Annotated in this window: 89 protein-coding genes and 4 riboswitches (1 of these 93 cut by a window edge); of the genes, 37 read left to right on the top strand and 52 right to left on the bottom strand. The window is 73.3% G+C overall.

Annotated elements, in window-relative coordinates; translation table 11 throughout:
• Positions 1 to 218: 218 nt before the first annotated feature.
• A complete protein-coding gene (locus M3185_RS01235; RefSeq protein ID WP_251331849.1) occupies positions 219 to 1,265 on the bottom strand; it encodes an AraC family transcriptional regulator in 1,047 nt (348 codons plus the stop codon).
• A gap of 268 nt (positions 1,266 to 1,533) precedes the next feature.
• On the opposite strand from M3185_RS01235, the gene M3185_RS01230 reads away from it, so the two are divergent.
• Positions 1,534 to 1,911, top strand: coding sequence for a TIR domain-containing protein (locus M3185_RS01230; RefSeq protein ID WP_251331848.1), 378 nt, complete (start codon positions 1,534 to 1,536; stop codon positions 1,909 to 1,911).
• Positions 1,912 to 2,315: 404 nt separating this feature from the next.
• On the top strand, positions 2,316 to 2,861 hold the full coding sequence (locus M3185_RS01225) for a hypothetical protein (protein WP_251331847.1): 546 nt from the start codon (positions 2,316 to 2,318) through the stop codon (positions 2,859 to 2,861).
• 81 nt (positions 2,862 to 2,942) lie between these two features.
• Here the strand turns inward: M3185_RS01225 and metE are convergent, their stop codons facing one another.
• Both metE and M3185_RS01215 read right to left on the bottom strand, forming a co-directional pair.
• The gene (gene metE, locus M3185_RS01220; protein WP_251331846.1) at positions 2,943 to 5,357 is read right to left on the bottom strand and encodes a 5-methyltetrahydropteroyltriglutamate--homocysteine S-methyltransferase; all 2,415 of its coding nucleotides are present in this window, start codon (positions 5,355 to 5,357) and stop codon (positions 2,943 to 2,945) included.
• A gap of 34 nt (positions 5,358 to 5,391) precedes the next feature.
• Positions 5,392 to 6,312 carry a methylenetetrahydrofolate reductase gene (locus tag M3185_RS01215; protein WP_251331845.1) on the bottom strand — a complete coding sequence of 307 codons (921 nt, stop codon included), beginning with the start codon at positions 6,310 to 6,312 and terminating at the stop codon, positions 5,392 to 5,394.
• Between the two features lie 69 nt (positions 6,313 to 6,381).
• Positions 6,382 to 6,494, bottom strand: a riboswitch (SAM riboswitch).
• Positions 6,495 to 6,681: 187 nt separating this feature from the next.
• Between M3185_RS01215 and M3185_RS01210 the strand changes: the two genes are divergently transcribed.
• From M3185_RS01210 to M3185_RS01195, 4 genes are read left to right on the top strand one after another with little or no spacing between them, the layout of a single operon-like run.
• Positions 6,682 to 7,044 (top strand): ArsR/SmtB family transcription factor, encoded by a 363-nt coding sequence (locus M3185_RS01210; RefSeq protein WP_285859267.1) that lies wholly within the window; start codon positions 6,682 to 6,684, stop codon positions 7,042 to 7,044.
• 3 nt (positions 7,045 to 7,047) lie between these two features.
• On the top strand, positions 7,048 to 7,533 hold the full coding sequence (locus M3185_RS01205) for an SRPBCC family protein (protein ID WP_251331844.1): 486 nt from the start codon (positions 7,048 to 7,050) through the stop codon (positions 7,531 to 7,533).
• Positions 7,534 to 7,550: 17 nt separating this feature from the next.
• A complete protein-coding gene (locus M3185_RS01200) occupies positions 7,551 to 8,057 on the top strand; it encodes an SRPBCC family protein (protein WP_251331843.1) in 507 nt (168 codons plus the stop codon).
• 2 nt (positions 8,058 to 8,059) lie between these two features.
• Positions 8,060 to 8,467: a VOC family protein gene (locus tag M3185_RS01195; RefSeq protein WP_251331842.1), complete on the top strand. Its 408-nt coding sequence runs from the start codon at positions 8,060 to 8,062 to the stop codon at positions 8,465 to 8,467.
• A gap of 74 nt (positions 8,468 to 8,541) precedes the next feature.
• Here the strand turns inward: M3185_RS01195 and ehuA are convergent, their stop codons facing one another.
• The 5 genes from ehuA to M3185_RS01170 form a co-directional block, all read right to left on the bottom strand.
• A complete protein-coding gene (gene ehuA, locus M3185_RS01190; RefSeq protein ID WP_285859266.1) occupies positions 8,542 to 9,387 on the bottom strand; it encodes an ectoine/hydroxyectoine ABC transporter ATP-binding protein EhuA in 846 nt (281 codons plus the stop codon).
• Positions 9,374 to 10,015 carry an ectoine/hydroxyectoine ABC transporter permease subunit EhuD gene (ehuD, locus tag M3185_RS01185; RefSeq protein WP_251331841.1) on the bottom strand — a complete coding sequence of 214 codons (642 nt, stop codon included), beginning with the start codon at positions 10,013 to 10,015 and terminating at the stop codon, positions 9,374 to 9,376. Before ehuD ends, ehuA begins: the two co-directional genes overlap by 14 nt.
• Entirely contained in the window at positions 10,012 to 10,743 is a 732-nt protein-coding gene (gene ehuC / locus M3185_RS01180) for an ectoine/hydroxyectoine ABC transporter permease subunit EhuC (protein ID WP_251331840.1), read from the bottom strand. Before ehuC ends, ehuD begins: the two co-directional genes overlap by 4 nt.
• A 4-nt stretch (positions 10,744 to 10,747) precedes the next feature.
• Positions 10,748 to 11,656: an ectoine/hydroxyectoine ABC transporter substrate-binding protein EhuB gene (ehuB, locus tag M3185_RS01175; RefSeq protein ID WP_251331839.1), complete on the bottom strand. Its 909-nt coding sequence runs from the start codon at positions 11,654 to 11,656 to the stop codon at positions 10,748 to 10,750.
• A gap of 125 nt (positions 11,657 to 11,781) precedes the next feature.
• A complete protein-coding gene (locus M3185_RS01170; protein ID WP_285859264.1) occupies positions 11,782 to 13,197 on the bottom strand; it encodes an amino acid permease in 1,416 nt (471 codons plus the stop codon).
• 260 nt (positions 13,198 to 13,457) lie between these two features.
• On the opposite strand from M3185_RS01170, the gene M3185_RS01165 reads away from it, so the two are divergent.
• Positions 13,458 to 14,744 carry an adenylosuccinate synthase gene (locus tag M3185_RS01165; protein ID WP_251331837.1) on the top strand — a complete coding sequence of 429 codons (1,287 nt, stop codon included), beginning with the start codon at positions 13,458 to 13,460 and terminating at the stop codon, positions 14,742 to 14,744.
• Between the two features lie 79 nt (positions 14,745 to 14,823).
• On the opposite strand, the gene M3185_RS01160 is transcribed toward M3185_RS01165, so the two are convergent.
• From M3185_RS01160 to M3185_RS01150, 3 genes are read right to left on the bottom strand one after another with little or no spacing between them, the layout of a single operon-like run.
• Entirely contained in the window at positions 14,824 to 16,386 is a 1,563-nt protein-coding gene (locus M3185_RS01160) for an amino acid permease (RefSeq protein WP_445298417.1), read from the bottom strand.
• Between the two features lie 45 nt (positions 16,387 to 16,431).
• A complete protein-coding gene (locus tag M3185_RS01155) occupies positions 16,432 to 16,779 on the bottom strand; it encodes a DUF202 domain-containing protein (RefSeq protein ID WP_308222160.1) in 348 nt (115 codons plus the stop codon).
• A gap of 1 nt (position 16,780) precedes the next feature.
• A complete protein-coding gene (locus tag M3185_RS01150) occupies positions 16,781 to 17,167 on the bottom strand; it encodes a YidH family protein (RefSeq protein ID WP_251331836.1) in 387 nt (128 codons plus the stop codon).
• Between the two features lie 478 nt (positions 17,168 to 17,645).
• Between M3185_RS01150 and M3185_RS01145 the strand changes: the two genes are divergently transcribed.
• A complete protein-coding gene (locus M3185_RS01145; protein ID WP_251331835.1) occupies positions 17,646 to 18,464 on the top strand; it encodes a carbon-nitrogen hydrolase family protein in 819 nt (272 codons plus the stop codon).
• Between the two features lie 47 nt (positions 18,465 to 18,511).
• Here M3185_RS01145 and M3185_RS01140 read toward each other — a convergent pair whose 3' ends face one another.
• The 7 genes from M3185_RS01140 to paaA all read right to left on the bottom strand — a co-directional run bounded on the left by M3185_RS01140 (position 18,512) and on the right by paaA (position 25,283).
• Entirely contained in the window at positions 18,512 to 20,494 is a 1,983-nt protein-coding gene (locus M3185_RS01140; protein WP_251331834.1) for a M13 family metallopeptidase, read from the bottom strand.
• Between the two features lie 68 nt (positions 20,495 to 20,562).
• A complete protein-coding gene (locus tag M3185_RS01135; RefSeq protein WP_251331833.1) occupies positions 20,563 to 21,339 on the bottom strand; it encodes an enoyl-CoA hydratase/isomerase family protein in 777 nt (258 codons plus the stop codon).
• Between the two features lie 93 nt (positions 21,340 to 21,432).
• Positions 21,433 to 22,596 carry a 1,2-phenylacetyl-CoA epoxidase subunit PaaE gene (gene paaE / locus M3185_RS01130; RefSeq protein ID WP_251331832.1) on the bottom strand — a complete coding sequence of 388 codons (1,164 nt, stop codon included), beginning with the start codon at positions 22,594 to 22,596 and terminating at the stop codon, positions 21,433 to 21,435.
• Entirely contained in the window at positions 22,596 to 23,135 is a 540-nt protein-coding gene (gene paaD, locus M3185_RS01125) for a 1,2-phenylacetyl-CoA epoxidase subunit PaaD (RefSeq protein ID WP_251331831.1), read from the bottom strand. The genes paaE and paaD overlap by 1 nt, the downstream gene beginning before the upstream one ends.
• Positions 23,132 to 23,959 carry a 1,2-phenylacetyl-CoA epoxidase subunit PaaC gene (gene paaC, locus M3185_RS01120; RefSeq protein WP_251331830.1) on the bottom strand — a complete coding sequence of 276 codons (828 nt, stop codon included), beginning with the start codon at positions 23,957 to 23,959 and terminating at the stop codon, positions 23,132 to 23,134. Before paaC ends, paaD begins: the two co-directional genes overlap by 4 nt.
• Positions 23,956 to 24,270, bottom strand: coding sequence for a 1,2-phenylacetyl-CoA epoxidase subunit PaaB (gene paaB, locus M3185_RS01115; RefSeq protein WP_251331829.1), 315 nt, complete (start codon positions 24,268 to 24,270; stop codon positions 23,956 to 23,958). The genes paaC and paaB overlap by 4 nt, the downstream gene beginning before the upstream one ends.
• A gap of 5 nt (positions 24,271 to 24,275) precedes the next feature.
• Entirely contained in the window at positions 24,276 to 25,283 is a 1,008-nt protein-coding gene (paaA, locus tag M3185_RS01110; protein WP_251331828.1) for a 1,2-phenylacetyl-CoA epoxidase subunit PaaA, read from the bottom strand.
• 200 nt (positions 25,284 to 25,483) lie between these two features.
• Between paaA and M3185_RS01105 the strand changes: the two genes are divergently transcribed.
• The 3 genes from M3185_RS01105 to M3185_RS01095 all read left to right on the top strand — a co-directional run bounded on the left by M3185_RS01105 (position 25,484) and on the right by M3185_RS01095 (position 28,026).
• Positions 25,484 to 25,954, top strand: coding sequence for a hotdog fold thioesterase (locus M3185_RS01105; RefSeq protein ID WP_251331827.1), 471 nt, complete (start codon positions 25,484 to 25,486; stop codon positions 25,952 to 25,954).
• 1 nt (position 25,955) lies between these two features.
• Positions 25,956 to 27,299 (top strand): phenylacetate--CoA ligase family protein, encoded by a 1,344-nt coding sequence (locus tag M3185_RS01100; protein ID WP_251331826.1) that lies wholly within the window; start codon positions 25,956 to 25,958, stop codon positions 27,297 to 27,299.
• Positions 27,300 to 27,402: 103 nt separating this feature from the next.
• Positions 27,403 to 28,026, top strand: a complete 624-nt coding sequence (locus M3185_RS01095; protein ID WP_251331825.1) for a TetR/AcrR family transcriptional regulator — start codon at positions 27,403 to 27,405, stop codon at positions 28,024 to 28,026.
• Between the two features lie 129 nt (positions 28,027 to 28,155).
• Here M3185_RS01095 and paaZ read toward each other — a convergent pair whose 3' ends face one another.
• Positions 28,156 to 30,246: a phenylacetic acid degradation bifunctional protein PaaZ gene (gene paaZ, locus M3185_RS01090; RefSeq protein WP_251331824.1), complete on the bottom strand. Its 2,091-nt coding sequence runs from the start codon at positions 30,244 to 30,246 to the stop codon at positions 28,156 to 28,158.
• Positions 30,247 to 30,435: 189 nt separating this feature from the next.
• Here paaZ and M3185_RS01085 point away from each other — a divergent pair, with 189 nt between their 5' ends.
• Positions 30,436 to 30,852 carry a PaaI family thioesterase gene (locus tag M3185_RS01085; protein WP_251331823.1) on the top strand — a complete coding sequence of 139 codons (417 nt, stop codon included), beginning with the start codon at positions 30,436 to 30,438 and terminating at the stop codon, positions 30,850 to 30,852.
• On the opposite strand, the gene M3185_RS01080 is transcribed toward M3185_RS01085, so the two are convergent.
• The 4 genes from M3185_RS01080 to M3185_RS01065 are packed head-to-tail and all read right to left on the bottom strand — an operon-like array spanning position 30,830 to position 34,518.
• Positions 30,830 to 31,573, bottom strand: a complete 744-nt coding sequence (locus M3185_RS01080) for a tyrosine-protein phosphatase (RefSeq protein ID WP_251331822.1) — start codon at positions 31,571 to 31,573, stop codon at positions 30,830 to 30,832. The genes M3185_RS01085 and M3185_RS01080 overlap by 23 nt on opposite strands.
• A gap of 42 nt (positions 31,574 to 31,615) precedes the next feature.
• Positions 31,616 to 32,485 carry a 3-hydroxyacyl-CoA dehydrogenase family protein gene (locus M3185_RS01075; RefSeq protein WP_251331821.1) on the bottom strand — a complete coding sequence of 290 codons (870 nt, stop codon included), beginning with the start codon at positions 32,483 to 32,485 and terminating at the stop codon, positions 31,616 to 31,618.
• Between the two features lie 6 nt (positions 32,486 to 32,491).
• On the bottom strand, positions 32,492 to 33,310 hold the full coding sequence (locus M3185_RS01070) for an enoyl-CoA hydratase/isomerase family protein (RefSeq protein ID WP_251331820.1): 819 nt from the start codon (positions 33,308 to 33,310) through the stop codon (positions 32,492 to 32,494).
• Positions 33,310 to 34,518: a thiolase family protein gene (locus M3185_RS01065; RefSeq protein ID WP_251331819.1), complete on the bottom strand. Its 1,209-nt coding sequence runs from the start codon at positions 34,516 to 34,518 to the stop codon at positions 33,310 to 33,312. Before M3185_RS01065 ends, M3185_RS01070 begins: the two co-directional genes overlap by 1 nt.
• A 209-nt stretch (positions 34,519 to 34,727) precedes the next feature.
• Here M3185_RS01065 and M3185_RS01060 point away from each other — a divergent pair, with 209 nt between their 5' ends.
• Together M3185_RS01060 and M3185_RS01055 are read left to right on the top strand one after the other, a co-directional pair.
• Positions 34,728 to 35,135 carry a DUF1622 domain-containing protein gene (locus M3185_RS01060; RefSeq protein WP_251331818.1) on the top strand — a complete coding sequence of 136 codons (408 nt, stop codon included), beginning with the start codon at positions 34,728 to 34,730 and terminating at the stop codon, positions 35,133 to 35,135.
• A 43-nt stretch (positions 35,136 to 35,178) separates the two neighbouring features.
• Positions 35,179 to 35,598: a DUF3052 domain-containing protein gene (locus M3185_RS01055; protein WP_251331817.1), complete on the top strand. Its 420-nt coding sequence runs from the start codon at positions 35,179 to 35,181 to the stop codon at positions 35,596 to 35,598.
• 51 nt (positions 35,599 to 35,649) lie between these two features.
• Here the strand turns inward: M3185_RS01055 and M3185_RS01050 are convergent, their stop codons facing one another.
• Positions 35,650 to 37,362: a thiamine pyrophosphate-binding protein gene (locus tag M3185_RS01050; RefSeq protein ID WP_285859263.1), complete on the bottom strand. Its 1,713-nt coding sequence runs from the start codon at positions 37,360 to 37,362 to the stop codon at positions 35,650 to 35,652.
• Between the two features lie 261 nt (positions 37,363 to 37,623).
• Between M3185_RS01050 and M3185_RS01045 the strand changes: the two genes are divergently transcribed.
• Positions 37,624 to 38,097, top strand: a complete 474-nt coding sequence (locus tag M3185_RS01045; RefSeq protein WP_374238449.1) for an Lrp/AsnC family transcriptional regulator — start codon at positions 37,624 to 37,626, stop codon at positions 38,095 to 38,097.
• 18 nt (positions 38,098 to 38,115) lie between these two features.
• Here M3185_RS01045 and M3185_RS01040 read toward each other — a convergent pair whose 3' ends face one another.
• From M3185_RS01040 to M3185_RS01025, 4 genes are all read right to left on the bottom strand, one after another.
• Complete coding sequence (locus tag M3185_RS01040; RefSeq protein WP_251331815.1) at positions 38,116 to 39,522, bottom strand: FAD-binding oxidoreductase; 1,407 nt, start codon at positions 39,520 to 39,522, stop codon at positions 38,116 to 38,118.
• Between the two features lie 100 nt (positions 39,523 to 39,622).
• Positions 39,623 to 41,062, bottom strand: coding sequence for an MFS transporter (locus M3185_RS01035; RefSeq protein WP_251331814.1), 1,440 nt, complete (start codon positions 41,060 to 41,062; stop codon positions 39,623 to 39,625).
• Between the two features lie 243 nt (positions 41,063 to 41,305).
• On the bottom strand, positions 41,306 to 42,517 hold the full coding sequence (locus tag M3185_RS01030; protein WP_251331859.1) for a cobalamin-independent methionine synthase II family protein: 1,212 nt from the start codon (positions 42,515 to 42,517) through the stop codon (positions 41,306 to 41,308).
• Between the two features lie 48 nt (positions 42,518 to 42,565).
• Positions 42,566 to 43,783: a cobalamin-independent methionine synthase II family protein gene (locus tag M3185_RS01025; protein ID WP_251331813.1), complete on the bottom strand. Its 1,218-nt coding sequence runs from the start codon at positions 43,781 to 43,783 to the stop codon at positions 42,566 to 42,568.
• A gap of 12 nt (positions 43,784 to 43,795) precedes the next feature.
• A riboswitch (SAM riboswitch) is annotated at positions 43,796 to 43,900 on the bottom strand.
• Between the two features lie 193 nt (positions 43,901 to 44,093).
• On the opposite strand from M3185_RS01025, the gene M3185_RS01020 reads away from it, so the two are divergent.
• A complete protein-coding gene (locus M3185_RS01020; protein ID WP_251331812.1) occupies positions 44,094 to 44,849 on the top strand; it encodes a 3-hydroxybutyrate dehydrogenase in 756 nt (251 codons plus the stop codon).
• Positions 44,850 to 44,871: 22 nt separating this feature from the next.
• Here the strand turns inward: M3185_RS01020 and M3185_RS01015 are convergent, their stop codons facing one another.
• Complete coding sequence (locus tag M3185_RS01015) at positions 44,872 to 45,660, bottom strand: IclR family transcriptional regulator (protein ID WP_251331811.1); 789 nt, start codon at positions 45,658 to 45,660, stop codon at positions 44,872 to 44,874.
• Positions 45,661 to 45,804: 144 nt separating this feature from the next.
• On the opposite strand from M3185_RS01015, the gene M3185_RS01010 reads away from it, so the two are divergent.
• Genes M3185_RS01010 through M3185_RS01000 form a run of 3 tightly spaced genes read left to right on the top strand, consistent with a single transcriptional unit; the run spans position 45,805 to position 48,454 of the window.
• Positions 45,805 to 46,548 carry a CoA transferase subunit A gene (locus M3185_RS01010; protein WP_251331810.1) on the top strand — a complete coding sequence of 248 codons (744 nt, stop codon included), beginning with the start codon at positions 45,805 to 45,807 and terminating at the stop codon, positions 46,546 to 46,548.
• Positions 46,545 to 47,267, top strand: a complete 723-nt coding sequence (locus M3185_RS01005; protein ID WP_251331809.1) for a CoA transferase subunit B — start codon at positions 46,545 to 46,547, stop codon at positions 47,265 to 47,267. Before M3185_RS01010 ends, M3185_RS01005 begins: the two co-directional genes overlap by 4 nt.
• Positions 47,264 to 48,454 carry an acetyl-CoA C-acetyltransferase gene (locus M3185_RS01000; protein ID WP_251331808.1) on the top strand — a complete coding sequence of 397 codons (1,191 nt, stop codon included), beginning with the start codon at positions 47,264 to 47,266 and terminating at the stop codon, positions 48,452 to 48,454. The genes M3185_RS01005 and M3185_RS01000 overlap by 4 nt, the downstream gene beginning before the upstream one ends.
• Before the next feature lie 178 nt (positions 48,455 to 48,632).
• On the opposite strand, the gene M3185_RS00995 is transcribed toward M3185_RS01000, so the two are convergent.
• The 3 genes from M3185_RS00995 to M3185_RS00985 form a co-directional block, all read right to left on the bottom strand.
• A complete protein-coding gene (locus tag M3185_RS00995; RefSeq protein WP_251331807.1) occupies positions 48,633 to 49,247 on the bottom strand; it encodes a hypothetical protein in 615 nt (204 codons plus the stop codon).
• A 24-nt stretch (positions 49,248 to 49,271) separates the two neighbouring features.
• Positions 49,272 to 50,420, bottom strand: a complete 1,149-nt coding sequence (locus M3185_RS00990; RefSeq protein ID WP_251331806.1) for a zinc-dependent alcohol dehydrogenase — start codon at positions 50,418 to 50,420, stop codon at positions 49,272 to 49,274.
• A gap of 92 nt (positions 50,421 to 50,512) precedes the next feature.
• Positions 50,513 to 52,036: a gluconokinase gene (locus M3185_RS00985; RefSeq protein WP_251331805.1), complete on the bottom strand. Its 1,524-nt coding sequence runs from the start codon at positions 52,034 to 52,036 to the stop codon at positions 50,513 to 50,515.
• 160 nt (positions 52,037 to 52,196) lie between these two features.
• On the opposite strand from M3185_RS00985, the gene M3185_RS00980 reads away from it, so the two are divergent.
• From M3185_RS00980 to M3185_RS00965, 4 genes are all read left to right on the top strand, one after another.
• The gene (locus M3185_RS00980; RefSeq protein ID WP_251331804.1) at positions 52,197 to 52,868 is read left to right on the top strand and encodes a TetR/AcrR family transcriptional regulator; all 672 of its coding nucleotides are present in this window, start codon (positions 52,197 to 52,199) and stop codon (positions 52,866 to 52,868) included.
• Between the two features lie 74 nt (positions 52,869 to 52,942).
• Positions 52,943 to 55,468 carry an MMPL family transporter gene (locus M3185_RS00975; RefSeq protein ID WP_251331803.1) on the top strand — a complete coding sequence of 842 codons (2,526 nt, stop codon included), beginning with the start codon at positions 52,943 to 52,945 and terminating at the stop codon, positions 55,466 to 55,468.
• A 263-nt stretch (positions 55,469 to 55,731) separates the two neighbouring features.
• Entirely contained in the window at positions 55,732 to 57,564 is a 1,833-nt protein-coding gene (ilvD, locus tag M3185_RS00970) for a dihydroxy-acid dehydratase (RefSeq protein WP_251331802.1), read from the top strand.
• A 211-nt stretch (positions 57,565 to 57,775) separates the two neighbouring features.
• Positions 57,776 to 59,254, top strand: a complete 1,479-nt coding sequence (locus M3185_RS00965; RefSeq protein WP_251331801.1) for an alanine/glycine:cation symporter family protein — start codon at positions 57,776 to 57,778, stop codon at positions 59,252 to 59,254.
• A gap of 70 nt (positions 59,255 to 59,324) precedes the next feature.
• Here the strand turns inward: M3185_RS00965 and M3185_RS00960 are convergent, their stop codons facing one another.
• From M3185_RS00960 to M3185_RS00945, 4 genes are all read right to left on the bottom strand, one after another.
• Positions 59,325 to 59,819, bottom strand: a complete 495-nt coding sequence (locus M3185_RS00960; RefSeq protein ID WP_251331800.1) for a CoA-binding protein — start codon at positions 59,817 to 59,819, stop codon at positions 59,325 to 59,327.
• Positions 59,816 to 61,168: an O-acetylhomoserine aminocarboxypropyltransferase/cysteine synthase family protein gene (locus tag M3185_RS00955; protein WP_251331799.1), complete on the bottom strand. Its 1,353-nt coding sequence runs from the start codon at positions 61,166 to 61,168 to the stop codon at positions 59,816 to 59,818. The genes M3185_RS00960 and M3185_RS00955 overlap by 4 nt, the downstream gene beginning before the upstream one ends.
• Before the next feature lie 250 nt (positions 61,169 to 61,418).
• Positions 61,419 to 62,117, bottom strand: a complete 699-nt coding sequence (locus M3185_RS00950; protein ID WP_251331858.1) for a 2Fe-2S iron-sulfur cluster-binding protein — start codon at positions 62,115 to 62,117, stop codon at positions 61,419 to 61,421.
• A 40-nt stretch (positions 62,118 to 62,157) separates the two neighbouring features.
• Positions 62,158 to 62,943, bottom strand: a complete 786-nt coding sequence (locus M3185_RS00945) for a succinate dehydrogenase (RefSeq protein ID WP_251331798.1) — start codon at positions 62,941 to 62,943, stop codon at positions 62,158 to 62,160.
• 229 nt (positions 62,944 to 63,172) lie between these two features.
• Here M3185_RS00945 and M3185_RS00940 point away from each other — a divergent pair, with 229 nt between their 5' ends.
• The gene (locus M3185_RS00940; RefSeq protein WP_374238448.1) at positions 63,173 to 64,639 is read left to right on the top strand and encodes a DASS family sodium-coupled anion symporter; all 1,467 of its coding nucleotides are present in this window, start codon (positions 63,173 to 63,175) and stop codon (positions 64,637 to 64,639) included.
• A gap of 73 nt (positions 64,640 to 64,712) precedes the next feature.
• Here the strand turns inward: M3185_RS00940 and M3185_RS00935 are convergent, their stop codons facing one another.
• From M3185_RS00935 to M3185_RS00920, 4 genes are all read right to left on the bottom strand, one after another.
• Positions 64,713 to 66,839 carry an AMP-binding protein gene (locus M3185_RS00935; RefSeq protein WP_251331796.1) on the bottom strand — a complete coding sequence of 709 codons (2,127 nt, stop codon included), beginning with the start codon at positions 66,837 to 66,839 and terminating at the stop codon, positions 64,713 to 64,715.
• 78 nt (positions 66,840 to 66,917) lie between these two features.
• Complete coding sequence (locus M3185_RS00930; RefSeq protein ID WP_251331795.1) at positions 66,918 to 67,742, bottom strand: ABC transporter permease; 825 nt, start codon at positions 67,740 to 67,742, stop codon at positions 66,918 to 66,920.
• A complete protein-coding gene (locus tag M3185_RS00925; RefSeq protein ID WP_251331794.1) occupies positions 67,739 to 68,779 on the bottom strand; it encodes an aliphatic sulfonate ABC transporter substrate-binding protein in 1,041 nt (346 codons plus the stop codon). Before M3185_RS00925 ends, M3185_RS00930 begins: the two co-directional genes overlap by 4 nt.
• Positions 68,780 to 68,880: 101 nt before the next feature.
• Positions 68,881 to 69,717, bottom strand: coding sequence for an ABC transporter ATP-binding protein (locus M3185_RS00920; RefSeq protein ID WP_251331793.1), 837 nt, complete (start codon positions 69,715 to 69,717; stop codon positions 68,881 to 68,883).
• Between the two features lie 5 nt (positions 69,718 to 69,722).
• Positions 69,723 to 69,826: riboswitch (SAM riboswitch) on the bottom strand.
• 105 nt (positions 69,827 to 69,931) lie between these two features.
• On the opposite strand from M3185_RS00920, the gene M3185_RS00915 reads away from it, so the two are divergent.
• The 4 genes from M3185_RS00915 to M3185_RS00900 all read left to right on the top strand — a co-directional run bounded on the left by M3185_RS00915 (position 69,932) and on the right by M3185_RS00900 (position 73,509).
• Positions 69,932 to 70,612 (top strand): maleylpyruvate isomerase N-terminal domain-containing protein, encoded by a 681-nt coding sequence (locus tag M3185_RS00915; protein ID WP_251331792.1) that lies wholly within the window; start codon positions 69,932 to 69,934, stop codon positions 70,610 to 70,612.
• Positions 70,613 to 70,691: 79 nt separating this feature from the next.
• Positions 70,692 to 71,168 carry a CoA-binding protein gene (locus M3185_RS00910; protein ID WP_251331791.1) on the top strand — a complete coding sequence of 159 codons (477 nt, stop codon included), beginning with the start codon at positions 70,692 to 70,694 and terminating at the stop codon, positions 71,166 to 71,168.
• A 93-nt stretch (positions 71,169 to 71,261) separates the two neighbouring features.
• Positions 71,262 to 71,376, top strand: a riboswitch (SAM riboswitch).
• Positions 71,377 to 71,460: 84 nt separating this feature from the next.
• Positions 71,461 to 72,876: an LLM class flavin-dependent oxidoreductase gene (locus M3185_RS00905; protein ID WP_374238447.1), complete on the top strand. Its 1,416-nt coding sequence runs from the start codon at positions 71,461 to 71,463 to the stop codon at positions 72,874 to 72,876.
• A gap of 165 nt (positions 72,877 to 73,041) precedes the next feature.
• Positions 73,042 to 73,509, top strand: coding sequence for a DUF4383 domain-containing protein (locus tag M3185_RS00900; protein WP_251331789.1), 468 nt, complete (start codon positions 73,042 to 73,044; stop codon positions 73,507 to 73,509).
• Positions 73,510 to 73,584: 75 nt separating this feature from the next.
• On the opposite strand, the gene M3185_RS00895 is transcribed toward M3185_RS00900, so the two are convergent.
• A complete protein-coding gene (locus M3185_RS00895; RefSeq protein ID WP_251331788.1) occupies positions 73,585 to 74,721 on the bottom strand; it encodes a baeRF2 domain-containing protein in 1,137 nt (378 codons plus the stop codon).
• A 166-nt stretch (positions 74,722 to 74,887) separates the two neighbouring features.
• On the opposite strand from M3185_RS00895, the gene M3185_RS00890 reads away from it, so the two are divergent.
• The 5 genes from M3185_RS00890 (at position 74,888) to M3185_RS00870 (ending at position 78,078) form a co-directional block, all read left to right on the top strand.
• Entirely contained in the window at positions 74,888 to 75,115 is a 228-nt protein-coding gene (locus tag M3185_RS00890; RefSeq protein ID WP_251331787.1) for a hypothetical protein, read from the top strand.
• Positions 75,116 to 75,311: 196 nt separating this feature from the next.
• Positions 75,312 to 76,133 (top strand): DUF4397 domain-containing protein, encoded by an 822-nt coding sequence (locus M3185_RS00885; RefSeq protein ID WP_251331786.1) that lies wholly within the window; start codon positions 75,312 to 75,314, stop codon positions 76,131 to 76,133.
• 113 nt (positions 76,134 to 76,246) lie between these two features.
• A complete protein-coding gene (locus M3185_RS00880; protein ID WP_251331785.1) occupies positions 76,247 to 76,660 on the top strand; it encodes a class F sortase in 414 nt (137 codons plus the stop codon).
• A gap of 103 nt (positions 76,661 to 76,763) precedes the next feature.
• The gene (locus tag M3185_RS00875) at positions 76,764 to 77,324 is read left to right on the top strand and encodes an RNA polymerase sigma factor (protein WP_251331784.1); all 561 of its coding nucleotides are present in this window, start codon (positions 76,764 to 76,766) and stop codon (positions 77,322 to 77,324) included.
• Entirely contained in the window at positions 77,308 to 78,078 is a 771-nt protein-coding gene (locus M3185_RS00870; RefSeq protein ID WP_251331783.1) for an anti-sigma factor, read from the top strand. Before M3185_RS00875 ends, M3185_RS00870 begins: the two co-directional genes overlap by 17 nt.
• Before the next feature lie 26 nt (positions 78,079 to 78,104).
• Here the strand turns inward: M3185_RS00870 and cls are convergent, their stop codons facing one another.
• The 6 genes from cls to M3185_RS00840 form a co-directional block, all read right to left on the bottom strand.
• Positions 78,105 to 79,592, bottom strand: coding sequence for a cardiolipin synthase (cls, locus tag M3185_RS00865; RefSeq protein WP_251331857.1), 1,488 nt, complete (start codon positions 79,590 to 79,592; stop codon positions 78,105 to 78,107).
• 41 nt (positions 79,593 to 79,633) lie between these two features.
• Positions 79,634 to 80,152, bottom strand: a complete 519-nt coding sequence (locus tag M3185_RS00860; protein ID WP_251331782.1) for a GNAT family N-acetyltransferase — start codon at positions 80,150 to 80,152, stop codon at positions 79,634 to 79,636.
• 88 nt (positions 80,153 to 80,240) lie between these two features.
• Entirely contained in the window at positions 80,241 to 82,538 is a 2,298-nt protein-coding gene (purL, locus tag M3185_RS00855) for a phosphoribosylformylglycinamidine synthase subunit PurL (protein ID WP_251331781.1), read from the bottom strand.
• 16 nt (positions 82,539 to 82,554) lie between these two features.
• Positions 82,555 to 83,349 carry a phosphoribosylformylglycinamidine synthase subunit PurQ gene (gene purQ, locus M3185_RS00850; protein ID WP_251331780.1) on the bottom strand — a complete coding sequence of 265 codons (795 nt, stop codon included), beginning with the start codon at positions 83,347 to 83,349 and terminating at the stop codon, positions 82,555 to 82,557.
• 2 nt (positions 83,350 to 83,351) lie between these two features.
• Entirely contained in the window at positions 83,352 to 83,627 is a 276-nt protein-coding gene (gene purS / locus M3185_RS00845; RefSeq protein ID WP_251331779.1) for a phosphoribosylformylglycinamidine synthase subunit PurS, read from the bottom strand.
• A gap of 165 nt (positions 83,628 to 83,792) precedes the next feature.
• On the bottom strand, positions 83,793 to 85,568 hold the full coding sequence (locus tag M3185_RS00840) for a thiamine pyrophosphate-requiring protein (RefSeq protein ID WP_251331778.1): 1,776 nt from the start codon (positions 85,566 to 85,568) through the stop codon (positions 83,793 to 83,795).
• Between the two features lie 142 nt (positions 85,569 to 85,710).
• On the opposite strand from M3185_RS00840, the gene M3185_RS00835 reads away from it, so the two are divergent.
• The 3 genes from M3185_RS00835 (at position 85,711) to M3185_RS00825 (ending at position 89,083) form a co-directional block, all read left to right on the top strand.
• Complete coding sequence (locus M3185_RS00835) at positions 85,711 to 86,199, top strand: hypothetical protein (protein ID WP_251331777.1); 489 nt, start codon at positions 85,711 to 85,713, stop codon at positions 86,197 to 86,199.
• Between the two features lie 162 nt (positions 86,200 to 86,361).
• A complete protein-coding gene (locus M3185_RS00830; protein WP_251331776.1) occupies positions 86,362 to 87,201 on the top strand; it encodes an SDR family oxidoreductase in 840 nt (279 codons plus the stop codon).
• A 46-nt stretch (positions 87,202 to 87,247) separates the two neighbouring features.
• Positions 87,248 to 89,083 (top strand): glycoside hydrolase family 15 protein, encoded by a 1,836-nt coding sequence (locus M3185_RS00825; protein ID WP_308222159.1) that lies wholly within the window; start codon positions 87,248 to 87,250, stop codon positions 89,081 to 89,083.
• A 21-nt stretch (positions 89,084 to 89,104) separates the two neighbouring features.
• Here the strand turns inward: M3185_RS00825 and M3185_RS00820 are convergent, their stop codons facing one another.
• A complete protein-coding gene (locus M3185_RS00820) occupies positions 89,105 to 89,527 on the bottom strand; it encodes a CBS domain-containing protein (RefSeq protein ID WP_251331775.1) in 423 nt (140 codons plus the stop codon).
• A 150-nt stretch (positions 89,528 to 89,677) separates the two neighbouring features.
• Between M3185_RS00820 and M3185_RS00815 the strand changes: the two genes are divergently transcribed.
• Positions 89,678 to 90,091: a helix-turn-helix domain-containing protein gene (locus tag M3185_RS00815; protein ID WP_251331774.1), complete on the top strand. Its 414-nt coding sequence runs from the start codon at positions 89,678 to 89,680 to the stop codon at positions 90,089 to 90,091.
• 19 nt (positions 90,092 to 90,110) lie between these two features.
• Here M3185_RS00815 and M3185_RS00810 read toward each other — a convergent pair whose 3' ends face one another.
• From M3185_RS00810 to recR, 4 genes are all read right to left on the bottom strand, one after another.
• On the bottom strand, positions 90,111 to 90,515 hold the full coding sequence (locus tag M3185_RS00810; protein ID WP_251331773.1) for a Rieske 2Fe-2S domain-containing protein: 405 nt from the start codon (positions 90,513 to 90,515) through the stop codon (positions 90,111 to 90,113).
• Entirely contained in the window at positions 90,512 to 91,486 is a 975-nt protein-coding gene (locus M3185_RS00805; RefSeq protein WP_251331772.1) for a 3-methyladenine DNA glycosylase, read from the bottom strand. The genes M3185_RS00810 and M3185_RS00805 overlap by 4 nt, the downstream gene beginning before the upstream one ends.
• Before the next feature lie 5 nt (positions 91,487 to 91,491).
• The gene (locus M3185_RS00800) at positions 91,492 to 92,778 is read right to left on the bottom strand and encodes an aspartate kinase (RefSeq protein ID WP_251331771.1); all 1,287 of its coding nucleotides are present in this window, start codon (positions 92,776 to 92,778) and stop codon (positions 91,492 to 91,494) included.
• Between the two features lie 98 nt (positions 92,779 to 92,876).
• Positions 92,877 to 93,270 carry the 3' portion of a recombination mediator RecR gene (recR, locus tag M3185_RS00795; protein WP_251331770.1) on the bottom strand. It continues 203 nt past the right edge of the window, so the window shows 394 of its 597 coding nt (coding positions 204-597); its start codon lies beyond the right edge, outside the window — the gene reads right to left on this strand; its stop codon occupies positions 92,877 to 92,879.

Genomic DNA, 93,270 nt, shown 5'->3' with positions numbered 1-93,270 from the left:
CCCCCCCCCGCCCCGCCCCCCGCCGCCCCCCCACGCCCCCCGACCCCTCCATCGTCAGCCGGTGGCGGGGGAGCCCGCCACCGCAGGGCCGTGATCGTGCGCTGCGCGGACCATCCCTGCTCTCCCCGGACCACCGGCCACGGACGCGGCCCCGCCCGGAAGCTCCGGGGCCGTGGAGCGGCGCCACGCGGAAGGGCCCGGGGATCGGGCGGCGACGCTCAGGTGCGCAAGGTCGTCGCCGGGCTGCACCCGTGGCGGTCCCGGTAGGCGGCGGCGAACCGTCCCCGGTGCCTGAAGCCCCAGCGCAGGGCCACGGCCTCCACCGTCAGCCCCGTCGCGGGGTCGGCGGCCAGCAGGTCCCGGTGGGCGGCGTCGAGCCGGGCCGTGCGCAGGTACTCCAGCGGAGTGGTGTCCTTCTCGCGGCGGAAGGCCGCCTGCAGACCGCGCGGGCTCATCCGGGCCGCGGCGGCGATCTCGGGCAGGCCGATGTCGGCGGCCAGGTGCTCCTCCATGAACGCCACGGCACGGCGCACCCCGGCCGGGACCGGGCGGTCCTGGCCGGGGGCGGGGGGCTGGTCGAGGAAGGTGTTCGGAAAGGTGTGCAACACCGCGGTGGCCAGGCACCGGAAGGCCTCGGCGCGGATCAGCGGGGACGCCATGGCTTCGGCGTTGCCCAGCTGGTCGCGGCCGAAAGCGGTCACGGCCGCCGCCAGGTGGCGGGCCATGGCCGGGCTCACCGGGCTTGTGCCGGTGAAGCGCAGCCCGAGGTGCTCCACGCCGAGCAGGCCGGCGGCATGGGCCCGGAGCGCGGCCACGTCCAGGGAGACGGTCAGCAGGTCCAGATCCCCCCACGCGGCGGTGTAGGACAGGGACGGGAAGAGGAACGGGCCGGCCCCCGGGGCGGTGGTGGTGGCCTCGGCGACAGCCAGCCGTCCGCCCAGCACCCGGCCGACGCGCACGGTCTCGGGGGCCTCGACCAGTGCGGCCGCCGGTGCCCCGGCGAACCGGGCCCGCTCCAGGCCCACGTTCGGGATGCTCCTGGCCTCCTGCGCGATGGAGAACGGCGCGTCCGGGGCCACCCGGATCTTCTTCACCGCGTAGACGCGCCCGAGCACCTCCAGCCCCTCGACCGGGTCGCAGGTGCTGAAGCGCAGGGTCTCCACCCCCGGCGCCTCGTCGACCGGGCACCCGGGGGCTCCCCGGCCGGGCACGGGCCGGCCGCCGGGCGAGGCGGAGGCGTGGGCGGGAGGATCAGGGCGAGGCATCGGAGGGGTCCTTCGTCGGCACGGCGGACACGACGGTCGTCTGGTCGAGCTTCTCGTCCAAAGTAGGTCCGGGGAGCACCCCGCGGCAATGCGCGGTGACGACGCCCCGGCCAGTGCTGCACCGGCCCCGGACCGGTCAGGGGCTCTCCCCCCGGGGCCGCGTCCGTGGTGTTAAGTCATGTTGCCCGTGCCCGCGGGCCCGGACGATACCGTGGCCCTCATCAACACTGATCAACACTGACGCTCGATCTCTTGGGAGTTGACGGCAATGGCGCCGAAGACCGTGTTCCTGGCATGCGCAGAGCAGGACGAGTTGTTCCGGGACCTGTTCACCACTCAGTGGGCCCGGGCCGGGGCCCAGGCCCGGTTCCTGGACCCGCCCGGGGACAGGACGTGCCCGGTGGAGTGGAAGCAGGACGTGCGGGAGCGGATCCGCGGCTGCGACGGGGTGATCGCGCTGATCGGCGGAGACACCCGGGCCTCGGAGGCGGCCCTGTGGCAGATCCGGTGCGCGGTGGCCGAGGGCAAACCGCTGATGGGCCTGTGGCTGGAGCCCGCTCTCCGGGTGAAGCCGGACGCGATGGGCGCCGCCCGGTGCGAGGCCTGGACGTGGGAGAACGTCGGGGACTTCCTCGACCGGCTCTGACTCGGCGCCCGGGTCCGGGGGTCTTCCCGGGGCCCTTCCACGGCGAGGCCCTGAGCGAGCTCCTGCTGCCGGGCACCACGACCCTGCACGTGCTGGGCTGCTGCGTGTGCGGCACCGCCGTCGTGGCCCTGCCGGAGGCGGTGGTCATCGAAGAACCCCTGGTGGTACGGGTCCCCCGGGCGCTGCCCGTGGCGGTGCTGATCGCCGTGGGGGTCGTGGCCGCCATCCACCAGCGCGACGGCCGGGTCCTGCAGCCTGCACCCGCTGGTGGTCCTACCCGCCCTGGTCGGCGGAGGAATCCGCCCGGGCATCGCCGGGGCCGTGCCGGCCGGGGGAGGAGGAATAGGATCGGGGGTACCACCGTTGGTGGTGGGACTCCGGAGTCCAGCGTCCAGGAGGAACGCATGTCCCCGTCACGACCGGCGCGCGACTCGCACGACCCCCAGGAGCCCGAGAAGGGCGGTCTGGACGACGAGCTCGTCGCGCTGATCAGCGACTACCAGGAGCTGCACAAGGACGACGCCCGCCTGCGCCGGATCGAGCGCACGACCTACACCGGTCACCCGGTCATCGGCGACGAGCCCGGGAGCCGCATCCGCGAGGTCCGCGACGAGCAGATCGCGCCCGAGCTGAGGACCCAGGACGTCCGGCGGGTCGCCGCCGGGATGCTGCGCACCGAGGAGGACATGAGGGCCTACGCGGCCCGTTTCGCCCAGCGGAGCACCAAGCAGGACCCGGCCGGGAAGGACCTGGACCGACAGGCCCACGCGCTGGACGCGACCGGCACCCACTGGCTGCTGATGATCGGCCAGAACCGGGACCACGGGCTGGTCGCCTGCCGCTTCGTCCGGGAGAAGGGCATCCCGCACGCCCGGGTGGTGTCCTTCACCGCCGAGCGCGTGAAGCTGCCGATCCTCGTCGTGGAGCTCGGTCCGGACCAGGACTGCTGAGGCCCCGGCGCGGGGAGCCCGGGCACCACGGAGGACCGTGGTGCCCGGGGCTCCCCGCGTCCCGTCCGGTGCGGCCCGGGCTCAGCCCTCCAGGCCGTGCTGGACCAGCAGCGGCACGCCCGCCGGCTCCGTGATCCGCTCGCGCACGGCCCGGGCGGCGGCCACGAGGTGCTCGAGCGAGGCGCGGGTCTCCGCGTAGCCGCGGGTCTTCAGCCCGCAGTCCGGGTTGACCCACAGCGTGCTCGCCGGGACGTGCGCCAGGGCCCGCTCGAGCAGCCCCTCGATCTCCTGCTGCGACGGCACGCGCGGGGAGTGGATGTCCCAGGTGCCCGGGCCGATGCCGCGGGAGAACCCGGCGGCCTCCAGGTCGGTGAGCACCTCCATCCGGGACCGGGCCGCCTCGATGCTCGTGACGTCGGCGTCCAGGCCGTCGATCGCGGAGACCACCTCGCCGAACTCCGAGTAGCACAGGTGCGTGTGGATCTGCGTCTCGTCCCGCACCCCGGAGGTCGCCAGGCGGAACGCGCGCACCGACCAGTCGAGGTAGGCGGGCTGGTCCGCCCGGCGCAGCGGCAGCAGCTCGCGCAGTGCCGGCTCGTCCACCTGGACGATCCCGATCCCGGCGGCCTCCAGGTCGGCGACCTCGTCGCGCAGCGCGAGCGCGACCTGCTCCGCGGTCTCGGCCAGCGGCTGGTCGTCGCGCACGAAGGACCACGCCAGGATCGTCACCGGGCCCGTGAGCATGCCCTTGACGGGCCGGTCGGTGAGCGACTGGGCGTGGCCGATCCACGGCACCGTGAACGCCTCGCCGCGCACCCCGCCGCCCTCGCGGCTGACGTCGCCCCACAGGATCGAGGGGCGCGTGCAGCGGGAGCCGTAGGACTGCACCCAGCCGTGCACCGTGGTCGCGAAGCCGTCGAGGTGCTCGGCGAAGTACTGGACCATGTCGTTGCGCTCGGCCTCACCGTGCACGAGCACGTCCAGGCCGAGCTCCTCCTGCAGCCGCACCACGCGCTCGATCTCCTCGCGCAGGAACCGGTCGTAGTCCTGGGCGCCGATCCGCCCCGACCGGGCCTTCGCGCGCGCCGCCCGCACCTGCGGGGTCTGCGGGAAGGAGCCGATGGTCGTGGTCGGCAGCGGGGGCAGGGGCCCCGAGGCCGTGAAGGACCGGCCCTCCTGCGCCCGGCGGCGCACCTCCGCCGGCGCCCGCCCGATCTCGGCGCCGGTCACCGCGCCCGCCCGCTCGCGCACCGCCGCGTCCCGGACCCCGGGCGCGCCCGCCCGGGTGCGCCCGGCCTCGGTCGCCGCGGCGAGCTCCCCGGCGACGGCCTCCGCGCCGTCGGCCAGGCCGCGGGAGAGGGTCACGATCTCGGCGACCTTCTGGTCGGCGAAGGAGAGCCAGCTGCGCAGCAGCGGGTCGAGCTGCGTCTCCTCCGCGACGTCGTGGGGGACGTGGAACAGCGAGGTGGAGCTGGCCACGGAGACCGCCACCCCGGCCCCGGAGAGGCCGGCGAGCTGGGCGAGCCGGCCCGCGAGGTCGGCCCGCCACACGTTGTGCCCGTCGACCGCCCCGGCCACGAGCACGGGGGCGTCCTCCTCCTGGAACAGCTCGAGCTCCTCGGCGGACGGGGCGGTGCCTGCCACCAGGTCCAGGTGCAGGGCCTCGATCCCGGAGGCGGCCAGCGGGTGCAGCAGGGGACCGGGGGAGCCGTAGGGCGTCGTGACGAACACCTGCGGGCGCTCCGCCGCGGCCGTGAGCGCGGTGTAGGCATCCCACACGGCCTCCGCGAGGCGCTCGGCGGGGACGTGCTGGTCGGCCACGAGCGCCGGTTCCTCCAGCTGCACCCACTGCGCCCCGGCCGCGGCGAGCTCGCGCAGCAGCTGGGCGTACACCGGCACCAGCTCGGGCAGGCGCTCGAGCGGGTCGAAGCCGGCCGGGGCGTCGTCGTCGGCCTTGGCGAGGAGCAGGAAGGAGACCGGGCCCACGAGGACGGGGCGGACGGCGAAGCCGTGCTCGGCGGCGCGGCGGACGTCGGCGACGAGCCCAGCCGGATCGGCGCGGAACGGGGTGCCCGGGCCGATCTCGGGGACGAGGTAGTGGTAGTTGGTGTCGAACCACTTGGTCAGCTCCAGGGGCGGGCGCCCGGCGTCGCCGCGGGCCAGCACGAAGCCCGCGTCGAGGCCCAGCCGGCCCTCGGCGTCGGCGAGGTCCGCGAAGCGGGCCGGGACCGCCCCGAGGGCGGTGGCCGTGTCGAGCACCTGGTCGTAGAGGGAGAAGGCGGCGGGCAGCGACGCGTCCTGCGCGCCGAGGCCCAGCTCCACGAGCTTCCGGTACGTGGCCAGCTGCAGCTCGGCGGCGACGGCCTCGAGCTCCGCGCGGGACGAGCGCCCGGCCCAGTAGGCCTCGAGGGCCTTCTTGAGCTCGCGGCGCCGGCCGATGCGGGGGTAGCCGGTGATGGTGGCGGCGGGGAACGGGGTGGTCGGGGTGCTGGTCATGGGGATGCTCCTGTGCAGTGGTGGAAGGGTGCGGTCAGGCGGTCAGCAGGGCGGGCGCCGGCTCGGGGCGCGGGCGCGGCAGGTCCACGCGCTCGAGCAGGTCGAGGGCGGCCCGGTGCTCGTTGAAGGTGTAGAGGTGCAGGCCGGGCGCGCCGGCGTCGAGGGCGGCGCGGCTGAGCGCGGTCGCGAAGCCGACGCCCGCCCGGTGCCGCTCGGCGGGCCCGGAGGCGTTCTCGAGCGCCGCCGCCAGGTCGGGGTCGGGCTCCAGGCCGGCGAGCCGGCACAGGGTGCGCAGCCGCCGGGGGTCGGTCACGGGCATGATCCCCGGCACGATCGGGATCGTCACCCCGGCCGCGCGGGCCGCGGCCACCAGGCGCTCGTAGCGCTCGGGGCGGAAGTAGACCTGGGTGATCGCGAAGTCCGCGCCGGAGCGCTGCTTGGCGAGCAGCACCTCGACGTCGTGCCGGGCCGACGGCGACTCCGGGTGCCGGGTCGGATAGGCGGCCACGCCCACGGCCAGCCGGCCCGCGGCCAGCGTCGCGGTGTGCCGCCGCTCGACCTCCCGGACCAGCTCCACGAGCTCCGTGGCGAAGGACAGCTCGCCGCGGTCGGTGGCCGGGTCCTGCGGCAGGTCCCCGCGCAGGGCGAGCACACCGCGGACGCCGCGCCGGATCAGCGTGGTCACGGTCTCCTCCAGCTCCGTCCGGGCGGCCCCCACGCACGTCAGGTGCGCCAGGGGCCGCAGGCCGGTGCGGGCGAGGAGGTGGTCGAGCAGGGCGAGCGAGCGGGACCGCCGGTCCTCGTCCCCGCTGTACGTCACGGAGACGTGGTCGGGGCGGGTGGGCTCGAGCTCGTCCAGCGTGCGCAGCAGGATGTCGGCGCTCGCCGCGCAGCGCGGCGGGTAGAGCTCGTAGGACAGCGACGGCGGGGCCGTCCGGTCGGGTGGTGGGGTCACGGGTCCTCCTGGGGTCACCCCGAGGGAGGGCGGCAGAGAGCACGGGCTGGGCCCGGGCAGTCTGCTGCTGCTCCATCGGTCCTGGCGGGAGCACCGTTCCGCCGGCCCCCGGACGTTCTCGGGGTGGCGGATGGTTGCTGCGGCGTCGACGAGCCAGGTCTCTCGGCCGCTCTGGATAGATGCACTGCCCATTGCACCGGTCGCGCGCCCGAAAGCCAACCCGGAACCCCGACAAGACGTCCCGCCGCCGACTGTGACGGGCGCCGCGTCACACTCCGCAACACGGTCACGGAGCAGCCGCACCCCCTTCCTCCGGGGCCCGCGCGGGCGTAGCGTTGTTGTCAACCAACTCGTTGATCAAAGGATTGGTTGACAAATACCGTGGACGACGACGAGCTGCTCGACAAGGCCTTCCTGGCCCTCGCCGACCCGGTCCGTCGCCGCATCGTCGCCCGGCTCAGCCGGGGGCCGGCCACGGTCACGGAACTGGCGGAACCCTTCGCGATCAGCAAGCAGGCGATCTCGAAGCACATCCAGGTCCTCGAGCAGGCACAGCTCGTCACGCGCACCCGTGACGCCCAGCGCCGGCCCGTCCACCTGGACCCCGCACGGCTCGAGGCGCTCACCGCCTGGATCGACCGGTACCGGCTGGTCCGCGAGGAGCAGTTCCGCCGCCTCGACGCCGTGCTCGAGACCCGAGCCGCGGACCGCGGCGAGCACACCCAGGACTGAACCATGGGACATCCTCTGCACCTGGCCGTCCCCGACGGCGTTCCCTACATCGACTTCGAGCGCGAGTTCGACTTCCCGGTCGCGGAGGTCTTCCGCGCCCACGCCGACCCGGCGCTGCTGGACCAGTGGCTCGGCCCGCGCGGCACCCACGTGGAGGTCGACCACTGGGACTTCCGCACCGGCGGCGGCTACCACTACCACCACACGGGGCCCGACGGCGTCTCCTACTCCTTCCGCGGTGTCCTGCACACCGTCCGCGAGAACGAGCTCGTGGTCCAGACCTTCGAGTTCGGGGGCTACCCCGACAGCGTCGAACTCGAGTTCCTGGCCTTCGAGGACCTCGGCGACGGCCGCTGCCGGCTGCACGGCCACACGATCCACCCCTCCCTGGAGGCCCGCGACGGCATGGCCGCCTCGGGCATGGAGTCCGGGATGTCCGACGGCTACGAGCGGCTCGAGGAGCTGCTCGCCGCCGCGCGGACCCGGTGAGCACCGAGGAGACCGCCATGGCCAACGCACTGCGCCTCACGGCGCCCGAGGGCACGCCCCTCGTCCACTACGTGCGGGAGTTCGACCTGCCCGCCGCCGAGGTCTTCCACGCCCACGCGGACCCGGAGCTGTACCGGCAGTGGATCGGCCCCCGTGGCCTGAGCACCCGCATCGACGTCCACGACTGCCGCACCGGCGGCACCTACCGCTTCGTCCAGCGCGGGACGGACGGGGAGCAGGACGCGCCGGAGTACGCGTTCCGCGGGGTGTTCCACACCGTGCGGGAGAACGAGCTGATCGTCCAGACCTTCGAGTACGAGGCCTGGCCCGACGTCATCACCCTCGAGTACGCGCGCTTCGAGGAGCTGCCCGGCGGCCGGTGCCGGCTCACCGGGCGGTCGGTGTACCCGACGCTCGAGGCGCGCGAGCGCTACCTGTCCGAGGACATGGAGGCCGGGATGTCCGAGGGCTACGAGCGGCTCGAGGAGCTGCTCGCCGAGGTGCTGGGCGGACAGGGAGGCTGACCGTGGACTGGACACTGGAGGTGGTGCTGCTGCCCGTGCGGGACATCGACCGCGCCGTGGAGTTCTACCGGGACCGGGTGGGCTTCCACCTGGACCACCACACCACGACCGAGCGGATGGACGTCGCCCAGCTGACCCCGCCCGGGTCGGGCTGCTCGATCGTGGTGGGCAACCTCCCCGCCCACCGGGAGATGGCCCCGGGGTCGATGCGCGGCCTCCAGCTCGTGGTCTCGGACGCCCGGGCCGCCCGGGAGCAGCTGCTGCGCCGGGGCGTCGAGGCGGGCGCGCTCGAGGTCGTCGACGAGCGCGACGGCGGCACGTTCTTCGGCTTCAGCGACCCCGACGGCAACACGTGGACGGTGCAGGAGCTGCGGGCGCGCGCCGACGAGCCGCTGATCCCGCGCTGCTGAGCGCGGGTCGCGGCGACCCTGCCGCAGCCCGGGGATCTCGGTCGGTTGCCTCGCGGCTGCCCCGGACCGGGCCGTCACAGGACCGCGCGCAGGAAGGATCGCGTGCGCTCGTTGCCGGGCGCTGTGAAGATCTGCTCCGGGGACCCGTCCTCGATGATCCGTCCGCCGTCGAACATGAGCACGCGGTCGGAGACGTCACGGGCGAACTGCATCTCGTGCGTGACGATGAGCATGGTGATGTCCGTGGTCCCGGCGACCCGGCGCAGGACATTGAGCACGTCGTCCACGAGCTCCGGGTCCAGGGCCGAGGTGACCTCGTCGAGGAGCAGGATCGCCGGGTCCATCGCGAGCGCGCGAGCGATGGCCACGCGCTGCTGCTGGCCCCCCGACAGCCGTGACGGGTGCTCGCCGGCCTTCTGCTCGAGCCCCACCTGCCGCAGCAGGTCCATGGCCCGCTCCCGGGCCTCTGCCCTGCTCATCCCCAGCACGTGCATCGGCGCCTCGGTGATGTTCCCGAGCACGCTCATGTTGGGGAAGAGGTTGAACTGCTGGAAGACCATGCCGATCCGACGGGTGATCTGCTTCCGCCGCCGGGGCGGCACGGGCACGCGCCGCCCGTCGCGCAGCTCGTGGGTCAGAGGCTGCCCGTCCACGAGGACGAAGCCGTCGGTCAGCTCCTCCAGGGTCATGAGCAGGCGCAGGATCGTCGTCTTGCCGGAGCCGGAGGGGCCGATGAGGGTCACGCGCTCGCCCCCGCGGACCGTGAGGTCCAGCCCGTCGAGCACGGTGTGCTCGCCGAAGCGCTTGACGGCGTTCCGGAACTCGACGGCCGGGGCGTCCGGGGAGCCTGTGGGGCGGTCCGCCGGCGTTCCGTCGGCGGACGGGTCGAGGACCTCGTCCCCGCGGTCAGTAGTGGGCAAGGTGCTTCTCCAATCGTCGGACCAGGAGGGAGGTCGGGTAGCTGGCCAGGAGGAAGATCAGGCCGGCGAGGGTGAAGGCCTCCGTGTAGGCGAAGTTGCGGGCCCCGAACTGCTGGGCCGCCGTGACGAGCTCCACCACGGAGATGGCGAACAGCAACGGGGTGTCCTTGAACATGGCGACGGCATAGTTGCCCAGCGAGGGGATCGTCGCCCGCAGCGCCTGCGGCAGCACCACGTCCCGCCACGTGCGCGAGGCCGGCAGGGACAGAGCGGCCGCGGCCTCCCACTGCCCCTTGGGCACGGCCTCGATGCCCGCCCGGTAGCTCTCCGCCATGTACGTCGAGTAGTGGATCCCGATGACGGCGATCCCGATGACCAGCCCGGACACGCCGGTGAGCAGGTAATAGGCGAACAGCAGCTGGACCACGAGCGGGGTCATCCGGACGAACTCCGTGAGCCAGTGGAGGACCGCGCGCGCCGGGCCCGGGAGCACGCGTCTGAGCACCGCGATGGCGAGCCCCAGCACCGTGGCGATGAGCGTGCCGAGCACCGTGGCCAGCAGCGTGATCCTGAACCCCTCCAGCAGCAGGGGCAGGGCCTCGGCCGCGCGCTCCCAGCTCCAGATCACAGCTGTTCACCGCCCGTTTCGACGGGCTTCGGCCGGGTCGGCAACCAGATCTCCCGCATCGACCGACCCCGGCCCAGGGTGTGCTTGGCCCGGATCTCGAGCACGTTCATCCCGAGGTTGAGCAGGTAGGCCAGGACGAAGTAGAGGAGCAGGCCCACCGTGAAGGCGAACAGCGTGCTGCCCGTGGACTGCCGCAGCTGCTCGATGTGGAAGGTGAGGTCGCTCAGGGTGATGAAGGTGACCACCGCGGTGCCCTTGAGCAGCTGGATCAGCAGGTTCGCCAGCGAGGGGAGCATCAGCGCCCAGGCCTGCGGGAAGATGATCCGGCGCATCCGGTGCGCCGCCGACATCCCGAGAGCGTGCGCCGCCTCCCACTGGCCCCGGTCCACCGCGGCGACGGAGCCCCGGACCACCTCGGCGCCGTACGCCCCGTAGTTCAGGGACAGGGCCAGGATGCCGCAGGTCATGGGCTCGAGCTCCACCCCCAGCAGCGGCAGCACGAAGAACAGCCAGAACAGCTGGACGAGCAGCGACGTGCCCCGGAAGAACTCCACGACCACCCGGACGAGCGCCCGCACGAGGGTGCTGCCCGAGCGGGCGAGCAGTCCGAGGACCACCGCGAGGACGAACGCGCCCAGCGCTCCGCCCAGGGTCAGCTGGAGGGTGACGAGCACGCCCTCGGCGAGCCGGGGCAGGGACTCCCGCAGGACCCCGAGATTGCCGTCCACGGTCTCACCCCGCCGAGGCGGTGGGGCCGGCCTCCTGCTCGAGCTCGCCGGCGCACAGCTGCTCGGTGGTCACGGAGCCGTCCGGGCGCTCCTGGGCGGTGATGCCGTAGGGGCTCATGAGCTCGAGGTAGCGCTGCTCGTCGCCGACGATCCGGGCGAGCTGCTCGTTGTAGGCGTCCCGCAGCTCCTGGTCCTCGGTGCGGAACACCGTGGCGCCCGCGCCCACCTGCGGGACGCCGTCGATCTCCTGGACGTAGGACTCGGTGACCTCGATGGGGGCGTCCGGGTTCTGCTGCTCCATCCAGTTGAGCGCGATCCCGCCCAGGGCGAAGACGTCCGCCCGGCCGTTGACCACGGCGTCCATGCCGTCCTGCGGGCCGCCGACCTCGGTGTTCTCGATGCCCAGGGCGTCGGCGTAGTCCCCCTCGATGGCGCCCGTCATCGTGACCAGCCGCACCTGGGGGTCGGCGGCGACGTCGTCGAGGGTCTGCAGTCCGCGCGGGTTGCCCTCGGGGACCAGGAGGGCGGTCGTGTACATGAACTCCGGATCGCCGAAGGCGGCCTGCTCGCAGCGCTCCGGCAGGATCGACATGCCCGCGCTGACCGCGTCGAAGCGGTCGGCCGAGAGTCCCGGGATGAGCGAGCCGAACTCGGTGTTGACGCCCTCGAGCTCCTGGATCCCCAGCTCCTGGAAGATCGCCCGGTGCAGATCCACCGCCGCGCCGGTCAGCTCGCCGTCCTCCTCGAAGCTGTAGGGCGCCTCACCGGCGAAGCCCACGGTGATGGAGCCTTCCTCCCGCGCCTGGGAGAGCGTGCTGCCCTGCTCCTCCTGCGCACCGCCGCAGGCGCTCAGCAGGAGGAGCCCCGCCACCGCCCCCGCCGCCGTGCCGTGCCTGCCGGACCACCGTGCCATCGGACTTCTCCCCTCGGAAGGGTCGGGCGCCCGGGCACGTGCCCGTGGGATCTCGGTTCCGCCGGCGCTCCGGCTCCGTGGTCCCATTCAACCGCGCGGAGTGACGCGTGTCACGCACCGGGCGGTCAGTGCGCGGAGCCGGCCTCCCGGGCCTGCCGCCGGCCCAGCAGTCCGGCGGCCAGGGCGATGAGCAGCACGAGGCCTCCGGTGAGCAGCAGCTGCACGCGCACCGCGTCGTCGAGCATGCCCAGCAGGAGGATCGCGGCGAGGATGGCCAGGGCCAGGTAGGACAGCCAGGGGAACGCCCACATCCGCAGGGGCAGCTCGGTGCCCGCGCGGTCCGCCCGGCGGCGCAGCACGATCTGGGAGACCAGGGCCAGCCCCCACACCACGAGGCACGTGGCGCCCACGGTGTTGAGCATCCACAGCAGCACGGTCTCGGGCCACAGGTAGTTCAGGACCACGGCGAGGAAGCCGAAGACCACGGAGACGACCACCGCGGTGCGGGGCACCCCGCGGTCGGTGACGGTGGCGAAGGTGCGCGGCGCGGAGCCGCGGCGGGCCAGGGAGTAGAGCATGCGCGAGGAGCCGTAGATGTTGGCGTTGAGCGCGGACAGCAGCGACAGGATGATGATCACGGCCATCACCACGTCCGCCCCCGGCACGCCCGCCGCGTCGAGCACGGCGACGAAGGGGCTGACGGAGAGCTGCTCGTCGTTCCACGGCAGGACGAGCACCATGACCGTCACGGCGCCCACGTAGAAGACGAGGATGCGCACCAGGATCGTGCGGATCGCCCGGGCCACGTTGTGCTGCGGGTCCTCGGTCTCGGCGGCGGCGATGGTCACGAGCTCGGTGCCGCCGAACGCGAAGATCACCACGAGCAGGGCCGCGGCCACCCCGGTCAGCCCGTTGGGCAGGAAGCCCCCGTGCGCGGTCAGGTTGCTCCACCCCGGGGAGGGCGGCTCCAGCAGGCCCAGGAGCAGGGCGGCGCCCACCCCGAGGAAGGCCACGACGGCGAGCACCTTCATGAGGGCGAACCAGAACTCCGTCTCGCCGAGCGTGCTGACCTTCACGAGGTTGATCGCCGTGAAGACGACCATGAACACCAGCGCCACCACCCACTGCTCGGCCACCGGCCACAGCTCCGTCAGCAGCTGCGCCGCGGCCGTGGCCTCCGCGGCGACCACCACGACGATCTGCGCCCACCACAGCCAGCCCAGGGTGCGGCCCACGGTGGGGCCCATCGCCTTCTCGGCGTAGGTGGAGAAGGCCCCCGGGGACGGGTCCGCGGCGGCCATCTCCCCGAGCGCCCGCATCACGAGCACCAGCAGCACGCAGGCCACGAGGAAGGACAGCAGCACGGCCGGCCCGGCGGTGCTGATCGCCGCCCCGCTGCCGATGAACAGGCCGGTGCCGATGGCGCTGCCGAGCGCCATCATCACGAGGTGACGGGCCTTGAGGTGGTGGCCGGACCCCGGTGGGGACGACCGGACGGCCGGCTCGGCGGACGGCCGGGCCGAGGAGGAAGGGGTGCTCATGAGCACCGAGGTTATCGGACGCCGCCCGCCCCCGCGCACGCCGGCCGGGCCCGCACGGGAGGTCCTCCGCGTGCGGCGGGTCACGGACCGGTAGACTTGCACGGTACGAGCCCCTGGGCCTCCTCCTGCCGGTACGGCGCCGCGCGAGCGTGCGCACAGGAGCGGGCCGCCGCAGGGGCGTTGTCGTGTCCGGTCGGGGCGCTCCCGGCCCTGGACACCGCGGGAGAGGTCCCGCGCCAGCCAGGCAGGAGAGTCGTTCAATGCCAGCAATCGTGATCGTCGGCGCCCAGTGGGGTGACGAGGGCAAGGGCAAGGCCACCGATCTGCTCGGCGGCCGGGTCGACTACGTCGTCAAGCCCAACGGCGGCAACAACGCCGGGCACACCGTGGTCGTGGGCGGTGACAAGTTCGAGCTCAAGCTCCTGCCCGCCGGCATCCTCAGCCCCAACGCGGTCCCCGTGATCGGCAACGGCGTCGTCGTCAACCCCCAGGCCCTGTTCGAGGAGATCGACGGCCTGGAGGCGCGCGGGGCCGACACCTCCCGGCTGCGCATCTCCGCCAACGCCCACCTGGTCGCCCCCTACCACCAGACCATGGACCAGGTCACGGAGCGCTTCCTCGGCAAGCGGGCGATCGGCACCACCGGACGCGGCATCGGCCCCACCTACATGGACAAGGTCGGCCGGCTGGGGATCCGCGTGCAGGACGTGCTGGACGAGTCGATCCTGCGGCAGAAGATCGAGGGCGCGCTGCGGCAGAAGAACGAGCTGCTCGTGAAGCTCTACAACCGCCGGGCCATCCAGGTCGAGGAGGTCGTGGACTACTTCCTGCAGTACGCCGACCGGCTCGCCCCGATGATCGTGGACTCCACCTACCTGCTCAACCGGGCCCTGGACGAGGACAAGGTGGTCCTCATGGAGGGCGGCCAGGCGACGTTCCTCGACGTCGACCACGGAACCTACCCGTTCGTGACCTCCTCCAACCCCACGGCCGGCGGCGCGTCCGTGGGCTCCGGCATCGGCCCGACCCGCATCACCCGGGCCATCGGCATCATCAAGGCCTACACGACGCGCGTGGGCGCCGGGCCGTTCCCCACGGAGCTCTTCGACGAGATGGGCGAGCAGCTGCGGATGACCGGCGGCGAGTTCGGGGTCAACACCGGCCGTCCCCGCCGCACCGGCTGGTACGACGCCGTGATGGCCCGCCACGCCTCCCGGATCAACGGCTTCACCGACTACTTCCTCACCAAGCTGGACGTGCTCACCGGCATCGAGAAGATCCCGGTGTGCGTGGCCTACGACGTCGACGGCGTGCGCCACGACGAGATGCCCATGACCCAGACCGAGTTCCACCACGCCAAGCCGATCCTCGAGTACTTCGACGGCTGGACCGAGAACATCACGGGCTGCCGCACCCTGGAGGACCTTCCCGCCAACGCCCGCGCGTACGTCGAGGCGCTCGAGGCGATGAGCGGCACCCGGATGTCCGCGATCGGCGTGGGTCCGGACCGCGACGACACCATCGTGGTGCGCGACCTCATCGACTGACCGCGCCCCCTCGCGGCGAAGGCCCCGGACCGGCACGGTCCGGGGCCTTCGCCGTGGGTGGTCCCCGGTGGGGGCGGGGTCAGGGGCGGGTGAGGTCGGCGTCCTGGTAGCGGACGGTGCGGCTGCCGGTGAGGAGGCGGTGGCCGGCCCACAGGGCCAGGAACAGGGGCAGGCCGAGGTAGGCCGACAGGGCCGCGAGCAGGTCGATGTCGCCGGTGAGGGCCTGGTAGTTCTGCCCGAGGATGACCACCGCGCACAGGGCCAGGGCCAGCAGCGGTCCCAGGGGGAAGATCCGGGCGCGGAAGGGCAGGTCGGCGAGGTCGTGGCCCTGGATGGTGTAGGCCCGGCGGAAGCGGTAGTGGCTCCAGGCGATGCCCGTCCACACGATGAACCCGGCCAGCCCGGAGGCGCTGACCAGCCAGACGTAGGCGGCGCCGTCGCCGATGAAGGTGGTGAGGAAGCAGGCGGCCCCGACCGCGGTGGTGGCCACCAGCGCGGTCATCGGCACGCCGCGGCGGTCCAGGCGGGCGAGGGCGCGCGGGGCCTTGCCGCTGTCGGCCAGGGCCCAGAGCATGCGGGTGGCGGCGTAGAGCCCGGAGTTGCCGGCGGAGAGGATCGCGGTGAGGATCACCGCGTTCATCACCGAGGCCGCGGCCAGGACCCCGGCGTTGTCGAAGACCAGGGTGAAGGGGGAGATGGAGACGTCCTCCACGCCGCTGCCCAGCAGGTGCGGGCTGGTGTGGGGGATGAGGAAGCCGATGACGGCGATGGCCCCGATGTAGAACAGCAGGATGCGCACGAACACGGTGCGGATGGCCTTGGGCACGGTCTTCTCGGGGTCCTGGGCCTCGCCGGCGGCCACGCCGACGAGCTCGGTGCCCTGGAAGGAGAAGCCCGCGACCATGAAGATCGACAGCACCCCGGCCCCGCCGCCGACGAAGGGGGCCTGCCCGGTGGTCCAGTTCGCGGTTCCCGGGGAGGTCCCGCCGAGGATGCCGGTGATCATCAGCACCCCGAGGGCGAGGAAGACCACCACGGTGGTGACCTTGATGAGGGAGAACCAGAACTCGCTCTCCCCGTAGGCGCGGGTGCTCAAGGCGTTGAGGCCGAACAGGATCGCCAGGAACAGTGCTGACCAGGTCCAGGAGGGCACCTCGGGCAGCCAGTAGCGCATGATCAGGGCGGCGGCGACGAGTTCGGCGGCGACGGTGATCGCCCAGTTGTACCAGTAGTTCCAGCCGATGGCGAAGCCGAAGGAGGGGCTGACGAAGCGGGTGGAGTACTCCTCGAAGGCCCCGGAGACGGGCAGGTAGGTCGCCATCTCGCCCAGGCTCTGCATGAGCAGGAAGACCATCACGCCGATGGCCGTGTAGGCCAGCAGCGCCCCGCCGGGCCCGGCGGTGGCGATGGTGTTGCCCGAGGCCACGAACAAGCCGGTGCCGATCGCCCCGCCCATCGCGATCATCGTCAGATGACGGGACTTGAGGGTGCGGCGCAGGTGCTGGTGGGGCTGCTGCCCCGGGACCTGCGGGACGGGCTGCGGTGGTGCGGCGGTGGCCACGTGGGACTCCTCCTCCGGTGGGTGGACGGGCGCGGCGGGAGGAGGCGGGGGGAGTGCCGTCCCCCCGAACGATCGATCCATTATGGAGCAGGGCCCGCGCCCGGGGAAATCCGCGCCGGGGCGGTCTCAGGCGAGCACGAGCACCACCCAGAGCCCGAGCGCGCCCAGGACCAGCACGGCCGCCGCGGTGGCCAGCACCGCGCCGACCTCCGGGGTGGGCTCGTCCCGGGCGATGCCGTGGGCGCTGCGCGCGTAGCGCCGGCGCTGCGTCAGGCAGACGGCCGCGGCCGTGAGCACGGCCAGCAGGAGCAGGACCAGCACGAACGGCCCGTGCCGCGGGACCCAGCGCAGGAACAGCGCCGCCACCACCACGAAGGTCAGCATCGTCCGGCCCCACGCCATGGTGGTGCGCTCGGGCTGCAGCCCGGGGTCCCGGTGCGGCGGCCCGGTCCGTCCCGGGCGGGGGTGCGGCACCTCAGTCCTGCAGGACGACGACGACGAGCACCCCGGCGGCGACCGCCCCGCCCACCGCCAGCAGCGGCGCGATGAGGGGCAGCGGCAGCGGGGCCCGGTGGCGCATGCTGCGCTCCACCCCGATCCAGCGCAGCGCGGCCCCGGCGCTGACCAGCATGCTCAGCGCCAGCAGCACCACGGCCAGGAACGTGCGCACCGGCTCGTCGAAGACGTCCGCCGTGAACGCCTCCACGGCGATGCCGCCCGCCAGGAACGCCAGGGCGGTGCGGATCCAGGCGAGGAAGGTGCGCTCGTTGGCCAGGGTGAACCGCGGGTCCGGCTCCTGCCCGCCACCGAGCACCCGCTGCGCGAGCCGCCCCCGTCGCGGGGTCCCCGACTTCTCCTCCATGCCCTGCCCATCGGTCGCGCGGCGATGCCGGCGCGCCGCCGGCCGTGTCCGCGTCCATCCTGGCACGCCCGCGCGGGTCCGTTCCGCCGTTCCGCTCCGTTCCGCCGTTCCGCTCCGCTCCGCTGCACCGCGCACGGCGCGTCCGCGGTGCACCGCCCAGCCCTGACCCGGCCTGGGGCCACCTCCACCCCCCCCCCCCGAGGAGACCCCGATGAGAGAGGACCGCCGAACGCCCCGGCCCGAGACCCGGGCGCTCGCGGACGGGTCCGTCGACACCGCCTTCCGGGACGTGCTCCCGGAGCAGAGCACCTGCACGGAGCACCTGCACGGAGCACCTGCACGGAGCAGCTGCACGGGACGGCTGCACGGGACGGCTGCACGGGGCGGCTCCACGGAGCGCCCGCACCCCGGATACAGTGGGGGTCCCGGCCCGGCGCATGGGCCGGGACCCCCAGCCGCGTCCCGCCGAGGAGGCCCCGTGAAGATCGCCGTCGGACAGTTCGCGCCCACCGCGCACACCGCCGAGAACCTCCAGACGATGCGACGGCTGGCCGGGGAGGCCGCGGCCTCCGGCGCGGAGCTGGTCGTCTTCCCCGAGGAGGCCATGCTCTCCGAGCACCTGGTCGAGGAGGGCTTCGAGCAGCTGGTCATGGACGGCTGGTCCGGCTTCGTCCAGCAGCTGTCCTTCCTGGCCGCCGAGACGGGCGTGGCCGTGATCGCCGGCGGCTACGAGAGCTCCGCCGACGGGCGCCCCTACAACACCCTGGTGACCGTGGACGCGCGGGGGGCGATCCTCGGCACCTACCGCAAGCTCCACCTCTACGACGCCTTCAGCAACCGGGAGTCCGACCGGATCCGGCCCGGGGACAGGGGCATCACGGTCGTGCGGATCGGGGAGCTGTCCGTCGGCATGATCACCTGCTACGACCTGCGCTTCCCGGAGATCTGCCGGGCCGTCGTGGACGCCGGCGCCGAGCTGCTCGCGGTGCCCGCCGCCTGGTTCGCGGGGGAGCACAAGCTGGACCACTGGCAGGCGCTGCTCAAGGCCCGCGCCATCGAGAACACCGTCTGGGTCGCCGCGGCGGACACCTGTGCGGCGCACACGATCGGGCGCTCGGCGGTCCTGGACCCCCTGGGCGTGGTGGTGGCCGAGGCCGGTGAGGACGAGACGGTGCTCACCGCCGAGGCCACGCGGGAGCGGATCGACGAGGTCCGCGAGGTCGTGCCCGTGCTCGCCAACCGCCGCTTCGCGCCCAATCCCACGATCCGCGACGCGGCCGGCACGTCCGGCGACTGAGGCGGGGCCCGGCCCGGGGACACCCGGGCCGGGCCCCGCACGGTCTCTCACCAGATGCTGACGCGCTCGACCTCCGGCAGCCACAGCGCGTCCGAGTCCACGACCCCGAAGGCCTCGTAGAAGGCGGGGATGTTGCGCACCACCTGGTTGGCCCGGAACTCGTTGGGGGAGTGCGGGTCGGTGGCGATGCGGTGGCGCAGCGCCTCGTCGCGGGACTTCTGCTGCCACACGTACGCCCAGGACAGGAACAGCCGCTGCTCGGGGGTGTAGCCGTCGACCAGCTCGCTGGCGCCGAAGGCGGAGGCCGCCTCCCGGGACATCCGCCAGGCCTTGTGGGCGATGGACAGCCCGCCCAGGTCGCCGATGTTCTCGCCCAGGGTCAGCTCGCCGTTGACGGTCGTGCCCTCGTCCTCGAGCTGCTCCGGGACCAGCCGGTCGTACTGGCGCACGAGCTCCGCGGTGCGCTCCTCGAACGCGAGCCGGTCGGCGTCGGTCCACCAGTTGCGCAGCCGGCCGTCGCCGTCGCACGTGGAGCCCTTGTCGTCGAAGCCGTGGCCGATCTCGTGACCGATCACGGAGCCGATGGCGCCGTAGTTCACGGCGTCGTCGGCCTCCTCGTTGAAGAACGGGGGCTGGAGGATCGCGGCGGGGAAGACGATCTCGTTGCGCAGCGGGTGGTAGTACGCGTTGACGGTCTGCGGGGTCATCAGCCACTCGTGCTTCTCCACCGGCCGGCCGGCCTTGCGGACCAGCTCCGCCAGCCGGAACGCCGTGGTGCGCACCCGGTTGCCCACGAGGTCGTCGGGGCGGATCTCCAGGGACGAGTAGTCCTTCCACTGCTCGGGGTAGCCGATCTTCGGGGTGAACTTGGAGAGCTTCTTCAGCGCCTCCTGGCGGGTCTCCTCCGTCATCCAGTCCAACTCGGTGATCGACACGCGGTAGGCCTCGAGCAGGTTCGCCACGAGCTCGTCCATCCGCTCCTTCGCCGACGCCGGGAAGTGGGCCGCGACGTAGAGCTCGCCCACGGCCTCGCCCAGGACGCCGTTGACGAGCTCGACGCCGCGCTTCCAGCGGTCCTTCAGCCGGGGGGTCCCGGAGAGCACGGTGCCGTAGAACGCGAAGTCCGCCTCGACGAACTCCGCCGAGAGGTAGGAGGCGCGGGCGGAGACGAGGTGCCAGCGCGCCCAGGACCGCCACGCCGGCAGCAGCTCCTCGGTCAGGAGCTCCTCGACGCCCGTGAAGAAGCTCGGCTGGGCGTCGACGACGGTCGCGAGCGCCGAGACGGGCAGCTCCGCGCCCTCGGCCAGGAGCTCCCAGTCCAGGGTCCGCGTGGCGGCGGCGAGCTCCTCGAAGGACATCGGGTTGTACATCTTCGTGAGGTCGCGGACCGTGACCTTGTCCCAGTGGTGGGCGGCGATCCGCGTCTCCAGGTCCACGACGGCGCGCGCCTGCTCGTCGGCGTCGTCGGCGCCGGCCAGGGAGAGCATCGTCCGCACGTGGGCGAGGTACTTCTCCCGGATGCCCGCGTGCTGGTCGGCCCGGTAGTACTCCTCGTCCGGCAGCCCGAGGCCGGACTGGCCCACGAAGGCCAGGTACCGCTCGGGGTCGCCCGGGTCCGAGTCGACGTCGACGTCGACGAGCCCGCCGACGCCCCGGCGGATCATCCGCCCCAGGTGGCGGACCAGCCCGGGGACGTCCGCCACGGCGTCGACCTCGGCGAGGTCCGGCGCGAGGGGGGCGGCGCCGAGCGCCTCGATCCGCTCCTCGTCCATGAAGGACGCGTAGAGGTCGGCGATCTTCGACTCGACGTCGCCCGGGTCCCCGGCGCGCGCGGTGGTGATGAGCTCGCGCACCGCGGCCTCCGCCTGGTCCCGCAGCTCGATGAACGCGCCCACCGAGGGCTTGTCGTCGGGGATCTCGGTCCGGCGCAGCCAGGACCCGTTGACGTGGCGGTAGAGGTCGTCCTGGGGGCGCACGGAGCGGTCGAAACCGGCGAGGTCGAACACCGAGGCAGTCACCGAAGTTGTCATGCGGACCACATTAACCGGGGGAGGCCCGCGCCCGCGGGAGTGTTCCCCGACCGCTTAACCGCGCTCGGTCAGTCCCGCCGGCCGGTGAACCGCGGCCGGCGCTTCTGCTGGAACGCCGCGAAGCCCTCCGCGTAGTCGGCGCTGCGGCACAGCTCGCCCTGCACCCGGTTCTCGTGCTCCACCGACTCCCACAGGCCGATCCGCTCGTCGCGGATCTGCGCGACGAGCTCGCGCGAGGCCAGGAACGCCCCGGTGGCGCCCTCCGCCACGGCGGCGGCCCGGGCCCGGGTGAACTCCAGCAGCTCCTCCGCGGGCACGGCGCGGCTGAACAGCCCGGAGCGCACGGCCTCCTCGCCGCTCATCAGCTCGGCGGTGTAGATCAGGTCGAGGGTGCGGTGGGCGCCGAGCCGCTCCGTGAACAGGGCGTGCCCGCCCGAGTCCAGCGTCGCGCCGAGGTTGGCGAACGGGGAGCCGATCCTCGCGGTCGCCGCCACGTAGACGACGTCCGTGGCGATCGCCAGGCCCAGGCCCACTCCCAGGCAGGCGCCCTGGACGGCCGCGAACGTCGGGGCGGGGAAGCGGCTCATCGTGCGCAGCAGCGGGGTGACCTTCCCGGCGAGGTACCCGTAGGCGTCGTCGGTGGCGGGATCCACCCCCGAGATGTCGCGCCCCGCGCAGAACCCGCGGCCCTCCCCGCGCAGCACGAGGGCCCGCACGCCGGCGCGCTCCGCCTCGGCGTAGGCCTCGCCGAGCTCCCCGAGGGCGGTCTCGTCGAGGGCGTTCATCCTCTGCGGTGCGTCGAGCACCACCTCGGCCACGGCGCCGTCGATGGTCAGGTCGATCACGGGTGCTCCTCCTGGGGCGGGTCTGGGCGGGGGGTCTCGCGGGCCGGGACGGCGGGAGCCCGACACCTGCGCGGTGCCGGGCTCCCGGGCGGCTCAGGCGTCGAAGTCGACGACGAGCTCCTTGGAGGTCGGCCGGGTCTGGCACGTGAGCACGTAGCCGTTGGCGACCTCGTCCTTCTCCAGGGCGTAGTTCTCCTCCATCTCGAACTCACCGGAGACGACCTTGGCGCGGCAGGTGCCGCACACGCCGCCGGCGCACGCGAACGGGACGTCGGGGCGGACCCGCAGCGCGGCGTTGAGGACGGTCTCGCGGGCGCTCACCGGCGACTCGATCGAGCTGGAGAGCCCGTCGAGGGTGAAGGTGATCTCGTGGTTCTCGCCGGAGGGGTCGACCGGCACCGCGCGGCCCTGCTGGCCCTGCGGGGTCTCGGGCCGGCCGGTGGTGAACAGCTCGAAGCGGATCCGCTCCTCGGGCACCCCGCGCTCGGCGAGGGCGTCCCGGCACATCTGGACCAGCTCGAACGGCCCGCACAGGAACCACTCGTCGGTCCGCTCCACCTGGACGACCTCGTCCAGGATGTCGTCGAGCTTGTCGGCGTCGATGCGCCCGGACATCAGCGGGCTGATCCGCTGCTCGCGGGACAGCACGTGGTGGACGGCCAGGCGGGCCGGGTACTTGTCCTTGAGGTCCCCGAGCTCCTCGGCGAACATCACGTCCGTCGCGGAGCGGTTGGCGTAGACCAGGTCGAACGTGGAAGACTCCGACGCCCGCAGCACGGCCTTGGCGATCGCCATGATCGGGGTGATGCCGGAGCCCGCGGCGAAGGCCACGAGGTGCACCGAGGCGTTGCGGGCGACCTCCTCCGCGGCGAGCCGCTCGGGGTCGTTCATGGACGTGAGCCCGAGCCTGGAGGTGAACGCCCCCTGGGGGTTCATGACGTCGAGCCGGTCGCCGGCCGCGAGGGACTCGTTGGCCCACGTGGAGAACAGGCCGCCGATGTCCTTCTTGATCGCCACCCGCAGCTCGCCCGGCCGCGGCTCCGCGCAGATCGAGTAGGAGCGGCGGACCTCGTGCCCGTCGATGACGGCGCGCAGCGCCACGTACTGCCCGGGCAGGTAGTCGTAGTCCTCGACGAGCTCCGAGGGCACGGCGAAGGCGACCTCGACCGAGTCCGCCGTGAGCCGGCGGACCTGTGTGACCTCCAACGAGGTGAACGTGGCCCGGCGCCGGGCCGGGGCGGTGGTGGTGTCGGTCATCAGTGCACCTTGAAGTAGTCGAAGGGTTCGAGGCACTCGTTGCACACGTGGAGCGCCTTGCAGGCCGTGGACCCGAAGCGGGTCAGCTCCCGGGTGTCGAGGGAGTGGCAGCGCGGGCACTTGACCGTGAGGCCGAGCCGGACGGGTTCGGCGGCCGTCCTGCCGGTGGGCGGGGCGATGCCGTACTCGTCGAGCTTGCGGCGGCCCTCGTCGCTCATCCAGTCGGTCGTCCAGGCGGGCTGCAGCACCAGGTCCACCCGCACGTCGTCCCAGCCGTGCGCGTTGAGCGCCCGCGTGACGTCGGCGGTGATGGTCCCCATCGCCGGGCACCCCGAGTAGGTCGGCGTGATGACCACGACGGCGCGCTCACCCTCGGCGCGGGCGTCCCGCAGGATGCCGAGGTCGGCGATGGACAGCACGGGCACCTCGGGGTCGTTCACGGTGGCGGCGACGTCCCAGATGCGGGCGGCGGCGGGGTCGTCCGGCCGCAGCTCCCGGCCCGTGATCCGCTCGCCGCCGGTCGTCGTCGGCCCCGTCACCAGGTGGCCCCCGGGTGCTGGCGCGCCAGCACCTGCATCTCGGCGAGGATGTGGCCGCGCTGCTCGCTGAACCGCCCGGAGCGGTCCCCGCCCCAGGCGCCGGCGACGGCGGGGACGTCGAGGCCGGCCTCCCGGAGGATCGCCGCGATCCGCTCGTCGAAGCCGGCGCGCAGGGTCGAGGGGCGCACGGCCACGTCGCCGAGGGACTCGACGAGCTCGTCGTCGTGGAACAGCTCGTCCACGTAGGGCCACATGGTGGCCAGCCCCTCCTGGATCCGGCGCCGGGACTCCTCCGTGCCCAGGCCCAGGCGCAGCGTCCACTGGCTCGCGTGGTCCTGGTGGTACTGGACCTCCTTGAGGGCCTTGTCGGCGACGGCCGCGAGCGTCGCGTCGGTGGAGCGCACCAGGCGGCGGTAGAGCTCGTGCTGGTAGTAGGAGAAGATCAGTTGCCGGGCGATGGTCTGCCCGAAGTCGCCGTTCTCCTGCTCCACGAGGCGGCAGGAGCGGAACTCCTCCTCGTCGCGGAAGTAGGCGAGGTCGTCCTCGCTCCTCCCCCACGCGGTGCCCGCGTAGGTGAGGAGGAAGCGGGCGTGGCCGAGCAGGTCCAGGGCGATGTTGCCCAGCGCGACGTCCTCCTCGAGCTCCGGGGCCCGGGCGATCCACCAGCCCAGCCGCTGGGCGAGCACCAGGGCGTCGTCGCCCAGGTAGAGGGCGTAGCGGGCGACGTCCTCGGGGGCCTTCGCGCCGCTCGCCCCGATGTCCTCCGCGGTGATGGCGCTGCCCGCGCTGATCCGGGTCGCGGAGTCGTGGGATGCGAAGCTCACAGGTGCTTCACCCCTTCGCTCCTGGTGTAGTAGGTGGCGTGCCGGTAGCTCTTGCCCTGCGCGGACTCGAAGTACCCGCCCTTGGAGTCGGGGTCCGAGGCCGTGATCGCGTCGGAGGGGACGACCCACACGGAGGTGCCCTCGTTGCGGCGGGTGTAGAGGTCGCGGGCGTTGCGCACGGCCATGGTCGCGTCCGGGGCGTGCAGGGACCCGGCGTGGACGTGGGAGAGCCCGCGCGAGGACCGCACGAACACCTCCCACAGGGGCCACTCGTCCGTCGGGCCGATCGGGGTCACGGTGTTCTCGCTCATGGGCCTCAGGCTCCGATCAGGGCGGCGGAGGCGCGCTCCGCGGCGGTCTTGCGGGCGTAGGCGGCGGCGGCCTCGCGCACCCAGGCGCCGTCCTCGTGGGCCTGGCGGCGGCGCTGCATGCGCTGCACGCTGCACGGGCCCTTGCCGGAGATCACGGCCTTGAACTCGTCCCAGTCCAGCGGTCCGTAGTCGTAGTGGCCGCGCTCCTCGTTCCACTTCAGGTCCGGGTCCGGCAGGGTCAGGCCCAGCGCCTCGGCCTGGGGGACGATCATGTCCACGAAGCGCTGGCGCAGCTCGTCGTTGGAGAAGCGCTTGATGTTCCACGCCATCGACTGCTTCGAGTTGGGGGAGTCGTCGTCGGGCGGGCCGAACATCTGCAGGGCCGGGCCGTAGAAGCGGTCCACGGCGTCCTGGGCCATCTGCTTCTGCGCAGGGGTGCCGTGGGAGAGCTCGTAGAGGATCTCCCAGCCCTGCCGCTGGTGGAAGGACTCCTCCTTGCAGATGCGCACCATGGCACGGCCGTAGGGACCGTAGGAGGCGCGGCACAGGGGCACCTGGTTGGCGATCGCGGCGCCGTCCACGAGCCAGCCGATGGCGCCCATGTCGGCCCAGGTGCGGGCGGGGTAGTTGAAGATCGAGGAGTACTTCGCCCGGCCGTCCAGCAGCTGCTGGGTGAGCTCCGAGCGGGGGGTGCCCAGGGTCTCGGCGGCGGAGTACAGGTAGAGCCCGTGGCCGGCCTCGTCCTGCACCTTGGCCATGAGGATGGCCTTGCGCTTGAGGGAGGGGGCGCGGCTGATCCAGTTGCCCTCGGGCTGCATGCCGATGATCTCCGAGTGCGCGTGCTGCGAGATCTGCCGCACGAGCGTCCGGCGGTAGGCCTCGGGCATCCAGTCGCGCGGCTCGATCCGGGAGTCCTCCGCGATGATGCGGTCGAAGTGCTCCTGCCCCGCGCGCTCCTGCTCGGCCGCGTCCGCGGCGGGCACCGCGTGGAGCCCGGTGTTCTGCGACGTCATGGTGTCCCTCTTCCGAACGTGATGGCGCCGCGGAGGGGTGGCCGCCCCGCGACTAACTGACCGTTCGTTCAGAATATAAGCACCGCCGGGCCCCGTCAACACGGCCGGCGGGCCGGATCGTCACCTCCGGGCGGGTTGACACGGGCGGCGTTGTGGGATTGTCTACTGAACATTCGGTCGTGAAGTGTGAGGAGGGCGACATGCCGCAGGACCACCCCATCCTCGCCGGGGACCACGCGTCCCGGTGGATGGGCATCGAGGTGGAGCGGGCGGAGTTCGGCCACGCACGGATCCGCATGACCCTGCGGGAGGAGATGCTCAACGGGTTCGGCATCGCCCACGGCGGGATGATCTTCGCGTTCGCCGACACGTGCTTCGCCCTCGCGTGCAACGACCCGGCCGGGGACGGCGCGACCATCACGGTGGCCTCCGGCGGCGACATCAACTTCCTCTCCTCGGCCCGTTCCGGGCAGGTCCTCACGGCGGTCGGGACGGTGCGGGCCCAGGCCGGCCGCAGCGGCGTCTACGACGTGCAGGTGCTGGCCGACGGGGTGCCCGTCGCCGAGTTCCGCGGCCGCAGCCGCACCGTGCCGAACCCCGCCCGCAAGCCCGTGCTCCAGTCCGCCCAGCAGCCCGTCCAGCAGCCCGTCCAGCAGTCCGAGGAAGCCTGACATGACCGTGACCTCCGTGCCGAACCCCTACGCGCCCTCGCCTCCCGCCGCCGACCGGTCGCAGCCCGACCCCGAGGAGACGATGAGCCGGGACCGGATCGAGTTCCTGCAGTTCGAGCGGCTGCGGTGGACGCTGCACCACGCCTACGAGAACGTCCCCGCCTACCGGGAGCTCTTCGACGGCCACGGGGTGCACCCCGGCGACCTCAAGGAGCTCGAGGACCTGCGGCTGTTCCCGTACACGGACAAGGAGTTCCTGCGGAAGGCCTACCCCTTCAGGTCCCTGGCCGTGCCCATGGGCGAGGTCCGCCGGATCCACGCCTCCTCGGGCACCACCGGCCAGCCCACCGTGGTCGCCTACACCGAGAACGACCTGCAGACCTGGGCGACGCTGGTGGCCCGCTGCCTCCGGCTCTCCGGGGTGCGTCCCGGGGACAGGGTGCACAACGCCTACGGCTACGGGCTGTTCACCGGCGGGCTCGGCGCCCACTACGGCGCCGAGCGCCTGGGCTGCGCCGTCATCCCGATGTCCGGCGGGCAGACGGAGAAGCAGGTCCAGATGATCCGGGACTTCCAGCCCCAGGCCATCCTGTCCACGCCCACCTACCTGCTGACCATCGCCGACGGCTTCCGCCGGCTGGGCCTGGACCCGCGCGAGAGCTCCCTGCGCACCGCGGTGCTCGGCGCGGAGCCGTGGACCGAGCAGATGCGCCGCGAGATCGAGAGCGTCTTCGGGGTCGACGCGTGCGACATCTACGGCCTCTCGGAGGTCATGGGCCCCGGCGTGGCCGGCGAGTCCGCCGCGTCCAAGGACGGCTCCCACATCTGGGAGGACCACTTCCGCCCCGAGATCGTCGACCCCTTCACGGACGAGGTCCTCGAGACGGGCCGGCCCGGCGAGCTCGTGTTCACGGCGCTGACCAAGGAGGCGCTGCCGATCATCCGCTACCGCACCCACGACCTCACCCGCCTGCTCCCGGGCACGGACCGCCCCGGGCACCGGCGGATGGGCCGGATCACGGGCCGCTCGGACGACATGATCATCCTGCGCGGGGTGAACCTCTTCCCGTCCCAGATCGAGGAGCTCGCCCTGGAGATCCCCGAGCTGAGCCCCCACTTCACCCTCGAGATCACCCGCCCGCACCGGATGGACGAGATGACCGTCAACATCGAGCGGCGCGACGAGGTCACCGTCGAGGCGGCCGAGGCCGGGGGCCGCAGGCTGCTGCACGCCATCAAGACGAAGATCGGCTCCTCCGCCGCCGTCCGGATCGCCGAGCCCGGCACGCTGGCCCGCTCCTCGGGCAAGCTCCGCCGCGTCTACGACCTCCGGGACAAGTCGTGATCCCCGGGGCCTGAGCCGGTCCGCCGCAGCCCCCGGGACCGTCCGGGGACGTGCTGCGTTGTAAGATCGCTGTTCCCGTGTCCGCCCCGAGATCGAGGTCCCCATGTCCCACGCTCCGGCGCCCGCCGCCGCGGCCACCGAGACGCCGCGCCGCGGCCGGCCCGGCTACGACCGCGAGACGCTGCTCAGCGTGTGCGTGGAGGTGTTCAACGTCCACGGCTACGACGCGACGTCGATGGGCACCCTCTCCAAGCACCTGGGGATCTCCAAGTCGGCCATCTACCACCACGTGGAGTCGAAGGAGCAGATCCTCGAGCAGGCGCTCGCCCGTGCCCTGGACGCCCTCGAGGAGGTCATCGCGTCGGGGGAGAAGATGTCCGCGCCGGCGGTCGAGCGCCTCGAGCACGTGATCCGGGGGACCGTGCGCGTGCTGGTCGAGCAGATGCCCTACGTGACCCTGCTGCTGCGGCTGCGGGGCAACTCGGAGGTCGAGACGCGGGCGCTCGAGCGGCGCCGCACCATCACCCGGCAGGTCGCGGCGCTGATCGAGCAGGCCCAGCAGGAGGGCGCCCTGCGCGCCGACCTCACCGGCCGCTCCGCCTCGCGCCTGCTGCTGGGCATGATCAACTCGATCGTGGACTGGTACAAGCCCGAAGGGGGCAGGTCCACGGACGCGCTGGCCGACGCCGTGGTCACCCTCGCGTTCTCGGGCCTGCGCGCCCCCTGACCCGCTGCCGCCGAGCCCCCGCGGGCTGTGGCGGACTGTCCGCCGAGCCCCCAGGATGCCCGCAATCCCCCACGCCGTGGCGTGGGGGATTGCATTGCTCCTGGGGGCTCGGCGCGAGGGCCGGAGGGGTCAGGCGGCGGGCCAGGTCTTCGCGACCAGGGTCAGCACGTCGTAGGTCGCCACGATCTCGTCGTGCTGGTTGTGCAGGATCGCGTCCCAGCGGACCTCGCCGTACTCGTCGGTGACGCGCGGGGTGATCTGCTTGGCGGTCAGGGTCACCCGCACGGCGTCGTCGTAGGTCACCGGGGTGAGGAACCGCAGGTTCTCCAGCCCGTAGTTGGCGAGCACGGGCCCCGGTGCCGGCTCCACGAACAGTCCGGCGGCCCAGGACACGAGCAGGTAGCCGTGGGCGACCCGGCGCGGGAAGAACGGGTTGGCGGTGGCGGCCTCCTCGTCCGTGTGGGCGTAGAACCTGTCGCCGGTCCGCTCGGCGAAGTCGGTGATGTCCTCCAGGGTCACGGTGCGCAGCTCGGAGGCGAACTGGTCGCCGATCCGCAGGCTCTCCAGCGACTTGCGGAACGGGTGCTCGCCCGTGCCCCTCTCCACGTCCTCCCGGGTCACGGTGTTCGCCGCCGCACCCCGGTGCCACACTCCCGTGACGGCCGTGAGGATGTCGGGCGAGCCCTGGATCGCCGTGCGCTGCATGTAGTGCTTGACGCCCCGCACCCCGCCCAGCTCCTCCCCGCCGCCGGCGCGCCCGGGGCCGCCGTGCACCAGGTGCGGCACGGGCGAGCCGTGGCCGGTGGTCGTCTTCGCGTCCTGGCGGTTGAGGAAGTGCACGCGGCCGTGGTGGGAGCCGATGCCGGCGGCGAAGCGGGCGGCGGTCGGTCCGTCGTTCGTGCACACGGTGGCCACCAGCGACCCGCCGCCCAGTGCCGCCAGCCGCACGGCGTCGTCGACGTCGGTGTAGCCGATCACCGAGGTCACGGGCCCGAAGGCCTCGACGAAGTGCACCTCGGGGGTCTCGGGGTCGTCGAAGGACAGGACGGTCACGGGGAAGAAGGCCCCGGTCTCGGCGTCGACCCCGTCCACGGGGGCGTCGGGGCCGCCGAGGCGGACCGTGCCGCCCGCGGCGACGAGGCGCTCGACGGCCCTGCGGACCTCGCGCTGCTGCTCCTTGGAGGCGAGCGCGCCCATGGTGACGCCCTCGGTGCGGGGGTCGCCGACCACCACCCGCTGCTGCACGCGCTCGGCGACCGCGGCCACCACGTCCTCCACGCGCTCCTGCGGCACGATCACGCGGCGGATCGCGGTGCACTTCTGCCCGGCCTTGGCCGTGATCTCGACGAACACGGACTTCACGAACGCCTCGAACTCCGGGGTCTCCGGGGTCGCGTCGGGAGCCAGGATCGCGGCGTTGAGGGAGTCCGTCTCGGCGGTGAAGCGGACCCCGCCGTTGACGACGTTGTCGTGCTCGCGCAGCGACCGGGCGGTGCCGGCGGAGCCGGTGAACGCCACGTGGTCGCGGTAGTCGAGGTGGTCCACGAGGTCCCGCGCCGAGCCGGAGACCAGCTGCAGGGAGCCCTCGGGCAGGATGCCGGACGCGACCATCAGCCGCACGCAGGCCTCGGTCACGTAGCCGGTGGGCGTCGCGGGCTTCACGATGGTCGGCATGCCGGCGAGGAAGGCCGGGCTGAACTTCTCGAGGAAGCCCCACACCGGGAAGTTGAACGCGTTGATCTGCACGGCGACGCCGGGCATCCGGGAGTAGATGTGCTCGCCCAGGAACGAGCCGTCCCGCGAGAGCGGCTCCACGGCCCCGTCCACGATGACGTTGGCGTTGGGCAGCTCGCGCCGGCCCTTCGAGGAGAACGTGAAGAGGGTGCCGATGCCGCCGTCGACGTCCACGAAGTGGTCCCGGAGGGTGGCCCCGGTCGAGTAGGAGATGTCGTAGAGCTCCTGCTTGCGCTCCGTGAGGTACTGGGCGAGCTCCTTGAGCTTGAGCGCGCGCTCGTGGAGGGTGAGCTCCCCGAGGGAGCGCTGGCCCACGGTCCGCCCGTACTCGACGGCGGAGGCGATGTCGATGCCGTCGGTCGACACGCGCGCCACGACCTCGCCGGTCGAGGCGTCGGTGACGTCCACGACCTTCTGCGGGTGCTCCGGCGTCCACCACTGCCCGCGGAGGTAGCTGGGGAGGATGGTCTGGGTCTGTGCTGCCACGGTGCGTGGTCCTTTCCCTCGGGTGCGCACGGGCGGGGCGAGACCCCTCCCGGCATCCTGACCGATCGTTCGGTATTATGACCACGATAACGTACGTCACACCCAGGGGCCACCGTCCGGGGGAGCTTTCCGGGCCGGTCCCGGACCGCCGGGTGGACCCGGCCCCGGCCGAGCCCACCGAGGAGAGCCATGACCCGGAACGGACCCCACGAGCCCTGGCGCATCGTGCTGGGGGAGCTGGACGAGAAGATGGGCGTGACCGTCCTGGAGGAGTCGGCGCAGCGCGTGGTCGCCACGATGCCCGTGGAGGGCAACCGGCAGTCGCTGGGCCTGCTGCACGGCGGCGCGATGGTCGCCCTCGGCGAGGCGGTGGGCTCCTGGGCGGCCGTCATCCACGCGTCCACGATGGGCAAGGTCGCCGTGGGCGTGGACGTCAACGCGACCCACCACCGCTCCTCGCGCTCGGGCACCGTGACCGCGACGGCCACCGCCCTTCAGCTGGGCCGCTCGCTCACCTGCCACGAGGTGGTCATCGAGCACGAGGACGGCTCCCGGCTGTGCACCGTGCGGATCACGAACTTCCTCAAGGACCGGCCGGCCGGCTGAGCCCCCCGAGCCGGTCCGTCCCCCCGAGCCGGCGGCGCAGCGCCGCGAGCTCCTCGCCGGTGAGGCCGGCGTCCCGCAGGTACGCCTCGGCGTCGAGCCCGGCGCTGAGCTCCTCGAGGGCCGCCCTGCGCCCGGCCAGCAGCGCGGCCAGCTCCTCCTCCGGGTGGTGGCGCTCGACCGGGTGCGGCACGGGCGAGACGCGGTGCCACTCGTTGATCCCGCGGGCGGCGGCCTCGTCCTCCGCGACGATCCGGGCCGTGCCCGCGCCGGCGAGCCGCAGCAGGAGCAGCGCGAGCACCCCGGTCCGGTCCCGTCCCGCCGAGCAGTGGACCACCACCGCCCCGTCGGCGGTGGCGACCGCGCGCACGGCCTGCGCGATCGGCCCGGGGAACAGCCGCAGGTAGTCGGGGTAGCCCCGCGGGTGGTTGAGGTACGGCGTGCCCACGAGGGCGAACTCCGGGTGGGCCGGGTCCTCCGTGGGGCGGTGCAGCACGGTGATGCCCGCCCGCGCCGCGGGCTCGTCCACGGGATCGGTGGGCCGGCGGTGGCGCTCGCCGGCGTTGCGCAGGTCCACCACCGTGCGCACGCCGTCCGCCGCGGCGGCGCGCCAGCCCGCGGGCGTCAGCCGCTCGGCGCGCCCCATCCGGTAGACGTCCCCGGCCAGGCGCCGGGCGTTGATCGCCCCGTCCCAGCCCACCGCGGCCCCAGGCGTCGAGTCCATGCCCCCACCGTACGGCCTCCCGGGGACGACGCCGGGACGCCGCTACCGGTCGTAGTCGAAGAAGCCCTTGCCGGTCTTGCGGCCCAGCTCGCCCCGGGCGACCATGTCCCGCATGAGCTGCGGGGGCGCGAAGCGCTCCCCGAGCGTGGACTCCAGGTACTCGGCGATGCCCAGGCGCACGTCCAGGCCCACGATGTCCGTCAGCGCGAGCGGGCCCACCGCGAACCGGTAGCCGAGCACCATGGCGTTGTCGATGTCCTCGGGGGAGGCCACGCCCTCCTCGACCATGCGGATCGCCTCCAGGGCGATCGCCACGCCCAGCCGCGACGAGGCGAAGCCGGGGGCGTCGTGGACCACCACCGGGGTCTTGCCCAGCCCCTTCACCCACTGCACGGACAGCGCCCGCAGCTCCTCGCCGGTGTGCTCCGAGAGCACGACCTCCACGAGCGTCGAGGCCGGCACCGGGTTGAAGAAGTGCAGACCGCAGAACCGCTCCGGGCGGGCCAGCTGCTCGGCCAGACCGTCCACCGACAGCGACGACGTGTTGGTGGCCAGCCACGCGGTCTCCGCGAGGTGGCGCTCGACCTCCTGCAGGGCGGAGACCTTCAGGTCCCACACCTCCGGCACGGCCTCGACGACGAGCTCGGCCGGTGCGAGGTCGGCGTGGTCCAGGCCGACCGTGAGGCGCTCGGTCAGTTCCTCGAAGGCGGCCTCCACGGTGCCGCGCTCCAGGGACTTCGCCAGGTCCCGCTCGATCCGCTCCCGCGCGGCCTCCGCGGCCTGCCCGTCGCGCTCCACGACCGTGACCTGGGCCCCGGCGATCAGGAAGGCGTGGGCGATGCCCGCGCCCATGCGGCCTCCGCCCAGGACGCCGACGGCGGCGGGGACGGCCAGTGCGTGCTTCTCGCTCATGTGCTCCTACTTCGTCTGCTGCGTCTGCTGCGTCGGGTTCTGCCCGGCCGTGCTCCTGCGGGCCTCCCTGCGGTCCAGGAACGCCTGCATCCGGTCGAACTTGGCCGGGGACTCGAAGAGCACGGCCTGGGCCAGCTCGTCGATGTGCGGGTGGGCGCTCGGCGGCGCGGCGAAGACCCGCTTGGAGATCCGCACGGCCAGCGGGTCCTGGGCGGCGATCCGGTCGGCCAGCGCGTGCGCGGCGGGCACGAGCTCGGCCGGCTCGTGCAGCTCGGTGACCAGGTGCAGGGCCAGGGCCTCGTCCGCGTCGAGGATCCGGCCCGCCAGCAGGATGTCCAGGGCGACCGGCTCGCCGACGAGCTCCTTGAGCCGCCACAGCCCGCCCGCGGCGGCGATGATGCCCAGGCCGGTCTCGGGCTGGCCGAGCTTCAGGTGCGGGGTGGCGATGCGGAAGTCGGCCGCGTAGGCCAGCTCCGCGCCCCCGCCCAGGGCGTAGCCGTCGATCGCGGCGATCACGGGCATGGGCAGCTTGTGGATCCGGTCGAAGACCTGCGAGTTGATCCCGGCCAGCGCGTCGTCGCGGCGCCGCTCGCGCAGCTGGGCGATGTCCGCGCCGGAGGCGAAGATCCCCCGGCCGCCGGCCTCGGTGCCGGAGAGGATGAGGATCTTGGGCGTGCGCTCCAGGTGGGCGCAGACCGTGTGCAGCTCGCCCACCATGGTCGCGTCGATCGCGTTGCGCACGGCCGGGCGGTCCAGGACCACGTGCAGCCGGTCCTCCCGCTCCTCGAGGCGCAGCGCCGTGAAGTCGCCGGTGAGGGCCGTCATCAGATCTTCTCCAGGAGCAGCGCGGTGCCCTGGCCAACGCCCACGCACATCGTGGCCAGGCCGCGTCCGGCGCCCTCGCGCTCCATCCGGCCCAGCAGGGTGATGGTGATCCGCGCCCCGGAGGAGCCCAGGGCGTGGCCGAGGGCGATGGCCCCGCCGTCGTTGTTGACGGTCCCCGGGTCGAGCCCGAGGCGGCGGATGCAGGCCAGGGACTGGGTCGCGAAGGCCTCGTTGAGCTCGACGGCCCCGAGGTCGTCGATGCTCCACCCGGTGCGCTCGAGCACCTTGTGGGTGGCCGGGACCGGGCCGATGCCCATGATGTGCGGGGGCACACCGGCCGAGGCGCCGTCGACGATCCGCGCCCGGGCGGCCAGGCCGTACTTCTCCACGGCCCGCTCGGAGGCGACCAGGAGCGCCGAGGCGCCGTCGTTGAGGGAGGAGGAGTTGCCGGCGGTGACGATCCCGTCGGTCCTCACCACCGGGCGGAGCCTGGCGAGGACCTCCGCGGTCGTGCCCGGGCGGGGGCCCTCGTCGGTGTCGACGACCGTCTCCGCGCCCTTGCGGCCCCGGGCGGTCACGGGCACGATCTCGCCGGCGAAGCGGCCCGCGTCGATCGCGGCGATGGCGCGCTCGTGGGAGGCGACCGCGAACGCGTCGGCGTCCTCCCGCGTGATGCCGTCGACGGCGGCGAGCTCCTCGGCGGTCTCGGGCATCGAGTAGGTCAGCTTGTCGATCTGCGTGAACTTCGGATTGGTGAACCGCCAGCCGATCGAGGTGTCGAAGACCTCCCCGGGCTTCGCGTACGCCGTGGCCGGCTTCTCCATCACCCACGGGGCGCGGGACATCGACTCGACGCCGCCGGCGACGACGAGGTCGGCGGCCCCGGCCTTGACCATGTGGGAGGCGGTGATGATCGCCGACAGGCTCGAGGCGCACAGGCGGTTGACCGTGATCCCGGGGACCGTGTCGGGGAACCCGGCCAGCAGCCACGCCATGCGCGCCACGTTGCGGTTCTCCTCGCCGGCGCCGTTGGCGTTGCCCAGGATCACCTCGTCGACGTCGTGGGGGTCGATCCCGGCGTCGGTCACCGCGTGCTTGACCACCAGGGCGGCCAGGTCGTCCGGGCGCACGCCCGCCAGGGCGCCGCCGTACCTGCCCACCGGGGTGCGGGCACCACCGACGAGGAACGCCTGAGGAGTAGAGGACATGGGTGAGCTCCTGTCGCGACGGGATGGGCGGGCGCGGACGACGGCGCCCAACAATTACCGACCGTTCGTTCATCAAACAATCCCACGCCGCCGCCCGCCGGGTCAACAGGCGCCCGCCGCCGCGGCCGGACGGCACCCCGTCCCGTGAGATCCTGGCGTCCTGATCGCAGTCGATCCGGCGCCCGCCGCCGGGACACCCGGAGGTGCGCATGTCGTTCCAGGAGACCATGGAGATCGTCGGAGAGGCCGTCGACGCCGCAGGGGTCGTCGCCATCGTGGTCGGGGCGGTGGTGGCGACCCTGCTCGCCGCCTACGCCCTGCTGCGCCGGGACCGCCCCGGCCACGACACCTACGAGACGTACCGCCGCCGGCTGGGCCACTCCATCCTGCTCGGCCTGGAGCTGCTCGTGGCCGCGGACATCATCCGCACGGTCGCCGTCACGCCCACCTTCGAGTCGGTGGGGGTGCTGGCGCTGATCGTGCTCATCCGGACGTTCCTCAGCTGGTCGCTCGAGCTGGAGATCACCGGCCGGTGGCCGTGGCAGAAGGCGGCGGAGGCGGCCGAGCCGGCAGCGGGGCCGGGCGTCGCCCTCGCCGCCCGGGACGGTTCCGCCTGATCCGCCGCCCGCACAGCACCCCTTCCCGACGCAGGAGGTCGTGATGCCACGGTCCGTCGCGCAGAAGATGGGTGTCCGGGAGGGCTCACGGGCCTTCCTCGGGCATCTCCCCGCCCCGGCGCCGGCGGCGCTGGAGCTCCCGCCCCTCGACGTCTCCCCGGAGCTCGTGGGCGAGTTCGACTACCTGCACCTGTTCGCGACGGCGCGGACCGAGCTCGACGAGCTGTTCCCGGCGTGCGCGTCGCACCTGGCGCCCCGCGGCATGCTCTGGGTCTCCTGGCCCAAGGGCGGTCGGCTGGGCACGGACCTGGCGCTCCCGGAGGTCATCCGCATCGGCTACAGCCACGGGCTCGTGGAGAGCACCACCGTGAGCGTGGACGCCACCTGGTCGGCCCTGAAGTTCACCCGTCCCCGGACCGGCAGGACCTACCGCAACAGCTACGGGTGCCTGCCGCATCCGTGACGCACTGGACCGGCCCTCCGGCGGCGGGCCGCGGAGCCACGGCGGACCGGGTCACAGCCTCCTGCCGGCGGTGAGGGAGGCCGTCATGAACTCGGCGACGACCTTCTGGGAGATGGCCACGTCCAGGACGAACACGCCCTCGTCGTGGGTCGCCAGCCAGTCCTCCAGGACGGTGAGGTCGGCCAGGGTGGTGGCCTTGGCCCCGGCCGCGCCCAGCGCCCGGCCGATCGCGGCGAAGTCCACCTCGTCGATGAGCATCGCGGTGGGATCCAGGCCCTGGGAGGCGTACTGGTGCAGCTCGGCGCCGTAGGCGGAGTCGTTGAGCACCACCACCACCCCGCGGGCGGTGGCGCGGAGGAACGTCTCGAAGTCCGCCAGCCCCATGAGCCCGCCCCCGTCCCCGGAGAAGAAGACTGTGGTGCGCTCCGGGCGGGCCACGGAGACCCCGGCCGCGGAGCCGAAGCCCAGGCCGATGGACTGGAAGGCGGTGCCCACCAGGACCATGGCCTGCGGGTCGGGGACGGAGAGGTACATCGGGGCCCAGCCGATGAAGTGGCCCCCGTCCATCACCACCGACCGCTCGTCCGGGAGGATCTCCTCCAGGGCCGCGACCACGGCCCTCGGGTTGAGCCGGCCGTCGGGGCCGAACTCGGCCGGGTCCTCCACCGGGGCCGCCGAGCGGAAGGCGGGGGTGGCCACCTCGGGCGCGGCCGCCCGCCAGGTGCGGGCCTCCTCCACCACGGGGATCCGTCCGGTGAGGGCTTCCAGGAAGGGAGCCAGGTCCGCCCGCACGTAGTCGGTGACGGCCGGGTGGGCCAGCTGCTCGGCGGGCTCGTTGTCGAGGCGGATCACGCGGGTGCCCTCGGCGAAGAGGGTGCCGTAGCGGGACTGGAAGGCGTTGAGGCTCGCCCCGGCCACCAGCACCACGTCGGCGGTCCGGGCCAGGGCCAGGCGGTGGTCGCGGGTGAAGCCCCCGGCCACGCCCAGGTCCCAGGGGCTGTCGAAGAGGTTAGTGGCCATCACCGAAGTCATGAACAGCGCCCCGAGCCGGTCCCCGAGCTCCTTGAGCGCGGCGGCGGCGTCGGCCAGCAGCACCCCGCGCCCGCCCAGGATCAGCGGCCGCTCGGCCTGCCGGAGAAGGCCGGCCACCCGGTCCAGCTCCTCGGGCGGGGCGGTGAAGGTGGGCTTGGCCGGCAGCGGCTCCAGCTCCACCGGTGCGGTGAGCGCGGCGGTGGCGTGGTCGTAGGGGATCGCCAGGACCACGGGCTGCACCGTGCGCACCGCCAGGTCGAAGGCGCGGTGGGCGATCGCCGCGGCGTTGTCCGGGCTCGCCACCAGGGTGGTGACCCCGACGGCGGCGGCGGCGGCGGTCTGGTCGACGTCGAAGGGGCGCCGGCCCGTGGTGGGGGCGTCGCCCACGACGAGCACCAGGGGGATGCGGGCGAGACGGGCCTCGGCCAGGGCGGTGCAGGTGTTGGTGAACCCGGCCCCGTAGGTGGTCGTGGCCGCCCCGACGCGCCCGGTGGCCCGGTGGTAGGCGTCGGCCATGGCCACGGTGGCGGCCTCGTGCCGGGCCGAGGTGAAGCCGAACCCGGCGGAGGTGAAGAAGCTGATCAGGTGCGCGTTGCCGTTGCCCATCAGCCCGAACAGGTGGTCGGTGCGCGCGGCGATCACCTGCGCCACCGCCGTCGAGACGGTCGGGGCGGTGGTCGGGGTGACGGGGGGAGCGGCGGGAACGCTCGTGGTGGGGAGCTGGGTGCTCAAGGCGGTGGTCCTTCCGACGGGATCGGGCCGGTGGTGCGTCCGGAGGGCCGGTGCCGTGTGGTCCGGCCGTGTCCTGATCGTGTCGGAGCGCTGCGCAGCTGCGCCAGATGTGCTCCGGAGAATGCGACAGGTGCTCAGTGAGGAACCCGTCAGAGCGCAGAATGCCCAGGGGCCTGTCTCCGGCGGGGGACAGGGGCGGTCCGCCGCTCGCGGGGCGGCACCGGCGGCCGGGGTCCGGGACGGCGTGCCACAATGCCCGGTATGCACCGGATCGACTCCCTGGACGCCCGCATCATCCTCGCCCTGGACCGCGATCCCTCGGCCACCGTCCTGGCCCTGGCGCAGACGCTCGGCGTCGCGCGCAACACCGTGCACGCCCGTCTGCGCCGTCTCGCGGACGGGGAGGTCCTGCGGCCCTTCAGCCGCCGGGTGGACCCCCGCGCCCTGGGCTACGACCTGGCCGCCTTCGTGGAGCTGTCCATCCGCCAGGGAGCGGGCGACGAGGCGCTGGACGGGCTGCGGTCCATCCCGGAGATCATCGAGATCCACGCCACCACCGGCAACGCGGACCTGCTGGTCCGGGTCGTGGCGCAGGACACGGCCGACCTCCACCGCGTCACGAGCCGGATGCTGGAGATCCCCGGCGTGCTGCGGACGAACACCTCGATCTCCCTGCTCGAGGTGATGCCGCTGCGGCTGACGGAGCTGCTGCGGCGCGCCGCCGGGGACGCGTAGCTCCCGGCGTCCCGGGGCTCAGACGGCGCGGCCGGGGCTGAGGATGCCGGCGGGGTCGAAGAAGGCCTTCAGCTCGCGCTGCAGCGCCAGGGTGTCCGGATCGAACTGCCGGGCGAGCATCCCCGTCTTCAGCGAGCCGATGCCGTGCTCCCCGGAGATCACCCCGTCCAGCTCCAGGGCGGCTTCCGTGATGAGGGTGAGCACGCGCTCCGCCGCGGCGACCTCCTCCGGGGAGTTCCCGGGGGCCAGCACGGCGGGGTGCAGGTTGCCGTCCCCGGCGTGGGCGCAGGTGTTGACCTGGACGCCGGTGCGGGCCGCGATCTCGTCGATCCGCCCGAACATCTCCGCCAGCCGGCCCGGCGGAACGGCCACGTCGCAGGACAGGGCCAGGCCCGCGGCGTTGAGCGCCGGGTTCACCATGCGCCGGGTGCGCAGCAGCTCGTCGTCGTCGCCCGCCTCGGTCACCAGGGCGCCGGCACCGCGGCAGGCGGCCAGCACGGTCTCGGCCTCCCGCCGGGCGTCGGGGCCCACGGTCTGGCCCACGAGCAGGGCCTCGCCCGTGGTCACCGCGGCGGAGGGGAAGTGCCGCCGGACGAGGTCGATGCAGTTGCGGTCCATCAGCTCCAGGATCTCGGGGGTGGTCGGGGAGGCCATGACCGCCGCCACCGCGGCCCCGGCGTCGCCCATGGAGCGGAACTGCGCCTGGAAGGTGACCGGGTCCCCAGCCGCCCGGGGCTCGAGGCGGACGATGACCTTGGTGATCACCCCGAGGGTGCCCTCGGAGCCGATGAACAGGCCGGTGAGGTCGTAGCCGGTGCTGTTCTTGCGGGTCCGTGAGCCGGTGCGGACGATCCGGCCGTCCGCCAGGACCACCTCCAGCCCGGCGACGGCGTCCCGGGTGACGCCGTGGGCCAGGCACCGCAGCCCTCCGGCGTTGGTGGCCACGGTGCCGCCGATGGTGGCGCTCTGGTAGCTCACCGGGTCCGGGGCGTACATCAGCCCGTGCTCGGCCGCCGCCCGGTCCAGCCGCTCGACGACGACCCCCGGCTCCACCTCGGCCATCCGGTTTGCCGGGTCGACCTCGAGGAGCCGGTCCATGGCGCGCAGGGAGAGGACCAGGCCCCCGGCGTAGGCCAGCGCCCCGCCGCTGACGCCCGTGCCGGCCCCGCGGACGGACACGGGCACCCGGTGGGCGGTGGCCCAGCGCAGGGCGGCCTGCACGTCCGCGGCCGATCGGGCCCGGACCACGGCGACCGGGGCCCCGGCGGGCTCCGCCCGGGAGGCGTCGCGGCTGTGCTCCTCGAGCACCGCGGGCGCCACGCTCAGCGCGTCACCGAGCGCGCCCCTGAGGTCGTCGAGGGCTGCCGGGTTCAGGGGCGGGGTCCGGGTGGTCTCCACCGGGGTGTCGTGGTCGTGCTCGCGCATGGGGTCTTTCCGTTCCTCCGGGCCGGGGTGCGCACGGCGCAGCCGTCGGCCGGCACCCGCGCGGGGTGGCGGCCGACGGCTGCGCCGGCAGGGTCGGCGCTCAGTTGCGCTTCTCGGCGGCCCCGGCGGCCCCGGCGGCCCCGGCGGCCCCGGTGGCCTCGGCGGCCTCGGTGGCTTCGGTGGCTTCGGGGTGGGCGGCGTGGTCCTGGTGCCCGTCGGCCACGTGCAGGTCGGTGCCCTGGAGGGAGGTCGGGACCAGGGACACGGCGATGAAGGACACCAGGGCCAGGGCGGAGATGTAGGCGCCGATGGTCCAGGACATCCCGGTCTCGTTGAGCAGCAGCTGGGCGATCATCGGGGCGAAGGCCCCGCCGATGATGGAGCCGAACGCGTAGCCGATCGAGACCCCGGAATAGCGCACCCGGGCCGGGAACATTTCCGCGTACAGCGCCGACTGCGGGCCGTAGGACGGGCCCAGCCCGATGGTGAGGACCACGATGGCGGCGGCGAACAGCGGCAGCGAGGCGGTGTCGAGCAGCCACCACATCGGGATCGCCCACACGATGATGATCGCGTAGCCGATCTGGAAGGTGCGCACCCGCCCGACGGTGTCGGACATCGCCCCGCCGAGCATCGTGAAGACCAGCCACCCGAGCCCGCCGATGAGGGAGGCGATCAGGGTCGCGGAGCGGTCCATGCCCAGGGCCTTGGCGCCGTAGGAGGCGAAGAAGGCGATGACCAGGTAGCCGGCGGCGTTGTTCGCGGCGAAGATCAGCGCCGCGAGGGTGACCTCCTTCTTGTGGTGCCGGACCAGCTGGCCCAGCGGCGCGGAGGACTCCTTCTTGCGCAGCTGCATCTGCTGGAACACCGGAGACTCGTCGACGGTCTTGCGGATGAGGTAGCCGACCACGATGAGCACCACCGAGGACAGGAACGGGATGCGCCAGCCCCAGGCCTCGAACTGCTCCGGGCTCAGCGCGGAGGTCAGGGCGAACATGAACCCGGTGGCCAGGAGCATGCCCAGGGGCACCCCGATCTGCGGGTAGGCGCCGAACAGCCCGCGCTTGTGGCGGGGGGCGTGCTCGACGGCCATCAGGGCCGCCCCGCCCCACTCCCCGCCGGCGGAGAAGCCCTGCAGGATCCGCAGCACGACGAGCAGGACCGGGGCCCAGACCCCGATCGTGGCGTAGGTCGGCAGCAGCCCGATCAGCATCGTCGCCGCGCCCATGCCCACGAGGGTGAGGACCAGGACCATCTTGCGGCCGAACGTGTCGCCGAGGTGACCGGCCACCACCGCCCCGAGGGGGCGGAAGAGGAAGCTGATGCCCAGCGAGGCCCAGGCCACCACCTGGGCCAGCCCGGCGTTGTCCTGCCCGAGGGGATTGAAGAACTGGGCGGCCAGGACGAACCCCGCCGCCTGGGCGTAGATGAAGAAGTCGTACCACTCGATGGTGGTGCCCACGAGCGTGCCCGCGAGGACCTTGCGCTCCTCGCGGGTCATCTCGTGCCGCCGGGCCGGGGCGGAGGAAGAAAGAGCCATGGGAAACTCCAGTGGGGTCGGGGACGGCGGCGTCCTCGGGAACCGAGCAGCTGATAACCGAACGTTCGGTATGCACGGTGATCCTACGGGCCGGAGTGATCCCTGTCACCCCGGCGCCATGTGGCCGAACGAGATGCCGGCAGTGTGACGTGGCCCGCCTCCCGCCGGAGGGGCTCCGGCGCCGACGCGTGCGGCCCCGATCCTTCCGCGGCGGGACCGGGGCCGCACGGGCGGGGTGACGGCTCAGCCGAAGAGCCGCTCCGAGGCCAGGCGCGCGCCCTCGGCGAGGGAGCCGAGCTTGGCCCAGGCGATCTGCGGGTGCAGGCGCCCGCCGAGGCCGCAGTCGGTGGAGGCCACGACGTTCTCCCGGCCCACGACGGAGGCGAACTGCTCGATCCGGTCGGCCACCAGCTCGGGGTGCTCCACCACGTTCGTCGAGTGGGAGACCACCCCGGGGATGATCACGCGCCCCTCGGGCAGCGCGTGGTCCCGCCAGACCTTCCACTCGTGGGCGTGGCGGGCGGAGGCGCCCTCGAAGGTGTAGCCGCCGGCGTTGATGCTCAGCATCTGGTCCACGATGTACTTCAGCTCGAGGTCCGTGGTGTGCGGGCCGTGCCACGAGCCCCAGCACAGGTGGAAGCGCACCTGCTCCTCGGGGATCCCGCGCAGCGCGTGGTTGAGGGCCTCGACGCGCAGCTGCGTGAACCGCAGGTAGTCCTCGACCGTGGGCTCGGGGTTGACCTGGTCCCAGGACTCGGCGATGGAGGGGTCGTCGATCTGCACGATCAGCCCGGCCTGCGTGATCGCCAGGTACTCCTCGCGCATCGCGTCGGCGCACGCGTAGACGAGCTCCTCGTCGGTCGGGTAGTACTCGTTGGTCACGCGCGCGGCGGAGCCGGGGGAGAGGGCGGCGATGAACCCGGTCTGCGCGCCGGTCGCCTCCATGGCGGCCCGGAGGCTGCGGATGTCCGAGGCCACGGCCTCGTGGCCGGTGTAGCTGAGCGGCCCGGTGATCTTGGGCTGCTTGGTCGAGGCCCGGCCGGTGAGGATGCCCGACGCCGGGTCCTCGTAGGCCTCCGGGAAGCGCTCACGGTCCCGGCGGTCCGGGAAGCTCGTGAGCACCACGTTGCCGGGCGAGGAGCGGCGCCGCGCGGTGGACGCCCACCGGTCCTCGTCCGTGGGGGTGAGCCCGCCCAGGCGGGAGAACGAGTAGTTCCACCAGGCGCCGTAGTCCACGGCGCTGGACATGGTGTGCCCGTACTCGCCGTCGTTGACCACGTCGACGCCGATCTCGCGCTGCTTGCGCACGACGTCGACGACGCCGGTCTCCAGCTCGGCCACGAGCTGCTCCCACGCGAGGGTGCCGTCGGCGTAGTGCTGGTTGGCCTCGAGCAGCCGCGGGGTGCGGGGCAGGGAGCCCACGTGCGTGGTCCGAACGCGGTCGGTGTTCTGCATGGTCAAGGACGGTCCTCCTGGGGTGGGGCGGATGGTCGGGAGGGCCGCTCAGGCCCAGAGCCGGCGCGAGGCGAGCTCGGCGCCGCGGGCGAGCGTCTCGAGCTTCGCCCAGGCGATCTGCGGGTGCACGCGCCCGCCGAGGCCGCAGTCGGTCGAGGCCAGGACGTTCTCGCGGCCCACGAGCCGCGCGTAGCGCTCGATCCGGTCGGCCACGAGCTCGGGGTGCTCCACCACGTTGGTGGCGTGGGAGACGACGCCCGGGATGATCACCTTGCCCTCGGGCAGCCGGTGGTCCTGCCAGACCTTCCACTCGTGCTCGTGGCGGGCGTTGGCGCCCTCGAAGGAGTAGCCGCCCGCGTCGATCGACAGCAGCAGGTCCACGAGGTGCTTGAACTCGAGGTCCGTGGTGTGGGGCCCGTGCCACGAGCCCCAGCACAGGTGGAAGCGGATCCGGTCCTGGGGCAGACCGCGCAGGGCGTGGTTGAGGGCCTCGACGCGGATCCGGATGAACCGCTGGTAGTCCTCGACGGCCGGCTCGGGGTTGACCTGGTCCCAGGACTCGGCGATCGAGGGGTCGTCGATCTGCAGCACCAGGCCGGCGTCGAGGATCGCGGTGTACTCCTCGCGCAGCACGTCCGCCCAGGCGTAGAGGAACTCCTCCTCGCTGCCGTAGTGGTGGTTGCCGATGCGGGCGGCGGAGCCGGGGGAGAGGGCGGCGACGAAGCCCTCGGCCGCGCCGGTCTCCTCCAGGGCGGCGGTGAGGCCGGCGACGTCGGAGGCCACCGCGGCCTGGCCGGTGTAGGAGAGCGGGCCGGTCGCCGCCGGGAAGACGGGCGGCGGCAGGTCCGGGTCGGCCAGGTGGATGCCGGAGGAGGGATCCGTGTACGCGTCGTGGAACGTGGCGAAGTCCCGCCGGTCCAGGAAGCTCGTGAGCACCACGCTGCCCGGGGTGGAGCGCTTGGGGACGTCGGCCTCGTTGTCGTCGACGATCGACAGCCCGCCCGTGCGGTCGAAGGAGTACGTCCACCACGCGCCGTAGTCCACGGAGTGCGTCATGGCGTGGCCGTACTCGCCGTCGTTGACGATGTCGATGCCCGCCTCGCGCTGGCGGCGCACGACGTCGACCACGGCCTCGCGCAGCAGGGCGTCGAACTCCTGAGGGCTCGCCGCCCCCGAGGTGCGGGCCTCGTTGGCCGCGAGCAGCTCGGGGGTGCGGGGGAGGGACCCGGCGTGGGTGGTGAGGATGCGGTCGGCGCTGCGCAGCAAGGGGCTACGTCCTTTCCATCGGTCCTGGCGGTAGCACCGGGGGGCGAGGACGGGGTCCGTCCGCCCGGGTTGCTGCGGCGTCGTCGAGCCAGATCTCTCGGCCGCTCTGGATGGTGACCCTGTCATCCAACCGCACGCGCGCATGTTGCGCCATTCGGCGCCTTCGTGACGACGTGACGACACATGGCGTCACACAACGGGTCGGGAGCCTCCTCGCCTTCGTGGCGCCGATCACATACCGTGGCGGTGACCAGGGCTCGGATTCCCGTCAGCACATCAAGACCGGGCCAGCGGCGGAGGAGAGGACACCATGTCCCAGCAGAACGACCTCGAGGGGCGCACCGCGCTCGTGACCGGCGGCGCCAGCGGCATCGGTCTCGCCGCCGCCCGGGCCCTGGCGGGCTCCGGCGCGCACGTGGTGGTGGCCGACGTCGACGAGACCGGAGCGCAGCGCGTCGCCGGCGAGCTCGGCGGGCGCGCGTGGGCCGTCGACCTGCTCGACACCGCCGCGCTCGCGCGGCTGAGCCTCGAGGTGGACGTGCTCGTCAACAACGCCGGGATCCAGAAGGTCGCTCCGCTGCACGAGTTCGACCCCGCGGACTTCCACCGCATCCTCGTGCTGATGCTCGAGAGCCCCTTCCTGCTGGTCCGGGCCGCCCTGCCGCACATGTACGAGCAGGGGTGGGGCCGCGTCGTCAACATCTCCTCCGTCCACGGCCTGCGCGCCTCGCCCTACAAGAGCGCCTACGTCTCGGCGAAGCACGGGCTCGAGGGCCTGTCCAAGACCGTCGCGCTCGAGGGCGCGGCGCACGGGGTGACCAGCAACTGCATCAATCCCGGCTACGTCCGCACCCCGCTCGTCGAGAAGCAGGTCGCCGACCAGGCGAAGGTGCACGGAATCCCCGAGTCCGAGGTCGTCGAGCGGATCATGCTGGGCGAGACCCCGGTCAAGAAGCTCGTGGAGCCCGAGGACGTGGGCAGCCTGGTGGCATGGCTGGCCGGACCGCACGCGAGCATGGTCACCGGCGCCTCCTACTCGATGGACGGCGGCTGGACGGCGCGCTGAGCCGCCCGGGTCCGCGCCCCGCTCAGCGGTGGCCCAGCTCGCGCGAGAGCCGGTGGGCCTCCGCGAGCAGGGCCCGTCCCAGCAGCTGGCGGCGCTCCCCGGCGAAGCGGGTCTCGATCCCGGTGAGGCTCAGCGCGTAGACCGGCGCCCCGGCCGCGTCGAAGACGGCCGCCGCCATGCCCCAGCTGCCCTCGACGATCATGCCGGGGTTCACCGCGCAGCCCTGACGGCGCACGTCCGCGAGCAGCTCCCGGATCCGCTCCCGGGTGTGCAGGGGCCCCCACCAGGCCCGCGCCTCGGCCGTGGCCTCCAGCACCCGGTCCACCTCGGGGTCGGGCAGGTGCGCCAGGATCGCCAGGCCCGCCGACGCCACGCCGAGCGGCAGCCGCAGGCCCTCGTAGAGGACGTGCGAACGGATGGGGAAGGCGCCCTCCACCCGTGCCAGGCACACGGTCTCCAGCCCGCGGCGGGCCGACAGGAACGCGCTCTCACCCGTGGCCTCGGCGAGCCGGCGCAGCGACGGGCCGGCCAGCTCCCGGATCGGGTAGCGGTGGGCCGCGACCGAGCCGAGCACGTAGAGCTCGGGGCCGAGCTGCCAGGCGCCCGTGCCCCCGGGGCGGTCGACGAGGCCCTCCTCGGCCAGCCCCGTGAGCAGGCGGTGGACGGTGGGCCGGGTCAGGCCCGTGGCCGCCGCCAGCTCGGCCACCGTGCCGCCCTCCTCGCGCGCCGCCACCGCCCGCAGCAGCCGGGCCACCCGGTGCACCACCTGGGTCCCGCCGCCGGCGTCCCGGTCCGCGCCCTTCTCCGTCATGTACTCCACTATATGGACAGCCTCCGCCGGTTTGGCCGGATGGTGAGCTTCTCCCCTGCAACGGTACGGATGCGGTTGACCGGTATGTGGTGGGTTCCTAGATTGAGTCCTGGGTCACAGTCCATCGAGCAGAAAGGCACGCGAGTGTCCAAGGTCAGGAACAACGCCGCCGAGCTGCTGGCGGAGACGCTCCGGGACGGCATGACGGTGGCCGTCGGCGGCTTCGGCCTCAGCGGGATCCCGCGGGACCTCATCGACGCGGTGCGGGAGTCGGGGGTCAGGGACCTCACCGTGGTCTCCAACAACATGGGCGTGGACGGGAAGGGCCTCGGCGTGCTGCTCGAGAACCGCCAGGTGCGCAAGGTGCTCGCCTCCTACGTGGGCGAGAACAAGCTCTTCGCCCGGCAGTACCTGGACGGCGAGCTCGAGGTCGAGTTCAACCCCCAGGGCACCCTCGCCGAGCGGCTGCGCGCCGGCGGCGCGGGCATCCCGGCGTTCTACACGAGGACCGGCGTGGGCACTCTCGTGGCCGAGGGCAAGCCGCTCGCCGAGTTCGACGGCGAGACCTACGTCCAGGAGCGGGGCATCGTCGCCGACGTCGCCCTGGTCCACGCCTGGACGGGAGACACCGACGGCAACCTCGTCTACCGCTACACCGCCCGCAACTTCAACCCCGTCGTCGCGACGGCGGGGAGGGTCACCTTCGCCGAGGTCGAGCACCTCGTGGAGGCCGGCGAGCTCCACCCCGACCACATCGTGACCCCGGGCGTCTACGTCCAGCACGTCGTGCAGTACAGCGGCGCGCCCAAGGACATCGAGCAGCGCACGGTCCGTCCCCGCCCGGCGGCGGCCGCCGCGTCCCACCAGCGCAACGGAGGCCAGGCATGAGCTGGACCCGCGACGAGATGGCGGCCATCGCCGCCGCCGAGCTCTCCGACGGCGACTACGTCAACCTCGGCATCGGCATCCCCACCCTCGTGGCCAACAACCTGCCCGAGGGCGTCGACGTGGTGCTGCAGTCGGAGAACGGGGTGCTGGGCATGGGCCCGTTCCCCTACGAGGGCGACGAGGACCCGGACCTCATCAACGCCGGCAAGCAGACGATCACGCTCCTGCCCGGGGCGTCGATCTTCGACTCCGCGACGTCCTTCGGGATGATCCGCGGCGGGCACGTGAAGGTCGCCATCCTCGGCGCCATGCAGGTCTCCGGCGCCGGGGACCTCGCCAACTGGACGATCCCCGGCAAGATGGTCAAGGGCATGGGCGGGGCCATGGACCTCGTGGCGGGCACGCCGCGGGTCATCGTCCTGACCGACCACGTGGCCAAGGACGGGGCCGCGAAGATCAGGACCGAGTGCGACCTCCCGCTCACCGGCGTGGGCGTCGTCGACCGCATCGTCACGGACCTGTGCGTCTTCGACGTCGAGGAGGACGGGCTCGTGCTGCGCAGTCTCGCCCCCGGCATCACCGAGGAGGAGGTGCGCGAGAAGACCGAGGCGCCCTTCCGCACCGACCTGCAGGACGTCACGCCCGAGTCCGTGCCCACCGGGGCCACCAGCCCCGCGCCCGTTCCCGCCGAGCCCGTTCCCGCCGAGGAGAACCGATGAGCACCGCCACCGACGTCGTCATCCTGTCCGGCGCCCGCACGCCCCAGGGCAAGATCCTGGGCCAGCTCGCCTCCTTCAGCGCGGCCGAGCTGGGCGCCCACGCCATCCGGGCCGCGCTCGAGCGCTCCGGCGTCTCTGCCGACCAGGTCGACTACGTCGTCATGGGTCACGTCCTGCAGGCCGGAGCCGGGCAGAACCCCGCGCGCCAGGCGGCCGTGGCCGCCGGCATCCCGCTGAGCGTGCCCGCCGAGACCGTCAACAAGGTCTGCCTGTCCGGGCTCGTGGCCGTCACCCACGGCGCCCGCCTGATCCGCGGCGGCGAGGCCGAGATCGTCGTCGCCGGCGGCCAGGAGTCCATGACCAACGCCCCGCACCTGGCCGTGGGCGTGCGCCAGGGCAAGTCCTACGGGGACCTCACCCTCGAGGACGCCGTGGCCAAGGACGGGCTGGTGGACGTGGCCGCGCGCGTGTCCATGGGCTCGCTCACCGAGTCCGGCAACGCCGAGCGGGGGATCCCCCGCGAGGAACAGGACGAGGTGGCGGCCCAGAGCCACCAGCGTGCCGCCCGGGCCACCGAGCAGGGCGTCTTCGAGCAGGAGATCGCCCCCGTGGAGGTCCCGCAGCGCAAGGGCGACCCGCTCGTCGTCGCGACCGACCAGGGCGTGCGACCCGGCGCCACCGCGGAGTCCATGGCGGGCCTGCGCCCGGCGTTCGACAAGAACGGCACCATCACCGCCGGCAACTCCTCCCCGCTGACGGACGGGGCCGCCGCGGTCGTGCTGACCACCCGCGACTACGCCGCCCGCCACGGCCTCGAGTACCTGGCCGTGGTCGGCGCTCCGGGGCAGGTGGCCGGTCCGGACACCTCCCTGCACTCCCAGCCGTCCCGGGCGATCGAGGCCGCCGTGGCCAAGGCGGGGTGGTCCGTGCAGGACCTCGACTTCATCGAGATCAACGAGGCGTTCGCGTCCGTGCTCATCCAGTCGCTGCGCGACCTCGACTACCCGCTGGAGAGGGCGAACATCCACGGCGGCGCCGTGGCGCTGGGCCACCCGATCGGGGCCTCCGGGGCCCGACTGGCGCTGCACGCGGCGTTCGAGCTGGCCCGCCGCGGCACGGGCAAGGCCGCGGTGTCCCTGTGCGGCGGCGGCGGGCAGGGGGAGGCGCTGCTGCTCTACCGCGACTGACCCCTTCGGCGCCGGCCGGTCCCCACGCGGCCCGGGCCACCACGACTCCTTGTGGTGGCCCGGGCGACGTCCGGCCGTGCTGTCTGCGGGCACGGCGGCCGAGCGCCTCGGGAGTGCGCCGCCACGGCCCGGTCCGCCGCCTGAGCGCCCGTCCCCGGCACCGTCAGCAGTGGCGCCGTCAGGAGCGGCGCCTGAGCACTGCGCGGATGACGGCGACGCCGGCCCCGCCCGCCAGGACCCAGGGGCCGGCGACGACGACGGGGTCCAGCCACTGGTGGGAGAGGTCGGCGCGCTTCGTCCCGACCCGGGAGGACAGCCCGTGCCGGGCGGGCTCGGACAGCACCCCGGTTTCGGTGATCGGGTTGTCCGGACGGCCGGTCGCGAACGAGGCGAGGTGGCTCTCCCAGGCGTCCACCCGGTCGGCGGCGATCAGCAGCAGCCAGTGCGCGGCGCGGGCCTCGCTGTAGGTCCGGTAGGCGTACTTCCGCAGCGCCCCGGAGAGGCCCTTGGGCGGGCACGACGTGCCGAAGACGGGGGGAAGGCCGGCGTGCTCGATCGAGCGCTCCCGCGGCCACCGCTCGGGCTGGCGCTCCGGGAACTCCCAGTGCGCCCCGGACGCGGCCGGGTCGTAGCGCAGCCTCGGCACGGCCGGGCGGTCGGCCGGGTCCAGGTCCGCCCCCCAGCCGGGGATGCGGGCGCGCAGCGCCTCGCGGTCGACGGCGCGCCGGGCCGGGCCGGGGACGTAGGCGGCGTGCCGGGAGACGTCGGCGGAGTCGTCGGGGGTGTGCGGCATGGTCGTTTCCTCTCCGGGGCCGTCCTACCCGGCGCCGGGCAGGACGAGGGTCTTGATGCAGCCGTCGAGCTTGGCCGAGAACATGTGGTACCCCTCGGCGACGTGCTCCAGCGGGACGCGGTGGGTCACGATGTCGCTGGGGGTGAGGTAGCCGTTGCGGATGTGCTCGAACAGTCGCGGCCACTGGCGCTTCACCGGGCACTGGTTCATCCGCAGTGTCAGGCCCTTGTTCACGGCGTCGCCGAACTTCACGGCGCTGAAGACCGGGCCGTAGGCGCCCATCACGGAGACGGTCCCGCCCTTGCGCACCGAGTCGATCGCCCAGTTCAGCGCCACCGGGGACCCGCCCTGCAGCTTGAACTTGGCGGAGGTGACGTGCTGGGTGAAGTTGCCGTCGGCCTCCGCGCCCACCGCGTCGATGACCACGTCCGCACCCAGGTAGTCGGTGGTCCTCTTCAGCTCCACCACGATGTCGTCGTGCTCGGCGAAGTTGACCGTCTCGGCGTGGGCGAAGGCGCGGGCCTTCGCCAGCCGGTACTCCAGCTGGTCGACGACGATGACCCGTCCCGCGCCCATCAGCCACGCCGACTTCGCGGCGTACAGGCCCACCGGCCCGGCCCCGAGCACCACCACGGTGTCGCCCTCGGCGATGTCCCCGAGCTGGGCCCCGAAGTAGCCGGTGGCCAGGGCGTCGGTGAGCAGCACCGCGTCCTCCTCGTCCATCCAGTCCGGGATGATCGAGGGGCCGACGTCGGCGAACGGGACCCGCACGAACTGGGCCTGGCCGCCGTCGTAGCCGCCGCAGGTGTGGGAGTAGCCGTAGATGCCGCCCACCGCGGTGGCGTTGGGGTTGACGTTGTGGCAGTTGGAGTACAGCCCGCGGGCGCAGTACCAGCACGAGCCGCAGTAGACGTTGAACGGCACCATCACCCGGTCCCCGGGCTTCAGCCGCTCCACGGAGGGGCCGACCTCGTGGACCACCCCGACGAACTCGTGCCCGAAGGTCGTCCCGACCCGGGTGTCGGGCATCATCCCGTGGTAGAGGTGCAGGTCCGAGCCGCAGATCGCGGCCATCGTCACCCGCACGATCGCGTCGTTGGGGTGCTCGATCCTCGGCATGTCCTTCTCTTCGACGCGGACCTTGTACGGCCCCCGGTACACCATCGCCTTCACGTGACCCGCCTCGGTTCGTCAGCCCGCTTCCAATGCGCATCAGCGTGGCACCGTCCGAGGACGGGGTCAACCCCTCGGACGACGGCGCCGCGTCAGCCGACGAGCGCCTCGTAGAGCCTCTCGAAGCGTGCCCGCGCCCCCCGGTAGTACTCCGCGTGCTCGGGCGCCGGGCGGTGCTCCGGACCGTACGGCGGATCGGCCGGGGGCACGCCCTGCGCCAGCGTCTCCAGGGCCAGCAGCGCGGTGCCGCGCAGCGTCGCCCGCTTGAAGTCGGCGCGGACCACGGGCGCGCCGAGGACGTCGGCCAGGATCTGCAGCAGGCCGGGGACCGCCTGGGAGACGCGGCCGGAGGCCACCACCCGCTGCCCGCCCGGGGCCGCCTCCGCGAGCTGGTCCGCGACCCGCCCGTAGGAGAGCCCGACCCCCTCCAGCACGCCACGGGCCAGGGCGGCGCCGTCGTGCTCGGCGGTGACGTCGGCGAGCACGGCCCGCGCCCCACCGGCCCAGCCCGTCGAGCGCTCGCCGGTCAGGAACGGCAACACCACCGGGGTGCCGGGGGTCGCATCCGCGAGGGCCACGTTGTCGACGGTCGTGCCCTCCGGCAGGGCGACCGTGCGCTCCAGCCACTCCACGGCGCGCCCCACGTCGTTGAGCGCCCCGCCCAGCAGGCACCGCCGATCGTCCACCCGGTAGCACCACAGCCCGGTCGGCAGCTCGTCGGGGACCTCGTGCAGGAGCACCCGGGCGGCCCCGGAGGTGGCGAGGGAGACGACCGTCGTGGTGGCGTCGGCCCCGCCCGAGCCCAGGTTCGCGCTCAGCCCGTCGGCCACGGGCGGGAACCACGCGGCGGCGGCCAGGGCCGGCCACCGCCGCCCGACCGCGGCGGCGACCTCGAACAGCGGGTCGCGCGGATCGGCGATCTCGTGCAGCTGGGAGGCGTCGAGGCCGCAGGCGGCGAGCAGCGGCTCGTCCCACTGTCCGGTCCGGCGGTCCAGCAGGCCCGTCCACGCCGCGACGGAGGTCCCCGCGCGGGCCGTGCCCAGCAGGCGCAGGTGGACGTACTCGCCCAGCGACATCCACCGCTGCGCCCGGTGCCAGGTGCCGGGGTCGGTCTCGCGCAACCAGCGCAGCCGCGGGGCGAGGTAGGAGGTGTGCAGGCGCGCCCCCGTGCGCTGCTGGACCTCGGCCTCGTCGAGCTCCTCGCGCAGGTCCGCCAGCTGGGGGGTGCACCGGGCGTCGGCGTAGGTGAAGCAGGGGGTGAGGGCCGCGCCGTCGGCGCCGACGCCCACGAGGGAGGACGCGAAGGTGTCCAGTGCCACGCCGGCGACGCGCCCGGCGAGTTCGGGCCCGGCCACGACGAGGTCGAGGATCCGGGCGAGCTCGTCGGCGACCTGGTCGGGGTCGATCACGGACGTCCCGTCCGCGGCCGTGGTGAACCGGTGCTCGATCTTGTGCCGGTAGCCGCGCACGGGGGTGCCGGTGGCGTCGTGCAGGCTGCCGCGGCTGGCCGTCGAGCCGACGTCGAGGGCCATCACCAGCGGATCGAGGGCGTCCTCGAGCTCGATGCCGAAGGCCGTGCCGTCCCCGGGGCGCGGGGGCTGCGGTCTGGTGCTCATCGGGGGTTCCTCCTGGCGTGGGCGTCGGTCGGGCCCAGTCTAGGAACTCGGTGCGGCTGCCGCCCTGCCGGGCTGGCCTGCCGGCGCCGGGCATGCGGTGATCCACCGCACCGAAGGCAACGTTGCACTGAGTGCAGTGTTGCACCTAGTGTAACCATCTGTGATCCGGTGCCCCAGCGATGCGTCCCCCGCCCGGCCCCCGAGCGACCGCAGGGAGGCCCTGAAGTTCTTCAACCGGCGGGCCATCATCGACGCCGCCGCGGCCCTGGCCGAGGAGCGGGGCATCGGCGGCTTCACCGTCAGCGACCTCGCCGAACGGGCCGGGGTGTCGCGCCGGACGATCTTCAACCACTTCTCCTCGGCCGACGACGCCGTCTACGCCCGGTTCAGCGAACTGCTCGGCGTGATCGTGGACGACTTCGTGGAGATCGCTGACGCCACCCCGCCCCCGGCCGCCCCCAGCACCGGCGCGGTCTTCGAGCAGCTGGCCGACGTCATCGAGCGCACCGAGCTGGTCCGCCCCCTGTCCCACATCGCCCGGCTGCTGGCCGCCAGTGAGAACCACCCCACCACCGTGATGTGGGCCCACGAGGTGCTGCAGACCGTCACCGCACGGCTCACGGCCGAGGTCGCCCAGCGCAACCCTGAGGCCGGCTCCTTCACCGTGACGCTGCTGGCGAGCTCGCTCATCAACGCCCTCGCCGTCGCCTTCGAGCAGTGGGTGGAGGAGACCGGCGGGGTGGACACCCCCGACGGCCGGGCCGCCTGGCAGCGGCTGGTGCGCACGGCCATCGACCACCTGCGGCACGGCTTCGCCCGCCCTGCGCCCTGACGCCCCGCGCCTGCCGCTCCACCCCCTTCCTCCCCCGCGGGGACCCTTCCGCACAGAACTGACAGAGAAGAGACATGGCACACCTGTTGTATCGACTCGGGCGCTTCGCCGCCCGGCGCGCCTGGGCCGTGGTCGCGGCCTGGGTCGCGGTCCTGGTCCTCACCGGCGGCGCCTTCGCCGTGGCCGGCGGGCAGCTGACCACCGCGATCACCATCCCCGGCACCGAGACCCAGCGCCTGGCCGACCGCCTGCAGAGCGAGCTGCCCGACGCCGGCCACGGCACGGGACGCGTCGTGTTCCGGACCGAGGGCGGCGAGCCCTTCACGGCCGCGCAGCGGGAGCAGATCGACGCCGCCCTGGAGGCGGCCGGCGACTCCTCCGGGGTCGACGCCGTGCTGAACCCCTTCGCGACCCAGCAGGAGCGCGAGGACCAGGAGCAGCAGCTGGCCGACGCCCGGGCGCAGCTGGCGGACGGACAGGAACGGCTCGAGGAGGCCGGGGCGGCCCTGGACGAGAACCAGGCCAAGCTCGACGCCGCCCGCGCCCGGGCCGAGAGGGCCAAGGCCCCGGATCCCGTGCTCGAGGAGCTCGAGGTCCAGCAGGAGGCCCTCGACGACGGACGCGCGGAGCTGGAGCGCAACCGCGAGGAGCTTGAGGACGCCGCGCCCGAGCTCGCGCGCGGCGAGAAGCTGCTCGCACTGGCCCAGGGGACCCGCACCGTCTCCGAGGACGGCACCGCGGCCGTGGCCGTGGTGACCTTCACGGAGGAGCAGCAGGCCGTCACCGCCGAGGACAAGCAGGCGCTCCAGGACGCCGTCGACGGAGTGCGGATCGACGGGGTGCAGGTCGAGTACTCCACCGAGATCTCCCAGGACGTCTCCCAGCTGTTCGGCCCCACCGAGGCCGTCGGCGTGGCCGTCGCCGGCATCGTGCTGCTGGTCATGCTCGGCACGCTCGTGGCGGCCGGGCTGCCCATCGTCACCGCGCTCACCGGCGTGGGCGCCGGTGCGCTGGCCACCCTGTCCTTCTCCGGGGTCGTGGAGATGACCTCGATGACCCCCATGCTCGGGCTCATGCTGGGGCTGGCCGTGGGCATCGACTACTCCCTGTTCATCCTCAACCGCCACCGCCAGCAGCTGCTGTCCGGCGTCGAGCTGCACGAGTCGATCGGCCTGGCCACCGGCACCTCCGGCAACGCGGTCGTCTTCGCCGGGCTGACCGTCATCATCGCCCTCGCCGCGCTCAACGTCACCGGCATCCCGTTCCTGGGGATGATGGGCACCGCCGCCGCGACCTGCGTGGCCGTCGCCGTGCTCATCGCCATCACCCTCACCCCGGCGCTGCTGTCCCTCGTGGGGCAGCGCCTGCTCTCGGCCCGCGCCCGGCAGCGGGCTGCCCGGACCCCCGCCCACCGGGGGCCCGACCGCCCCGGGGTGGCCACCCGCCGCCCGGTGCTGACCCTGCTGGCCGGACTGGTGGCGCTCGTGGCGATCGCCCTGCCGGCCGCCTCCATGCGCCTGGGCCTGCCCGACGCCTCCTCGGAGCCGGCCGACTCCACCGCCTACCAGGCCTACCGGATCATCGACGAGGAGTTCGGCGCCGGGACCAACGGCCCGCTGCTGGTGGTCGCCGACCTGCCCGAGGGCACCGGCGCCGCGGAGGCGGCCGACCTGCAGGTGACCGTCGGCGAGGAGCTGATGGCGCGCGAGGACGTCGTCTCCGTGGTGCCGGCCGGGCTCTCCGAGGACCGCCGCACGGCCGTCTTCCAGGTCACCCCCACCGACGGGCCGGCCGCCGAGTCCACCGAGCGCCTCGTCGACGACCTCCGCGCCCTCTCCCCGGCGCTGGAGGACAACCACGGGGTGAGCATCGGCGTCACCGGGCAGACCGGCGGCAACATCGACGTCTCCCAGAAGCTCGCCGACGCCCTGCCCCGCTACCTCGCCGTGGTGCTGGGCCTGTCCCTGGTGCTCATGGTGCTGGTCTTCCGCTCCCTCCTCGTCCCGGTCATCGCCACCGCCGGGTTCATGCTTACCCTCTTCGCCGCCTTCGGCGGAGTGGTCGCCATCTACCAGTGGGGCTGGGCGGGTGCGGCCTTCGGCGTCCACGACCCCGGGCCGGTGCTCAGCTTCCTGCCCACGCTGCTGGTGGGCATCCTGTTCGGCCTGGCCATGGACTACCAGCTGTTCCTGGTCTCCGGCATGCGCGAGGCCTACGTCCACGGCTCCTCCGCCCGCGCGGCCGTGCGCGAAGGGCTCGACGCCGGCCGCACCGTGGTCACCGCCGCGGCGATCATCATGATCTCCGTGTTCGCCGGCTTCATGTTCTCCCACATGGCCATGATCCGGCCCCTGGGCTTCGGCCTCGCCTTCGGCGTGCTCGTCGACGCCTTCGTCGTGCGCATGATGCTCATCCCCGCGGCCATGCACCTGCTCGGCGACAAGGCCTGGTGGCTGCCCCGCTGGCTCGACCGGATCCTGCCCGACGTCGACGTCGAGGGCGAGTCCCTCCGGCGCGAGCACGTGCCTGCGGACCCGGCCGACCCCGCGGACCCCGCGGAACCGGAGCGCGAGCTGATCGGCGCCGGATCCCGGAGCTGACGCACCCCACCGCGGGGGCCCGACCGCGAACTCCACCCGTGGTCCGGCCCCCGCGTCCTGCTCTCGTCGACGGCCGTCCCGGTCGGGCCGGCGGCCGACGAGCGACCACATGCTGAGACGCGCGTCCGGAAACACATGCCGCCGCACGGACCGGCGTATTCTCGGGGATGGACTCCAGGCGGGCGACCCCGCGCACGGGCCTCGTGCAGGGCCCGTCCGGCCGCCCCCACCGCCGCGCTCAAGCAAGGAGAACGAGCACCGTCATGCCCCAGCTCCGCTCCCGCACCTCCACCCACGGCCGCAACATGGCCGGCGCCCGCGCCCTGTGGCGCGCCACCGGCATGGGCGACGACGACTTCGGGAAGCCGATCATCGCGATCGCCAACTCGTACACGCAGTTCGTCCCGGGCCACGTCCACCTCAAGGACATGGGCGACCTCGTCGCCTCCGCGGTCCGGGAGGCCGGGGGCGTGACGAAGGAGTTCAACACCATCGCGGTCGACGACGGCATCGCGATGGGCCACGACGGCATGCTCTACTCGCTGCCCTCCCGCGACATCATCGCGGACTCCGTGGAGTACATGGTCAACGCCCACCGCGCGGACGCGCTCGTGTGCATCTCCAACTGCGACAAGATCACCCCGGGCATGCTGCTGGCCGCACTGCGGCTGAACATCCCGGTGGTCTTCGTCTCGGGCGGACCCATGGAGTCCGGCGAGGCCGTCGAGGGCGTGGTCGAGCACCGTCTGGACCTCGTGGACGCCATGTCCATGGCCGTCGACGAGAGCATCACCGACGAGCAGCTGGGCCAGATCGAGCGCAACGCCTGCCCCACGTGCGGGTCCTGCTCCGGGATGTTCACCGCCAACTCCATGAACTGCCTCACCGAGGCGCTCGGGCTGTCCCTGCCCGGCAACGGCACGACCCTGGCCACCCAGGTCGCCCGCAAGGAGCTCTTCCTGGAGGCCGGGCGCCGGATCGTGGACCTGTGCTGCCGGTACTACGAGCAGGACGACGAGTCCGTGCTGCCGCGCCGCATCGCGACCAAGGCCGCGTTCGAGAACGCCATGGCCCTGGACATCGCCATGGGCGGGTCCACCAACACGATCCTGCACATCCTGGCCGCCGCCCAGGAGGGGGAGATCGACTTCGCCCTGCCGGACATCGACGCCCTCTCCCGCCGGGTGCCCTGCCTGTGCAAGGTCGCCCCGAACTCCACGAAGTTCCACATCGAGCACGTGCACCGCGCCGGCGGCATCCCCGCCATCCTCGGCGAGCTGCGGCGCGCCGGCCTGCTCAACGAGGACGTGCACACCGTCCACGCCCCGGACCTGGCCACCTGGCTCGACGAGTGGGACGTGCGCGGCGGCAAGGCCTCCGCGCGGGCGCAGGAGCTGTTCCTCGCCGCCCCCGGCGGGGTGCGCACCACGCAGGCGTTCTCCACGGCCAACCGCTTCGAGTCCCTGGACCTCGACGCCGTGGGCGGCTGCATCCGCTCCGTCGAGCACGCCTACACGAAGGACGGCGGCCTGGCCATCCTCTACGGCAACATCGCCGAGGACGGCGCCGTGATCAAGACCGCCGGCATCGACGAGGAGCTTTTCCACTTCGTCGGCAAGGCGTTCGTGGTCGAGTCCCAGGACGAGGCCGTGTTCGAGATCCTGTCCAAGAACGTCCAGCCGGGCGACGTCGTGGTGATCACCCACGAGGGCCCCCGGGGCGGGCCCGGCATGCAGGAGATGCTCTACCCGACCTCCTACCTCAAGGGTCTCGGCCTCGGCCGGCAGTGCGCGCTGATCACCGACGGCCGCTTCTCCGGCGGCACCTCCGGCCTGTCGATCGGGCACATCTCCCCGGAGGCCGCCTCCGGCGGCGCCGTGGGCCTCATCGAGACCGGCGACGAGATCGAGATCGACGTCGCGAACCGCGTGCTGCGGGTGAACGTCGACGACGCGACGCTCGCCGCCCGCCGCCAGGCGAAGGGCCCGCTGCCCTGGACCCCGACCAAGCCCCGCGAGCGCCAGGTGTCCAAGGCCCTGCGTGCCTACGCCTCCATGGTGACCTCCGCGGACAAGGGCGCGGTGCGTGTCGTCTGAGCCCGTCTCGCCCTCGTGAGGGCACAGAAGAGCGCCACCGGCAGCGTCCCGGTGGCGCTCTTCTGCCACGTCGGTGCGCGCACAGGGAACGGCGCGGTGCCCGGCCTCCACTAGAGTGTGCCGATAACACGCCCAACAGGGCGCTCCTGTCGTTCACGCGGCCTCCGCAGACCCACGTCCGGGACCGCGTCCGTCACAGTTCGGAGTTGGAATGGATCTCTTGACCGAGTTCGTGGGCACCCTCGGAACCTGGGTGTGGTACGTGGTGTTCGCCATCCTCGTCGGGGTGGGCCTCTACCTCACCGTGCGCACCGGAGCGGTGCAGTTCCGGTCGCTCCCGGAGATGGTCCGGGTGCTCAACGACAAGCCCGGCCTGGCCGAGGACGGCAAGAAGGGGATCTCCTCCTTCCGCGCGTTCACCGTCTCGGCCGCGGCCCGGGTCGGCACCGGCAACATCGCCGGCGTGGCCATCGCGATCAGCCTCGGCGGCCCCGGCGCCGTCTTCTGGATGTGGGTGATCGCCGGCATCGGCGCGGCCAGCGCCTTCGTGGAGTCCCTGCTCGGCCAGCTTTACAAGATCAAGGCCCCCGCCGGCTACGTGGGCGGACCGGCCTACTACATGGAGCGCGGCATCGGCGCGCGGTGGATGGGGCTGCTCTTCGCGGTCGTCATCACCCTCACCTACGGCTTCGTGTTCAACTCCGTGCAGTCCAACTCGATCGTCGACGCCCTGGGCGGGTCCTTCGGCATCGACATCACCGCCGCGAACGCCCTGTGGTTCCGCGTCCTCGTCGGCGCCGTGCTGGTCGGGCTCACCGCCGCGATCATCTTCGGCGGCATCCGCCGCATCTCCGCGGTCTCCGAGATCGTCGTCCCGGTCATGGCGGTGCTCTACATCTTCCTCGGCCTGCTCGTGGTGGTCCTGAACATCGGCGAGGTCCCGGTGGTGCTCGGCCAGATCCTCGGGGGCGCCTTCGGCATCCGGGAGTTCGTCACCGGCGGGCTGATCGGCGTGATCATCCAGGGCATGAAGCGCGGGCTGTTCTCCAACGAGGCCGGCATGGGCTCGGCCCCCAACGCCGGGGCCACCGCGTCGATCTCCCACCCGGCCAAGCAGGGCTTCGTGCAGGCCCTCGGCGTGTACTTCGACACCTGGATCATCTGCTCGATCACCGCGTTCATCGTCCTGCTGTCGAACCCCGAGTTCGGCGGCCGCGAGGGCGCGTCCCTCACCCAGTCCGCGCTCGCCCTGCAGCTGGGCAACTGGGCGGTGCACTTCCTCACCGTGGCGATCTTCCTCTTCGCGTTCACCTCGGTGATCGGCAACTACTACTACGGCGAGTCCAACATCCGCTTCCTCAGCGGCTCCAAGGCCGTGATGGCCGGCTACCGGGTGCTCGTGCTGGCCTTCGTCTTCGCCGGCGCGGTGCTCGCGCTGGACCTCGTGTGGTCCCTGGCGGACCTGTTCATGGCCTTCATGGCCACGATCAACCTGGTCGCCCTCGTGCTGCTCGCCGGCGTGGCCGGGCGCGTGCTGAAGAACTACGAGGCCCAGCGCCGGCAGGGCGTGGAGCCGGTCTTCCACAGCGGCGACATCCCCGGGCTGTCCGGGCTCGGCGCGTGGGACGGCACCGACGTGGTGACCACCCGCGCCTACTGGGAGGAGCAGGAGCTCCAGAAGTCCCGCTGACCCGGCCCGCCGACGACGGCGCCCCGCCCCCTGCGTGCAGAGGAGGCGGGGCGCCGTCGTCGTGGGGGGCTCAGGCGAGGACCTGGCGCTTCGAGGAGATCACCCCGGTGTTGAAGCCGGCCAGGTGCAGGCCGCCGTGGAAGCGGGCGTGCTCGATCTTCACGCACCGGTCCATGACCACGTCCAGCCCGGCGTCCTCGGCGATCGCGGCGGCGTCCTCGTTCCAGGAGCCCAGCTGCAGCCACAGGGTCTTCGCGCCCGCGTCGACGGCCTCCTGGGCCACGTCCGGCAGATCGTCGTGCTTGCGGAAGACGTCGACCAGGTCCGGGGTCTCCGGCAGGTCGGCCAGGGACCTGTACACCGGCCGGCCCAGGATCTCGTCCACCACGGGGTTGACGAAGTACACGCGGTACGGCGAGGACGACTGCAGGTAGGTCGCCACGAAGTAGGACGCGCGGGACGGCTTGTTCGACGCGCCCACGATGGCGATGGACTCGGTGTTGCGCAGGATGCTCAGCCGCTCCGGGGCGGAGGGGCCGATCCAGGTGCGGGTCTCGGCGGTCATCGGAGCGCTCCTTCGGTGATGGCGGCGGCGTCGGCGGTCTCCCGGGAGAGCCCGGTGGCCGCGGTCAGGGCCTGGTCGAGGTCCCACAGGATGTCCTCGGTGTCCTCGAGGCCCACGGAGATGCGCACGAGGTCCTCGGCGACCCCGCCGACCTCCAGCTGCTCGGGGCTCAGCTGCTGGTGGGTGGTCGAGGCCGGGTGCAGCACGAGGGTGCGGGCGTCCCCGATGTTGGCGAGGTGGCTGGCCAGCTGCAGGCTCCCGATGAACCGCTCGCCCACCTGCCGCCCGCTCAGCTCGGCGGTCGCCGTCACGCCGAACGCGAAGACGGAGCCCACGCCCAGGGGTAGGAGCCTCCGGGCCCGCTCGTGGTGCGGGTGGCCGGGCAGGCCCGCGTAGTTGACGTAGGAGACCCGCGGGTCCTCGTCCAGCCACTGCGCCACCGCCTTGGCGTTGACCAGGTGGGCGTCCATGCGCTGGGGCAGGGTCTCCACGCCCTGGAGCAGGTTCCACGCGGACTGCGGGGACAGGGACGCGCCGATGTCCCGCAGCTGCTCCGAGCGCAGCTTGGTGAGGAACCCGTACTCGCCGAAGTTCCCCCACCAGGAGACGTCGTTGTAGGACGCCACGGGCTCCGTCATGGACGGGAAGTTCCCGTTGCCCCAGTCGAAGCGCCCGGATTCGACGACGACGCCGCCCAGCGTGGTGCCGTGCCCGCCCAGGAACTTGGTGGCGGAGTGGATGACGATGTCCGCCCCGTGCTCCAGGGGCCGCAGCAGGTAGGGCGGGGTCATGGTCGAGTCCACGACCAGCGGCACACCGGCCCCGTGCGCGACCGCGGCGAGGCCCTCGAGGTCGGCGACCTCCCCGGAAGGGTTCGCGACGACCTCGGTGTAGACCGCCTTGGTGTTCGGGCGCAGCGCCGCCCGGTAGTCCTCCGGGTCCGTGCCGTGCACGAACGTGGTCTCGATCCCGAAGCGGCGCAGGGTCACGTCGAGCTGGGTGACGGTCCCGCCGTAGAGCTGGCCCGCGGCCACGATGTGGTCCCCGGCCTGCGCGAGCGCGGCGAAGGTGAGGAACTCGGCGGCCATGCCCGAGGCGGTGGCCACGGCGCCGATGCCTCCCTCGAGGGACGCGATGCGCTCCTCGAGCGCCGCGACGGTCGGGTTGCCGATGCGGGAGTAGATGTTGCCGTACTTCTGCAGCGCGAAGAGGTTCGCGGCGTCCTGGGCGTCCTTGAAGACGAACGAGGTGGTCTGGTAGATCGGGACGGCCCGGGCGCCGTGCTCGGCGTCGGGGGTGCCCCCGGCGTGCAGGGCGCGGGTGCGGAACCCGAACTGGTGGTCGGCCATGGAGGGGTGCTCCTCGTGCGAGTCGTGCCGCTGATCGGTCCCGGGCGAGGAGGGCCCGGCGGGGTGCCGGGAGTGCGCTGCTCCATCGGTCCTGGCGGTAGCACCGTGCGGCCTGCGACGTCGACCACGGTTGCTGCGGCGTCGTCGATCCAGGTCTCTCGGCCGCTCGGGATGGCTGTCCTCCATTGTGGTGCCCCGGAGCGCTCCGCGCCACCCGGTGCCGGTCCGGCGGGAGGGCCGGCCGGGCCGCTCAGTCCTGGGCGGGCCGGCCGAACCGGGCGCGCAGGTTCTCCCGCGCCACGGCGGAGAGGTTCTCGATCGGCAGGCCCGCCGGGCAGACCTCCACGCAGTCGCCCAGCAGGGAGCACGGGCCGAACTCCTCCTCGGCGGCGGCGATGACCTTGGTGGCCCGCTCGCGGCGCTCGTCCTCGTTCTTGGCCAGCGGCGGTAGCTCCCGCAGCATCGTGCCCACGAACAGCTGCCCGGACCCGTTGGGGCAGGAGGCGATGCACGCCCCGCAGCTGATGCAGCCGCCGTTGGCTAGGGCCTTCATGGCGACCGGGAACTTGGCCTCCTTCGCCACCCGGCGCAGGGCCTTCTTGTCCACGGAGAGGTCCCGCTTGACGGGCAGGGACGCGGCGCGCAGCGGCTCGATCCGCACGCGGTCCCCGTCCCGGTACGCGCCCAGGTGCTGCATGCAGCTCGCGGCGTTGCGCTCGGGGCCGTGCGGCACGCCGTCCACCGTGACCCCGCACTTGCCGCACACGCCCTCGCGGCACCCGTCGTCGAAGGCGACGGGGTCCTCGTCCGCGGCGGCGAGCTGCTCGTTGAGCCGGTCCAGGAGCTCGAGCACGGTCATGTCCGGGTGGGCGTCGGGGACGTCGTAGCTCACGAAGTCCCCCGGCTCGCCGGGGGAGGGCTGGCGCCACACGTCGACGGTCAGGTGCAGGGTGGTCACGAGGCGGGTCCTTGAACTGTAGGGGGAGGGGTCAGCGCACCGCGCGGGTCAGCACGGCCACCGGGATCGTGGTGTTGCCGGCGGCGACGGCGGCGCCGAGGACGCTGGCGCCGATCCGCAGCCGCCGCTGGAAGGCCCGGTCGTAGCTCGCGCCGACGTCGTTGGCGATCTCCGGGATGCCGTGGACCAGGTGCGCGGCGAGAGCGGCCATGGACAGGGCGTAGGCGGCGGCCACGGGCGGGCGGGAGAGGCTGGCCACGAGGTTGGCGTAGGCGCTGCCGTGCTCGAAGTTCCGCGCGGCGGCGGGCCGGGCGCCCAGGGTGAGGTCCAGGACGTGGAAGGCGGTGAACAGCCCGAGCATGCCGCCCGTGCTGCGCATCGAGCGCTTCGCGACCGCCCACGGGGACCGGCGGCGCCCCCGGGGCCGGCGCCCGCGCCGCGGCAGCAGCGTCCCGTTCGCCCGCCAGGACCGCGCGGTGAGCACCGCGGCCGCGCCCACGTGCGCGACCAGGCCCGTGGTGAGCACGCCGCGGGCCGCCCACAGGACGGTCCCGCGCGGCAGCACCGGTGCGCCGGCCGTGCGGAGGAACTCGGCGTAGGCGTTGAACTTCTCCTCGCCCTGGTACACCTTCAGGTTCCCCAGCATGTGCACCAGCACGTAGCCGGAGAACAGCGCACCGGAGCCGGCCATCGCCAGCTTCAGGTCGGTGTTGGAGAGCTCGGGCAGCTCGGGCAGCTCGCGGAGCCGGGAGAGGCCGGGCAGCCGGGGCGGCGCGGGGCGGTGGCCCTTCACGGGGGCGGCGGGGGAGGGGGTCACGGCATTCATCCTAGGAGTCCATCCTGCCAGACGTCACACGTCTCAACGTGGGGTCACACGGGACGCACGCCCCCCGGGGAGGGGCCGTCCCCGGGGGCGCCGAGGACGAGAGAAGCGTCACTTCTGGCCCACGTGCTGCCACATGAAGCCACACGGTCCGCGGGAGGGTTCTAGGCTTCGTGTGGGTCTGATCCGGCCCGTCCGCGTCCGACACACAGGAATGATCGAGATGGACACCCTCTCCCCGGCGCGATCCGCCCGGAACGCCGCCCCCGCCCGCCGCCGCCCGCCGGCCATGGCCCTCAAGGTCCTCGTGATCGTGGCCGTGACGGCCGCCGTGTGGTGCGTGCCCCCGGCCGCCGGGATGGACCCGCGCGGGATGCACATGGCGGCGATCTTCCTCGGGACGATCCTCGCGCTCATCCTCCAGCCCCTGCCCACGGCGTCCGTGGCCGTCGTGGGGCTCGCCGTGGCGATGATCACCGGCACCATGGACGCCTCCACCGAGGCCCTCCAGGGCTTCGGCAACAGCGCGGTGTGGCTGATCGTCGCGGCCTTCTTCATCGCCGACGGATTCCTCGTCACCGGGCTGGGCCGCCGGGTGGCCCTGTGGTTCGTGGCCCGGCTGGGCCGTTCCAGCCTGGGCCTGAGCTACGGCATGGCCGTGACCGACCTGCTCCTGGCGCCCGCCACCCCCTCCAACACCGCCCGCGCGGGCGGCGTGGTGTTCCCGATCATCTCCTCGCTGGCGCAGGTCCAGGGGTCCACGCCGGAGACCGAGCAGTCCCGGCGCCGGCTGGGGGCCTACCTCGCCATGACCGCCGTGCAGGTCAACACCGTCACCTCCGCCATGTTCCTCACCGCCATGGCGGGCAACCCCCTCGCCGCCGAGTTCGCCGCCCAGGCCGGCATCGAGGTCTCGTGGGGCACCTGGGCGCTGGCCGCCCTGGTGCCCGGGCTCCTCTCCCTGACCGCGGTGCCGTGGGTGATGGCGAAGATCTACCCGCCGACCCTGAAGCAGACCCCGGAGGCCCCCGTGCAGGCCCGGCAGGAGCTCTCGCAGCTGGGCGCGATGTCCTTCCACGAGAAGACGATGGCCGGGACGTTCCTGCTGCTGCTCGTGCTGTGGTGCCTGGGCTCGGTCCTCGACCTCAACGCCACGGCCGTGGCGTTCGTGGGCATCTCGATCCTGCTCGTGACCCGGGTGCTCAGCTGGAAGCAGATGGCGGCCAACAGCGGCGCCTGGTCCACGCTGCTGTTCTTCGCCGTGCTGGTGGGCATGGCCTCGCACCTGAACGACCTGGGCGTCATCGACTGGGTCGGGGCCTCCGCCACCGCGCTCGTGGGTGGCATGTCGTGGGTCGTGGCCTTCGCGGTCCTGGCGCTCGTGTACTTCTACGCGCACTACTTCTTCGCCTCCAACACGGCCCAGGTCGTGGCCATGTACGCGGTCTTCCTAGGCGCCGCGGTGGGCGCCGGGACGCCGCCCCTGCTGGCCGCCCTGGCGTTCGGGTTCATCGGCAACCTCTTCGGGGGCCTGGCCCACTACTCCTCCGGGCCGGCCGGCGTGGTCTACGGCTCCGGCTACGTCCCCACGGGGGAGTGGTTCCGGGTCGGCTTCCTCATGAGCGTGGTCAACATCGTGATCTGGACCGTCGCAGGCGGTCTGTGGACGAAGCTGCTGGGCATGTGGTGAGCGCCGCACCCGGGCGGTGACGGACCGGAGGGGCGGGCCCGCGGGCCCGCCCCTCCGCCGCGCCCGGGGCCGCTCAGCCGCGCGCGGCCAGCACCGCGGCGATCTGCTCGAGCGCCTCCTCGTTCTGCAGCGACGAGCGGTCGCCCAGCGGCGCGCCCTCCCACAGCTGCGCGAGCAGGCGCCGGGTGATCTTCCCGGAGCGGGTCTTGGGCAGGTCGGGGACCGCCACGACGGCCCGGGGCTTGGCGATGGGCCCGATCTCGTGCGCCACGTGCTCGCGCAGCGCGGCGGTCAGCTCGCCGGCCGGCAGCCCCTGCGCCTCGGGGGTCAGGACGACGTACGCGAGCACCGCGTGCCCCGTCACCTCGTCGCGCACCGGCGCGGCGCCGGCCTCCACCACCCACGGGTGGGTGACGAGCGCGGACTCGATCTCGATGGTCGACAGCCGGTGGCCGGAGACGTTGATGACGTCGTCGACCCGGCCGAGGATGTAGATGTCGCCCTCCTCGTCGTAGCGGGCGCCGTCCCCCGCGAGGAACCAGCCCTGCTCGGCGTAGGCCGCCCAGTAGGAGTCGAGGTAGCGCTGCGGGTCGCCCCACACCGTGCGGGCCATCGAGGGGCCGGTCCGGTCGACCACCACGAAGCCCTGCACCCCGGCCGGCACGGTGGCCCCGTCCTCGTCGACCACGCGCGTGGAGATCCCCGGGACCGCGCGCGTGGCGCAGCCGGGCTTGAGCGCGGTGTGCGGGGTGCCGTCGTCGAAGGTGCCCGGCGGGGCGAACTGCGGGTCGTGCGGGCGGGGGGACATCACGGTGGAGCCGGTCTCCGACTGCCACCACGTGTCCACGAACGGGACCTCGTCGCGGCCCACCTGGGCCCGCAGCCACCGCCACGCCTCCGGGTTGATCGACTCGCCCACGGAGCCGAGCAGCCGCACCGAGTTGAGGTTGTAGATCTGCGGGACCCCCCGCGGGAACGCGCCCATGAGAGAGCGGACCAGGGTGGGCGCGGTGTAGTAGCTGGTCACCCCGTAGCGCTCGATGACCTCGAAGTGCCGGCCCCAGTGCGGGGTGCTCGGGGTGCCCTCGTAGATCACCTCGGTGACGCCGTTGACCAGCGGACCGTAGATCTCGTAGGTGTGCGCGGTGACCCACGCGAGGTCGGCGGTGCACCAGTGCACGGTCGAGTCGACCTTCGCGGGGTCGTTGACCACGGACAGCTCGTCGGGCCGCAGCTCGCCGTCCGGGTCCTCGACGTCGGGCAGCAGGTCGAACAGCAGCGCGTGCGTGTAGGCCGTCTGCACGAGGTAGCCGCCCATCGTGTGCACCAGGCCCTTGGGCCTGCCGGTGGTCCCGGAGGTGTAGATGATGAACAGCGGCGTCTCGGCGTCGAAGGCCTCGGGCTCGTGCACGTCCGGCTGGCCGGCGACCAGCTCGTGCCACCACACGTCCCGGCCGCGCGTCCACGGGACGGCGTCCTCCTCCTTGGAGCGCGTGCCCCGGGTGCCCCGGGGCAGGTCCGTGCGGCCGGGCCGGGAGGTGCGGCGGACCACGACGACGTGCTCGATCGCGTTCTCGCCGCTGCAGGCCTCGTCGGCGGTGGCCTTGACGGGCACCACGGCCCCGCGCCGGTGCTGCCCGTCCGTGGTCACCAGCACCTTGGCGCCGGTGTCCTCGACGCGGAACCTCAGGGCCTCCGCCGAGAAGCCGCCGAAGACCAGGGAGTGCACCGCGCCGATGCGGGCGCAGGCCAGCGTGATGACGACGGTCTCCGGGATGACCGGCAGGTAGATCACCACGCGGTCGCCCTGCCGCACGCCCAGGGACAGCAGGGCGTTGGCGGCCCGGCAGACCTCCCGCTGCAGGTCGGCGTAGGTGTAGACCAGGCGGTCGCCGGGCTCGCCCTCGAAGTACAGGGCCACGTGGGCGCCCCGGCCCGCCGCGACGTGGCGGTCCACGCAGTTGTGGGCGACGTTGAGCTTCCCGCCCTCGAACCAGGCCAGCTCGGGCACCGACCAGGTGGGGTTGCCGTCCTGGTCCTCCCCGATCCGCCGCGGCCCGTCGAAGCGGTGCGCGGTGGTCCACGGCTCGGCCCACTCCAGGCGGGACGCCTGGGCCTCCCAGAACGCGATCCGCGCGGCGTCGGACTCGAGGGCGGGATTGGGGGTGGGGGAGTGGGGGTCGCTCCAGCTGGGGCTCACGGTGCTGCCGTCCTTCCTGCGCCGGCGGTGGCGCCGGTCGTGCCCACTGTTCCAGGTCCGTGTGTCATGGCCGTTTCCTCACGCCCACTTCTTCACGGACCACTTCTCGAAGACGCCCAGCAGCGCGTCGGAGAGCTTGCCCAGCACGGCGAGCAGCACGATGGCGAGCAGCAGGCGGTCGGTGCGCCCGTTGTTCTGCGAGTCCGTGAGGAGGAAGCCCAGGCCCATGGAGGCGCCCAGCAGCTCGGCGGCCACGAGGAACAGCCACGCCTGCGCGAGGGCCAGGCGGAGTCCGGAGACGACCGACGGCATGACCGCCGGGAGCTGGACCGTGGTGAGCAGCCGGAGGCCGTGCACGCCGAACGCGCGGGCGGCCTCCACGAGGTTGCGGTCCACGTGCTGCAGGGCGGCGGAGACGGTCGTGTAGACGGGGAAGAACGCGCCGATGGCCACGAGAGTCACCTTGGAGTCCTCGCCCAGCCCGATCCACAGCAGCAGCAGGGGCACCCACGCCAGGGACGGCACCGCCCGGAACGCCCCGATGGTCGGTCCCACCAGGGCGGAGCCCCGGCGGGACAGGCCGATGAACGACCCCGCGGCGAGGCCCAGCCCGGCCCCGATCAGGAAGCCGACGAGCACGCGCTGCGCGGAGATGCCCACGTGCGTCCACAGGTCCCCGCGGGCCAGCAGGTCGGCGCCGGCCTCGAGGACCGCGAGCGGCGCGGGAAGCTGGACGGCGCTGAACGCGCCGGTGGAGGAGAGCACGTGCCACAGCGCGAGCAGCGCCGCGGGCAGGACCAGGCCCAGCCCGGTGCGCAGCAGCGGCCGGGGCCGGGGCGTCGGGGGAGCGGCGGGGACGTCGTCGGGCGGGGTGGCGCCCCGGGGCGCGAGCTGCTGCGTCACTTCGCCTCCTCGAGGGCCTCCGCCACGCGCGAGGCGTCGGCGTTCTCGGCGAGGGAGGGCTCCACGATGCTTGCGAGCGCCTCGTCGATCTGCTCCTGGTCGGCCACGTCGTCGGACTCGACGAAGATCGGGCCGACCTTCTCCAGGACGGCCAGTTGCTCGTCGCCGGGCACGTGGTCGATGTCGAGGGAGGTGCGCTCGAGGACCTGCTCGGCCACCGGCAGCTCGATGCCGGCGCCGTCGGCGAGGATCTGCGCGGTCTCCCGGGGGTGCTGCAGGGCCCAGTCGCGGGCGTAGGCGTAGACGTCCACCACGGTCTGGGCGGTCTCGGGCTGCTCCTCGAGGAAGGACTCGGTGGCGTTGAGGAAGCCGTAGGTGTTGAAGTCGACGTTGCGGTAGAACAGCTTCGCGCCGTCCTGCTCGGCGGCGGCCATGATCGGGTCCAGGCCGGACCACGCGTCGACCTGGCCGTTCTCGAGGGCGGAGCGGCCGTCGGGGTGCTGGAGGTTCTGGACGGTGACCTCGGCGGGGTCCACCCCGGCCTCCTCCAGCGCCTGCAGGAGGAAGAAGTACGGGTCGGTGCCCTTGGTGGCCGCGACCGTCCTGCCCTCGAGGTCGGCGACCGTCCCGATGCCGGATCCCGGCGTGGTCACGAGCGCGGACCACTCGGGCTGGGAGTAGAGGTCGACGACCTTGATGGGGGTGCCGTTGCTGCGGGCGAGCAGGGCGGCGGAGCCGGCGGTGGAGCCGATGTCCACGGCTCCCGCGCGCAGCGCCTCGTTGGCCTTGTTGGAGCCCGCGGACTGCACCCACTCGACGGACGTGCCGGACTCGGCCAGGGCGGCCTCCAGCCAGCCCTTCTCCTTGATGACGAGGGACAGGGGGTTGTAGGTCGCGTAGTCCACCGAGACGGTCCCGTTGTCGCCCGCTGCCCGGGCGGGGGCGTCGCCGGAGCCCTCACCGGCCATGCAGCCGGTCAGGCCGAGGGCGAGGACGGCCGCGAGGACGGGAAGCTTCAGGGCGGGGAGCTGGGGCATGGCGGAGCCTTTCGGGGCAGGAGGGCGGGATCGTGGGGACGCGGCGCGGCCGGCGGGCCCGGGGTCCGGGGAGGAGCGGGGCGGGAGCGGGAGGGGCCGCGTCAGCGCGCCGCGGGGTGGTGGGCGTCGACGCCCAGGTGGCCGAGCAGCTGCACGCGCAGCTCGGCGAGCACCTCGGAGGCCCGGTCGCGCGGGCGCTCGCCGGGGACCTCGAGGACCGTGCTCACGGAGGCGGGCGCGGTCGCGCCTGCCCGGCCCAGGACGAGGACCCGGTCGGCGAGCTGCAGGGCCTCGTCGACGTCGTGGGTCACGAGCAGTACGGTCGTGGGCTGGGCGGCGTGGACGGTCAGGAGCAGGTCCTGCATCTTCAGGCGGGTGAGGGCGTCGAGTGCGCCGAAGGGCTCGTCGAGCAGCAGCACCCCGGGGTTGCGAGCCAGGGCCCGGGCCAGCGAGGCGCGCTGGGCCATGCCGCCGGAGATCTCCCGCGGGCGGTGGCGGGCGTGCGCGGACAGACCCACGAGCCGCAGCAGGTCGTCCACCACGGCGTCGCCCTCGGACCGGCCCGTGCCCGCGGGCAGGCCCAGCCGGACGTTCTCGCGCACGGACCGCCAGGGCAGCAGGCGTGGCTCCTGGAAGGCGACGGCGCAGCGCGGGTCGATGCCGGAGACCGGGGTGCCGTCGATGAGCACGCGTCCGCTCGACGCGGTGTCGAGGCCGGCGGCGGCCCGCAGCAGCGTGGACTTGCCGCAGCCCGACGGGCCCAGGACGGCGACGACCTCGCCGGACCGGGCCGTGAAGTCGACGTCCTCCAGCACGGGGCGCACCTCGCGGCCGGTCGTGAAGGCCTTGCCGACGTGCTGGAACGCCACGGAGAACGCGCGCTTGGCGGGCACGGCGGTGGCCGGGGACGGCGCAGGACTCACCAGGGAACCGGTCATGATCAACTCCATCGGTCCTGGCATTAGCACCTCGCACGCGGGACCGACGGGTCCGTGCCGGTTGCTGCGACGTCGACGAGCCAGGTCTCTCAGCCGCTCCGGATGGTTACGCGCTCATTGAACGACGGCCGTGCGGGGCGTGGCAAATCCGGCCCGCGCACGACCGCCGCCGAAACCTGTGGCACCGGGACCGCTCGTGCTCCACCATGGACCCATGACGACCCGGAACAGCCCGGAGCGGGCGGAGCTCGTGCGGGAGGCCTACGCCGCCTTCGGGGCGGCCCTCGACGGGCTGGGGGACGACGACTCCTGGGCCGCGACCGGCTGCACCGGCTGGGCGGTCCGCGACCTGGTCCAGCACTGCGTCCTGGACGCCCAGCGGGCGCTCGTCGCCCTGCACACCCCCACGACGGCGCGGCCCGACCGGGACGCGGTGAGCTACTGGGCCGACGCCGGCGCGGACCCGGAGGCCGACGCGGACGGGCGCCGCTACAGCCGCGTGGTCGCCAGCCTGTTCCTGCGCTGGGAGCGGCTGCGCCGGCTCTGGGAGGAGACCGCGCGCGCCGCCGTGCACGCCGCGGAGCACGCCCGCACCCCCGGGTCGGTCCGCACCCAGGGGCACGTGCTGGCGGTCGAGGACCTGCTGAGCACCCTCGCCGTTGAGGCCACGGTGCACCACCTGGACCTCATCCGCCACCTGGAGGGCAGCCCGGGCCCGTCCTCCGGCGGGCTCGCGGAGGTCCGGCGCGTGCTCACGGAGCTGTGGGACCGGGAGCCCCTCGAGCACTGGAGCGATGAGCACTTCGCGCGGCTGGGCACCGGCCGGGCCGAGCTCACGGACGAGGAGCGCGCGCAGCTGGGGGAGGCCTCCCTGCGCCTGCCCCTCTTCTCCTGACCCGCGAGTTCTCCTGACCCGTGAGGCCGCCGGTCGCCGCAGCCTCGCGGGCCACGACGTTCCGTGCCACGCTGGAGGCATGAGCCCTCAGCGCCACGTCAACGACCCCGCCGTGATCGACCGTCTCCTCACCGGGCCCGGCAGGTGGGCCGTCGTGGGGCTGACCGGCAACCGGATGCGCCCGGCGCACCCGGTGGCGCGGCAGATCCGGGACGAGCTCGGCATGGTGATCGTCCCGGTGAACCCGAAGGGCGAGGAGGTGCACGGCGAGCCGGGCTTCCGCACCCTCGCGGAGGTCCCCGCGCCGCTCGACGTCGTGGACTGCTTCGTGAACTCCTGCCGGGTGGGCCCGGTCGTGGACCAGGCCGTCGCCGCGGGGGCCGCGGCCGTGTGGCTCCAGCTCGGCGTCGTGGACCACGAGGCCGCGGCCCGGGCGACGGCGGCCGGGCTCGACGTGGTCATGGACACCTGCCCCCTCATCGAGTTGCGGGAGCGGCTGCGCCGGGGCTGGACGCTGGATCCCCGGCGGACGCCCCCGCTGGCCCGGCCCGCCTGAGCGGGGCGCCCGCCGCGGCGCGCCGCGGCGGGCGGAACGTGACGGGGGTTGCACCGGACCCCGGGGGGGCCGGTAGGCTGTTCCGCGGACAACGATGACGAGTCCCGACGCGAAGCTCTGGCTGGTCGGGCGGCAACCCTCTCCCGTAGCGGGGTGCCCCAGATGAACATCGGGCCGCGGCGCACACGCGCCACGGCAAGTACGGCGCCCAGCAGTGCGTCGGACCCGCAGAGAGGCCGCACGCGGTGCGGCGCACGGGGCGCGGGTCATGAGCGAACCGAGAGGTCCACCCATGAGCAAGCGCATCGCCCTGAACGCCTTCGACATGACCTGCGTCGGCCACCAGGCCCCCGGCCTGTGGAAGCACCCGCGCTCCCGGGCGGACGAGTACAACACGCTCGAGTACTGGACGGACGTCGCCCAGGTCCTGGAGAAGGGCCTGTTCGACGCGATGTTCCTCGCCGACGTCGTCGGGTACTACGACGTCTACCAGAACTCCGCGGCGCCCGTGATCAAGGACGCCACCCAGATCCCGGTCAACGACCCCTTCATGCAGATCTCGGCGATGGCGGCCGTGACGAAGCACCTCGGCTTCGGGGTGACCAGCGCGATCACCTACGAGCAGCCGTACCCGCTGGCCCGGAAGTTCGCGACCCTCGACCACCTGACCCGGGGCCGGATGGGCTTCAACGTGGTGACCTCCTACCTGAAGTCCGCGGCCGAGAACCACGGGCTGACGGACCAGATCTCCCATGACGAGCGCTACGAGATCGCCGAGGAGTTCATGGAGGTCTGCTACAAGCTGTGGGAGGGCTCCTGGGAGGACGGCGCGGTCAAGCGCGACCGCAAGAACGGGATCTTCGCCGACCCGTCCCTCGTGCACCCCATCCAGCACCACGGCAAGTACTTCGACGTCCCCGGCATCGGGCTGACCGAGCCGTCCCCGCAGCGCACCCCGCTGATCTTCCAGGCCGGTGCCTCGTCCCGCGGGCGGGCGTTCGCCGGTCGCCACGCGGAGGCCGTGTTCGTGGGCGGCATCCGCCCGGACCTCACCCGCGTGGTCACCGACAAGCTGCGCGACGAGGCCGAGGCCCAGGGGCGGAACCGGGAGGACCTCAAGATCTTCGCCATGCTGCACGTGATCGTCGACGAGACCGATGCGAAGGCCGAGCAGAAGCGCCGCGACTACGAGCGGTACGCGGACACCGACGGCGCGCTGGGGCTCGTGGGCGGCTGGTCCGGGGTGGACCTGGGCCGGTACGACGAGAACGACGTCCTGGAGTACATCAAGACCGACTCCATCCAGTCCTTCCTCACGCCGTTCACCACCGCTGACCCCCACAAGAAGTGGACCGTCAAGGAGGTCGCCAAGCACATCTCGATGGGCGGCATGGGCGTGCCGATCGTCGGGTCCCCGCAGACCGTGGCCGACGAGCTCGAGCGGTGGATCGACGACGGCGGGCTGGACGGCATCAACCTCGCCTACCACGTGTCCCCGGGCTCGTTCGAGGACTTCGTGGAGTGGGTCGTGCCGGAGCTGCAGAAGCGCGGCCGCTACCGCACCGAGTACGAGGGCACCACGCTGCGCGAGAACCTCTACGGCAAGGGCCGGACCAAGGTGCTGGACACCCATCCCGCCGCGCGGTACCGCGGCGCCTACGCCGGCAAGCCCTCGGCGGCCGACACGCCCGCCCGCGCGCTCGTCTGAGGGCGGCGGCGCAGGACGCAGGGGGCCCGGGAAGGCGGAAGAGGGGATACCGACGGGACCGACCGGGCAGTACAGTTAAGAGCGGTAGGCATGCTCACCGGCCACCACCCGTCGTCGGGTGGTTCGGGACCCGACGACGTCCCACCCGTCCGAATCGAGGACACCATGACCACCGCTCGCTCGGGGAACCGCACCACGGCTCGCCGCTCGCTCGTCCAGACCGCCGCCCTGCTCGTCGGCGCCGTCTTCCTCCTGGTGGGACTCCTGGGCTTCGTCCCCGGGATCACCACCGGCTCCGGCTCGATCGCCCTCTACGGCCACGAGTCGAAGGCGATGCTCCTGGGCATCTTCCAGGTCTCCGTCCTGCACAACGTCGTCCACCTGCTCTACGGCGTCGCCGGCCTGGCCATGGCCCGCTCGGCCCCCGCGGCACGCAGCTACCTGCTCTGGGGCGGGGTGGTCTACGTCGTCCTGTGGCTCTACGGCCTGCTCATCGACAAGACGTCGGAGGCCAACTTCGTCCCCCTCAACGCCGCCGACGACTGGCTGCACCTGGTCCTGGGCGCGGGCATGGTCGGGCTGTCCTTCCTGGGCCGCGGCACCCACGACCGGGGCGGGACGTCCCGCTTCTGAGCCGCGGCCACGGCTCCGCACGCACGGACGGCTCCCCCGCGACCTCGGGGGAGCCGTCCGTGCGTGCTCCGCGGGTCAGCCCGCCGGGGTGGCGCTCCAGCGCAGCAGGGCCGCCACCTCCGTGCCGTCGGGCAGCGCCCCGTGCGGGAGGAAGACCGGGCGGCCGTCGGTGAGCACGGCGGCCCGCAGCAGGGCGGCGTGGGCGGGGACCCGGTCGAGCACGCGCACCCCGAGGGTCTCGGCCTCGGACTGGTCCGCGGCGATCCACGGCTCGGCCTCCAGGACGAGCAGCTCGGCCTCCGTGTCCAGGGAGGTCTCGTCGATGAGCAGGGTCTCGGCCTGTGCCTGCTGCAGGGCCGCCACGACCGGCCCGATCCCGTGCACGGCTGTGTGGTCCGGGCGGTTCTCCTGCTCCGCCAGCCGCTCCAGCAGCTCCTGCTGCCGGCGCGCGATCACCTCGCCCACGCTGCGGTCGACCTGCTCCTCGAGCTCGGCGGCGTCGCTGCCGTCGGCGCGGGTGTTGGCGTTGACCATGCTCACCAGCGGCTGGGTGGACTTGGCGAGCTGCTCCCCGACGAGCACCCTGGCGCGGATGTCCCCGGCGATGACCACCAGCTGCGCGCCGCTGTCGGCCACGACCTGGTCGATCTGCTCGGCGACCTCCTCGGTGTTGCGCCGCCACACGTCCTCGGTGTGCCGCTGCCACCGGGCGTGCGCCCAGCCGCCGCCGCCGAACTTCTTGAGGTGCTCCGTCTCGCCCTCGATCTGCTGCTGCGACTCGGCCCGGCCCCGGCTGGCGTACTGCAGCCGGATCTCTCCTCCGTCACGGCTGACCTCGGCCACCACGTAGGGGAAGTCCTCGGGGCGGTGGCGGAACAGCGGCGTGAGGTCGGGCACGGTCTCCACCCTGACCCTGCTGGGCCCGGCCAGCGGACCCGGCAGGACCTCGTCGATCACCACGGTGCCGTCGCGGACCACGACGAACCGGCTCACCGGGTCCGGCAGGCCCTCCGCCGGACGGATCGCCTGCTCCACGGCGTCGAGGTCGGCCTTGCTCGCCCCGAGGCCCTCCAGCTCCCGGCGGACGTTCTCGGGCTGGACGTCGATCGCGTGCAGCGAGTCGACGGTGCCGGTGCTGATGTCCGTGTACACGGTGCACCACGGCCCCGGCTGCTTGAACAGCTCGGCGTAGCGGTGGAATCGGCTCGTCATGGTGGGTAACCCCCTGGTGTTGAGCGGTGCTTCCTGCGTGCGTGTGCACGCCACGTTATCGGAGGGCAGGAGGGCTGTGAACCGTGCTGTGGACCTTCTCGGCCGGACCCGTCGGGGGCGTCACTAGACTGGGGGCTCCGTTGGTCCCACGACCCAGGAGGTAGCCATGAGCGAGGCCCCCGGCACGAGCTTCGAGTTCAACGAGGCGGACCGGCTCGAGCAGTCGATCGACGCCGAGCGACCGGAGATGGACGACCAGGACGTCGAGACCCCGGCGCACCGGGACCGGTCGGAGGCGTCCTCCCTCGAGGCGAATCCCGCCGACCTCGAGGAGCAGGACCAGGAGGTGGTCCTCGAGGACCGGGAGGTGGGCTCGACCCTCGAGGAGGAGTGAGCCGGGGTGCGGGTCCGGACGGTCCTCCTCGCGGGGGACCGGCCGGACCCGCGCCCCCGGACGGGCGCGGAGGGATCCGGGAGGACGTGCCGGGAAAAATGTGACCGGCGCCGCATCCAGTGGCGGGTCCCGGGAGGTAGTAGGGGTGCAAGGTCGATTCCGCCTCCTCCGGGAGCCCGTTCAAGGAGCAGTCATCATGCGCAAGACCCTCTCCGCCGCAGCAGTCCTCGGCCTCGGCCTCGGTGCCCTGACCATGGCGCCCGCGTCCGCCGCCGAGCACGCGCAGCTGTCCGTGCTGCACGGCGTGCCCGACACCGTGGTGGACGTCTACGTCAACGGCGAGCTCACGCTCGACGACTTCGCCCCGGGCACGCTCGCGGGCCCGCTCGAGCTGCCGGCCGGCAGCTACGACCTCGCCGTCACGGCCCCCGACGCCGCCGACGCCTCGGCGCCGATCATCGGACCCGTGACCGCCCAGCTCGAAAGCGGCGGCAACTACACGGCCGCGGCCCACCTCGACGCCGAGGGCAACCCCACGGCCGCCCTGTTCACCAACGACATGTCCGAGGTGGCGGCCGGGAAGTCGCACCTGACCGTCCGCCACGTGGCCGCGGCCCCGGCCGTGGACGTCCTGGCCGGCGGCCAGCCGATCATCCAGGGGCTCGAGAACCCGAACGAGCAGACGCTGCCGGTCGACGCCGGGACGGTCTCCGCCTCCGTGGCGGCCGCGGGCACGACCGACCCGGTCATCGGCCCGGCCGACCTGACGCTCGCCGAGGGCACCCACAACATCGTCTACGCGTGGGGCTCCCTCGAGGCGGGCAACCTGCAGCTCGCGGTGCAGACCCTCGGGGGCATGGAGCAGGCCCCGGGCGCGGTGCCGGGCGGGCAGTCCGGGCTCGCGGCCCAGGAGCAGCGCACGCTGCTGAGCGCCGGGCTCGCGGCCGCGGGCGCGCTCGGACTCGTCGGGGTGGCCTTCGGCGCCCGGCGGGTGCTCGCGGGGGCCCGCCGGCCGTGAGCCCCTCCGCCGGACCGGGACGGGACGCGCGGCGGGCCCCGGCCCCCCGCGCCCCCGTCCTCCCGGCCCCCGTCGCCCCGCTCCCGCCCCCGGTGCGGGTCGAGGTGGACGGCGTGCCGATCGACATGCCCGTGGTGCCCGTAGGGATCGAGGACGGCGGGGCCATGACCATCCCGGACAACCACGTGCAGCTCGGCTGGTACCGGCACGGACCCGCCCCCGGGGCCGAGGAGGGAGCCGCGGTGATCGCCGGGCACGTGGACACCCTGACCGAGGTGACACCGATGGCCCGCCTGCAGGACGTGGCGCCGGGCGCCGAGGTCACGGTCGAGCGGGCGGACGGGTCCGTGCTGCGCTACCGCACGGAGACGGTCGAGCGGGTGCACAAGCGCAGCCTCGAGGACGCCGACCTCTTCCGCCGCACCGGGGCCCCGGTCCTGCACCTGGTCACCTGCGGCGGGGAGTGGCTCGAGGAGACCGGGGACTACGAGGACAACGTGGTGCTCCGCGCGGTCCCGGTGGGCTGAGCGCGACGGGCCACCGATGACCGGCGCCACGGCGTCCACTAGGCTGGGCACCACCCGGCGGGCTGCGCCCGCGACGACGACCCCGGGGAGGAGCCGTTCCCCGATGCCGATGACGACCTCCGAGTGGGGGCCCGAGCTCGACACCGCGTTCGCCGCGGGGGACGAGCAGGCGCTGAGCGCGGCGTACCGGCACTGCGCCGGGATCGTCCGGGGCCTCGCGCTGCGGACCCTGCGCGACGACGCGGCCGCGGACGACGTGGTCCAGGAGGTCTTCATCCGGGCGTGGAAGTATCGTTCCGGGTACCGCCCCGAGCAGTCCTCGGCCCCGGCCTGGCTCGTCGGGATCGCCCGCAACTGCATCGTCGACGCCGCCCGCACCGCGGGCCGCGAGGCGGAGCGGCGGCAGGCGTCCGCCGTCGAGGAGCGCGAGCCCGGGCACGAGGAGGCGGACCTGCTGGTGGACCGGCTCGTCGTGCGGGCGGAGGTCGAACGGCTGGGCCCGCCGCGGTCGACGATCCTGGCGCTCGCCTTCTACGACGAGCTCACCCACCAGCAGATCGCCGAGCGGCTGGACCTGCCCCTCGGCACGGTCAAGAGCCACCTGAGGCGCGGCCTCATCAACCTGCGGACACGACTGAAGGACGGACATGGCGCACCTGAGTGAGGAGACGCTGACGCTCCTGGCTCTGGGTGAGCCCATCGACCCCCAGGGCCGGGACCACCTCGCGGACTGCGCGGAGTGCGCGGCGGAGCTCGCGTCCCTGCAGCACGTCGTGCGCGCCGGGCGCGCCGAGCCGCCCGCCCCGGCGGCGCCGGGTCCCGGCGTCTGGGCGGCGATCCACGCCGAGCTCGGGCTCTCGCCCGCCGTCGCGGCCGACCCCCTCACGGCCGGCTCCTCCGGGACCGGCCCGTCCGCGGACGCCCCGGGCGTCGAGGGCGACGGCGCGTCCGCCGTCGTCGACCTCGACGCCCGGCGGCGCCGGTCCCGCCGCGGGGTGCCCTATCCCGCGGCCGCCGCCGCGGCGGCGGCCGCCCTGCTGGTCGGCGCCGGCGGGATGTGGGCCCTGCAGCGGGCGGAGCCGGAGCCCGCGGTGCTGGCCCGTGCGGAGCTGGAGCCGCTCGCCGGGTACAGCGCCCGCGGCACCGCGGAGGTCGACCAGCGCCCCGACGGCACCCGCCGGCTCGTGGTGCGCACCGATCCCGCCGACGTGGACGGGTTCAAGGAGGTGTGGCTGCTCGCGCCCGACGCGCAGGGCATGCTCAGCCTCGGGGTGATGGCCGGGGACGAGGCCGTGTTCGTGCTGCCCGAGAACGTGGACGTCGCGCAGTTCCCGGTCGTGGACGTCTCGAACGAACCGGTCGACGGCGACCCCACCCACTCCGGGGACTCCATCGTGCGCGGCACCCTGGACGTGTGAGCGCGGCGGGCCCCGCCGGGCGGGCCTCAGAGCAGGGCGGAGGTCAGCCGGGCGACGTTGTCGAGGTACTTCTGGCCGACCGGGCGCTGCTCCCACTCGTCGGGCACGAGCAGGGTGCTGGCCGCGTGGAACTCCTCCACGACCTCGTCCATCCGCCGCCGGAACTCCCTGTCCACGATGTAGACGGACACCTCCAGGTCCAGGGCGAAGGAGCGCTCGTCCATGTTGGAGGAGCCGATGACCGAGACGTAGTCGTCGACCAGCACGAACTTGGCGTGCAGCACGGTGGGGGAGCGGTACCGGTAGATCTTCACCCCGGCGTCCACGAGCTCCTGGTAGTAGGAGTTCTGCGCGTGGTACGCGAGGAAGTGGTCGGAGGTCTCGCCCACGAAGAGCTTCACCTCCACCCCGGACTGCGCCTCCGTGGTCAGCGCGTGCATGAGGGACTCGTCGGGCACGAAGTACGGGCTCGAGATGACGATCTGCTCGTTGGCGTTGTAGATGAGGTGGTTGAACAGCCGGAGGTTGTTCTCCGTCTCGAAGCCCGGGCCGGAGGGCAGCACCTGGGCGAACACGGGCCCCTCGATGTCGGGCAGCTCCCGGGTGGCCTCGTCGAGCAGCAGGTCGCCCGTCTCCGAGTACCAGTCGCTCGTGAACAGCGCGTTGAGCTCGGCGACCACCGGGCCCCGGCACTCGATCATCAGGTCCTTCCACTCGAAGCCCCTGCGGAGGTTCTTCCGCTTGTTGTAGGACCGGTGGATGATGTTCTGCGAGCCCGTGTAGGCGACCTCTCCGTCGACCACGAGCAGCTTGCGGTGGTTGCGCAGGTCCGGCCGCTGCCACTCGCCCCTCCACGGGCGCACGGGGAGCATCCGCTGCCACGGGAACCCCACGCGGTCGAACTCCTGCACCATCTCGCGGTAGCCGGGGTAGCCCACCGACCCGAGGTGGTCGATGAGCACCCGCACCCGCACCCCGCGCTGGTGGGCCCGCACCAGCGCGTCGAGCAGCCCCCGGGAGGCGTCGTCGATCGCCACGATGTAGAACTCGAAGTGCACGTAGTCCCGGGCCCGGTCCACCGCGGCGGCCATGACCTGCATGGACTCGTGGTTGTCCGTGAGGATCTCGAACGCGTTCCCGCCGACCATGGGCAGGGCGCCCAGGTTGTAGTTGAGCTCGGCCGTGGAGAGGATCCACTCCGGCAGCTCGCCGTGCTCGTTGCCCAGGATGTACGCGCGGGGGGTGTTCTCCCGGATCACCTCGTTCATCTTGGCCTGCATCTCCATCCGCCTGCGGGGCAGCTTGGCGGAGCCGATCAGCAGGAACAGGACGATGCCCATGAGGGGGATCAGGAAGATCGTGAGCAGCCAGGCGAGCGCGACCGAGGGCCGGCGGTTGTGCGGGATCCAGCCCAGCGCGAGCAGGCGCACGGCCCAGTCGAGCACGAACAGGGCCACCACGATCCACCGGGGGATCCCGTCCAGGGGGAGCAGGTCGAAGGGGAAGATCGTGATGTCCACCGGTCCAGCCTATCGGCGGGCCGTCCTGGCCCCCGTCACTGCGGGCGGGGCAGGAAGTAGTCCGTCTCCAGGCCGGGGGTCTCTCGGTGGACGAACCCCGCGGCGACGAGCACCTGCTCCGCGGGGGCGTTGTCCCCGGGCACGCTCGCGCGCACCCCGGTCACCGCGGGGTCGGTGAACGCGATGCGCAGCAGCGCGCCGACCCCCTCCCGGGCGTAGCCGTGGTTGCGGTGGCCGGCGGCCAGGGACCCCACCACCTCGAGCTCGTCGTCGATGGGCGGGCCCACGAAGCCGGCCGTGCCGATCACCTGGCCGGACCCCTTCTCGATCACGGCCATCCGGGCGTAGAAGGACTCGGTGAAGAAGTAGCCCCCCGCCACGAGGGACTCGCGGGCGAAGTCCATGTCCTCCGCGGTGGGGAAGCCGTCGGCGAAGTGCTCCGCCGGCTCACCCGCCGCCACGGCGTCGAGCTCCTCCGCCGTGAAGGGCCGCAGGAGGAGGCGCTCCGTCTCCAGGACGGGGGCGGGGCGAAGGGTCTCGAGGTCCTCGGTCATGCGTGTGCTGCTTTCCTGCGGGCGCGACGGGCGCGGGGATCGACGATGGACGGGGTGGCGGCGGTGGCGGGGAGCGCCGGGCCGGGGCTCAGCCGAAGTGCTTCGGCAGGGTCCCCTCGTGGGCGGCGCGCAGCTCGTCCAGGCCGATGCCGAACTCGCTCTGCACGTCCAGCGCCCGGTTCTCGGCGTCCACCACGCCGATCCGCACGTGCGGGTAGGCGCGCGTGGTGCACATGTCCTTGAACCGGACCTCCTCGCTGCGGGGCACGGCCACCACCGCGCGGCCCTGCGACTCGGAGAAGAGCATCGTGAACAGGTCCACGCCGTCCCGCTCGCAGACCTCGCCGAGGCCGATGCGGGCGCCCGTGTCGAAGCGCAGCGCCATCTCGGCCAGGGTCGCGGCGAGGCCGCCCTCGGCGACGTCGTGGGCGGCGTCGATCATGCCGTCCCGGGACATGTTGATCAGCAGGTCGCCGAGCAGCTTCTCCCGGGCCAGGTCCACGGCCGGCGGGAGCCCGCCGAGGTGCCCGCGCAGGTTCGCCCACTCCGAGCCGTCCAGCTCGTCCCGGGTGGTGCCGAGCAGGTAGATCGCCTGCCCGTCCTCGCGCCAGCCGGAGGGGGTGCGGCGGCGGACGTCGTCGAGCACGCCCATCATCGCGACCACCGGGGTCGGGTGGATGGCGACCCCGCCGGTCTGGTTGTAGAGGGAGACGTTGCCGCCGGTCACCGGCACGCCGAGCTCCTGGCAGCCGTCGGCGAGGCCGCGCACGGCCTCCGCGAACTGCCACATGGTCTCGGGGTCCTCCGGGGAGCCGAAGTTCAGGCAGTCGGAGACGGCCACGGGGCGCGCCCCGGAGGTGGCCACGTTGCGGTACGCCTCGGCCAGGGCCAGCTGCGCGCCCTGGTACGGGTCCAGGTAGGCGTAGCGGCCGTTGCAGTCGGTGGACAGGGCCACGCCGAGGCCGGTCTCCTCGTCCACGCGGACCACGCCCGCGTCGTCGGGCATCGCCATGGCGGTGTTGCCCTGCACGTAGCGGTCGTACTGGTCCGTGACCCAGTCCTTGGCGCACAGGTTGGGGGAGGCCATGAGCTCGAGCACCGCGGCCTTCAGCCCGGCGCCCGAGGGGCGGCCGGCGTCGGCGGGGGAGCCCGCGAAGTGGTCGCCCTGGAGCCGGTCCTGGTCCGCGGGGCGGGTGTAGGGGCGCTCGTAGACGGGGCCCTCGTGGGCGACGGTGCGCGGGTCGACGTCGACGATGATCTCGCCGTCCCACTCGATCACGAGCCGGCCGGTGCCGGTGACCTCGCCGATCCACGAGTACTCGACGTCCCACTTGGCCATGACCGCCTCGAAGGCCTCGGCCTGCTCCGGGGTCACCACGGCCATCATGCGCTCCTGCGACTCGGACATGAGGATCTCGCCCGGGGTCAGGGTGGGGTCGCGCAGCAGCACCGAGGACAGGTCCACGTGCATGCCGCCCTCGCCGTTGGAGGCCAGCTCCGAGGTCGCGCAGGATATGCCCGCGGCGCCGAGGTCCTGGATGCCCTCCACGAGGGAGTTCTTGAACAGCTCGAGGCAGCACTCGATGAGCACCTTCTCGGCGAACGGGTCGCCCACCTGCACGGCCGGGCGCTTGGAGGGCTTGGCGTCGTCGAAGGACTCCGAGGCGAGCACGGAGGCGCCGCCGATGCCGTCGCCGCCGGTGCGCGCGCCGAAGAGCACCACCCGGTTGCCGACGCCGGAGGCGTTGGCCAGGCGGATGTCCTCGTGGCGCATGACGCCCACGGCCAGCGCGTTGACGAGCGGGTTGCCCTGGTAGACGGAGTCGAAGACCACCTCGCCGCCGATGTTGGGCAGGCCCAGGGAGTTGCCGTAGCCGCCCACGCCCGCGACGACGCCGTGCACCACGCGCGCGGTGTCGGGGTGGTCGATCGCGCCGAAGCGCAGCGGGTCCATCACGGCCACCGGGCGGGCGCCCATGGAGATGATGTCGCGCACGATCCCGCCCACGCCCGTGGCCGCACCCTGGTAGGGCTCCACGTAGGAGGGGTGGTTGTGGGACTCGATCTTGAAGGTCACGGCCCATCCGTCCCCGATGTCGGTCACGCCGGCGTTCTCGCCGATGCCGACCATCAGGTCCTTCTTCATCTCCTCGGTGACCTTCTCGCCGAACTGGCGCAGGTGGACCTTGGAGGACTTGTAGGAGCAGTGCTCGGACCACATCACCGAGTACATGGCCAGCTCCGCGGCGGTGGGGCGGCGGCCGAGGATCCTGCGGATCTCCTCGAACTCGTTGTCCTTGAGCCCCAGCGCGGCCCAGGGCAGCTCGGTGTCGGGGGTGGCCGTCGCGTGCTCGACGGTGTCCAGGTTGAAGTGCTTGTCGCTCATCGAGGTGCCGTGTTCCTTACTTGACCAGTGCCTTGAGGACGGAGACGAACAGGCCCAGCCCGTCCGTGCCGTCGCGCATGCCGACCTCGCCGGCGGCGGAGGAGTCGGCGCCGAAGCCCGGCTCCACCGCGTGCTCCGGGTGCGGCATGAGGCCCACCACGTTGCCGCCGGCGTTGCAGATCCCGGCGATGTCCCGGCGGGAGCCGTTCGGGTTGAAGCCCACGTAGCGGAACACCACGCGGCCCTCGGCCTCGAGCATGTCGAGGGTCTTCTCGTCGGCCACGTACTGGCCGTCCTGGTTCTTCAGCGGGACGACGATCTCCTCGCCCTGCCCGTACTCGCCCGTCCACACCGTGGCGTTGTTCTCGACCCGCAGGCGCTGGTCGCGGCAGAGGAACTTCAGGTGGTCGTTCTTGACCATGGAGCCCGGCAGCAGGTGGGACTCGGTGAGCACCTGGAAGCCGTTGCAGATCCCGAGCACCGGCAGGGGGGAGGACCCGGAGGTCCCCGCGGCGGTCGCGCCCTCGATCACCTGGTCCATGATCGGGGCGAACCGGGCGATGGCGCCGGCGCGCAGGTAGTCGCCGTAGGAGAAGCCGCCGGGCAGGATCACGGCGTCGACGTCCTGGAGGTCCTCGTCGGCGTACCACAGCGGGACCGCGGTGCCGCCGGCGAGCGCCACCGCCCGCGCGGCGTCGCGGTCGTCGAGGGTGCCGGGGAAGGTCACGACGCCGATCCGCGCGCCCGCGAGGGCGGCGTCCGGGCCGGGGGCGGAGAGGTCCGCGATCAGCGGGGTCTCGGGTCCGGGCATGCTCAGTTCTCCTCGCCCTGGGTCTCGGTCTCCTCCAGCACGGCCACGCGGACGACGTCCTCGATGACCGGGTTGGACAGCAGCTTCTCGGCGGCCTCGCGGGCCTGGGCGAGCACGTCCTCGGTCGGCTCGCCCTCGACGGTCAGTTCGAAGCGCTTGCCCTGGCGCACGCCCGCGAACCCGTCCAGGCCGATGCGGGGCAGTTCGTTGGCGATCGCCTTCCCCTGCGGGTCGAGGATCTCGGGCTTGGGCATGACGTCGACAACAATGCGGGCCATCGGGGAACTCCTGAAGGTCGAGCAGGGGGCCGGGATCCGGCGAACGGAAGCCATTCTATCGGCTCGGACACACCGGTCCCGCCGCGCCGGTGCAGACCGGGAGCGGTGTGGTAGAGGACACGCCGGCCCCCGGGGGCCCGGCCGCTCCCCGCGCCGTCGCGTCGCTCAGGCCCTGCCGGTGCCGTCCTCGTGGCCCCGCTGGGCCCGCAGCTGCTGCGCGGCCCGGTCGGCGCCCTCCAGGGCGAGGCCGGTGAGCATCCTCTCCACCTGGGCCGGCGCGGCGCGCGGCGGCAGCAGGGGCGTGGCCGGGTCCACCACGGCCTCGAGCACCACCGGCCGGTCGGCGGCGAGCGCACGGCGCCAGGCGTCGTCGACGTCCTCGGGCCGGTCGACCCGGACGCCGTCCAGGCCGAGCAGGCGGGCGTAGTCGGCCCAGGGGAACGCGGGCACGTCCTGGGAGGCGGCGAAGCGGGCGTCGCCCTCCATCTCCCGCTGCTCCCAGGAGACCTCCGCGAGGTCGCCGTTGGCGAGCACCAGGACCACGAAGCGCGGATCGGCCCAGTCCCGCCAGCGGGCGGCGAGCGTGACGAGCTCGGCGTTGCCGCTCATCTGCATGGCCCCGTCCCCGGCCAGCGCCACCACGGGCCGGTCCGGGCGGGCGAGCTTGGCGGCCAGGCCGTAGGGCATCGCCGAGCCCATGCAGGCCAGCGTGGAGGACAGGTGCGCCGGCACCCCGGGCGGCAGGCGCAGGAACCGGGCGTACCAGTACACGACCGAGCCGACGTCCACGGCCACCTGGGCGTCCGCCGGCAGGTGCGCGGACAGGGCGGCGACGACGGCCTGCGGGTTGAGCGGCTCGGCCGGCTCGGCGCAGCGCTGCGCGGCCACGTCCTGCCAGGTGCCGACCATGGCCTCGACCTCCCCGCGCCACGTGCGCTCCGGGTGCCCCAGCCGCGGCAGGAGGGCCCGCAGGGTCTCGGCGGCATCCCCGGCCAGGGCCACCTCCACGGGGTACTTGGCGCCCAGGTTGCGGGCGTCGACGTCGATCTGCACGGCGCGGGCCTGGCCGGGGGCCGGGTAGAACTCGGTCCACGGGTCGTTGCTGCCGACGATCAGGAGGGTGTCGCACCCGGCCATGAGGTCCGCCGCCGCCGTGGTGCCCAGGTGGCCCATGACTCCGCAGGCCCAGGGGAGGGACTCGTCCACCAGCGGTTTGCCGAGCAGCGACGTCGCCACCCCCGCGCCCAGCCGCTGGGCGACCTCCTGCACCTCGGCGGCGGCGCGGGCGGCGCCCTGGCCGACGAGCAGGGCCACGCGCCGGCCGCCGGTGAGCAGCCGCGCGGCCCGGTCCAGGTCCGCCTCGGCGGGCAGCACCCGGGGCGAGGCGGTGACCGGTGCGCTGGGCACCACGCCGTGGGCGTGCTCGAGCTCCGGGACCTCGGCCTGCTGGACGTCGTGGGGCACGATCACGCACGTCGGGCTCGAGGTGGCGAGCGCGGTGCGGAAGGCGTTGTCGACCACGGCGGCGAGCTGCTCCGGGGTGGCGAGGGGCTGGACGTACTGGGCGCACACGTCCTTGAACAGGGTCGCCAGCTCCACCTCCTGCTGGTAGCCGCTGCCCTGGGCCGTGGTGAGGACCTGCCCGACGATCGCCACGACCGGCTTGCTGTCGAGCTTCGCGTCGTACAGGCCCGCGAGCAGGTGCACGGCCCCCGGCCCCTGGGTGGCCAGGCAGACCCCGACCTCCCCGGTGTACTTGGCGTGGCCGGTCGCCATGAACGCGGCGGCCTCCTCGTGGCGGGCGGAGACGAACTCGACGTCCTGCCGGGCCCGGTCCAGCGCGGCGAGGATCGGGTCCACCCCGTCCCCGGCGTAGCCGAAGACCCGGTGCACGCCCCAGGCCCTCAGCCGGTCGACGATCCCGTCCGCGACGTTGCCCATGCCCGTCCTCCTGCCGTGCCCGGTCCCGCGCCCGGCACGCGCGGCCGTCGCGGGTGTGCGCCCCACTCTGCCACCGGGACGCCGCGGGCCGGAACCCCGGCACCCGGGTTTCTCCAAGCTCCCTGCGGTACATCCTCGACCCATGACGAACGTGCCGGATGCCGAGACCCGCCCCGACGCCGCGCAGCTCGTGGCGGCCTACCGGCAGGTCCTGACGTGGTTGGGCGCCGGGACCGCGCTCGGGGCCTGCGCCGAGCTCGCGATGCTGCGCCACTGGCAGGGCCCGGGGCAGCTGGTGCCGTGGGCGCTGCTCGTCCTGCTGCTGGGCGCGGCGGCGGCCTGGCTGGTGCGGCGCTCGACCGCGACCGCCCGGGCCCTGCGGACCGTCGCGGTGGTCACCGCGCTGGGCAGCGCGTACGGGGTCTACGAGCACCTCAAGGGCAACCTCGCGGCCGGCCCGTCCAGCGCCCGGTACGCGGAGTCCTGGGCCTCGATGCCGGCGGCGTCGAACCTGTGGGCGGCCGCCAGCGGTGCCGTGGGCGCCTCGCCGCTGCTGGCTCCCGGCATGGTCGGCCTGGCCGGGGTGCTGCTGTGGCTGGCGGTCCTCGGGTGGCGCGACCGCGGAGCCTGATCCCGCCCCGGGGCGCGCCGGAGCCGCGACGGGTCCCGCCGCAGGCCCTAGGATGGCCAGTGTGCTGATCATCGGACGGCGGCGCGGCCGCGGCCCGGTGGCGGTGCGGGCACCGTCCCGGAAGACCCTGAAGGATCCGTCACCACCTGGAAGGACCACGTCATGAGCCAGCCAGAACAGCAGCAGGAAGTCCCCGGCGTCCAGAAGGAGATGACCCCCGTCCCCGACTGCGGGGAGGAGAGCTACCGCGGCTCGGGCAAGCTCGAGGGCAGGGCCGCGATCATCACCGGCGGGGACAGCGGGATCGGCCGTGCCGTGGCGATCGCCTACGCCCGCGAGGGCGCCGACGTGCTGATCGCCTACCTCGACGAGGACGAGGACGCGCAGGCGACCGCCCGCTGGGTCGAGCAGGCCGGGCGCCGGGCGGTGCTCGTGCCGGGCGACCTCTCCGACCCCGCCCACTGCCGGGCCGTCGTGGAGCGGGCCGTGCAGGAGTTCGGGAAGGTCGACGTGCTCGTCTCCAACGCCGCCTACCAGATGAGCCACGAGAGCCTCGACGAGATCAGCGACGAGGAGTGGGACTACACCTTCCGGCTCAACGTCGGGGCGTACTTCCACCTCACCAAGGCCGCGCTGCCGCACATGGGCCCGGGCTCGGCCATCATCGGCAGCTCCTCGGTCCAGTCCGACCAGCCCTCCCCGGAGCTGGCGCCCTACGCCGCGACCAAGGCCGCGATCGCCAACTTCTCGGCCGGCCTGGCCCAGATGCTCGGCGAGAAGGGGATCCGCGTCAACAGCGTGGCCCCCGGTCCCATCTGGACCCCGCTCATCCCGGCGACCATGCCGCCGGAGAAGGTCGCCTCGTTCGGGGAGCAGTCCGCGCTGGGCCGGCCCGGCCAGCCCGCCGAGCTCGCCCCCGTCTACGTCCTGCTGGCCTCCGACGACGGCAGCTACATCTCCGGCGCCCGCGTCGCCGTCACCGGCGGCCAGCCCATCCTCTGAGCACCGCACCCCGAGCCCACGACCGTTCCGGCGAGAGGACCACCGCGTGAGCGCACGCCCCGAGACCGCACGTCCCCGGCGTGCGCTGCACGAGCTGTCCCCTCGCCGGAACGGCTACGTGGAGCTGCGCTCCTACGCGGCCATCGGCGACGGGCGCACCGTCGCCATGGTCGCCCACGACGGGTCCGTGGACTGGTACCCGATCCCCGACCTCGACTCCGCCCCCGCCTTCGCCCGGCTCCTCGACGCCGACGGCGGAGGGTGCGTGGAGCTGTGCCCGGCCGAGGCGTTCGAGGTCACCCGGCGCTACGTGCCGGGCACCAACGTCCTGCAGAGCACCTACACCACCGCCGGCGGCGTCGTGCGGGTCACGGACTCCCTCAACGTGGGCTCCACCGGCCGGCTGCCCTGGAACGAGCTCGCCCGCTGCGTCGAGGGCGTGAGCGGGGAGGTGCCCATGGCGTGGCGGGTGGCGCCCGGGACCATGTTCAACACCGTCTCCCCCTGGGTGCAGGACACCGAGCAGGGCCCCGTCCTGCGCGCCGACGCGGTCTCGCTGGGGGTGCGCACGGAGCACACGGGGGAGTGCACCGTGGGCGAGCAGCAGATCACCGGCCGCTTCCGCACGCGCCCGGGCTCGGAGCACCTGCTCGCCGTCGTGGCCACGCACAGCGAGCCGCTGCGGCTGCCGACGCCCGCGAGCATCCGCAAGAACGTGGAGCTCACCCTGGACATGTGGCGGCGCTGGGTGGACCTGCTCGACTACGACGGGCCGTACCGGGCCGACGTCGAGCGCAGCGCCCTGACGCTGAAGCTGCTCAGCCACGACCCCTCCGGCTCCATCGCCGCCGCGGCCACCACGTCCCTGCCCGAGAACCGGGCGGGCACCAAGAACTACGACTACCGCTTCGCGTGGGTGCGCGACGCGACCTACACCCTGCACTCCCTCATCCGGCTGGGCGAGCAGGAGGACGTGCACGCCGCCGTGTCCTGGCTGCTGCGCATCGCCCGCGCCCAGTCCCCCGAGCTGCACGTCCTCAACCGGCTCAACGGCGAGGTCCCCGGCGACGGCACGACCGTCTTCGACGCCCCGGGCTGGCAGGGCATCGGCCCCGTGGTGGCGGGCAACGCCGCGGCGAACCAGCTGCAGCTCGGCGTCTACGGCGACCTCTTCGACATGGTCGACCTCTACGTGGGCGGCGGCAACGTGCTCGACGCCGCGACCGGGCGGATGCTCGCCGACATCGCCGACCGGATCTGCGACCTGTGGCGCCGCCGCGACGCCGGGATGTGGGAGCTGCCCGAGCACCGGCACTACACGAGCTCCAAGATGGGCTGCTGGCACGGGCTGGACCGCGCCGTGCGGCTGGCGGAGGCCGGCCAGATCCCGGGCAGCCCGGACCGCTGGCGGGCCGAGCGGGACCGGATCGCGGCGTGGATCGCGGAGCACTGCTGGTCCGAGGAGCGCGGCGCCTACGTGTGGTACCCCGGCACCGACGAGCTGGACACCTCCGTGCTGCTGCACGCCGTCAGCGGCCTCGACCGGGGGCCGCGGATGAGCTCGACCATCGACGCCCTGCGGGAGGAGCTGGGCCGCGGGCCGCTGCTGCACCGCTACAGCGGGATGCCCGACGAGGAGGGGGCGTTCGTGGCGTGCTCCTTCTGGGCGGTCGCGGCGCTCGTGCACGTGGGCCGCGCGGAGGAGGCCGCCGAGCTCATGGACGACACGCTGGCCCTGGGCAACGACGTGGGCCTCTACACCGAGATGATCGACCCGGAGGACGGCTCCTTCCTGGGCAACTTCCCGCAGGCCCTCAGCCACCTGGCGCTGCTGACCGCCGCGCTCACGCTCGAGGAGGCGGACCGGCGCCCGGAGCGCTGACCCGGGCGCCGGCTCCCGGCGTCAGTACCGGTCGGAGGAGAGGAGCCCCACGAGCTCTCCCACCCGGTCCTCGGGCATGGACCGGGCGATGTCGGCCTGGCTGACCATCCCGACGAGGTCGTGCCCGTCGATCACCGGCAGCCGCCGCACCTGGTGCTCCGTCATCGTCCGGATGGCCTCCTCGACGCTGTCGTCGGCGCCGATCGTCACCGGCTTGCCCTGGGCCAGCTGCCCGGCCTTCACGGCCCGCGGGTCGGTGCCGACGGCCAGGCACTTCACGACGATGTCGCGGTCGGTCACCATCCCCATGAGCCGGTCGTGCTCCCCGCAGATCGGCAGGGCCCCGACCCCCAGGTCCCTCATCTTCCGGGCGGCCTCCTCGAGCGTCTCGTTCTCCCCGACGCACTCCGCGCCCGGGCTCATGATCTCGCGTGCCTTCGTCATGGTCGCTCCTCCTGGTCGGTGAACCCTGTCCATCAGCGGGCTGACGCTCCGGTGTGCTCCAGCGTAGGAGCCGAACCGGGCGTTGTCTGCCCCCGGCACGGCCCCGGGCCCCCGTCGCCGGGGCCGTCGCCGGGCTGGAAGAATGGGCCCATGACCCAGCACCCCCCGACGACCACCGCCGGCCTCAGCGGCGCGCAGGCCGAGCGCCTCGCCGAGGCCCTGGACGCCCGCGACGTGACGGTCTTCGTGGACGGCACCTCCCTGCGCCTGCCCGCCGGGGCGCACGACGCCGTCCTCGACCTCCTCGCCCGCCTCGCCCGCGGGGAGACGGTCACGGTGACCTCCGTGGAGGAGCTGCTGACCACCTCCCAGGCGGCCGCGCTTGCGGGGATCTCGCACACCTACCTGCGCAACCTCACCACCCAGGGCGTCATCCCGGTGCAGTACCGGGGCACGCACCGCCGGATCCGCCTCGCCGACGTCCAGGCGTGGCTCGCGGGGCGGGAGAAGCCCGCGGACGACGCCGCCGCGGCCGCCGCGGCGGCCGAACGGCCCGGGGACTGAGCCCCTGAGCCGCAGAGGCTCAGCAGAAGCGGGCCACGACCCAGCCGTCGACCACGTCGACCGCCGCCGCGGGCAGGTCCTTCGCCGGGTCCGGCGGGGCCGTCCGGCCGGCGTCGAGCGCGAGGCGCGAGCCCAGGAACCGCCCGTCGGGGCCGAACACCCAGTAGTGGTTCGGGCACTCGAACGTCTCCGCGCGTCCTGCGGCCGCCCGGCACACCGTGGCCTGCTGGTGCGTGCAGGTGTTGCGCAGCACGTGCAGGCCCCCCTCGGCGTCCCGCGTGACGAGCACCGGCCCGGTGCTCGTCGGAGCCGTCACGAAGTCGAGCGGCCCGGGCACAGCGGTGACCTCGACGACCCGCTCCCAGCCCCCGGCCCGCTGCCGGTCCCCGGGGGCCGCCCGGTCCGCGGCGGGCTCCCCGCTCACGCCGCTCCCCGCGTGCTGCGGCCCGGGTCGAGGACGTCCAGGGCCTCGGCCAGCCGGCGGCGCAGGGGCGCGGCGCGGCGGGCGAAGTCCCGCTGCCGGCGCACGTACTCGGCCTTGCCCTCGGGCGTCTCGATCCGCACGGGCGCGTAGCCCCACCCGGAGAGGTCGTAGGGCGCGGCCTGCATGTCGGTCTCCCGGACGTCCCACGCGAGCTCGAAGCAGTCCATCAGCAGCTCGGAGGGAACGGCCGGGAGGAGCTTGTACGCCCACTTGTAGAGGTCCATGGTCGCGTGCAGGCACCCGGGCTGCTCGAGCCGGCGCTGCGCCTCCCGGGTGGGCTGCAGCTCGTTGAGCGGGACGGCCTGCGGCTGGAAGAAGCGGAACGCGTCGAAGTGCGTGCACCGGATCCGGGAGGACTCGACCACGGCGTCCGTGCCCTGCGCGCCCAGCCGCAGCTCGAGGTACTCGTGGCGCAGGTCGTTCTCCTGGGAGCGGTAGGCCATGGCCCACTCGTGCAGCCCGAAGCAGCCGAAGAAGCCGGGCTGGGCGGCGTGCGAGCCCAGCACCACCCGGGCGAAGTCGACCGCGGCGGCCCGCCGGGCCCGGAAGGCGCCGTCGTCGACCGTCACCGCCCCCGCGCCCGGGCCGAGGCCCAGCGCGGAGAGCTCGTCCGCGCGCAGCGGCCGGTAGAACTTCTCCGCCGCCCGCTCGGCGGCGTCCAGGAGCACGACCCCGGCGCCGGGGTGCCAGCGCTTGAGCTGCGCCGGCTTGAGCGTGTAGTAGGTGAACAGGAAGTCCTCGACCGGGTGCTTCCGGCCGTGGTGGCGGCGCTGGACGAACGGGTCCGCGTAGCGCGCCGCGCGCTGCTCGTGGGCGTGCGCGCGGGGCGCCCACTGCCCGCGGGCGAGGACGGCGACGGGGCGGGTCGCGGGACCCGCCCCGTCGCCGACCGGCCGGTGCGCGGAGGGCACGACGGTCAGCGGCCGGTCCCGGCGTAGACCGTGGCCTCCTGCTCGGCGTCGAGGCCGAACGCCGTGTGCACCACGCGCACGGCCTCGTCGAGGCGGTCGGCGGCCGTGATGACCGAGATCCGCACCTCCGAGGTGGAGATCATGTCGATGTTGATGTTCGCGGCGGCGAGCGCCTCGAAGAAGGTGAACGTCACGCCGGGGTTGGACTTCATGCCGGCGCCCACGAGGGAGAGCTTGCCGACCTCGTCGTCGTAGTCCAGGCCCGCGTAGCCGATCTTCTCCTCGGCCGCGCGCAGCAGGCTCACGGCGAGCTCGCCCTGGCACTCGTCCACGGTGAACGAGAGGTCCGTCCGGGGGTCGTCGCCGGTGGAGACGTTCTGCACGATCATGTCCACGTTGACCTTCGCCTCGGCCAGGAGCCGGAAGATCCGGGCCGCGATGCCGGGCTTGTCGGGCACCCCGACGACGGTGACCTTCACCTGCGTGCGGTCGTGGGCGATGCCGGAGATGAGCGGCTGTTCCAACGGGATCTCCTTCGGGGAGGTGGCGGCGTCTTCGGGGCTCGGGATGACCCAGGTGCCCTCGTTCTGGGTGAAGGACGAGCGGACGTGCAGCTTCACGCCGAAGCGGCGGGCGTACTCGACGCAGCGCAGGTGCAGGATCTTCGCGCCGTTGGCGGCGAGCTCGAGCATCTCCTCGCTGCTGACCTGCTCCAGCTTCCGGGCCCGGGGGGCGATGCGGGGATCGGCGGTGAACACGCCGTCCACGTCGGAGTAGATCTCGCACACGTCGGCCTGCAGGGCGGCGGCCAGCGCCACCGCGGTCGTGTCCGAGCCTCCGCGGCCCAGCGTGGTGATGTCCTTGGTCTGCCGGTGCACGCCCTGGAACCCGGCGATGATCGCGATGTTGCCCTCGTCGAGGGACTCGCGCACCCGCTGCGGGTTGACCTCCACGAGCCGGGCCGCGCCGTGGGCGCCGTCGGTGACCATCCCGGCCTGCGACCCGGTGAAGGACTGCGCCGGGGCGCCCATGCCGGAGACGGCCATGGCCAGCAGGGCCATGGAGATGCGCTCACCGGCGGTCAGGAGCATGTCGAGCTCGCGGGCAGGGGGCCTGCGGGTGACCTCGTTGGCGAGGTCGAGGAGCTCGTCGGTGGTGTCGCCCATGGCGGAGACCACGACGACGACGTCGTGGCCGCGGTTGCGGGTCTCGACGATCCTCCGTGCGACGCGGCGGATGCCGTCGGCGTCCGCGACGGAGGAGCCACCGAACTTCTGCACGATGAGGCTCATGGGTTCAACTCCTGTGGTCGGTGGCGGCCGGGTCCGATGGGCGGCCGGGGGCCCGTGCGGGCTCCCGGGCCCGGCCCCGGGACAGTCTACCGGGCCGGTCAGGCGACGACCGTGCGGCCCTCGAACGCCCGGCCCAGCGTGACCTCGTCCGCGTACTCCAGGTCCCCGCCCACGGGCAGCCCGGAGGCCAGCCGGGTCACCCGGACCCCCAGGGTCTTGAGCATGCGGGACAGGTAGGTGGCGGTGGCCTCGCCCTCCAGGTTGGGGTCGGTGGCCAGGACGACCTCCTGGACGGTGTCGTCCGACAGCCGCGTCATCAGCTCGCGGATCCGCAACTGGTCCGGCCCGATGCCCTGGATGGGGCTGATCGCCCCGCCCAGCACGTGGTAGCGGCCGCGGAAGCTGCGGGTCCGCTCGATGGCCATCACGTCCTTGGACTCCTCGACCACGCAGATGACGGTGGCGTCCCGGCGGGCGTCACGGCAGATCGCG

The sequence above is a fragment of the Kocuria rosea genome (assembly GCF_023715525.1).
Lineage (GTDB): Bacteria > Actinomycetota > Actinomycetes > Actinomycetales > Micrococcaceae > Kocuria > Kocuria rosea_A.
Note: the sequence above shows the minus strand (reverse complement) of the source record. Positions and strands in the feature narration are given on the sequence as shown.

What these genes read in the sequence shown, in the direction of transcription:
- M3185_RS00835 (WP_251331777.1), top strand. Translation starts at nt 85,711, where the DNA reads ATGACGAACGTGCCGGATGCCGAGACCCGCCCCGACGCCGCGCAGCTC.
- M3185_RS00910 (WP_251331791.1), top strand. Translation starts at nt 70,692, where the DNA reads ATGAGCCCTCAGCGCCACGTCAACGACCCCGCCGTGATCGACCGTCTC.
- M3185_RS00840 (WP_251331778.1), bottom strand. Translation starts at nt 85,568, where the DNA reads ATGGGCAACGTCGCGGACGGGATCGTCGACCGGCTGAGGGCCTGGGGC.
- M3185_RS00815 (WP_251331774.1), top strand. Translation starts at nt 89,678, where the DNA reads ATGACCCAGCACCCCCCGACGACCACCGCCGGCCTCAGCGGCGCGCAG.
- M3185_RS00960 (WP_251331800.1), bottom strand. Translation starts at nt 59,819, where the DNA reads ATGACCGCCGAGACCCGCACCTGGATCGGCCCCTCCGCCCCGGAGCGG.
- paaB (WP_251331829.1), bottom strand. Translation starts at nt 24,270, where the DNA reads ATGAGCGAGAACACCGTGACCCCGATCGGCCCGACGGACGAGTGGCCC.
- purL (WP_251331781.1), bottom strand. Translation starts at nt 82,538, where the DNA reads ATGAGCGACAAGCACTTCAACCTGGACACCGTCGAGCACGCGACGGCC.
- M3185_RS01225 (WP_251331847.1), top strand. Translation starts at nt 2,316, where the DNA reads ATGTCCCCGTCACGACCGGCGCGCGACTCGCACGACCCCCAGGAGCCC.
- M3185_RS01105 (WP_251331827.1), top strand. Translation starts at nt 25,484, where the DNA reads ATGCCGCAGGACCACCCCATCCTCGCCGGGGACCACGCGTCCCGGTGG.
- M3185_RS00885 (WP_251331786.1), top strand. Translation starts at nt 75,312, where the DNA reads ATGCGCAAGACCCTCTCCGCCGCAGCAGTCCTCGGCCTCGGCCTCGGT.
- M3185_RS01085 (WP_251331823.1), top strand. Translation starts at nt 30,436, where the DNA reads ATGACCCGGAACGGACCCCACGAGCCCTGGCGCATCGTGCTGGGGGAG.
- M3185_RS01160 (WP_445298417.1), bottom strand. Translation starts at nt 16,386, where the DNA reads ATGGATCGATCGTTCGGGGGGACGGCACTCCCCCCGCCTCCTCCCGCC.
- M3185_RS00890 (WP_251331787.1), top strand. Translation starts at nt 74,888, where the DNA reads ATGAGCGAGGCCCCCGGCACGAGCTTCGAGTTCAACGAGGCGGACCGG.
- M3185_RS01200 (WP_251331843.1), top strand. Translation starts at nt 7,551, where the DNA reads ATGGCCAACGCACTGCGCCTCACGGCGCCCGAGGGCACGCCCCTCGTC.
- M3185_RS01070 (WP_251331820.1), bottom strand. Translation starts at nt 33,310, where the DNA reads ATGACGGCCCTCACCGGCGACTTCACGGCGCTGCGCCTCGAGGAGCGG.
- ilvD (WP_251331802.1), top strand. Translation starts at nt 55,732, where the DNA reads ATGCCCCAGCTCCGCTCCCGCACCTCCACCCACGGCCGCAACATGGCC.
- M3185_RS01020 (WP_251331812.1), top strand. Translation starts at nt 44,094, where the DNA reads ATGTCCCAGCAGAACGACCTCGAGGGGCGCACCGCGCTCGTGACCGGC.
- M3185_RS00920 (WP_251331793.1), bottom strand. Translation starts at nt 69,717, where the DNA reads ATGACCGGTTCCCTGGTGAGTCCTGCGCCGTCCCCGGCCACCGCCGTG.
- M3185_RS00955 (WP_251331799.1), bottom strand. Translation starts at nt 61,168, where the DNA reads ATGGCCGACCACCAGTTCGGGTTCCGCACCCGCGCCCTGCACGCCGGG.
- M3185_RS00995 (WP_251331807.1), bottom strand. Translation starts at nt 49,247, where the DNA reads ATGCCGCACACCCCCGACGACTCCGCCGACGTCTCCCGGCACGCCGCC.
- M3185_RS00940 (WP_374238448.1), top strand. Translation starts at nt 63,173, where the DNA reads ATGGACACCCTCTCCCCGGCGCGATCCGCCCGGAACGCCGCCCCCGCC.
- M3185_RS00900 (WP_251331789.1), top strand. Translation starts at nt 73,042, where the DNA reads ATGACCACCGCTCGCTCGGGGAACCGCACCACGGCTCGCCGCTCGCTC.
- metE (WP_251331846.1), bottom strand. Translation starts at nt 5,357, where the DNA reads ATGACCAGCACCCCGACCACCCCGTTCCCCGCCGCCACCATCACCGGC.
- M3185_RS00895 (WP_251331788.1), bottom strand. Translation starts at nt 74,721, where the DNA reads ATGACGAGCCGATTCCACCGCTACGCCGAGCTGTTCAAGCAGCCGGGG.
- M3185_RS00875 (WP_251331784.1), top strand. Translation starts at nt 76,764, where the DNA reads ATGCCGATGACGACCTCCGAGTGGGGGCCCGAGCTCGACACCGCGTTC.
- M3185_RS00975 (WP_251331803.1), top strand. Translation starts at nt 52,943, where the DNA reads ATGGCACACCTGTTGTATCGACTCGGGCGCTTCGCCGCCCGGCGCGCC.
- M3185_RS00800 (WP_251331771.1), bottom strand. Translation starts at nt 92,778, where the DNA reads ATGAGCCTCATCGTGCAGAAGTTCGGTGGCTCCTCCGTCGCGGACGCC.
- M3185_RS01045 (WP_374238449.1), top strand. Translation starts at nt 37,624, where the DNA reads ATGCACCGGATCGACTCCCTGGACGCCCGCATCATCCTCGCCCTGGAC.
- paaA (WP_251331828.1), bottom strand. Translation starts at nt 25,283, where the DNA reads ATGACGTCGCAGAACACCGGGCTCCACGCGGTGCCCGCCGCGGACGCG.
- M3185_RS01000 (WP_251331808.1), top strand. Translation starts at nt 47,264, where the DNA reads ATGAGCACCGCCACCGACGTCGTCATCCTGTCCGGCGCCCGCACGCCC.
- M3185_RS00860 (WP_251331782.1), bottom strand. Translation starts at nt 80,152, where the DNA reads ATGACCGAGGACCTCGAGACCCTTCGCCCCGCCCCCGTCCTGGAGACG.
- M3185_RS00925 (WP_251331794.1), bottom strand. Translation starts at nt 68,779, where the DNA reads ATGCCCCAGCTCCCCGCCCTGAAGCTTCCCGTCCTCGCGGCCGTCCTC.
- M3185_RS01150 (WP_251331836.1), bottom strand. Translation starts at nt 17,167, where the DNA reads ATGGAGGAGAAGTCGGGGACCCCGCGACGGGGGCGGCTCGCGCAGCGG.
- M3185_RS01075 (WP_251331821.1), bottom strand. Translation starts at nt 32,485, where the DNA reads ATGAGCGAGAAGCACGCACTGGCCGTCCCCGCCGCCGTCGGCGTCCTG.
- M3185_RS01165 (WP_251331837.1), top strand. Translation starts at nt 13,458, where the DNA reads ATGCCAGCAATCGTGATCGTCGGCGCCCAGTGGGGTGACGAGGGCAAG.
- M3185_RS01055 (WP_251331817.1), top strand. Translation starts at nt 35,179, where the DNA reads ATGCCACGGTCCGTCGCGCAGAAGATGGGTGTCCGGGAGGGCTCACGG.
- purS (WP_251331779.1), bottom strand. Translation starts at nt 83,627, where the DNA reads ATGGCCCGCATTGTTGTCGACGTCATGCCCAAGCCCGAGATCCTCGAC.
- M3185_RS00830 (WP_251331776.1), top strand. Translation starts at nt 86,362, where the DNA reads ATGAGCCAGCCAGAACAGCAGCAGGAAGTCCCCGGCGTCCAGAAGGAG.
- M3185_RS01230 (WP_251331848.1), top strand. Translation starts at nt 1,534, where the DNA reads ATGGCGCCGAAGACCGTGTTCCTGGCATGCGCAGAGCAGGACGAGTTG.
- M3185_RS01015 (WP_251331811.1), bottom strand. Translation starts at nt 45,660, where the DNA reads ATGACGGAGAAGGGCGCGGACCGGGACGCCGGCGGCGGGACCCAGGTG.
- M3185_RS00905 (WP_374238447.1), top strand. Translation starts at nt 71,461, where the DNA reads ATGAGCAAGCGCATCGCCCTGAACGCCTTCGACATGACCTGCGTCGGC.
- M3185_RS00915 (WP_251331792.1), top strand. Translation starts at nt 69,932, where the DNA reads ATGACGACCCGGAACAGCCCGGAGCGGGCGGAGCTCGTGCGGGAGGCC.
- M3185_RS01205 (WP_251331844.1), top strand. Translation starts at nt 7,048, where the DNA reads ATGGGACATCCTCTGCACCTGGCCGTCCCCGACGGCGTTCCCTACATC.
- M3185_RS01170 (WP_285859264.1), bottom strand. Translation starts at nt 13,197, where the DNA reads ATGAGCACCCCTTCCTCCTCGGCCCGGCCGTCCGCCGAGCCGGCCGTC.
- M3185_RS01080 (WP_251331822.1), bottom strand. Translation starts at nt 31,573, where the DNA reads ATGGACTCGACGCCTGGGGCCGCGGTGGGCTGGGACGGGGCGATCAAC.
- M3185_RS01140 (WP_251331834.1), bottom strand. Translation starts at nt 20,494, where the DNA reads ATGACAACTTCGGTGACTGCCTCGGTGTTCGACCTCGCCGGTTTCGAC.
- M3185_RS00965 (WP_251331801.1), top strand. Translation starts at nt 57,776, where the DNA reads ATGGATCTCTTGACCGAGTTCGTGGGCACCCTCGGAACCTGGGTGTGG.
- M3185_RS01065 (WP_251331819.1), bottom strand. Translation starts at nt 34,518, where the DNA reads ATGTCCTCTACTCCTCAGGCGTTCCTCGTCGGTGGTGCCCGCACCCCG.
- M3185_RS00820 (WP_251331775.1), bottom strand. Translation starts at nt 89,527, where the DNA reads ATGACGAAGGCACGCGAGATCATGAGCCCGGGCGCGGAGTGCGTCGGG.
- M3185_RS01235 (WP_251331849.1), bottom strand. Translation starts at nt 1,265, where the DNA reads ATGCCTCGCCCTGATCCTCCCGCCCACGCCTCCGCCTCGCCCGGCGGC.
- ehuB (WP_251331839.1), bottom strand. Translation starts at nt 11,656, where the DNA reads ATGGCACGGTGGTCCGGCAGGCACGGCACGGCGGCGGGGGCGGTGGCG.
- paaE (WP_251331832.1), bottom strand. Translation starts at nt 22,596, where the DNA reads ATGACCGACACCACCACCGCCCCGGCCCGGCGCCGGGCCACGTTCACC.
- M3185_RS01005 (WP_251331809.1), top strand. Translation starts at nt 46,545, where the DNA reads ATGAGCTGGACCCGCGACGAGATGGCGGCCATCGCCGCCGCCGAGCTC.
- M3185_RS01030 (WP_251331859.1), bottom strand. Translation starts at nt 42,517, where the DNA reads ATGCAGAACACCGACCGCGTTCGGACCACGCACGTGGGCTCCCTGCCC.
- M3185_RS00870 (WP_251331783.1), top strand. Translation starts at nt 77,308, where the DNA reads ATGGCGCACCTGAGTGAGGAGACGCTGACGCTCCTGGCTCTGGGTGAG.
- purQ (WP_251331780.1), bottom strand. Translation starts at nt 83,349, where the DNA reads ATGCCCGGACCCGAGACCCCGCTGATCGCGGACCTCTCCGCCCCCGGC.
- M3185_RS01040 (WP_251331815.1), bottom strand. Translation starts at nt 39,522, where the DNA reads ATGCGCGAGCACGACCACGACACCCCGGTGGAGACCACCCGGACCCCG.
- M3185_RS01035 (WP_251331814.1), bottom strand. Translation starts at nt 41,062, where the DNA reads ATGGCTCTTTCTTCCTCCGCCCCGGCCCGGCGGCACGAGATGACCCGC.
- M3185_RS01095 (WP_251331825.1), top strand. Translation starts at nt 27,403, where the DNA reads ATGTCCCACGCTCCGGCGCCCGCCGCCGCGGCCACCGAGACGCCGCGC.
- M3185_RS01100 (WP_251331826.1), top strand. Translation starts at nt 25,956, where the DNA reads ATGACCGTGACCTCCGTGCCGAACCCCTACGCGCCCTCGCCTCCCGCC.
- M3185_RS01060 (WP_251331818.1), top strand. Translation starts at nt 34,728, where the DNA reads ATGTCGTTCCAGGAGACCATGGAGATCGTCGGAGAGGCCGTCGACGCC.
- M3185_RS00985 (WP_251331805.1), bottom strand. Translation starts at nt 52,036, where the DNA reads ATGAGCACCAGACCGCAGCCCCCGCGCCCCGGGGACGGCACGGCCTTC.